Below are 115,343 nucleotides of genomic sequence, written 5' to 3'. Positions count from 1 at the left end.
ATCGTCGCCGACTCCGGCTACGTCGCCCGCTCCGCGCTGCCCCCGCTCGAGTTCGACACCCCCGGACCCACGCCCCACCCACCCACGAGGAGACCCGACATGACCACCACCGCCAGAGGCACCTTCAGCTGGGCCAAGGACGACTGGACGCCGCTCGCCGAGATGGCCGACGGTTTCGACGAGTACCGCCCGCCGCTCTCGTCAGCGCTCGAGGGACGGCGCCTGGAACTGCGCTGCCACGTGCCGGGCGAGCCCGGCTCGGAGCACACCCTCGTGCACGAGTTCGGGGCTGGGACCGTGCGCTGGACCCTGCACGAGCGCAGCGGCACCCGGGAGGGCACCGAGACCTACGAGCTGTTCGAGATGCAGCCAGGCCTGTTCTTCCTGCACTACCGGCGCAGCGGCGAGGACCACCCCGTGGTGGTGACCATGGCGCTCGACACGCACAGCGGCCAGGCCACCGGCGCGGTCGGCGAGCTCGGCCTCGAGCCGGACCCCCACCTGGCCCGCCAGCAGTGGTTCCAGGGGGAGATCGCGGGATCGACGGCCACCGGCGACGGTGCCCACCCGCGCACGGCCGAGCTGCTCGGCCACCGGATCCGCTACGCCTACAGCGGCGACGACGTCTACGACCACGTCTACCTCAACGAGCACCTCTTCACCTGGATCTGCGTCGGCGGCGCCGAGGCAGGGCTGGGCGACACGGACCGCGCCACCTACTGGAAGCTGCGGGAGCGCACCTACCTGTTCTCCTGGCTGGAGAAGAACGTCGGCGTCGAGGGCATGGTGCTCATCGACCTGACCGCCCGGCGCACGGTCGGCATCCAGTTCGGCCTCGACCAGCAGACCGGTGAGCTGGTCAACCTGACCATGGGCGCCTACGCCCTCGACCTGGGCCGCGTCCCCAGCATCGACGAGCGTCGCCCGGGACCCGCGTGACCGACCCCGAGCCGGTGGCCACACCACCCGGTGTGGCCGCCGCACGCGGCGAGGACTACCCGGCGCCGCTGCGCTGGGCCGGCCGACCCCCTGACCCGGCAGGCCTTTCCGGGTCGGGAGCACGCCTTGCGGCGCCTCCTGCTGCTGGAGTCGGGGACGCGAGACGCGGTCCGTCCCCTGGTGGACGCAGCCGGCATCCCGGTCGCCGAGGAGACGGCGCACCGCTCGGGGCTCGAGTTCGCGGCTGCCGTGGCCGAACAGACCTGGGAAGGCTTCTGCTGGACGACGGAGCAGCGGGTGTCTGCAGCGGTCCCCGAGCCGACCTGCCGGCGAGTCATGCAACGACGGCGTCGCCCGGCGATCAGCCGGTCACCGCGGGGCGCAGTGTGGCCTGCAGGCGCGCTGCCCGACAGCGTCGAGGAAGATCTGTCGAATCTCCTCGGGGTTCGTCGCCCGGTAGGCGGCCCCGCCGGTGACGTCGCTGATGGCGGCGAGAGCGTCGGTCCCGGCCTCGGCCCCGTAGGCGATCGTGATGACCGGCACCAGCCTGCCACCGGCCTGTTCATCGCGGAGCGTGGTCAGCAACTGGTCCAGGCCCATGCCGTCGTCGTCGGTGTCCTCGCCGTCGGTCAGGATCACGACCGCGTTGACCCGAGTGGGGTCCCAACCGGCGCGGACCGTTCGCACCGCGGCGAGCGTGGTGTCGTAGAGCCCCGTGCCGCCGTGGGGAACCGGCTCCAGCTGACGGATCGCGTGGGCGAGCAGCTCGCGCCCGCTGGGCTGGGTGCCGGCGAGCGGGGTGAGCGGGAGAACCTCGCGGTGGTCGGACGCCGCGCTGACGTCCTCGGAGAAGGCCCACAGCCCGATCTCGGTTGAATCGGGGAACAAAGCGAGGCCCGTGGCCGCGGCCTCCATCGACAGCTCGAGGCGCGTATGTCCGCCGCCCGCGTCGGGGACGCGGGCGGCCATGGACCCCGAGACGTCCACGACGGCGAGCAGCCGGGAGTTCCAGTGCACCGAGTCGAGGACCCGTGCCACCTCGTCCGCCGTCGCAACGTCGGGAACGGCTACCGCGCTGGGCTGGGACCCATCGACCCCGCGGTCTGCGGTCAGGCCGGCGCCCCTGCCATCGGTCCCCCGGAAACCCGCTGCGCGGAGTCGGGCCTGGCCGTCGGCGTCCTGCAGGGCGGCGAGCAACCGCTCGGCATCCGCAGCAGCGCTTCCACCGGCCGCGAGGCTGACGAACGGATAGTCGAAGGGCGTCGCGGCCGGGGACGGGTAGACGGCGAATGCCTCCGGGTGGGTCTCCCGGGGGCGATCGCCGGTGCCGCCCCTGGCCCAGACCGCCTGCTCGGTTCCGGGCACGGCGACAACGGCCTGGTCTCCGATCGCCCCCTCGGTGCGCAGTCCGCGGAGCAATTGCGTCATCGCGGCCCGGCCGTTCGGCCCGCGGTCCACCGTCGCCCTCAAGGACAGGACGAGCCCCACCGTGGCCGGAGCCGTCGCGCCCTTGGAGACGTCCAGCACGACGTGGTCGGCGAGGGCGCCCGTCACCAGCGCCCCCCAATTCAGTTCGCCGCCGGCACCGGCCAGCGAGTCCCGCAGCGCCGCCGGCACCGCCACGACCAGCGGGCTGGACGCGATGCTGGTGTGACGTGCGGGGGTGAGGGATCGGGCGGCGGCGCGCTGCACCCACAGCGAGGACGAAGGGATCCAGACGTCAGGACGGCGGGCTGATGCGCGACCCAGCCCGGCCAGGACGTCGGGATCCTCCGCAGCGCGCACGCGGACCCGGAGGCATCCGTTCCGGCCGGATCGGTCGTCGACCGACTCGGCCACCGCGAGAACAGCGGGAGCGATGTCCGGTGCCGCGACCACCTCCAGGCTGGGGCGCGCGTCGTCGCAACCGGTCGGCGAGTGGACCGCCTGCGCGATCGCACCCCCACCGCCCAGCACGGCGACCGCGACGGCCGACAGGACGACTCCATTGCGCCGTCGCCAGCGGGGGACGAGCGCATGACGAGCGCGCAACGGCATGGCCAGCTCCCAGTGGGTGGTCTCGGGGCGGCGGGACCTGTGCCGGGTGACTCGGCCCGATCGGCGGCCGCTCCCCCAATCTGAGCCACCGCCGGGCCGGCAGATACGTCGTTCGGCCCCTGCGTCGCCCGGCAGAGGTCAGGCGGCGAGGCGGGACCCACCATCGAGCCGCCGCCGGTGCGCAGGCCCATCCCGCTCCGCGGGCGCCCACGGTGGGCCGCCTCGAGCAGCGGGATCTTCGTCCGAGTGGCGGTCCGCAGCGCTTCTGCAGCGACAACCGAGGCTGGTCACGGGTGGGAGCATCCGACGGGCCAGATGCGTCTGTGCCCACCTCCGTGTCCCGTGTATCTGGGCGGGGGCAGCGTCCTCTCAATGGACACCGTCAGGCACCCCGCTGCGGTGAGGCAGCCGGACGTACGGCTGCCACGACGGCGGAACCGACTGCACCTCCGGGGCGTGAGCCGCAAGAGCGTCTCCGGCAATCCGCAGTCGGCCGGTAGGCGAGCGAGAACCCCTCATCCACCAGCGACCGAGGACCACGATGAACGATCCGCTGGTTGTCCGTTCCCTTGTCGTTCGGCCATCTCAACGCAGCCGAGCAGCCGCGAGTCCCTGGACGTCGTCGCCGACGTGGTCGCCGACAAACGAGCTGGGGCTCACCGAGCCCGGGCCGAGAGGGCCACGCGTGAAGCAGCCTGCCGGCCGACGTGGAGCCGGGGAGCCGACGACGCGACCCGGCCCCTCCACCCGTTGGTGACGCCGAGGGCCCGGTGCGGACCGCACCGAGCATGTGTGGCTGCGCCACCTGCGCCACTACGCTGGCCTGAACCGTCACCGCCCCGTTCGAGAGGGGATGGACCGTTGGTTCCTGACGGCAATGCGAATCCGGTTGCCGAGCTGCTTGCGGCTGCCATCGAGGGTGACCACGAGTCCTGGAACGCTCTCGTCGACCGGTACACGCCGTTGGTGCTGTCCATCGTCCGCCGCTACCGCCTGCAGGGCAGTGACGCCGAGGACGTAGTGCAGACGCTCTGGCTGAGGCTGATCGAGAACCTCCGTGGCATCCGGCAGCCCGAGGCGCTGCCCGGCTGGATCGCCACGACCACGCGCAACGAGTGTCTGCACGTGCTCCGCCTGCACCGGAACGTGATCCCCGTCGACACCGGCGAAGCGAGGTGGCCCGACGAGAGCGGTGAGGCGGCCATCGACGCCGACCTGCTCCAGACCGAGCGGCATGAAGCGCTCCTCATGGCCCTGGCCGAACTCCCCGAACGGCAGCGCGCCCTCCTGCTGCTGCTCATCGAGGAGCCCCCGGTGTCCTACGAGGAGATAAGCCGACGCCTGGGTCTGCCCGTGGGGAGCATCGGTCCCACGCGGGCTCGGGCCCTGGCCCGGGTGCGTGCCTTCCAGGCGGTCCAGGCACTCCTGGACGCCTGAATCCCGCCGGTCCGACGGCCTCAACCGGCTCCGAGACAGACGAACGCGGCGGCCGCGGCACGGCCGGTGGTGTCATCGGCGTCGAGGCCTCCCTGCGCCGCCGCAAGCGCCTCGGCCGGCGAGCGACCGGCGCGCAGCCCCACGTGGTACGACCGCATCAACGGCACCGTCGCGGCGTCGGGTACCGGCACGACAGGCGCGACGAGCGTCGCGGTACCGCCACCAAGCAGGGCGGCGCCGAAGCCGAGGAGCTCCTCACCCGCGACGATCTGGGGCCGACCGGTGTCGCACGCGGCCAGTACCACGTGGTGGGGCGGGCGTGCCAGGTTCTCGAGCTCGTACACGGTCAAGGGGCCGTCCGCGAGCGCCAGCGACGAGAACAGCGGATTGTCCGACCGCACGTTGCCGTGGGCGGCGAGGTGCAGGACCGCGGCGCCGTCCATGTGCGCGGTGAGCTGCGGCGCCGTCGCGGTCGGACCGGACAGCAGGATGGACCCCGGGTACAGCTGCGCGATGGTGGCGGCCTCGAGCGTCGCCCCCGGCAGGGCTGGGCCGGCCACGACGACGACCGGGGCGCCGTCGGGCGGCCGGTCACGGGTGACCGCCTGGTGCCAGATCGTGGCCGACGGGTTGACGCTCACCGGCCGGTTCCGGCAGGAGGGCAGGATCGACCACGGCAGCGACTGAAGGCCACCGGTAGGGACCACGACCAGCGAACGATCACCCAGATCCCGTCGCAGTGGACGCAGCAGCAGATCGTCGAATCTGGCAGCGGCACGCTCGAGCACGGCGAAGGCCGCGGCTTCCCGGCCGGGCGTGCCGGCTCGGGGCTTCACCAGACGGTGCAGGGCGAAGGGGACGTGCATCAGTCCCTGTCTGACCGTCTCGGCCCGGCCGAGGAAGTGCAGCCGGATGCGCCCGCCGGCGACGGTCACGGCATGGAGGTCGCCGTCCAGTTCGACGTATTCCACGAGAGCGGCGTCCCCGAGCGGACCGGTCAGCTCGGTCACGGATTGCCGGAGCCGTCGCCGCTGGCCGTTGTCCCCGGCCTCGAGGGTGCGGCAGCGGTCGCGGATGCGGCGCTCGAGCAGGACCTGGTGGGCGACCTGCGTCTCGTCGGAGCGACCCTGCGCGCGGGCCTCCTCGATCTCGGCCATCGTCGACCGCAGGTCCGCCAGATCGCGGGCGAGCTCTGGGTGCTCCGGTGGCTGGGCCGGCCGGAGCCGCAAGGCGCTGGCCCGCCCGCGTTCCGCCCACCAGAGCACGCGCCTCGGATCCTGGTCCTCGAGCGCCATCTGCAGTCCCAACCGGGCGATTGCTCCGCGCTGCACGCTGACGTGCGCGCGCAACTCGGTGGCTCCGAGGGTGGCCTGGTAGTCCTCGACGATGCGCAGCCCCGCCCGCAGGGCCGACAGCGCGGCGGCCCTGCGCCCGTCGGCACGGCGGAGCAGCGCTTCGGCCAGCCACGCGCGGGCGCGGGCGTCGGCCGGGCCGGCGTTCCTGGCGCCGCTGGCCATCGACAGATGCCGCTGGGCCGCTCTGCGATGCCCCTGGTTCAGTGCCATCCTGCCGGCCAGAACCCGCGCCTCCAGCGCCGGGACCTTCCACTTGGCCGCCTCCAGGTCCTTCGCCACGCGTGCCGCCCGCTCCGCGTTGATGCCGGTGGGGTCCGCGGCAACCTGCGCCTGTAGGCGCGCAAATCGGGCCAAGGCCAGGAGGTTGGCCCGCCCCAGCCGGCGCAGACCCTGGATGGCCGCAGTTGCGCTGTCACAGGCCGTGGCAGCGTCACCCTGCACCAGGGCGATGGTCGACAGCAGCAGTTGCGCTTCAGGCAGGTGCACGTCGCGCTTCTGATGCCGGTACGCGGCCACGGCTGCCTCGGCGGTCGTCCGCGACTCCTCCAGGAGTCGCACCGACAGCAGCACCTCCCCGCGGGCGACCAGCAGTGACGGCTCGACCAACCCGAGCCTGCGGTAGCGCTCGTCGGCAGCGTCGTAGTGCCGCAACGAGGCCGGAACGTCGCCGCGATTGGCCTTGACCCAGCCGAGGTTCTGCTCGGCGATGGCGGCCAGCAGGTCGAGGTCATGATCAAGGCACAGCTGGCGTGCGTCCACGAGGTCGGCCTCAGCTGCAGCGAAGGCGCGGCGTGAGGTGTGGATCAGGCTGCGGTTCGACAGCGCCCGGGCGGCCCACTCGACCTCTCCGGCCTGCCGGAGCACCGGCAGGACACGGCGCAGCTCGTCCAGGGCAGCGTCATTACGCCCGAGCTCCTGCAGGATGGCGGCCCGCTGCACACGGGCGCGGGCCGCCGGGACTCCGTCCAGGTCCGGGAGCGCCGCCTCCATCTCGCGCAACGCCTGGCTGGACTGGCCGCGCAGGACCAGGGCGGAGGCCAGGCTCATCCGCGCCTCGCCGACCGCAGGCCGGGAGCGCGCCCGCCGGCCGGCCGCCACGGCAGCGCGCAGATGGGTGAGGGCCGGCTCGATCTCGCTGAGGTTCATGGCCGCGATGCCCAACGCCCGCTCGGCCAAGCTGACGACGTGCCAGGCGCCGCTGCGCCGAGCCGGTTCCAGGATCGACGCGCCGATCACTCGCGCCTCGGTCGGTCGCAGCCGAGCCAACTGCAGCGCCTTGGTCCCCGACACTTCCAGGTCGGTCTCGACGTCGGTCCGAGGGCTCGTGAGCACGTCACGCACGGAACTCACCCCATCACGGTGCGCCCGTGAGGAGGGCGAGTCAACGGGTCATGAGGTGTCACGGGTTTTCCTCGCGCGAGTTGCCCGCGACACTTCCCGGACCCAGCGCGAAGTGCATCGGTAGGGGGAATCATGGCCACGACACGGCGTCAGAGCGAACGAAACGCTTGGTACAGCTCGGAACTCGTCGTCGTCCTGGAGCACCGCCCAGAAGTTTTGCGGGTCTTGAAAGAGTGGAACGTCGGCTTCGAGCCCCCGACCAATGACAACAAGCACCTTTTCGAGAGCCACAATCTCGGTCTGGCTCTCATTCCGCTCGTCGACGACGTCGAGGCAGGTGCCAGCGCGGTGGCGGGGCTCAAGCGTGAAGCCGGCGAGGACGCAGCGGTGGCGGCCGTCCTCCTGGACAAGGCGACAGTCGCGGTCAAGACCGTGGATGCGGCCATCGATGTGCAGCAGGGGTCGCTGAAACCTGGAATGGATCGACTCCTGTGGGCACTGCGCACGTACTTTGCCGCCAAATATGAGGGATGGATTCCGACGCTGGGCAAGAACCGGCTGGTCGGGGACGTGGAGGACGGCAACGGACACATCTCGCATCAAGAAGTCAGGCCCCCGAAGCCATCCGCATGGCGACCAGAGCACGAAGTCCGCCCGACGGAGCCCGGGCGCGGCGTACGGGTCGGGGTACTGGACACCTCCATCTCTCGCCATCCGTGGCTCGTCGGTGGTCTGATCGGCCCGGACGAGGACTTCCTGGCGCCAGGGCTCGAATACCCGGCCGACGCCGGACACGGCACCTTCGTGGCCGGACTGGTCATGCAGAGGGCACCCGGCTGCGTGATCGAGTTTCGCAAGGGCCTGTCGGATGAGGACGGCGCGGCCACGTCGTGGGACGTGGCGAAGAAGATCGTCGACCTGGGACGCACCGGACTCGACGTGCTCAACCTGTCGCTCGGCTGCTACACCGAGGACGGGCAGCCGCCTCTCGTTCTCGCCACAGCGATCGACCGCCTCGACCCGGAAATCGTGGTGGTGGCCGCCGCCGGGAACCACGGCGACCTCCAGGAGAAGCCCGGGGACGCGGAACATCCCGCCATCACGGCCGGCGACCGGCGTAAGCCGTCGTGGCCGGCCGCACTGGACGACGTCATCGCGGTCGGTGCAGGCGACAACATGCGACAGGAAGCGCCCTTCACTCCGGACAATGTCCTATGGATCGACGTGCTCTCGAACGGTGTGGACGTCTCCAGCACCTACCTCGAGGGGCAAGTGAGCGTGGCGAGCGCGCCGGGGCAGCACAATTCGGAGACGTTCAAGGGGTATGCCAAGGGCAGCGGCACCTCGTTCTCGGCAGCCCTGGTCAGCGGGGAGATCGCGGCCAGGACCGTGCCGCGCGAGCGGTCCGCACGGCAGGCTTGGCAGAGGATCGTCGACGAACTCGAGAGGGAGCAGCCCGGAGTGCGTCCCCCGTTCCTGTGGCTCGTGTGAGCTGCCTGCCCTGGATGCGCTCGCAGAGGAGAAGAAGGTGACGATCGGCTCGGTCGCGCCATTCACCGTCAGAGGCGGATCCAGTCCGTCATGAGCAGACCTGAGGAAGTTCGGCAGCGCAGCCGGACCAGACCGACGGCCGGGAAGTCGAAGCAGAAACAGCCCAGCTCGTCGATGTCCGAGTGTGTGATTTCCCCGTCTGGCCCCAGGAGCGCCGCCTCGCCAGTAGCGGGCGGGATGAGCTGACCGACCAGGCCGTCGTCGGTCTCATCGAGCTCCAGGGTGAGCTCGCCGACCTCGAAAACGAGGGAGCGCGGCGCGGCGGCTCTGCCGCGGACCAGCGCCGACTCGTCCGAGAGCGAGTCGTAGGTGAGCGCGGCGAGCTCCGCATCCACCGTCCGCCAGGAGAAGGCGGCCTGGCCCGCGGCGATCATCGTGGCAGTCGGCTGCCCTGCTCGCCGGACGGCCGTGCGCAGTTGCTCCAACAGGAAGTCGTCCTCATCCCCACCCTGCGATGTCACCGGAGGTGACCTCCCTTCGCCTCGGATCGAGGTCTGCGCTGCATCGTGCACCGCTCGACATCGGATCGCCAGGGACTGCTCGGTCCTCCCCCCGTTCCCCGCCGATCGCGCCTCATCCAGACGGATGCCGCAATCGGCCCACTAATACGACCATCTCGGCAACGGGCGGCACCCCCGTGCACGACGGTGATCGGCCGGAGCCGCACGTTGTATCAGGACGCCTCCGGCGCGATCGGTCAGGCAGATCCGAGCGCCGACCGAAAACCGCCGGTGCCCAACCTGGAGAACCGCCGAGCCGGCCGGCCGCCGGACCTCGCCGCTGTGCGGCCTGACCGGGATCGGGAGCAGTCATGACCGTCATCGCCGATGACCTGCGTGAGGAACTCGTGTCCGACTTCGGCAGAGCCCGCCAGGAACTCGTCCAGGCCCGCCTGCGCCACCGACAGAAGGACACACCTGACAACCGGTCGGCGGTCCGGGAGCGCCAGGCCCAGATCGACCAGATCCTGGACGTGTACATCGAGATGGTCCTCGCCGCACCCCTGTGACAGTTGGCGGACGATGGGGCCGAAACCCGGTCCGAGAGCTCACCGATGGCCACCGCCGTCGGAAAGGCCCAGCCAATTCCGTTCCAGCACAAATGGAGTGGGTCGCCGCCGCGCGCATTCGCCGTCCACGCTGACGATCCCGCTGTGCAGGAGAAGGAACGCCGGATGCAAGAGCGGATTGCCGGGACGGCGAACTTCATGACGGTAGGAGTCGAACCAGCGGCGGTATCAAGACTGGTCAACATGCGTCTGACAAGCAGGTCCGCCGGCCAACGCCCTTGTCGGAGGGGGTGCCACCCATTCGGCACCGCCACCCCCGGCGAGCCGGCTATCCGGCGATGACTTCGTGTCACCGCAGAAGCGTCACCGTCACGGCACCGGGGAGAGATCGGTGAACACCTACGATCCTGCAGACGGGGTTCTTTACGTTCACATGGTCCGGGAGACGGATCCTTACTCCGTTCCGGTCGAGGGTGGACGCACGTGCACGAGACTTCCCGTCGGATATGCCAATCGATCCTCACGGACAGCCATCAGCGCGCCCCGGATGCATTCCCCGAAGACGTGATGTTCTCGGCGAGGCCGGCTGGAGAGGGCGCCATCGCTGTTGGGCCACTCCGCGACAGCAGGCTCGTGAATTCGCGCAGACTCAGGCACGATCCATGGCCGATCTGGTGCGATGTCGATGATTCGGCGTGAGGGATACCGTCGATGCCCGGGGACAAAGCCGGATACGACATCAGGGGCACGGGACGCGGACACCCCGGCGTCGGCGCCGAACCCTCCTCGGCGAATGCCGACCAGGCCTGCCGAGGCAGTGATGGGTGACCGAGGAGCTCCTGCCCGCCGGGGAGTGGGTCACTCGGCTGCTGCCGCCGGCGGACCTGCCGCTACCGCCGTCAGCGGCGCCGACGGATTGATGACCGTGCTCCAGACCGGGCGCAGCTGGACCCGGCCGGCTACGTCTGGCCAGCCGCTCCGGGGCATCGGCGAGCGCGGGCTACGGAATGGACCGCGGCCGACGTCGACCGCTGTGTGATGACCAACCATGGAGAGCACACCCGCTGCCGCGCGTGCTCGACGTCCGCCCGACCTCGACATGCCTCGCCGACGAGCGTCAGGGGTCTCCGATGCCTCGGCATCCTGCTCCCCCAGAAGTCGGCGCAGACCCCTGACGGCGATGCACGGATCCACGTGCCCTGCAGCACCACGACGCGGGCTACTGCACACCGGACCGGCAGCGCGTATCAGACGGTCGTCGCCGACATCGGTACCTGTGCACAGCGGGAGATCCGGTGAGCAGCCAGCGCAGCCGCAGGCAGCGGACGCGCATCGGGGCGCCGGCGCACCTCCCCCACTCATCCGGCACGGGAAAGGTTCTCGGTTGTCCATCACCTCGCACGAATCTGCGCGCCTTCGACATGATCCTGGCTCCGGGCCGGCACGGGCGATGGGCCGTCCGCCGATCGAGTTCGGCATCGCGGGGTTCGGTCTGTGCCTCGGCGAGGACCAGGACGTCAACGAGGTCGCCGGGACGTACGTGAAGGACCCCGAGCGCATCGCCCGGTGGGGCTACCACACCTTCCACCGGGCACCGCCCGGCACGACGTCGACCGCCATGGCGGCGCAGGCCGCCCGGCGCGCGCTCGACAGCACCGCGACCGATCCCGACGACGTCGACCTCGTCGTGCTGGTCAACTCGGAGATGCCCGACTACCACTACTGGGACTCCTCGGCGGCCCTGGCCCGCGAGCTCGGGATCTCCGGCCGGCAGACGCTGTTGCTGAACGAGGGCTGCGCCTCCGGCGTCACCGGCCTCGGGACGGTCGCCGGCCTGATGGCCGTGCAGCCGGAGATCGACACGGTGCTGTTCGCCGTGGTCAACCGGGTCAGCGAGCACCACCGCAACCGGATGACGGTGAACAGCTCCATCCAGAGCGATGGCGCCGTCGCCGCGGTGCTCGCGCGGGGGCATCTCCGCAACCGATGGCTCGCGACCGAGCAATTCACCGATCCCGAGTACTGCGACTTCTTCCGCGGCGACTACGGCGCCGCAGTCGCACCTGTGCCGCCGGAGGGATGGTCGAGTGCCACGGCCGTCAGCGGGCTGCAGCGCATCCAGCAGCACTTCCAGCGGGATCCGCGCCGGCTGCGACAGTTCGTCGACCTGCTCAACACCCGGGTGGTCAAGGTCGTCGACGGGGCGTGTCGGCGGGCCAGTGTGCGCACCCGGGACCTGGCCCGGGTGTTCTACATCAACGACAGCCCCGACTCGGTGCAGGACATCGCCACGCTGCTCGACCTGCCGATCTACCGCACGAACGCCGAGCTCGCCGCGGCACACGGCCACATGGGCGCCGCCGACCAGCTCGTCTCGCTCGCCCAGCACGTGGAACGGGGCGAGCTCGCGCCGGGCGACCTGGTGGCGCTGTGCGGCATCGGCATCGGCATGCGCTGGTACTGCACGCTGGTCGAGGTCTGAGCCGATGGCGATGTGCGACGTCCGGGGCCACCACGCCTCGGACGACGAAGCCCTCCTCACGGCTCTGCGAGCGGCGGTCGCTGCCCGACGGGCGCCCGACCCTGCGACCCGGCAGGCGCTGGAGCACTCGGACGACCTCGGCGTGCGGCGCAGGGCCGGCCGGATCCTGACCCGGCTGGAGCCGGCGGACTCCGATGACCTGCGACCGGTACGGGTCTCGGTCCTCTCGACGTTCACCGTGGGCGCGTTCGAGCACCTGCTGCGCACAGCCCTGATCGGCGCGGGGACCCTCCCGTCGATCGCCGTAGGCCGGTACGGGTCCTTCGAGATGTCCCTGGCCACGAGCACCGTCGCGCGCGACGACGACCCGGACGTGGTCGCCTGCCTGCTGGCCGACGCGTTCTTCCTGCCCACCGGCTGGAGCGCGGCCGACGTGCCGGCGTTGGTCGACGTCCTCGAGGCCCGCGCGGCCCACCTCCGCGACCTCGTCCTGGGCGCCGTGCAGCGCAGCACCGCGACGATGGTGCTGCACACCGTGCCGCTGCCGGCCGACGTCCGCGACGGTCTGATCAGCTGGCGGGCCCGCGCCGCGGTGACCGCGGCCTGGCACCGGCTGAACGCCGCGATCCTCGAGCTGGCCGTGGCACGGCCGCAGGTGGTCGCTATCGACCTCGTCGGTCTCCTGGCCGACGTGCCCGCCCCCGCGCGGGACGACCGGCTGCACCGGTACGCGGACATGCCGTATTCGGAGCCGGTGCTGGAGCTCCTCGCGCAGCAGGTCCGCCGGGTCGTCCAGGCCCGGCTCGGGCTCTCCCGCCGGGTCCTCGCGCTGGACCTCGACAACACCCTGTGGGGCGGGGGCGTCGGCGAGCTCGGCGCCGGGGCTGTGCAGCTCGGCGGCCTCTACCCGGGCAACTGCTACACCGAGCTGCAACGGACCGCGGCACGTCTGCGGGAGCAGGGCGTCGTCCTGGCGCTGGCCAGCAAGAACGACGCGGACCTGGTGGAGCGCACGCTGACCGAGCACCCGGAGATGGTGCTGCGCCCGGAGGCCTTCTCCGTGCGGGCGGTGAACTGGTCCCCCAAACCGGACAACCTGCGCCGGATGGCCGACACACTGTCCCTGTCGACGGGGTCGTTCGTCTTCCTGGACGACTCACCGTTCGAGTGCGGCGCCGTCCGGACCCAGCTGCCCGAGGTCGCCGTGGTCCCGGCGGACGGCGATCCGGCGCACCTGACCCGGAGGCTGCTGCGGCACGGGTGGTTCGACGTCCTGGACCTGACCGACACCGACCGCGACCGGCCGGAGCTCTACCGGGCCCGGTCGCGCCGGATCGAGCACTCGGCCTCCTTCGCCACCACCGAGGACTACCTGCAGGCGCTGTCCCTCGAGGTGTCGGGCACGCCGGTCACCGGCTACACCGTGCCGCGCGTCGCCCAGCTGGCGGCGCGGACCAACCAGTTCAACCTCACCGGCATCCGCTTCGACGAGGCGACGACCGCCGCGAGGGGAGCGGGCGCCGGTTCCCTGGTCGCGGCGTTCGCCGTGACCGACCGCTTCGGTGACGAGGGCATCGTCGGTGCCCTCTGGGCCGGCGTCACGCCGCAGGTCTGGCGCATCGACAACATCGTCCTCAGCTGCCGGGTGCTGGGCCGAGGCGTCGAGCTGGCGATGGTCGAGTGGATCGCCCGCCGGGCTGCCGCCGCAGGCGCGCACCGGCTGGCCGCCCGCTTCGTGCCCACCGGCCGCAACGCCGCCGCCGCCTGCGTCTTGGAACAGGCCGGCTTCCTGCCGTCCGGCGAGGACGGCTGGTGCGCGATGGACCTGTCCTGCCGACCCGACACCTGCCCGCCCTGGATCAGATTGCGAGACGGCGACGAATGAACGCAACGACCCCGGAGGCGACCGTCGAGGACATCGTGGTCGCCGTCCTCAGCGCGGTGCTGGCCGAGCCGGTGGACGCCCTGCGCGCCGAACCCCTGCTCGGCACGTACGACTGGGACAGCCTGGCCTCCCTCGAGGCCCTGGTGCAGCTCGAGCAACGGCTCGACGTGGCGCTGGACCTGCGCGACTACCGCGGGGCGCGGGCGATCGGCGACCTCGTCGAGCTGATCCGGACGACGCGCGAGAACCCGTCGGCGCATGTCCGGCGCTAGCACCCGCAGCAAGCAGACGCACGCATCCGTGCGACCGACCATGGAGGTTTCCGTGCAGCACCAGGACGTCGAGCTCCTCGCGATCGGGGCTGGACCGGCGAATCTCGCCCTCGCCGTCGCGCTCGAGGAGCTCGCTCCCGAGGTGGCCGCCCACTCGCTGATCATCGAGAAGCACGAGAACGTGGTCTGGCAGCGCGGCATGCTGCAGCCCTGGACCCGCAGTCAGGTGTCCTTCCTCAAGGACCTGGTCACGCTGCGCAACCCCCGCAGCGAGTTCTCCTTCGTCAACTACCTGCACTCGGTCGGGCGGCTGGACCAGTTCATCAATCTGGGCAGCTTCACGCCATACCGGAGGGAGATCTCCGACTACCTGCAATGGGTCGCCGCATCCCTGCGGCGGGTGGAGATCGACTACGGCCGGGAGTGCGTCGCGATCCGGCCCCGGCACGCCCCGGACGGAGCGGTCACCGGCTGGCTCGTGAGGACGGCCGACGGCGGCACCATCGGGGCCCGGGACCTGGTCATCGGTGCCGGTCGGGATCCGCACGTCCCCGCGGAGTTCGCCGATCTGCCGCCGCACAAGGTCATCCACAGCACCCAGTTCGAGGCGCGGGTGGCCGACCTGGACCCCGAGGGGCCGCACCGGTTCGTCGTGGTCGGCGGGGCGCAGAGCGCGGCGGAGATGCTGTGGGCGACCCACCAGGGCTTCCGGAACGCTCAGTGCACGATGGTGATGCGGTCCATCGGCCTCAACGGCTACGAGAGCAGCAAGTTCACCAACGAGCTCTTCTACCCGTCGTTCGTCGACGAGTTCCACGCCTCCCCGCCGGAGGCGCGCGCCCAGCTGCTGCGGGAGATGCACCGCACCAACTACGCGGGGCTGTCCCCGGCGATGCTCGAGACGCTGTACCACCAGATGTACCTGGAGCGCCTCACCAGCACCGAGCGGCTCCGGATGGTCACCATGACCGAGATCGTCGGTGCCCGGCCGGCCGGTCCGGCGGACGGCGCGGACGAGGGCGAGGTCGTCCTGACCCTCGCCGACCGCAAGACCGGGCAGCAGAGCACGCTGCGGTGCGACACGGTGCTGCTCGGCACCGGCTTCGCCCCCCGGATGCCGCGGCTGATCCAGGACCTCGCCCGGTCCGTCGGCCTCGGTGAGGCCACGGTGGACCGCGCCTACCGGATGGAGATTCCCGGCAGCGCGACCGCCGGCTGCTACCTGCAGGGCGTCAACGAGGCGACGCACGGCATCGCCGACTCGCTGCTGAGCGTGCTCGCCGCCCGTTCCGGCGAGATCGTCACCGACCTGCTCGGCCGCCGCGATCCGCGGCGGCTGCCCACCCCCCTCCCGCTCGCGGGCTGAGAGGACCGAACGATGAGCATGACCATCCGCCGTCTCGACCGGGACGGCCTCACCGAGGACAACGGGCTGGTGGCGCAGCGCCTGCTCCCCTGGCCGGCGCTCAACGCGCCGTTCGAGGGTTCCTGGTGCGTGGTCCCGCCCGGCGCCGCATCGGGCGCGCACGGCCACGCCGAGTACGAGATCTGGGTGGCGATGAGCGGCGCCGCGGAGATCGTCACCGACACCGCGCGCGTGCCGTTCGTCGCGGGCGACGTCGTCCACTTCTCCCCGCACGAACGGCACCAGGTGGTCAACGACGGCGACGAGCAGTTCGAGATGTACGCCGTCTGGTGGGACCCGGAGATGACGGAACGGTTCACGGCAAGGCATCGGGAGGCAACGGCATGAGCACCACCGGACGCACGGCGATCGTGATCGCCGCGACACCGACCTCGAACGGTGACCTGCACGTGGGTCACCTGGCGGGGCCCTATCTCTCCAGCGACGTCTACGCGCGCTACCTGCGGGCCACCGGCCGCGAGGTGGTCTACACCACCTGCACCGACGACAGCCAGAGCTACGTGGTGACGACCGCTCACCGGCAGGGGACGTCGCCGCAGGAGCTGGTCCGCCGCTCGACGGCGGCCATCCAGCGCACGCTGGACCTGACCGGCATCTCCATGGCGCCGCTGCCTCCGATCGACGACGGGTACCGCACGACCGTCCTGGACTTCCTCTGCTCGCTGCACGCGGCGGGCCGGTTCCGGCTGCGGACCGTGCGGCTGCCCTACGCCCAGCGGTCGGGCACCTGGCTCTACGACGGCCTGGTCAGCGGGGTATGCCCGACCTGCCTGGCGTCGAGCAGCGGTGGGGGCTGCGAGAACTGCGGGCATCCCAACAACTACGACGAGCTGCTCGAGCCGACGTCCACCCTGGATCCGGACGATCCGGTGATCCACCGGGAGCACCAGATCCTGGTGTTCCCCCTCGAGGAGTACCGCGAGCGGCTCACCGCCTACTTCGCGGCGCACGCCGATCGCTGGCGGCCCCACGCCCGGCAGCTGGTCCGCGAGCTGCTGGCGCGGCCGCTGCCGGACGTGCCGGTGACCGTTCCGGGCAGCTGGGGCATCCCCGCGCCGTTCCCGGAGACGCCGGGGCAGGTGCTCTACCCGTGGGTTGAGGCGATGCCCGCGTCGATGTACAGCACCTGGCGGGCCACCGGCCGGCCGGAGGTCGACACCGACCGGCTGTGGCGCCGCGAGGAGGACGCCGAGCTCGTCTACTTCCACGGGTTCGACAACGTCTACCACTGGGGCCTGATGGACCTGGTGTTCCTGATGGCCCACGGGGACCGGTACATCACCCCCGAGGCGAACGTGTGCAACGAGTTCTACGACCTCGCCGGCGAGAAGTTCTCCACCAGCCGCAACCACCTCGTGTGGAGCGCCGACCTGGTGGCCGAGGTGCCGCGGGACCTGGTCCGCTTCCACCTGGCCCTGACCGGCCCCGAGTACCAGCGGACCAACTTCGACCGCGGCGCGCTGACCGACGTGATCGGCCGGCGGCTCGTCGGGCCGTGGAACGAGCTCGCCGACGCGGTGTCGCGGGCCCTGGGCGGCGTCGACACGTCGCGGCCGCTGCCCGTCACCCCGGCCGGGCGGGCGCGTGCGGCGGTGCTGCACTCGCGGTTCCGGCTCTGCTACGAGCTGGCCGACTTCAGCCCGGCACGGGCCGCCGAGACGGTGCTCAGCAACCTCGGCCGGCTGCGCCGGACGGCGGAGGCGGTGCAGTCCTTCGACGCCCGCGACTCGGTGGGCGACCTCCTGCTCGAGGTCCGCACCCTGCTGGCCGGTGCCGCACCCATCCTGATCGACGCGGCCGCGCAGGCCAGGGCCGAAGACGTCGACCTCCGCCTCGGTGGGGAGCCGGCGGACGCCGTCGCGGCCTTCCGGCTGCCCCTGCTGCCGCCGGCCGTGCCCGACCGGTCGGACCGGCGTCCCGCGTTCGACGTCCCCGCGCGAGGTGCGGCGTGAAACTCCTGGCCATCGAGACGCGGCAGTACCTGTCCTACTACGTCTCCCGCTACCAGCAGGTCGAGGCCCTCGGCGTGGACCTGTACGTGCTCAACGGCGAGGGCACCCCGGACTTCTGGCCCGCCGACCGCTACCGGCCGGTCGGCTCCACCCACATCGACCAGATCGTCGCCCGGGCCCGGGCATGGCACGAGCACGAGCGGTTCGACGGCGTCATCACCTTCTCCGAGTCGTCGGTGATCACGGTCGCCGCCGTCGCCGAGGCGCTCGGACTGCCCGGCATCGGGGTGGAGGCGGCCCGCCGCAGCCGCAACAAGTACCTGATGCGCCAGGCGTACGAGCGGGCCGGGGCGCCCAACCCGCGGTACCGCTTCGTGGCGACGCCGGCCGAGGCGCTGGCAGCGGCCGAGGAGTTCGGCTACCCGGTGATCCTCAAACCCACGATGGGTGCCGGCAGCAACTTCGTGTTCAAGGTCGACGACGCCGCGCAGTTGGCCGAGCGCTTCGAGCAGGCGAGCACGGGGATCCGGCAGATGTTCTGGGCGGTCTCCGAGCCCGACGGCGTCGATCTCGGTCCGCAGGGGCTGCTGGTCGAGTCGTTCCTCGACGGCCGCGAGCACCTGATCGAGGCGGTGGCCTGGGACGACGAGGTGTACCTCGGCTCCGTGGTGGACCGGATCACCGTCGAGGGCGGCACCTTCGACGACGACGTCCACAGCGCGCCCACGTCGCTCGGCCCCGACGACCTCGCCAAGGTGCATGCGGTCGTGAAGGCCGCCGCGCACGGCCAGGGTCTGCGGCGCAGTGTGATGCACGCCGAGGTCCGGTTCCACGAGGGCGAGCCGCACCTGCTCGAGATCGCCGCCCGCGTGGGTGGCGGCGGCCTGGACCAGATCGCCCGGCTCACCGCCGGGCACGACCCGATCAAGGCCGTCGTCGACGTGGGCCTGGGCCGCCGGCCCGACGTCGGGCACTACCGGCCGACGGGCACGCACGTCACCGCGATGTGCCTCATCTGCGAGGCGGGCCAGGTCGAGCACGTGGAGGTGCCGGCCGAGGTGAGCGAGTCCGACCGGACCTTCCTGCTCAAGATCACCGCGCGACCCGGCGACGTGATCAGACGCCCGCCGGACGGCAACACCATCCTCGGCTTCCTCGGCACGACCGGGAGGTCGCAGGCCGACGCGCTGGCGACCATGAACCATCTGGCCGACCGCATCACCGTGACGTTCGCGCGGTGACCCCGGACCTGCTGACCCGACCGACAGGGCGGCCACCAGCAGTCCCGGAGGCCGCGCCGGGTGGCGATCCCGCCCGGCGCGGCCCCGGCCCCACCCACACCGATAGCGACACGGAGGAGCTGCGCCGGTGATCGACTACGACGAGAAGCGGTTCCGCCCCGTCGGGGGCCCGGCCGGCGAGGAGGGCCGGGTCGCGGCCTACCGCCAGTCCGGGGATCTGGTGTGGGGCGAGTTCACCGGCGGCTGCGCGCGCCGCGGCGCCCTGACCGGCACAGCGGCGCCCGACGGCCGGCTCGAGTTCGGCTACTCCATGGTCCTCGACACGGGGGAGGTCGTCTCCGGCCGCTGCCGCAGCATCCCCGAGATCCTCGCCGACGGCCGGATCCGCCTGCACGAGACGTGGGAGCGCTACGGCTCCCGCGCCGGCATCGGGACGTCCTGCATCGAGGAGATCCCTTCGACCCCGATCACTCCGAGGAGGTTGCGGTGACCGCGCCGACCGCGATCAGACAGCACACGTCCCGTCGGCCCCGCCACGGCGGCGTCGTCACCTGGGCCTGCGCCCCCGGCTTCCCGCCCGCCGTGATCTTCCCGTTCACCCCGGCTGAACGCATGGGAACGCGCAACGTCCTGGAGTTCCAGGCCCTGATGTACCGGCCGCTGTACTTCTTCGGCAGCGACGGCACGCCGGAGGTCGACCTCGTGAACAGCATCGGCGAGGCGCCGGTGTGGAGCGAGGACGGGCTGACCGTGACCGTCCGGGTCAAGCCCTGGCGGTGGTCGAACGGCGAGACGCTGTGCGCCGACAACGTCCTCTTCTGGGTCAACCTGATGAAGGTCAAGGGCGCCCGCTACGGGGAGTACGTACCGGGCTACTTCCCCGACAACCTGACGGCGTACGGCAAGACCGCCGAGGACACCGTCTTCTTCACCTTCGACCGTGTGTACTCGAAGCGCTGGGTGCTGATGAACCAGCTCAGCACCATCACGCCGCTGCCGAAGGCCTGGGACCGGACCGCCGCCGGACCGGCGAACGCCTCCGGCGACATCGCCGACGTCGAGGCGGTCTACGAGTACCTGATGGCCGAGCAGGGCGACATCTGCGACGAGGGCAACGAGCACCGGACCCGGTGGGCCGACAGCCCGATCTGGAGCACGGTCAGCGGGCCGTGGCGGCTGAAGAGCTACACGGTCGACGGCGTCGTCACGTTCGTGCCGAACGAGTGCTACTCCGGCCCAGCGAGGCCGTACCTCGACGAGTTCCGGCAGGTGCCCACGTTCACCGACGAGGAGCAGTACCGGTTGCTCGAGGCGGGGCCGGACGGCCGGGATGCGGTCCAGGTCGGCTACCTGCCGCTGAGCTTCGCTCCCGAGCCCACCGTGGATCCCACGGTCGGCGGGGTCAACCCGCTGGCCGGGCGCTACCGGCTGGTGCCCCAGGTGGCGTACTGCATCCGGTACATCTCGCTGAACTTCAACAACCCGACCGTCACGGGGAAGCTGTTCGCCCAGCCCTACCTGCGGCAGGCCCTGCAGAGCACGCTCGACCAGGACTCCGCGGTGCGTGACATCTACCAGGGCTACGCCTACCGGCAGAACGGCCCCGTGCCGATGATCCCCCGGACCGATCTGGTGTCACCCCGCCAGCGCGAGGGCGCCTGGCCGCTGCCGTTCGACGTCGTTCGGGCCAGGCGGCTGCTGGAGGACAACGGCTGGGACCCCAGCACGACACCGGCCGTGTGCGTGCGTCCCGGCACCGGCCCGGGGCAGGCGGGCGCGGGCATCCCTGCCGGGGCGAAGCTGTCGATCCTGCTCCGCTACGTCGAGGGCCGCCCCGCGCTGACCCGGCTGATGGAGAAGTACCGGGCGGACGCCGCCGCCGCGGGCATCGAGCTGCGGCTGCAGGAGGTCTACGGTTCGGTCCTGGTTGCCGAGGATGCGCCCTGCGTCCCCGGCCCGGATTCGCCATGCCTGTGGGAGATGTGCTGCTGGAACGGCGGCTGGGTCTACCACCACCCCACCGGGGAGATCCTCTTCAAGACCGACGCGGGCGGGAACTTCGGGCACTACAGCGATCCCCGCACCGACGAGCTGATCGCCCGCACGGTGACCAGCGAGGACACGCGGGCGCTGCACGAGTACCAGGACCACATCGCCGAGCAGGTGCCGGTGATCTTCACGCCCAACTTCCCCATCCGGCTGTTCGAGGTGGCCGAGGAGCTGCACGGCTTCGAGCCGGTGAACCCCTTCGGGATGATCAACCCGGAGAACTGGCACTACCTCGAGGACGCGTCGTGAGCGGCCGCCCGGTGCTGATGCTCGTCGCGAGCGGCATGCGGACCTACCGCGAGTACTTGCTGCGCTCGATCAGCACGCACTTCGACGTCCATCTCCTGCACACCGCCGAGCCGTCGTGGGAACGGCCGTACCTGGCCGGCTGGACGGTCGTGCCCAGCACTGTCGATGGGCCGGCGATGGCGGCCGTCGCGACGGCGGTGCACCGGGACACCCCGGTCAGCGGGGTGCTGTGCTGGGACGAGGGCCGCATCCACGCGACCGCGTACGTCGCCGGAGCGCTCGGCCTGCCGAACGGCGACCCCGCCGTGATCTGGCGGCTGCGGGACAAGGCGCAGACCCGGGCCGCGCTGCGGGCGGCCGGTGTCCCCCAACCACGGTCGGTGCCCGTGCGCACCGTCGAGGAGGCCCTCGACGCCGCCGCGGCCGTGGGCTACCCGGCGGTGCTCAAACCCCGCGGACTCGGCGCGAGCCTGGGTGTGGTCCGGGTGGGCGACCCGGCCGAGCTGCGCGTGATGTTCCCGTTCACCCGGGACACGACCGCACCGGATCCGGTCGTGTACAGCTCCGAGCACCCCGTCCTGGTCGAGGAGTGCGTGGTCGGCGAGGAGATCAGCATCGATGCGGTGGTCCGCGCCGGCGTCGTGACCCCGCTGTTCGTGGCCCGGAAGGTGGTCGGCTACCCGCCTTACGCCGAGGAGGTCGGGCACTTCGTGGACGCCGCCGATCCGCTGCTCGCCGACCCGACCCTGCGGGAGGCGCTGCAGGCCACCCACACCGCGCTCGGGTTCCGTGACGGCTGGACGCACACGGAGTTCATGCTCACCGACGCCGGCCCGCGGCTGATCGAGGTGAACGGCCGCCTCGGCGGTGACCTCATCCCCTACCTGGGTGCGCTCACCACCGGCCTCGACCCCGGCCTGGTCGCCGCGACCGTCGCCTGCGCTCAGGAGCCGGACCTGACGCCCACCCGCCGTCGTGTCGCCGGCATCCGGTTCTTCTACGTGGACGACGACGACACTCCGCTGGGCGACGTGTCCTTCGACGCCGGTGCCCTGCCACCGGCGACCGACCGCGCGGTCGCGGTCGCCGTGCCGGGATCGGTCGTCTCGCCGCCGCCGAGGGGAACGGTGTGGGGGCGCATCGCCTACGCCACCGTCGTCGGCGACAGCGTCGGGGAGTGCCGGCGCGCCCTCGACGCCGCCCAGGCCGCGCTCCGCGTGGAGGTGGCCCCTCCCCCCGCCCTCGTGCTCGCCGGCACGACGATCCCCGCTCCCTCCCCGTCCCGAGAGGACGCCCGATGACCGACACCTCCCCGCCCCTGCTCGAGATGCGGCTGTTCCGGGTCCGGCCCGGCACCCGCGAGGAGTTCCACCGGATCAGCGTCGAGGGGACGATCCCGCTGATGCGCAGCCTGGGCATCGACGTCCTCGCCTACGGCCCGGCCACCAACAACGACGACCTCTACTACCTGCTCCGGGCGTTCTCCTCGGAGGAGCAGCGCAAGCAGCAGGCGAACGCGCTCTATGCCACCGATACCTGGGAACGGGACTTCGACGCCCCCGTCATGGGGATGATCGAGGACTACCGGATCGCGGTGATGCCCGCGACGCCCACGCTGGTCGCAGAGTTCGCCGCCGCGCGGGAGACCACCGACCCCGCCACCGGGGCGGGTGCCTAGATGACCGCCCCGACGGTCCTCGCGCACTTGGACCACGTCGGCGACGTCGCCGACGACTACCGCCACGTCGACAAGATGATCCGGCCCGCCGACGACCTCCCGTTGCCCCGGTCGCACCTCAAGTGGTACGACGTGCACCGGCCGCAGAGGCAGGTCGACGAGGACGTCCGCGCGCAGGCGCGCACCTTCCTCACCGCGGAGGTCTCCGCCGGGCGGCTCCCGATCGCCGGCCAGCTCGGCTTCACGATCCTGCACCTGTGCGGGGACTCGTTCTACTTCCTCATCGTCTGCACCTGGCGCAACGACAACGAGATGTGGGAGACCGTCTACGCCCGGGACATTCGCGAGAGCGAGGGGTTCGTGCTCCTCCCGCAGGGCAGCCACCGTGCGGTCCTCTGCGTCTGGGAGCTCCGGGCGGTGGTCCACGAACGCGAGGCGTGGATCCGGTACCTGCGCTCTGGCCGGCGGCGGCGGGACAAGATCGCCTATCTCGGGGACCGGTTCTCCGGTACCGCCTGAGCACCCCCTGGACGACCCAGCGGAAGGCTGCCCTCGATGGTCTCCGGGCACGACGTTCGCCGCGTCGCCCTGAGCCTGCCGCGCACCCACGAGGCGGCACTCCCCCGACGAGACCTCCATGAGGTTCGCCTTCCCCGAGGAGGAACGGGCCGCGCTCGTCGCCGGGACACGAGAAGTTCCGCATGCCCGTCCCGTCCGACCACCTCCGCTACACCTGGGTGCGCACGTGGCTGGCCCGGCTGGAGCCGGCCGAGATGCGTGAACTGATCATCGACGCCTGGTCGATGTGCCTCCCGAAGTCGGTCGCGGCCGTCCGGCTCCGCGCCCAGGGGATCGCCGACCGCCAGCCCCGCGGCTGCCGTCCTTGTTTCCGGCCGCCCGATCCTCCCCTGCCCCGATCCGGTCCCGGAAAGGCCCTCTTCATGCCCGAGCTGCTGGCCCGCGACGACCGCCCGGTCCCCCTGAGCCGCCGCACGTTGACGGACGCAGCCGACGAGCTACGCCGTGCCGTCGCCGTCAGGGCGGCCGGTCGATGAGGGTGGCGATCGTCGGCGGCGGAATCGCCGGCGCGCTGCTCGCCTGGCGGCTGACCGCGCACAACCCGCGGACGGCCGCCGTCGAGGTGTTCCTCGGCGACCGGCCCCCCTCGGCGGACGCCACGGGTGCCTCCGGCGGGCTGGTCCGCGGCTACGAACCCGATCCGCAGGCCCGGCTGCTGGCCACCGAGAGCCTCGCCGAGCTGCGGGACAGCGCCACGTTGCGGACCTGGTCGGACTACCGGGAGATCGGTTCGCTGTACCTGACCGCCGACGACCCGACGGGTGCCCTCGAGCAGATGGAGCGCTCGCTGCCGGGGTCCGCGGCCGCCGCGACCGCCGCCCAGCTCGCCGCCCGGAGCCCGTTCCGCGGCCTTCCGCCGGGCACGGTCGGCGTCGTCGAGCGCCATGCCGGCTACGTGTCACCGGCCCGGCTGCGCGACGCCGTCCTGGCCCGCATCGCCGACGCCGGCGCGGCCGTCCACGACCGCTCTGTCGAGGGGGTGACCACGGCCCCGGCCGTGCGCCTCGCCGGGGGCGCGCACCGCCGCTTCGACGCCGTGGTCGTCGCTGCCGGCGCCTGGTCGGCGCACCTGCTCGCCATCGCGGGCGTGGAGACCGGCGCCCTGCGCACGAGACGCATCCAGTACGACGTCCGCGCCGGCTGCCCGCCTGGCCTGGGTGCATTCGTGGACGAGACCAGTGGCCTCTACGGCCGGCCCTTCGGCGGTGACGCGCTGTTGGTCGGCCTGCCGTCGCAGGACTGGGACGTCGACCCGCAGGCCGTCGTCCCGGATCCCGGCCTCGCCGACCGGGTCGCACTAGCCGCCCGCGGCCGGCTGGGGACCGCGTCCGGCCGGCCGGTCCGAACCGTCGCCTCGTTCGACTGCTACGCCGACGCCCCTGGCCTGGCGCTGCGGCGGGCCGCACCGGCCACGCCGCTGTTCAGCTTCACCGGCGGCAGCGGCGGCGCGGTCAAGACCGCCCTCGCGGCCAGCCGGGCCGCGGCCGACTCCCTGCTCCAGCTCTCGCCCGCCGCCTGACCCAGGACGGCGCGTTCCCCGGAAAGGACACCCGATGGACCGCACGACCCTGACCTCGATGTTCCTCCAGGAAGTCACCGCGAGCGGGGCCGACCCCGCCGCCCTGGTCGGTGCGGACGCGCACACCGACCTGATCCGGCGGCTGCCCCCCGAGCGGTTCCTCTCCCGGCCGCTGTTCCTCGGTGCCGCCGAGCGGGCCCGGCTGCACGCCGACCTGGAGAACCTCCGCTCGGCCCTGGTCAGCCTGCCCGGCCGGCTGTTCGGCGGCGACCTCGCCGCGTTCGCGCGTGCCGTCGGCCTCGACGACGTCCAGGTCTCCGCCGTGCTGCGCAGCCGCGGTGCATGCGTCACCCGGCAGACCCGCGCCGACCTGTACACCGACCCCACGGGGTTCCGGTTGCTGGAGTTCAACATGGGCAGTGCGCTCGGCGGGATGGACAACGCGGACATGGTTCGCGCCTACCTGACCCATCCGGTGCTCGGTGGCTTCGCGCAGGCGCAGGGCCTCGGCTACACCGACACCATGCAGGAGCAGGTGCACACCCTGCTGGCCGAGAGCGGGTTCGAGCCCGGATCGTTCCCGATGGTCGCGCTGACCGACTGGCCGAGCAGCTACGCGACCATGGCTCCCTACATGCGCCAGTTCACGGCCCGCTGGCGGGAGCTCGGCCTGGACGCGCACCCGTGCCACATCGGCGAACTGGAGGTCCGCGACGGGCGGGTCTGGTTGAGGGATCGGCCGGTGGACATCATCTCGCGGATGTTCCTCATCGAGGACCTGCTGGAGTCGCCGGAGGCCCCCGCGCTGATGGACCCGATCCTCGACGCGGCCGCCCGCGGCGAGGTCGTGATGTTCACGCCGATGGACTCGGAGGTGTACGCCAGCAAGGGCGCCCTGGCGATGCTCTCCGACGAGCGCAACCGGCACCTGTTCGACCCGGAGGAGCTGGCCAGCTTGGACCGGATCCTGCCGTGGACCCGGATGGTGCGGCCGGGCCCGATCACCCTCGAGGACGGCAGCCGGGTCGACCTCGTCGAGTACGCCCTCGCCCACCGGGAGGACCTGGCGCTCAAGCCGACCCTGCTGCACGGCGGCCACGGCGTGCTGCTGGGCTGGGCCGAGGACACCACCGAGGAGTCCTGGCGCCGGCAGGTGACCGAGGCGATCGACGGCCCGTACGTGGTGCAGCGCCGGATCCGGCCGGTACCCGAGCAGTTCCCGGGTCCGGACGGCGGCCTCGTGCCGTGGATCGTCGCCTGGGGGGTGTTCACCGTGTCCACCGGCTACGGCGGCGTCTTCGCCCGCGCGAACACCGTCGACTCCGGCGTCGGGGTGATCAACCTCGGCAGCGGCTCGTCGGTGGGCTGCGCGATGCACGCGGTGGCGGGCTGACCCGACTGCTCTGACGGTGTGCCGGCACCGGGCGCCTCCAGGAGGCGCCCGGTGCCGGCACACCGTCGCGTCGCACCTGGCATCCATGCAGGAGGACGGCGAGGGGCCGCTCGGAGACGCACGTCCGCGAGGCGGCGGCCCGCTCGGGGACGGCCTGCTCGAGGCTCGTGTCCCGAGAAGTGGACCAACGAGGGTCCGCCTGGTTCTCTCCGGAGGAGCGCCCCAACTGTCCGGTGAGTGGGGTTCGGGCGTCCCGAAGCGGTCCACGATCCGAAGATCCGGTCCGTGGTCAGGCGGTGGGGTTGAGGGTGACGGAGTGAGCCCAGGCCTGGAGTCCGCGGACGTGCGGGCCCGGCTCGGCGAGGACCGCCGCGGCTCGCTCGCCGGCGATGAGGCCGCCATGATCGCTCGCCCGGAGACCCCGAACGGGTCGCCGACCACGACCGAACGCTTGATCAGGACGCCCTCGAGCAGCGTCTCCACCCGCTGCTCTCCCGCGGTGCGTTCGGCGGGCAGGTCCACGCGCTGGCGCGTCAGGGGCCGCAGCGTCCGGATCTGCGGCGGGCGGCACGAAACGTGGACGCAGCATCTGCCGATCGCTCTTCGGCCTGAGCAGGTGCGTGACGTCATGAGCGTTGACCGGCCAGGTCTCCACGCGGTCCTCCAGCAGAGGGCCGGCGCCCGCCAGTGGTCGCTGGTCGCCCCCATCACCACCCGGCTCACTCCCAGCTCGGCCAAACCAGTCACCCAGCGCCGGCAGGGCGGCGGTCATCGCGGGGACGGGTTCCGGCCCGGAACGGCACTCCTCGGCAGGGTGGCGCGTGCTTCGGGCGAAGGTCACTTGGTCGCGCTGCTCGCTGTCGTGCCGATCTTTCCCTGAACACCGCCACGTGCGTGCCTGGCCGCCGGCGTCGACGGCCAGGCTCTGCTGCCCCACGACCGCCAGGCGCGGAATCGCCCACCGGGCCGGGTTCCGGCTCGGTGGGCGATTCCGCGCATGCGAAGGATCCCCTCCCCTACGGGCGACGTCCTGCGGCGATCGGGCTCACGCCGCCGCCTCGGCTCTCCGCCGGGCCGCGGACGGGCGCACCGCCACCTTCCGCCAGGACGCCGTCCGTGCGTGCCGCGGCAGCACCGACGGAACAACCCCGAGCAGCCCGAAGAAGACCGCCAGCAGTGATCCGCCTGCGAGAGCCACCCACACGGCGTGTCCGAGAACGGCGAACAGGGCGCCCCCGATCAGCGGGCCGAGTGCCGTGCCCAGGCCGAACGCGAACTGGAAGGACCCGATGTAGCGCCCCTTGAGCTCCGGCGGCCCGGCGAGCGCCGGATAGGAGAAGACCGCGGGACCGCCGATGATCTCCGCCGCGGTCCAGGTGAGCGTGCCCGCGACGATGACGGTGGCACCGAGCGGCAGCCCGTACAGCAGCATCCCCGCGCCGACGAGGAGGAAGGAAAGGCTGATCACCACCCGTCGGGGCCACTTCTGCGTGAACTTGGTCAGTGGCAGCTCGCACGCGATGACGATGAAGCCGTTGAGCGCGATCGCGACGCTGTACCACAGGACGTCCACCCCGGCCGCCTGCATGTCCAGCGGCAGGGTCGAGAGGTACTGGACGTAGACGACGGCGTTGAGCAGCGTGGCCAGCAGGTAGAAGACGTATCTGCGGTCACGCAGCACCCGCAGGTAGCCGGCCCGCGGGGCCGGGGACGCCGCGGTCGTGGCCGCGCGCCGGATGACGCGCTTCGGCAGTGCCACCAGGGCGACCACCGCGTACAGCGTCGCGGCCGTGGCGTCGGCCCAGAACAGCAGCGCGTAGTGCTGGTCGCCGAGCTCATACAGCAGGAAGCCCACGAGCGGCGCGGCCGTCGTCCCGAGGTTGAGCCCGAACCGGTAGATCGCGAAGATCAGCACCTGCCGGTCCTTGGGCGTGAGATCGGACAGCAGGGCCGACGACGCCGGGCGGTACGCCTGGCCGACCAGGCTCACCAGAGCGACCGCGGTGAGCAGCAGAGGGTAGTTCGGCAGGTACAGCAGGGAGGCCAGCAGGACCCCGGAGCCGGCCATGCTGATCACGGTGGCGGCCCGCGCGCCCAGTCGGTCGGCGAGCGCTCCGCCGAGGAGCAGGCCGATGACCGCGCCCGCGCCATAGATGCCGAGGGCGATCACCGCCTGCCGGTTCGAGTAGCCCTTCGAGGTGAGGAACAGGACGAGGAAGATGTTCAGCAGCCCGCCGAGGCGGTTGATGAACACGCCGGCGAGGATGGCCTTCACGGCGACCGGCGATTCGCGGAACGTCGTCCACAGGCCGGGGGCCTGCGCCGCTGTCTGCGGGGGCATGAGTGTCACCTGTCTTCGGAAGAGGGGCCGGGTCCGTCAGAGGGCGGGGGCGAGTTCGTGGTCGCCCGTCGTGGCCGCGCGGTCCAGGTGCCCGGCGGCGAGCCGGAGCAGCGGTGGCGCCAGCGTCGAGGTCGCCAGCGCGATGAGGACGACGACGGTGTAGATGCCGGTGCCGAAGACCCCGGCACGGAGCGCGACGGTCGCGACGACGACCTCGATCACGCCGCGGGCGTTCAGCCCGGCTCCGACTGCGAGCGCCTCCCAGGCGCCCAGCCGCGCCGCTCGCGCACCGGCGAGGACGCCGGCGAACTTGCCCACGATCGCGATCAGCAGGATCCCCAGTCCCCAGGCCAGCAGGGTCGGGTCGGCCAGGGCGGTCAGGTCCATGCGTAGACCCGCGGTGGCGAAGAAGATCGGCGCCAGGACCCCGAGCACGACCGAACGCAGCGGTGCGAGCCGCTCGGCCGAGATCTTTCCGGTCGACGCGAGGGCGACGCCGCAGAGGAAGGCACCGAGCAGCGCCTCCAGGCCCACGGCCTGGGTGACCGCCGACGACAGCAGGAACAGGACGACGACCGCGGCGGCCAACGTCCGGGGTTCCTGGGGCATCCGGCGCGACCGGACGGCGGCCCGCAGGAGGCGCCGTCCGGCGAGCCGCCAGCCGGCGAGGATGACGATCAACGAGCACAGGGGCCACACCGAGGACGCCATGCCGCCCCCGGTCGCGGCCAGCGCCGATGCCACGGACAGCAGCAGCCAGCCGGCGAGGTCGTCCACCGCGGCGGCACAGATGATCAGCTGGCCGACCCGCCCGTGCAGAAGGTTCATGTCGAACAACGTCTTGGCGATGACGGGGATGGCGCTGACGCACATCGCCACACCCAGGAACAGCGCGAAGACCGGCCGTTCGGCGCCCGCTCCCAGCAGCACCTGCGGAGCCAGCAGACCCAGCCCGATCCCGAGCCCGAGCGGGACGACCAGCCCTCCCGCGCTGACCGCGACCGCCACGGTGCGGCGCGAGCGGAGCAGTGAGGCGTCCAGGTGCATTCCGGTCAGGCCGACGAGCAGCAGCACCCCGATCTGGCCGATGGCGTCGACCAGCTGCAGGGAGCCGCCGTCGGGTGACAGCAGCCGGCCGGACAGGTCCGGGGCCAGGTGGCCCAGGACCGAGGGTCCTAGCAGCACGCCGGTCGCCAGCTCCCCCAGGACGGCCGGCAGCCGGAACGCGACCGCCAGCCGGCCGAGGAGGACGGCCGCACCCAGCAATGTCCCGACGGCCGTGAGCAGGTACAGGACCTCCTGCGCCGGGAGGGGCGGTACCGGCGCCGCGAGCACGAGCGGATCCATCTGCGTCATGTCGCCTTGGTGCCGACCTCGAGCGTGCAGCACTTCGGCCCGCCGCCGGACTTCGCCAGCTCGGACATGTCCACCCCGATCGGGACGAAGCCGCGCTCGCGCAGGGTGTCGGCAAGGCCCGTTGCCTGCTGGTTGAGGACGACGTGCCGGCCGTCGGAGACCGCGTTCAGCCCGAACGCCGCGGCGTCGGCCGCGTCCGCGAGGACGGCATCCGGGTACAGCCGCTGCAACAGCGCCCGGCTCCTCGGCGAGAAGGCCCGCGGGTGGTACATGATCTCGCGCTCGGCGAGGACCGCCAGCGCGGTGTCCAGGTGGTAATAGCGGGGATCCACCAGCTCGAGCCCGACCACAGGTCGCCCGAAGTACCGCTGCGCCTCCTCATGGGCGCGCGGGTCGGTGCGGAACCCGGTGCCGGCGAGCAGCCGGTCCCCATCGAGCAGGAAGTCCCCCTGCCCCTCGTTGACGTACCGAGCGGTGCGGACCTCGTGGCCGCGCCGCCGGAACCACTCGGCATGCGCGGGCCCTTCGGCGGCCCGCTGGGGGTAGCGGAAGCGGGCCGCGAGGACCTTGCCGTCGACGACGGTCGCCCCGTTCGCGGCGAAGACCATGTCCGGCAGGCCCGGCTGCGGAGTGAGCTCGTCGACAAGGTGACCCAGCCCGCGGAGGACCGCCACGAGGTCCTCCCACTGCAGCACGGCCAGATTGGTGTCGGTCGGCTTCTCCGGCTGCATCCAGGGATTGATGCGGTAGGAGACGGTGAAGTGGGTCGGCCGGCACATGAGGAACGAACGGGAACGGGCGGTTCGCGGCACGGTTGAGCTCCCAGGGGTTCGGGGTGTCCTGCCGCTGTCGGCAGCCGCAGGCAGGGTGGGCGGTCCGGCGTGCGAGCCGGCCGGGAAGGTTTCAACGGGCACCGGACGCGGCCGTCCGGGCGGCGGAGTGCGCCGCGGCGGTGCGTCAGGCCGCGGCGACCGGCAGTTCGAGGGCCAGCGTGGGTTCGGAGGACGGGCGATCGGCGTCGACCGGGCCGACGGCCCGGTCCACGAGCTGCTGGTGACCGGCCAGCCATGCCTGCAGTTCCTCACGGGCCCGACGCCGGACCTCACCGAGCCGGTCGACCTCGGCGTGCAGTTGCTCGCAGCGGACGGCCAGCACGCCGACCTCGCGCTCGCGGCGGAGGCGGATCTCCGCCTCCAGTCGGCCGCTCTCGGCCCGTGCCTCCGCAAGGAGCTGCTCGCGCTCGACCTGCGCCTGCACCCGGATGCGCTCGGCCTCGGCGGCGGCCTCGGCGACCACCTGCTCGGCCACCTCCTCGGCGCGCAGCAGGGCGCGCAGCGCACGCGAGGACGAGTCCTCCTCCGGGCCGACGGGCTCGGCGGGGTCGGTCTCCGGGCCGGGTACCGGCGCGCCGTCGTCCGGGTTCTCGTCGTCCTGGGGTGGCGCGGCAGGGTCGGACACCGCCCCGCTCAGAGCCGATTGCAGCAGGTCCAGGAACGCGTCCACCTCCTGGACGTCGTACCCGCGGAAGACGATCCGGAACTGTTGAGCGGCGATGTCGGCGGGCGCGATGGTCAAGGCGTTGCTCCTTCACGTGCGGTCACGGGCCAGGCGTCATGGATCGGACGCTCCGACGGCGCTCGTGATACCTCGGGCTCGGAATGCACCTGGCTCGGAGTCCTGACCGGATCCCCGCGACCGGCCGGTGCCCGCAAGGTCGACGCGCCGGGATCAGGGTCGGCTCAGCCCTCTTACCGGGCACGATCAGGGCCGAGGGGCCACATGGCGCACGACCTGCTCGCCATCGTGGTGCACCCTGCTCCGAGGCATGCCCGATGGCTCGGTGTAGGTCACACTGGCCTCGCGCTGGTCGACCCGGATCAGCACGACGGTGGCCGGGTCGTAGCCCAGGACCGTGCACACCAGCGCGAACAGATCGACCTTCATGCTGCCCCCAGTACGGGTCTGCCTACCGGACCTATCTGAGCCTGGCGGCCACCGTGCTGATACTCCCCAGCGACAGCACCTTCGGTCCTCGACCCGCGCGAGAGCCGATGACATCCCCGGAGCCCGAGTCGCCGACCCGGCGGGCGGGCGGCTCAGGTCTTCGATGCGACGCAGACGTGTCCCCCGAGTCCGCGCGGGGGTGCCGCCGGCCACCGGTGGGCACGGCGGTAGGCAGGCGTATCACCGCACGGCGTCGCGGACGATGAGCCGGAGCTGTCCGACCCGTCCTGGATCTGACGGACGCTCGGTTTGGGCCACTGCGAGGTCCCGCGGGGGCCGTGGTGTCACGGTAGTGGTGATCTTCGAACTCGATCGGCGGGCAGTAGCCGATCGCGGAGTGCAGGCGTTTGGTGTTGAACCAGTGCACCCAGGCTGCGGTCTCCCTTTCCACGTCGTTGCGGCCGGTCCAGGACCGTTGCCGGTCGATCAGTTCGGTCTTGAACAGGCCGATCGACGATTCCATCAGCGCGTTGTCCAGGGCGTCGCCAACCGACCCCGATTGAGCCGGCGATGCCCGCCTCGAGCAGAGCCTCGGTGAACGCCTAGAGACGTGTACTGCGACCCGGCATCGGAGTGATGGACCAGGCCGGTGGCGATGCAGGCAGCATTCCCCCGCCGGCGGGTGAACAGCGCCTGCTCCAGCGCGCTCATCACCAGCGGAGTCGTCTTCGAGCAGCTGACCCGCCGGCCCAGGATCCGGCGGGAGTAGACGTCGGTGACGAAGGAGACGTAGACGAACCCGGCCAGCGTCCACACGTAGGTGAAGTCCGCGACCGACCACTGATCCGGCCGCGACGGGGTGGCCCACGCGCGGTCAACCAGGTCCGGATGCCGCGGCGCCGTCTGATCCCGTCGGGTGGTGATCGTGGTCCGGCGACCGCGACGCACGCCGTCGAGGCCAGCGACGCCCATCAGCCGGCCGACCTGATCCCGGCCCCACGGCTGCCCCGCACGTCGGGCGGCGTGCCACAGTTTGCGCACCCCGTAGAGGCCGCGGTTCGCCCGGTGCAGGTCGACCAGGGTGTTCGCGGCCCAGGCGTCGGCCAGCTCGGCAGCCGAGACCGGGCAGGCCACGCGCTCGTAGTAGGTGCTCGGGGCGATCGGCAGGCCGTGCTCGGAGAGCACCCGGCAGATCGGCTCGACCCCGAACCGGTCCTTGAACGCGGCGATGTCGTCGATGACTACCTGAGTCGGCGGTCGAGCTCCGCCTGGGCGAGAAACGCGGACGCGGTCTTGAGGATCTCGTTCGCCCGGCGTAGTTCGGCGACCTCCCGGCGCAGCGCCTTGAGCTCAGCCGATGCCTCGGTCGTCACGCCCGGGCGCACGCCGGTGTCGATCTCCTCCCGCTCGACCCAGTCGCGCAAGGTCGCGGGGTTGCTATCCAGCACCGCGCCCACGGCGCGGCGGGCGGTCAGCTCGTCGATCGGCTACGCAGCGCTCAGCCGGTTCCGCGCTCCGGAGGACCGCCGGCCAACGAGCGGAGGAGGCGATCGAGGTCGTCCATCCCGAGCGGCTTCGTCAGATGCCGGTCGAACCCGGCCTCACGGGCTCGCGCCCCGTCGTCCTCCCGGCCGAAGCCGGAGACGGCGACGAGGCCGGTCGCGCGGTGGATCGGCGAACTGCGCAGCCGCCGGGCCACCTCGTAGCCGTCGATGCCCGCGCCGAGCGCGATGTCGCAGAGCACCACGTCGAAGGGGTCCTGCGCGGCAGCCAGCCCGCGCTCGCCGCTGGACGCGAGCGTCACCTCGTGTCCGAGCTCCCGCAGCAGGAAGCCGTAGAAGCGGGCCAGATCCTCGTTGTCGTCGATCACCAGGATGCGCAGCGACGCCGTCGGCGCAGCGGTCGCGGGCGCGGGGGCGTGATCGGCGCCGTCGTCCGATGGCGTGAGGACCGGGAGCCGGACGGTGAACGCGGCGCCTCCGACGGCCGGGTCGCTGTGCGCGGTCACCGTGCCCCCGTGCGCAGCGACGACGCCGCGGACCACGGCCAGACCCAGGCCGAGACCCTCGGGGCCGCCCCGCCCGGGATCGGCCGCCCGGGTGAAGGGCTCGAACAGCGAACCAGCCAGATCCGGGGGCAGCCCCGGCCCGGTGTCGCGGACGCACAGTTCGGCGACGTCTCCGTGGCGGGCGAGCTCCACGGTGATCGCCGCGCCGGCCGGGGTGTACTTGTAGGCGTTGTCGAGCAGGTTGGCGACGGCCTGGGCGAGTCGCACGGCATCCCCGCTGACCATCACCGGCCTGCTCGTGAGGTGCAGCCCGACCGGCCTGCCCGCGGTGCCACGGGCGGCCCCGGTGTCGTGGACGGCCTGCTCGACCACCGCGCGCAGGTCGATCCGCCGTCGCTGCACCGCCAGACGGCCGGCGAGACCGCGGGCCGCGTCGAGCAGGTCATCGCTCATCCGGGTCAGCGCCCCACTCTGGCGATCGAGCACCTCCATAGCCGGGTGCCCGGCCAGGTCGAGCGCCAGCACGTCAAGCGCCGCCCGTACCGCGGCAAGAGGATTGCGCAGCTCGTGCGACAGGGTGGCCAGGAACTGGTCTTTCGAGCGGGTCTGCGCCCGCAGGGCCGCCGTGGTCATCTCGAGCTGGTCGTTGAGCTCGCGCAGGCGCTGGTTCGCGTCCTGCACCTCGCGGGCCCGGGTGAACAGGTCGGCCTCCATCTGCTCCAGCCGGGTCCACAGCGCGTCCTCGCGCCGCTGCCGCTCCTGGCCGGCCTGGGAGAGCCGCACCAGATCGGTGACGTCCTGGACCCGGTGAATGATCACGGCCACCCGGCCGTCATCGTCGAGCACCGGGGTGTTCACCGGACTCCAGTACCTCTTGACGAAGGTGCCGTCCGGCCCGCGGACGTCGTAGCGCTGCAGCGCGAGTGCGTCCGGGGAGCCGGTGCGCACCACCGTCTCCAGCGACCGGCGCAGGTTCACCACCCCGTCTGCCAGCGGGTCGTCGGGGTTGTCGGGAAACACGTCGAACATCGGCCGGCCGACCACGGCGTCGGGGTCGATGAACGTGGCCTCGGCGTAGGCCCGGTTGACCGCCACGATCACGAAGTCCGCCGTCATGACCAGGTAGGGCGATGGCGAGGCCTGGAACAGCGCCCGGAAGTCCAGATCGTGTGCCGACGTCATCGCCGGTTCACGGGTCCAGCCGGTAACCGACGCCGCGCACGGTGACGATCCGCGGCGTCGTCACCCCTGCACGCTGCAGCTTTCGCCGGAGCCGGTAGACGTGCTCGGCCACCGTGGACGCGCTCTGCCGGTCCGCGGCTGCACCCCACACCTGCTCCAGCAGCTGCTCCGGCGAGAACACCCGCCGCGGGGAGGCGGCCAGGAAGGCCAGCAGGTCGTGTTCCAGCGGTCGCAACGGCAGGGCCTCGCCTTTGACGGTCGCCTCGTGGGCCGCGGTGTCGATCACCAGGTCTCCCACCACTACCGACGCCACAGGGCGGACGTCCGACGACCGACGCAGCACGGCGCGCAGACGAGCCGCCAGTTCCGGCAGCGAGAACGGCTTGACCACGTAGTCGTCGGCGCCGAGCTCCAACCCCAGAACCCGTTCGCTCTCCCGGCCGCGGCCGGTCAGCACCACCACGGGCACCGCCCGCCCGGACCGTCGCAGGCTCCGCAGCAGGTCCAGACCGTTGCCGTCGGGCAGCCCCAGATCGAGGACGACCGCGTCCACCGCACGGTCGTCGAGCCGCTGCATCCCGGTCCGGCCGTCGCCGGCGAGCACGATGTCGAACCCCTCGCGGCGCAGGAATTCCCCCGCCATCACCGCGAGGTCACGCTCGTCCTCCACCAGGACGACCACCGGGCGGACGAGCGTCCCCACCGCGCTCACCCCCTCCGCCGGATTCGTTGATCCGACGTTGACCCGGCGACCGGACTCCTCCCATCCGGGGACCGTACAACCGGACTGGTGGGTCGCATGCCGCTCCGCATGTGATGGGGCAGGTCCGGCACCGACCCGCCCGGCCCGGATCCCCCGGACCCGCCACCGCGCCGAGTGCCCGCTCGCGCTTCGTCCACCGGAGCGAATCACGATGACACGTTCCGACCTTCCGGCCCGTGCTGTTCCTGCCCCGGGCCACCCTCGCGACGAGGGCGCGACCCAGCAACCGGTCGAGTGCGCGCCCGGCGGAGCCGGCCAGCCCGTCGACGCGCGGGTCGCTGGGGCGAGGGATGCGCGCCGACGCGCCGACGAGAAACGCCGGGCCGCCCAGGAGGCCGCGCGCGATGCGCGGCTGGCGCGGGAGAAGGTCGACGCGATACACGAGCGGGTCGCGCTGCTCAAGCTCCGGGTCCTGGCCCGGTCCGCCGCCAAGGGCGTGCACCGCGGTGCCGATCAGACCAAAGGCCGTGCCGTGGCCACTAATCCGGACCCGCCCCCTGCGAACCCCGCCGAGGCGCTGGAGCGATTGGGACGGCTGTCCCTGCGCGAGTTGTCGATGGACAGCCTGCTGCAGACGGTGGCCGAGCTCACCAAAGCCGTAATGCCCGGTGACCCCGAGGCCTCGGTGGCCTTCCTGGTCCAGGACCGCCCCACCACGCTGGGGAGCACCGGCCAGCTCGCCGACGACCTCGACGAGCGCCAGTACGAACGTGACGACGGACCGTGCCTGCACGCCGCCCGCACCGGTCACATGATCCTGATCACCGACACCCGCACCGAGACCCGGTGGCGGGACTACCTGCCACGTGCGGTCGAGTGCGGCTGCCTCAGCTCCCTGTCGGTCCCGCTCCCCATCGACCGGGAAGACCAGGTCACCGCGGCGCTGAACATCTACGCCCGCCAGGCCGAAGTCTTCGATGAGGACAGTCGTGCGGTCGCTGGCCGCATCGCGCCCTACGCCGCCGTTGCCGCCGGCAACCTGCACCTCTACCAGCGCGCCCGGGACAAGGCCGACAACCTGCAGAGGGCGCTCGACTCCCGCGGGGTCATCGACCAAGCCAAAGGCGTGCTCATCGAGCGCTACCAGCTGACACCCGGCCAGGCCTTCCAGCTGCTGGTCCGGGCGTCGATGGACAGCAACCGGAAGCTGCGCGACGTCGCCGACCACCTCATCCACGCCGGCAAGCTCCTCGGGACGGCGCCGCACGGCGACGACGGCCGCCGCGGCCTCCGCCGCGGGCACCGCGGCCGAGAAGGCTCACGGCACTCCTGATCAGCCGCTGGGGTCACCCGGGTGGCTCACGCGGTGAGGCCTCGCCGGTCCAACCACGAGCCGGCGGGGCCGCCCAGGACGCCGGGGCAACAACGGGTAGCTGCGCGGCGGGTGACGTCCCTGGAAGTGGTGTAGCTGGTCGCAGGTCTTGAGCTCGTCGGCGAAGTGCTGGCGTGCGAGAGGCCACCGCGTGGATCTTCTGCGTGACCCCGCCAAGGAACACTCGGAAGAGAAAGGCCACGCGACAGCCCTGGACCAGTCTGCCCTGCTCGAGTTGCTCGAGGCACTGAAAGTTGCCGACGCCAGGGGGTCAACTTTCGACCGTCGTTGACAGCCGGGTGCACTTCATGCGCAACGTGGTCGCCCGCGTGCCCAAGAGCAACGCGGAGATGGTGGCCGCGGCCATCCGCACCGTGTTCGCCCAACCGGATGCCGAGCACGTGCACACCGCTGCACTGCTGCGGCCGGCCGGCGCCGTCCTGGTCGAGGCGCACCACGAATGGCAGGTCGCCGACCGCCGCTACCTCTCCGAAGGCTCCATGGCCCAACTCCACCGCCCGCAGCGGTCAGACGAGGAGGTGGCACAGCCGGCCCTGATGGCGTCATGGTCCCAACCGCAGAAGCTCTCCGCGGCCACGAGCTACATCACGACCGGGGACATCACCCACCGAGCCATGTCGACGCCACTGTCACTGAGCAAGGCGCAAGATCAGGTGCCACACACCTGATGCTCACTGGGGGCAGGCAGGTCCTCGGGCGACATCCCGGAATTTGTGGACCGCTCCCCTGGATGGTTCCTGAGCGGGACAACCACATAACCCAACGCTGGGGGTTCGATGGGGTTCACTGTCCGAGTTCTCGAATTTCAGGCCTCTGACCTGCGGTTCTGCTGCCCCGATTGGACTCGAACCAATAACCGTGCGATTAGCAGTCCACGGGGACGAGGTTCGCGACCGTTCACTACCGCACGAATGGCGGGTCAAAGACCTCCCCGAGACGGCCAGGACCGTCCCGAACGAGCCTGGACGACGACCGGTGGCGCGCAAATTGGCACACCGCGCCGAGGCATCCCGCGCAGTAGCTGCATCTCGGGGTCCGACCGAAAGGATCCAGACAGGCTGCCGCACGCTCCAGTTGCCACCGCCGGACGCCCAGCGTTGCAGTGTGAAGCGCCCGGCGAATGCGGGGGGATGGCGCCGGTCATTGCCTTAGCGCGCGGGCAGTCGCCGGATCACCGTGTTGCGCTGATTCCGCGAAACCCCGTCCTCCGGGAGGACTGAGGCACGTCATCCCGTTTTCGCGGACGCGGAGTCCGGCGGGCTAGCCGCGCTCGCCAGTCGGAAATGCCGGATGCGAAGCACAGGCTGAGCGCCCTTACGCGCACTGCGCTCGCGCCCATGGCCGCCCTCGGGCGGCCATGGCCGACTAATGGGCGCAGATAGTTCGCGCGCCACGAGGCCGGTGTGGTGAGGAGTGTCCCTCCCAGACCTGGTGCACAGGCCGTCTCCCAACCGGAGGGCGGAACATTGATCAGGTTCCGTCGTCCCGGTCTTGTCGTGGACCGCATGGCCTATCCCCCGAACAGCAGAGCCGGACACCGCACGATCCACTACCACGCGCCGAAACTCCGGCGGATAACCACGCTTGTCCGCCGCCGGCTTGCGCGATCGACCAGGGGTCACAACCGTACCCGGGGGTGTCCCGGGCTGCGGCTCCCCAGACAGGGGCAGTGGGGCGCTTGCTCTCGTGTAACGCAGAAATGACGGGGCGGTGACGCGACGCTCGGAGACTGGTTGGGGACGCGAATGGGCGTCTGGCTCAATGATGGTTGTGGTGCCATGCGACCTCGAACACGCCTTGCCACCGTGGCGAATGGCTTGGCTCACGAGTGCCTGATAGGCGGAGACGCTACTCCGACCCGCCTCGCGTGTTGGCGGGTCCGACCATGAATCGTCATGAGGCCGATCTGGAGTTCGTGCTCCGGTGGCATCGGGGTAGCGATCAGTTCGACCTGAGTCTCGCCTACGACGACCCGTCGAACCCTTTCGACCGGCGCGACCTCGTGCACGATCCGATCACGATCGACACCACGAAACTCGGCCTCGTGTCGGACAACGAGCCGGAGTACGGCAAGACGCTCACCGGAATGCTCTTCGCTTCGGAGCAGGCGCACACGTTCTTCACCGAGTCTCGCGCCGCGGTGTCCGCGCGAGGGTTGCCTTTGCATCTGCGCCTACACCTCGACCCGCAGGCCCCTCGTCGGTTCCACGCCGTGCGCTGGGAGTGCCTGCGCGATCCGGACCACGGGGAGCCGATCGCCACGACGCCGAACGTGTTGCTGTCGCGCTACCTCACCAGCGCCGTGTGGCGCCCTGTCGCTCCACCTCCGCGCCATGATCTCAAGGCCCTCGTGGTGGTTTCAAATCCCAGCGACCTCAACCGGTACCGGCGTGACGGGAAGCCCCTCCCTGCCGTCAAGGTGGACGAGGAGCTGGAGCGAGCCCGGAATGCCCTTGCAGGCATGGAAATTGTCGAATTCGCTTCGCGCGGAAGCGCCACACTGGACGCGGTGACGGCGGCGCTCGACGCGGATGTCGACGTTCTCTACCTGGTTTGCCACGGCGCCTACACGCGGGATGAATCGCGGCTCCTCCTGGAGCAGGAGGACGGCACCGCCGACGAAGTGAACGGCGGCGTCCTCGCCGACCGTATCGCCAACCTCGGGCATCGGCCGACCCTCGCCGTGCTCTGCTCATGCCAGTCCGCCGGTGATGGGCAGCCCTTGACGAGCACCTCGGACGAGGGGGAGCTGTCCGCGCTGGGCCCCCGCCTCGCCGCCGCCGGTGTAGCTGCGGTCGTGGCCATGCAGGGCAACATCTCCATGGAGACCGCGGAGAGATTCCTCATCGAGTTCTTCCGCTCCCTCGGCGTCGACGGGGTGGTGGACCGTGCGGTGGCCTCGGCGCGCAACAAGGTGCGGGAGACGCACGACTGGTGGGTGCCGGTGCTGTTCTCTCGACTGCGCAGCGGGCGCACCTACTATCACCCTGGGTTCACCGAATCCGCCGATTACTGGTTCGAAGCGCTGAACGGCAAGATCGAGTTCGGGCAATGCACGCCGGTCGTCGGATCGGGGATGTCCGACGAGCTTCTCCCGTCCCGCGAGGTCGTCGCCCAACGCTGGGCGGACCGGTGGCAGCTGCCGATGACGGTCTACGCGCGCAACGAACTCGCAAAGGTCGCCCAGTACCTCCGGGCCCGAACCTCCCTGGACACCCCCCGCACGGAGTTGCGCCGGTTCGTCCTCGCCGAGTTCAAGAAGCAATGGGGCGAACAGCTCCCGAAGGAGCTGTTCGACCCGCTCCGACTGCCCGAGCTGTTCCGCGAGGTCGCCGCGCTGCATCGAAGGAAAGACGGCAACGACCCTTACCGCCTCGTCGCGGGTCTCCGCCTACCGGTGTACGTGACGACGAGCTGGTCTGACCTGCTTGAGGACGCGCTGCGGGAGGTTGACCGGGAGCCCGTCATAGCGTCCTTCGACTGGCGCCGCGACCGCGACGTGCATGGCGCGATCGAGTTCGACGAAAAGGACCTCCGCCATCCATTGGTGTACCACCTGTTCGGCAGGCTGGAGGACCCGGAGTCCATCGTGCTGACGGAGGACGACTACTTCTCCTGGCTGATCTCCTGGGTCCGGGCCGACGCGCGCATCCCTAACGCGGTTCGCGAGGCGCTCACCAGTCGATCGCTGTTGTTCCTCGGTTACCGGTTGGACGGCTGGGAGTTCCGCGTCCTCTATCAGGGGATCAAGAGCTTCCCCGGCAGCTCTCGCCTGAAGGACTACGTGCACGGGGCGGTGCAATTCCGGCTGGAGGACACGCCGGACATCGAGCCGGAGGCAGCGCAGGACTACCTGCAGTCCCTGTTCGCGGAACCCAGGCTCGCCATCTACTTCGGTGGGAGCTACGACTTCCTGCGCGAGCTCGACAAGCGCAGGCGGAGCGCAGCATGACCACTGCACCGGACAGCGACAATCCCTACGTTGGGCCGCGCGCCTTCCGCAAGGGGGAGGCCTTGCCCGGACGTGACCGGGAGGCGAGTGGCCTCATCGGAAAGCTGCTCGCGGAACGGATCTTGCTACTGCACTCCCCCTCGGGCGCCGGCAAGACTTCGCTCATCCAGGCCGCGGTGGCTCCCCAGATGGAGGCCTCCGGGTTCCAGTTGTGCGTGCGAACCACACCGACGCTGGCCGGGCTCCGCGTCGGCACATTGCCACCGGACGGCCTGGCCGTCGGCAACCGTTACGTCATGAGCACCGTCCTGGGCCTGCTCCCGCGCGATGAGCCGGCACAGCTGGCCGATCTCAGCCTCTCCAACGCCCTCGACCTCGTCAGCGAGGGTGCCGCGGCATCGGCGTACCAGCTGCTGATCTTCGACCAACTGGAGGAGGTCTTGGTCCTGGACCCCGCGGATCGCGACGCCAAGCTGGAGTTCTTCAAGCAGTTGGGCGAGGCACTCGACGCGCAGCGCCGATGGGCTCTGTTCGCCATCCGCGAGGACTACATGGGCGGCCTGGACCGGTTCGCCCGGTACCTTCCCACCGAGCTGCGCACCCGCTACCGGCTCGACTTCCTCGAACGTGAGGCGGCGCTCCAGGCCATCTGCCGTCCCGCAGCCGACCGAGGGGTCACCATCACCGAGGACGCCGCGCTGACGCTCTTCGACGACCTGCGCAAGGTGCGCCGGCAGGGCAGCCAGCACGCCGCGGAGAAGGTGCCCGGCCCCTACGTGGAACCAGTGCAGCTGCAGGTTGTCTGCCACCGCCTCTGGCGACGTCTGCACGACACGTCCGGCGGCAGCTTCGACAGCATTAGCGCGGAGCAGATCAAACCGTTCCGGGACGTCGAAGGAGCGCTGAGCGCGTATTACTCCGAGGCGGTTCAGGAGACCGCCCGGAAGAGCGGTGTCGCCGAGACGGTGATACGGGACTGGTTCGAAACCGAACTGATAGACGAGCGCATGCTGCGCCGCCAAAGTCCCGTAGGCCCGGACACCGGCGATCCCCAGCTCACCGACAAGGTCATGCACAAGCTAGAGCGACGCTACCTCGTGCGGGCCGACGTCCGAGCCGGCACCACATGGTGGGAGCTGAGCCACGACCGCATGATCGAGCCCCTGCTGGCGGACAACAACAAGTACCTGAGCGAGGTGCAACAGCTGGCGCGCAATTGGCAGCGCACCGGTCGCGACCGGACCCTCCTGCTTACCGGCGACCAGCTGCACGCGGCGAAGCGCAAGGTCGCCGAGCGGCACGAAGACCGGACAGCCGCGGAGAGGGCTGAGCGCGAGTTCGTGGTCGCGTCCCAGACCGCGAACAAGGAGGCGCGCCTGCGCCAGCGGGCCAACACCAAGGTCGCCGGTCTCACGGCTCTTGCTGTCCTCGAAGCGGTGGCGATCACATGGCTGGCGCTGAGACGACACCGACTGAGGGGAGCGGGCGCGTGACAGATGAGCTGCACGTCAACGGCGTCGACGGCACCACCGGCAACTACCTCGTGCCGCCCATGGACCTGCACGTCGTCGCGCAGGCGATCCAGGGCGAGACGTTCGCCCGCGACCAACTGAAGGAGCTGTACGACCGCCGGAACAGCCGACGGCCGGACTTCGGCGTGGTGTACGGGCAGGACCCGGAGGACCTCGCGCAGGCCGGCTGGGCCTTGGTCGCCGCCGAGCAGACCGACCCCGCGGTCCTCGAGGCGCTGGAGCCGTTGCTCTCGCTCCGGGAGAGTCAGGCCGGGAATCGGTTCCAACGACGAACCGGGGCGAAGGGACACCGGCGGGGACAGAGCAAGCGCGACTTCCTGGCGAGGGTCGGCGTGGCTTCGTCCTCTGCGGCCAACCCGGAGAAGTTTCCCTACTACGTCCTGCTCGTCGGCGGCCCGGAGGACATCCCGTTCGAATTCCAGTACCAACTGGACGTTCAGTACGCCGTCGGCCGCCTCAGCTTTGACACACCGGACGAGTACGCCTGCTATGCCGCGTCCGTGGTGCGCGCCGAGCAGCCGGGGCCAGAGGACCGCCCGCCGACGCACGCCAGCCACGTTTCCCTCTTCGGCCCGGAAAGTCGCGCAGACCGCGCCACCAAGCTCAGCGCTGAGCAGCTCGTCACCCCCCTTGCCGGAGAAATCCAGCCCGCGCGGCCGGTCGACCCCGTGATCGGACGTGAGATGGCCACCAAGGAGCGGCTGCTCGAACGGCTGTGCGGAGACATGGCGCCTTCACTGCTCTTCACCGCCACCCACGGCGTCGCGTTCCCCTGCGGTGACGCGCGCCAGGAGGACACTCAGGGCGCACTGCTGTGCGCTGACTGGCCGGGGCCGCTGCTGTGGCGCCAGTCTCTGCGCGATGACTTCTACGTCGCGGCCGCAGATGTGCCCGACGACTCGAGGCTGACCCCGGACATCGTGTTCGCCTTCGCCTGCTACGGCGCGGGCACTCCGCGGACCGACGATTACGCCCGCTTGCTGGGTGTACCCGACACCCCGCCTGCGCACCGGCCGTTCATCGCCAGGTTGCCGCAGCGGCTGCTCGCTCATCCCCGAGGCGGGACGCTGGCGTTCATCGGGCACATCGAGCGGGCGTGGGGGTGCTCCTTCTCATCGCCGGGAGTGAAGGACGCACGCGAGACCTTCTGGTCCGCGCTCCAGGCATTGATCGAAGGCAGGCGCGTCGGCCATGCGATGGAGTTCTTCGACGAGAGGTACGCGACGCTCGCCGCCGAACTGAACGACAACCTCGACAGTGCGCGGAACTTCGAGCGCGTGCTCGACGACCAGGCCATCACGGGTCTGTGGACGGAGAACAACGACGCACGTAGCTACGTCGTCCTTGGCGACCCGGCAGTGCGGCTGACCGAGACGCGTCGCGCAGACGAGCAATTCTGACCAGGAGCGCTGGTTCGACAGATGGCAGCAGGACAGGCCTCGATCCGTCGCCGACCCTGACTGAAGTCATGAGGGCCGTGTGCCATGGTGCGGCACTTCGGCGACCGTTCCCCGAGCCGCAAAGGCCGCATTCCGGGCGGCGGATTGCGGTGTCGACCTCGACAATGGAACCCCGACGCAGAGCCTTATAGCGGTCTCGGGCACGCGGGACTGCTATCGCCTCTGCAGGACGAGGAATCCGTTGCTCGGCAGGCGCACTTGCAGACGCCCCTCCGCCGCCGGGATGGCAGCCCCGAAGTTGCCGACATTCCGCCCACCGTAAAGGTGTGAGTCGCTGTTGAACGTCTCCTGCCACATTCCCGAGGGAAGTCTGCTGCTGTCGGCATGGACGACGTATCCGTCGAGGAAGGGGTGGTTGTTGAGGCTCGCGAGCACTAGAACCTCGATCTGACCGGATCTTCTCGTGAACGCGATCACCCTGCGCTGCCCGTCGACGTGGACGATGTCGACATGCCGCGACCGGACCGCGGCGTTGGCTCGTCGCAGCCGGATGAGGTCCTGGTAGAAGCGGAACATCGCCGCGCCGGCTCCGCTCCGCTCGCCGCTCAGATCCTCCTTGCTGTCGTCGATGTTGTCGTAGCGGTAGGACTTTTGCGCCACCACCTCCTCACCCATGAAGAACATCGGAGTTCCGGCCGACAGGATCGACAGCCCGGCGACCACCCTGCATCGAGCCTCGGCGTACTCCCTGGTAACACCCCACAGCGGGGCGCGGCCCACCGCCACGGTGCTGGTGCGCGCGGAGCCGCTCGCGTTGCCTGCCTCGTCGTGGGACTCGTGGTAGGTGATCTTGTCGAACTGCGTGCGCCACAATGCGTCGGCGAAGGTCTCCAGGCGCAGGGGCCTGTCGTCACCCAGACCGGCGTCGTGCAGCAGCCGAGCCGCCCCACCTGCCATGTCCGAGTCACCGATCAGGTCGTGGTAGTACTCGGCGAACCACGTCGAGTCGAAACCCAGCCCCCCGACGGCAGGCGGCTGAGTCACTGCGCTCCAACCGCTGTGGTCCTCGGCGATCAACAGCACCGATGGGCGGACCGTCTTGAGCGTGCGGCTCCATTCGCGCAGCAGCTTCTGTCCGAAGAGGTTGGCGCTACCCAGGTTCCGCTTGTCCGCCCTCAGTGTGTTGTCCCGGTGCATCGCCTGGGTCAGGTCGACCCGCAGCCCGTCGACGTGGAACTCCTCCACCAGCTGCAGTGCGCTGCCGACGAACAGGCGCCGCACCGGTTCGGCCCAGTAGCGCGGCGCGTCACCGGACGAGCCGTTCTCGACGTAGCCGTCACGCGGATCCGGGTAGTCGGTGCTCCTGCCCTCATACCAGTAGTAGATGTTCTCCTCATCCGCAGACGAGTCGTAATGCGATTCCGCCCGCTCGGCGGTCATATCGAAGTGGTTGTACACGACGTCCTGGATCACGGCGATGCCCCGGCGGTGGCACTCGCGCACGAAATGCTTGTACTTGTCCCGTCCTCCTGCGCTCGATTCGATCGCGAAGTGGTGGGTGTCGCCGTAGCCCCAGCTGAGGTCGCCGGAGAACTCGGCGAGTGGCATCAATTCAACCGCGGTCACGCCCAGTTCGCGCAGGTGGTCGAGCAGCCTCATGGCGTCCGCGAGGGTGCCCGGCCCCCCGCGGGGATACCCGAGGGCGCCCACGTGCAATTCGTAGATCACCAGGTCTTCGACCCGAGTCGGTACGGGACGCTCGACGCTGAACTCGTCGCGCCAGAAGTCGTCGTCCCCGATGAGCCGCGGCGGTGAGGTCGTCGGCTCGAACTCTTCGCGGACCCGGTCGGGGTCGATGACGACGCTGCAGCTGACCGTGCCGTCGAGACTCCGGAGATCGCCGTCCCATGCGCCGCCGGCAGGGTTCGTGCTGCCTCGGCCGGCCTGCCACCGGGAGTAGATGTCGGTGCGGAAGCGCATCTGGCCTGATGGGCTCTCGATCCTGAACATGTAGGGCCTACCTGTGAACCGGCCGAAGTCCGGCTCCGGCGTGCTCTCCCAGATGTCCCCCGGGCCGCGGACGAGCGGGATCGCCGGCATGCCCGGGTCGATCCCCGACCCGTCATCTCCGATGTAGCCGCGGTCAGGCCGCCCGAAGACGACGTCGACCCTGTGGGCGTGGGGCGCCCACAGGGCGAAGCGCACGCCCGGCTGTGCCGGCGGAACGGAATAGGCCTTCTGCGCGCCGAGGTGCCGCCCCCAGGTCAGGAGATAGCGGACCTCCCTGCTTGCGCCCGCCGCGGGAAGACGGAACTCGCAGTGACGCTCTTGCGAGTCGGCGAGGGGCACCTCGGTGCAGATCCCCCAGACGTTTGCCCCCGAAGGCCCGTCGAGGCGGACTCCCCATCGGACCGGCCGCCCCGCCTGCGCGTCGTCGAACTGCACCGTGGCAGCGAACGCGGGACAGCCGTCATCGGCCACGACGTCATCCATCGCAATCTCGGCCCACTGGTTCCAGTCCCCGGTGAGCCGGGCGTTTCGGAAGATCGGCCGAGTGAGCCCGGTCAGATACCTGAATTCCACGGTGATCAAGGCGCTGCCTTCCGGGCCAGTCCGTCGCGATCCCCAAGCGGATCTCGGGAGATGTGCAAGAACGATGCTTGTGGCCAGCCGTCAGTTCGGCGTCACCCCGCCGTCACGAGGCCGGGAGCCCGCCCCTCACTCACCGGCGGGCTCTCCGTCCGGCCGCTCGATGTCGTCCGCGGAGACAACCGCAAAGGCACGTGCCGGTCCCGAAACGATGACGACCGGTCAGACGGTGCTTGAGAGGCGAACGCGCCGCTCAGCTTGCCCGCGATGGCCGCGGGCACCGAGCCACCGCTGGCGGTGTCAGTTCGAATCCGTCAGCGGAAGCCCGGCCCCCGCCATGAGGGTGCCGTCGAGGACGCCGCTGGGGCTGACCGACAACAGGCACTCGGCAACCAGGCTGCTGTCGGCCTCCGGCACGGTCGATCCTCCGCGCCGCCGGTGGTCACGTCAGGAGGTCCCCAGGGCCTGCTGGACGAGGAGCCTGACCACCTGCTGGGTCTTGGGTTCCTGATCCTCCGCCGGCGCTAGACCCAGCGCGGCGAGGTGGGCCGAGAGCGCCTCCTGCGTGGCCAGGGCCTCGCCCAGGTCGGCGACGGCGGAGACCTCCAGGAAGTCGAGCGTCCCGACGGTCCACCGTTCGGCCCGGAGGTCGAGCCCGGCCGGCGTCCCGTCCACCGCTCCCCACCGCGTCGCCAGGACCGGCGGCAGCAGCGTGAGAGCTCCGACGTTGATCCGCACCGGGGCGCAGTCCCGGAGGAAGTCGAGCTGGGCGGCCACGAAGAGGTCCTCCACGTCGCGCCGTCCCGCTGCAGTCTCCGCGATGAGCCCCGCATGGCGGTCGGCGGAGTGCGACACCGCCAATGTCCGGCGGTCCCCGGCCCAGTCCGCCTCGATCTTCACGTCCCAGTCCTCGCCCTTGGTCGCGGTCAGCCACTGGTCGGTCATCTGGGACCGACGGCCCGGCCGCAGCTTGACCGTCGTGTCGTCCTTGCCGTCCGGCTTGTCCCGCACTCGGAGGATCACCCCCGCATCGAGCAGCGGTGTGGCAGGTGAGGTACCTGCCGCGACGTCCTCGCAGAAGTGGATCCGCCACTGCGGTCGGCCGGACGGTAGGCCGAGCGCGGCGACGGCCGCCTCGGTCTGCTCACCGCCGAGGGTCACCTTGATCTCGACGCGGTCGAGTCGCATGTCACCCACCTCGTCCGTCGGTGCTCCGTCGCGGCGGGCCGGGTCGGCGTCGCGACGTGCGCGGGACGATAGGCGGGAGCCGTCACTGGCCTGTCACGGCTCCGTGACGACCGAGCGGTAGCTCGGCAAGGCACGCAGCGCACCACCGCGACCGTCCTCCTGCTCGCTGAACCGGTCACAGGCGTAGCCGTTCGCCGCGTCTCCCGAGGAGAACGGACCGTCCGGGGACGGGAAGCTCATCGCCCCCATCACGGCAGGCGCCACCCGCGGTACCGGCTCCGTTCGTCGAGGTCTGGCACGGGCGGGCCGCCGAGCTCGCGGAATCGGCGCGGGCCAGCCACCTCGACGCGCGTCCGGTGGCTCTGCAGCTGCTGCGGCTCTGCGGGGAGCCGGCAGTCGAGTGCGATCGCGCGGCACCGCGGCGCGGTCGGGTCGCCGGCGTCGTGCGCGAGCGCCCACCAACTCCCGTCCCCGCGGACGATGCCGGCGAGACCGGGCCGGGGCGGTGTCCGGAAGCCCTCGACGTTGTTCGCTTTTCCGCGTCCCGGCGGGGCACCGGTCCAGGCGTCGACCACTTCGCCCGAGGCCGTCGTCACCCGGACGCGCAGCAGGATGGCGGTCCCCGCGGGCGACGCGACGAGCCCGAGCCAGAAGGCCTCGCCCGCCGGACACGACACGACCAGGTGCCGCGGCGAGCGCTCGAGCAGCGGGAGGGCACCCCAGCTCGACGGCAGGTCGGAGACCACGCCGGCGGGCGGGTACGGGTAGCGCTGGAAGGAGACCGACAGCGCCGGCGCCAGGGGGTACTCGTACATCAACCCACCGGCGGGCCTCCCCGCTGTGCGGCGGCGCGGTCCGCCCACAACGCAGCAGCGGCGTTGGCCGGCAGGTGGAGCCGGGTAGCGGCGGCACGGACGGCCTCCGGAAGCGGCTCGGTGGCGGTGACCGGGACCGCCGGAGCGAAGGGCAGGGCCGCCGCCGGCCCGGCGGTGGGGGCCATAGCCGAGGCCGGGACCGCACCGGTCAGGGTCGCCGCACGTCCATCCCCGTCTTCGACGTACGCGTCTTCGACGTACGCGCTGATCCAGTGAGACAACTGGGCGGCGTGCGCCTCCCTCGTCTCCCCGTCGGCGGCCCACGCGAAGAAGGCCCCCAGCGAGACCGAGGCGTGCACGCGCCGCCACAGGGCGACGGGCACGAGATCCGGCCTCGCATAGCTGGCCTCTGTGACCAGCTGCCAGCTCTCGCGGAACATCGGCGGCGCCGCGAACGGCCGACCGGCGCGCATCGCGGGGTCGGCGCACCGCAGGGACAGCGCCTCCACGTCGGGGTGGTCCGGCCCGACCAGCGTCCGGAGCTTGACGACAGCGGCGTCGAACTGCGCCGTGCGGACCGGATCGGGATCGGTCTTGTCCATGGCGCGCAGCAGCAGGTGGGCCCCGATGATGCCGGCTATCGGGTCTGCGTACTCGGAGAGCAGCAGGTCGGCCAACTGCGCACCGTGACCGACCGCGAGCAGGTCGCGGCCCTGGCCGAGCGCCAGCCGCGCGGCCTCGATCGTCGCGTCCTGCTCCGGGGTGCGGCTGCTTCCGGCGCGCCGCATGAAGACCGTGACGTCGACGATGGCCTCCCGGGCCGGATCGGCGGCGGCCGAGGGCGGGTTGATGCGCTGGACGGCCACCTGCGTCACCCAGTCCGGCGCGGCGACGACGCAGCCCTCGTAGTGGCGCCCGTCGAGCACCTGGCGCAGGAAGTAGGCACCGGGTCGCAGCTCCGCTTCCCAGACCGCCACCGGGTCGACCGCGGTCCGGTGCTCGAGGACGCACTCGTGCGCCATGTCCCCGATGGTCCTGCCGTGCGCGTCGACGACCGGCCCGCCGTCGGCGTCGACGAGGCTGAGGCCCTGCATCGGGTGCGGGGAGGGCGTGCTGGTTCCCATGGACACCGGACCGTTCGGGTCGGTCCAGAGCCGGGCCAGCACGGAGATGGTCGACAGGCCGGGCTCGGGACCGGTGAAGACGCCCTGGCGGTTGGCGGCGTCCTCGAACGGCCCGATGTGGAATTCGTGCGTGGCGGCGGTGCCGGCGATCGGTGCGGGCGAGGCCAGCTGCGGGCCTGGAGGCGGGCCGACGACGGTGTCCCGGTCGAGCAGCACCACCTCATCCGAGCCGGTCGTGATGTCCCGCCCGAATTCGATCCGTACCTTGTAGACGCCCGGGACCTCGCGTTCGTGCAGCTGCCCGGTCTCGCTGAAGATCCGCTCGAACCGGTGATCGGTGACGCTGATCGCCGCTGCCGCGTTGCCGGCCGCGACGTCGAGCGAGAACAGCTCCGCCGCTTCGGGGGGCATGACCGGCGGGCCGGTCCGCGTGACGACTTCGTCCACCGTTCCCGCGCCGCTGACCTGGAAGCCGTGACGCACCCCGGCGGCGGGCACCTCGGCCACGTACAGGCCGCGCAACAGGTCGCCGTGCCACTCGGGATGAGCCAGCGGCTCCGACACCACCCGGGCCAGCGGGCGACCGGTCCAGATCCGCAGTTCCTGACCAACCGCGCCGGCCGGCAGGACCAGGTTCACCCGGAAGGTGGGGCGTGCCGCCAGGCGGCGGAACACCATGCCGTCGTCAGCCCGGACAAAGGGCTGCAGGTCCACCGCCGCGGCGGTGCGCGCACCGACAGGCAGGAACTCCGGCATGACGGTGTACAGGAAGCTGCGAAGGCTCTCCCCCGTCACCCGCCCCCGCTCGTCGGCCGCGCCACCGCGCAGCCCCTGGAGCAGCGTCCAGGTGAACACCCCGTGCACCTGCCCGTCCGGCATCTCGTGCTCGAGGGCGCTCCGTGTCTGGGCGGCGAGCGCGATGAAGGCCGGGCCGGGCACGCCGGTGCCCAGCTTGGGCCGCATCAGCACCTCGTTGACGGGGATGGACTGCTCGTAGTTCATGCAGCTGTCCATCCACAGCACCGTCTCCCGGAACCGCTGGGCCTTGCGGAACCAGCGCATCCAGGCATGCGCGTAGACGTACTCCGGGCTGATCTGCGTCGCGTCGGCTGTGAACAGCGCGCCCTCCTCCAGCACCGGGGAGAACCCGTGCCCAGAGAAGTACAGGTACAGCCGGTTCCCGGGGACGTCGGCAGTCTGCTGTTCCACCCACTTGAGCTCCCGCTCGATCCTCCCCCGGGCAGGCTGCGGGTCGTCCGGGTCGATAGGCGCGAACTGGGCCGACTGCACGAGCCGCACGTTGCCCGGCTCCAGTCCCCCGCCGTCCGGAGCGATCAGCCAGTCGTGGACGGCCCGGGCGTCGTTGTCAGGTCCGGCGAGGTCCGCTGCCACCCCCAGCGTGCTGAGCGCGGGGTACCGGGCGACGCCGACGACCACCGCGAAGTCGGTCATCCTCCGTTTCCCTCCCGCCCCCTCGAGCGGTCCCGGTGCGTCACCACGGGTAGGCCACCCGGATGAACTCCTTGTCCGTCTCCGAGAGGTCCGGGTTCAGTCCCGCCGAGAACCCGTCGAGGGTCCAGGATGCGGGGATCGGGTACATCATGATCGACAGCGCGTCGACCGGTGTGCTCGTGAGCTCCGCCGGGTCGTAGCGCTTGAAGATGTTGTTCTCGATCGTCTGCGGTCCCCAGCTGTTCGGCGGGCGGGAGAGATCGGCCTCGACCGCGGGACGGTTCCACTCGATCGGCCGGTTGGGGTTCTGGTGCTCGTGGATGAGCCCGAGCGCGTGCCCGAACTCGTGCAGGACGACCCGCCGCACCTCCTCCTCCTCGGAGTCGGGCGTCAGCCAGCCGTAGTTCATCGTCGGCTCGGGCGCCGGGATCTGCTGGCACATCGTGCCGAGGTAGGACCAGGAGCCGTTCCCCTGCTGGAAGGCGACGCGGACGTCGGCGTCCCCGTTGTCGGTGAACCTCAGCCCCAGGTTGGCCATGTCCGGGCCGACCCATTCCTGCGCGGCCGCGGCGACGCGCTTGTGCAGGTCGCCCTCCCCCTCCAGAAAGCGCACGGTGATGTCGGTTCCGGGCTGCCACTTGAACTGGTTGAGCAGCGCGGCTCTGGTCTTGCCGGCGGACTCGGCCGGCATGGGGACCATGCAGAAGAACCTGGGGTTCTGCTCGGACATCGGTAGGCCTCTCTCGCATCAACGGGCAGGGACGGTGCGCCCGCCGGGAGCCGTCCGGCGGCTCGATCTGGACGGCAACGGCCTCGGCAGGTTCGACGACGGCCGGCGGAAGGTGTCGGCGTCTCGCCGACGACCTGGCCCGGCGGCGCTGCACACCGTAGGAACAGGCGCGTCACTCGGGCATCACCGGTCCGTCACCCGGGGTCCGGCGGTGGGTCCGGCCCACCGGCCTCGAGCAGCGCGGTCAGCTCGGTGGCGGTCGTGACGTCCCCGCTGGTCGTGTAAGTCCACGTCAGCGGCCGTTTCCGATCTCTGCGTCAGGCAGGGTGTGCGCCAGGCTGTGCGCCAGTTCGGGGTGGTCGATGAACGGGTTGCGGTTGCCCTGGCGGTCGAAGATGGCGGCGTTGCGGTGCCGCTCCCACTCGACGACCGGCTCTTGCTCGTGCCACTCCAGCAGCGTTTGACTGCGCCGCGGTGGCATCTCTTCCGGCTGGGCGACTCCTGGGTAGCGCAGCAGGAAGTAGAAGACGGCTCGGGCGGCCGCCCCTTTGCCGTGCAGGGGCTCGAAGCCATTCGCCTGGCTCTTGCCGCACTCGGACCGCACCACCCGCAGCACCGGGCCCCCGATCTCCTCGGGGAAGTCGGCAAATTCCTCATAGGGGGTGTTGCCGCGGAAGCTGTTGCAGCGGGCCTCGCACGCGAACAGGTGGTGCAGATCCCCGCGCATCGGCTCCCGTTTGCCGAACCAGCTCTGAGGGACCACGTGCTCGCAGTTGAACGGCAAGGCCGCCTCCACCTCGGCCTGCGTCTCGAGGGCGGCCCCGGGCCCGCGAGCGGTAAGCCGGGCGGTCAGCTCCCGAGCCCGGGCCTGTGCGATCGCCAGATCGGCTCGGATCAGCTCCGCCGGATCCCACTCCTGGCCGGTATAGAGGCTGCGCACCCGCCCGGTGGGCTGCAGGTCCACCCAGGGATACAGCTCGCTCGCCGGTTGATAGCGCGGCGTCCGCACGTGCGACCGCCGCACGAGATCCGCAAATTGCTCGGCCGTGCTCCCGCGGTAGTAGGCGTCGGCGGCAGCACCATCAGCCTCGGCATCGTAGTAGGCCCGCTGTCCGGATCGAGCCAGCTCGGCCAGCGCCGCGTCCAGGTCGAACAGCCCCAGCGTTTCGCTGAGGGAAGCCTCATCGGTGGTCACCGTGCAACGAGACCAGCCGTCCGTCACTGACACGTCAAGCCGCGGTCGCCGAGAATTCTGGGAGGTCCCCTCGGAAACGGGCTCTGCGTGGATTCCTGCTGACTGAACCGGCCAGACAGCACGGCGGGACCCAACTCGTGCTGGTTGCGGTCGTCCGCGGCACTTCCCGGGACGTGGGAGGTGCCAGGGTCCCGACGGTGGCGCCACCCGACCGTCACGGCCGCCTCACGCCGCGGAGAGGTCCATCCGGAACATGCCGCGACCGTGGGTGAGGCCACCGGGGGACGACGGCGATCGCGCTGATCTCCGATCCGGCGCTCGGCTTGATCAAGGTGTCTGCGGCGCCGCTGACGCCGCTTCGACGTCCACCGAACGACGGGTTTCTCCTCGCGGGATCACGTGCGCCGGCCGTCACCCCGGGGGCACCCGCCCGTCAACCCGCACGGCCGGCGCGCCCACGACGCTCTGCCGACGTTCTCCGTGCGCCAGGACCGCGAACCGCGAGCCGGATGAACCTGACCGCGGGGCGCAGCAATGACGTGGATGAACCCGGGTAGTAGATCCCGGTCCAGCCGAAAGCGGACCTCGGCGATCCATTCTCTCGTCGCGCCAGCGGGCGAGATGCTGCACCGGGACCGGCACGGGACGCGGGAGGTCCATCAGAGCGGCCATCGCAGCGGTGTCCGCCTGCACCTGGACACAGCGACGGCTGGACTCGCGCGACGTTCTGATCGAGCTCGTGGGCCGGCATCGCTGTGAAGGACGGAGATCGAAGGATGACCGACCGCCGGATCACCTGTACCGAATACCGCGTTCCCGGCAGTGGTCTGCCGCGCCTGGGCTCGACCTCGCACGCAGAAAGCGCGATCGAGCTGGAAAGCTATCTGCGGCCGCTGGAACAGGTGCACAGTTCCGCCCACGGTTTCGGGGTCGTGGAGGGATTGACGGTGACGGCCACGCCCGGTTCGGCGGCCGTGCGGGTGTCCTCCGGAATCGCCATCGATCGCGGGGGGAAGCACGTCGCCCTGGCCGTAGGTGGGAAAGCCGAGATCTCGCCTACCCCCGACCAGAACAGCCAACTGGTACTGGTCGACGCTGACGGGCTGGATCTGCCCACCGCCGGCCAGACGGGCACCTGCCGGGTCACCGTGCAGTGGCGGGAGACATTCGATCAGGATCTGTTCGCCACCTCCGGTCAGAAGGTCTTCCAGAACAACCACACTCCCTGGCTGCAGGTGTCCCCTGCGGCTTCCGTCGACCCCGACGCGGTCGTGCTCGCCACGGTGGTCCTCGACAACACGGGCGCAGTTCTCCCCGACGGGGTCAGCGCCGACGAGCGGCACGGCACAGCGCCCGGGGTGGAAGCCGTCACTCTTCGCGGCGGATCGTCAGCGGCTATGCCGTCAGGTGCGCTGACGGTCAGCGACACGCCCGCTGGGCGCCTCCGCGCCCGGCCGGGGGGCGGGCTGCAACTACAGGTCAGCGACCCAAGCGGCGAGATCGAGATACGTTCCGAGCAGGGAAACGCCGCCAAGCTGTCCCTGGCCGTCGACCTGGTCGCCCTCCGACGCGCCGACGGTGCCGAGCCGATCGTCTTCGACACAGCCACCGGCGGCCTGCGGGTGGCGGGCGACGCGGCTTTCGGCGGCGGTCTCTCCGCTGCGGACGTCACCGCGGCGGGGATATCGGGCACGAGCCTGTCGGTGTCGGGATCGATCCAGGCGGGCGACGTCAGCGTTGCCGGACTGTCCGCCGCTGGCAGCCTCTCGGTGAGTGGGACGGTGGACGCGTCCCAATACCAGACCACTGGGCAGTCCTGGCTGCGCGGGCAGGTCTACACCGGCGAGATCTTCGGCCACTGGGACGGCACAGCCGACCTGAAACTGTTCGGCTCCGACATCTGGGACGCCGGCGACGGCTGGCTGCAACTCCAGAGCGGAAGCGGCAAGACCTACCTCCGAGGCGACGTCACCGTGCAGGGCCAGGTCTCGCTGCCCGGTGGTATCCCGGGCGGCCTATCGGTGGGTGGGGTGATCGACGCGTTCCAGTACCAGACCACTGGGCAGTCCTGGCTGCGCGGGCAGGTCTACACCGGCGAGATCTTCGGCCACTGGGACGGCACAGCCACCCTGAAACTGTTCGGCTCCGACATCTGGGACGCCGGCGACGGCTGGCTGCAACTCCAGAGCGGTGGCGGCAAGACCTACCTCCGAGGCGAAGTCACGGTGCAGGGCAGATTGAACAAGCCAGGCGGCGGATTCAAGATCGATCACCCGTTGGAACCCCAGCAGAAATACCTCTCACACTCCTTCGTCGAGTCGCCCGAGATGACCAATCTGTACGCCGGTGTAGTCGTGACCGACGACGACGGCAGGGCGACCGTGACTCTGCCCGATTTCTTCGAGGCTCTCAATCGCGACCACCGGTTCCAGCTGACCGCTATTGGCCGACTGGCCCTGGCCACCGTGGAGGGCGAGGTGCGAGACAACGCCTTCACGATCCGGACCGACCAACCGGGAGTCACCGTGTCCTGGCAGGTCACCGGCGTCCGTCAGGACGCCTGGGCGGAGGCCAATCGAATTCCTGTCGTGGAGGAAAAACCGGCTGCCGAACGCAACCACTTCTTGCACCCCGAGTTGTACGGGCAGCCCGATGACCGCTTCTTCCTGCCGGTCACTGCCCTCCAGCCTGCCGCAGAGCCCGCATCCGCTGCCCCACAGTTCGAGCCTGAGACTCCGCAGTCGCAGCCCAGTCCTCCGGCGTCCGTGCAGTCCGAATCGGATCGACGGCACAACTGAGACCGGATCCGAACCCGAGCGCACAGTTCTACCGACCCGGTCGCCACGATCCGACGATCACGCCTGACGCGGGTCGCCGGTTGCCGGAGGATCCCGAGACGGATGACGCATCCGTGACGTCGGGGTGACGGCGGTGATCGACCCTGTGCGGCGTCACCACGGCACGTCGACCATTTCCACTCCGGCACATCGACCACTTGAGATGCGGTAGCGGGGAAGAACGATGATCCAAGATGTGCGCGTCCGCAGAGGATGGCCGCACGCCCGGAACAGCCCGGTATCGGTCCTAGGCATATGCCTCACATGATCGAGCCAGCCCGTGGAATGGCCTCATTGTAGTTCGCGCCATCCTCCATACCACGCGCAAGGAACGCCCGTCATGGTGGTCTGCAGCCGGCAGCACGAGATCCGCGTCATGGTCGTCTCCGCGATGCGGATCTACCGCGAGGGTTTGTCCCGGGTCCTGGAGCAGGAGCCCGACATCCGCGTCGTCGGAATGGTCGCCAGCATCGAAGAGGCCAGCCCTGAGCTCGTGGAGACCGATGTCGACGTGGCACTCATCGATGTCGGCCTCGACGCCGGGCTGACTCGCATGCGCCTGTTGCCCCAACTTCCCCGGCGGCCGGCAATCGTCGCCCTCGGCGTGGTGGAGTGCGAAGAAGAAGTCATCGCGTTGGCGGAGGCCGGTATCGCCGGCTACGTCACCAGCCGCGACTCGGTCATGCAGCTCATGCGGACGGTGCGGGACGCGGCGAGGGGTGACTTCGCCTGCCCGCCCCACATCAGCGGTTGGCTGTTGAGGCACGTGGGGGCGGTGGGCCGGCAGGCCGCGGTGCGGTGCCCTCCATCGGGACTGACGGTGCGCGAGCAAGAGGTCGTCGGACTGATCGCCATGGGACTGTCCAACAAGGAGATCGCCCGACGGCTGCAGATCCAGCTCGCCACGGTCAAGAACCACGTCCACAACATCCTCGAGAAGGTGGGTGTCAGCCGGCGCGCCGAGGTCGCTGCCTCGCTGCGGGCCGGTCAGAGGGTCTGACCGCCGTCCGTACCTCCGCGCTCGGAAGTCTCGAGTCGGTGCCGCCCGCCGCGGCGCGAGGCGCGGGGCGTGCCGGAGGACACGCGCCAGCGGTCGGCCCGGCCGAGGGAAGGGTCAGCCGGACGAGTCGGCTCGCCCCATGCGCCGCCTGGGTCCTCTCTGAACCGCCGGGTGAACCCGCGCGTGGGCCGAAGTTGGCCCCCCGCGGTCCATTCCGGTGCCCCTGTCACGGACGGGACGCTGGCGCGAGGCCGGCGGGAGAAGGGCATGAGACCGATCCGAGTACTCATCGCGGAACTGGCCGCCCTGCACGCGGACATCGTCACGCGGATCGTGAGGGAACAGACCGACATGACCGTCGTGGGTCGGATCAGCACCCGCCGGGCGGTCGACCGTGCCCTCGTCGAGCGTGTCGAGCCGGACGTCGTGCTCGTGGCGTCGGCCGATGACCTCGACCCCGACCTCCTGCGGGAGCACCCGTGGGTGGGGCTGGTCATGGTGGAACCCGAACGCTCCGACGGCGCGGTGGAGACCCGCTCCTGGGCGTGGTCGAGCACATGCTGGCCGGAGAACCTCGTGGAGGCCATCAGGCAGGCCGGTAGCCGACCGCTGAGGGCAGAGCCCGAAGGCGGCGATCGGGCGTGACCGCATGAGCGCATTCGTGGACTCCGTGCTGATCGGTCTCAGCGATCCCGCCAGGCTCCAGGAACTCCTCGCACCCGCCTCCGACGCGTCGCATCAGCGGATCAAGCAACTCTTCGCGGCGGTCTATGCGCTCCCCTACGCCGCGATCCACGACGTCACCGCCGTCGACGTGCTGGCCACCGAGTTCCAGCGGCCGCTGTTCGCCCCGCGGCGCATGGCCGGAACCTGGACGCAGACAACGCCGAGCCACGTCCGTACCGACGTCCTCTACGAGGGCCTCGACGGACTCGTCCCGGAATGGCTCGACGTGGCGACGCACCTCGCCGTGACCGTGGTCCTCGAGGTAGACGCCGGGGAGGTCGAGACGATCCGGATCGACGACATCGGCGACTTCGACACCTTCGCCGAGTTCGAGGCCAAGTTCCGCCATTTCGACCTGGCTGCGTTTCTCGCCGAGCACCAGATCACCACGGTCGAGGAGCTCAAGCGGATGTACCGGTACCTGCTGGGTGAGATCACGGTCAAGCAGCCCGGGGTCTTCGACCCGGACGATCCGACCAACCAGCGCCGCTTCGCCCTGGACCTGGCGATCCTCATCCGCGACGCCGTCGACGTGGTCGCCGGCCTGCGCGACGCCCGACGGGCGCGGGAGATCTGTGAACGCACCCTGGCGTACCGCCGCACGACCGGCGAGGCCGAGCTCCGCACGCCGTATGCACCCGTCCTGCTCATGCCGGAGGCCGCGGTGGCCGCCACCGGCTTCAGCCCAGACGACCTGACGGCCTTCTTCGCCGCCCAGGACGTCCTCGCCGTGTTCACCGCCCCCTGACCGACACAAGGAGGTCCCTCATGCCGCCCAGCCCCCGGCAGCGCCCGTCGCGGAGCGCCTCGAGCTCCGACGACACCGCACCGGCGCCGACCGACGCTCCACCGGGCGCGGCCGCCGGCGAGGACATCCGGACCCCGGAGCCGGCGGGCTCCGGCATCCCCGGCGCCGAAGCCGAGCCGCGGAGCAACCGGCCGGGGCGGGGGCTGAGCTCTGCCGAGCAGGCGGCGCTGCGCCGCAAGTTGCGCGACAAGTTCCACTGAGGCCGAAGGAGCACCCCGTGGCCGTCCGATACGTACGGGTCAATCCCGTCGCCGACCTGTTCTCGCCCGTGATCCGCGCGACCGGAAACGTCGCCGTCATCGGCACGGCGGCCAGGGGCACGGAGAACGTCCCGGTGCAGGTGAGCAGTCCGAGCGACGCCGTCGCGGCGTTCGGCCCCGTGTCCGAGCCGGACCCGGCCGACCCGGACCGTTCCAGGCCCGCCTCCAGCGTGAGCGCGTCCCTGGACCTGCTGTTCCAGCAGACACCCGGTCCGGGTCAGGTGTGGGGAGTGAGGGCGGCCGGGAATGCCACCGATGCGGTGGCCGACCCGACCGCGGCTCTCCAGTCGGTCGAGAGCCTCGACGTGCAGTTCGTCGTGCTCGCCGGCACCCCGTTGACCGACGCCAGCGGTGCGCCCGACGGCGCGATCGGCAGGCTGGCGGCTCACGTCGCCTCGGTGTCCACCACCGGCGGCGAGGGCAAGGAACGCATGGGCGTGGCGATGCTGGCGAAGGGGGCGGCCGACCCGGCCCTGGTCACCGGCAAGGGCGGCCTGGTCAGCGACCGCATGATCTACGTGGCACACAAGAGCGACCAGGACGCGGGAGCCGCCGTCGCCGGTACCGTCGCCGGCTACCCGCCGCACGTGTCAGCACTGCTGAAGCAGGTCGCGATCGACAGCGACCCGTTCACGTCGGCGGAGATCGACGCCCTGAACGGCTCCGAGACGTTCGACAGCGGCCCGGCCGGCCGGGGGGTCAACTGGCTGACCCACCCGTCCCTGATCGCCGGTGGCGGCATCTACCTCGGCGAGGGCTACACCGGCAATCCGGCCGGCAAGAAGTACATCGACGTCCAGCGGGCGATCGACGACGTGTCGTTCAAGCTCAAGGCACGCCTGATCCGGAGCATCGGCGAGCTGCGCATCAGCCGGTCCGGCCTGCGCTCGCTGGTGGTGCAGATGGAGGCGGTCCTCGACCGCCTCGTCGCCGACGGCGTCGTCGAGGGTCACAGCATCACGGTCCCGGTGCTCGAGCTGCTCGACGCCGACCCCTCTGCACTGACCGCCGCGCAGCTGCAGGCCATCCAGGACGCGCAGAACGACCGGGTCGTCGAGGTGCTGGTCGCGGTCGACTACGCGGGCGCCATCCACCGTCTCGCCATCACGCTGAAGTTCGAGTAGGGGGACGACGATGCCCGACTGGAACACCCGCCTCGAGGTGCGACTGGGATCCGCAGTCGTCGCGCCGATCTCCCAGTTCACGCCCACGTTCAACGCCCCGCATACGGTCATCCACTCGATCGACGCGGACAACGTCGGATACGTCCGCCAGCCGCAGACCTTCACCTTCACCATGACCGTGCAGGCGATCGGAACGACCGTCGCCGACCTCACCGAGCTCGCGGTCAAGGGCCAGGAGTTCGAGATCACGGTGTCGGAGAAGAAGGGCACGGACTGGGCGTTCAAGGCGCTGAAGTTCGGCCGCTGCGTGATCACGTCGGCCAACCCCAGCAACGTCGTGATCGACGGCGCGCCGACCGCCAGCTTCAACTGCATGTCGCTGAGCGCCGGGATCGACTGACCATGGCCGACGACGATCCCGGAGCCCTCGGTGAGCTCGGCGACGGCGCCCCCGAGCAACCGCCGCGCGAACCGTCGGCGGAGCGGCCGGCCGTCGCCGGTGGGCCGGCGACCGTGCCGGAATTCGAGCTCGGCGGCCGGGTGGAGCGCACCGGGATCGCGCTGGTGCACGAGGGCGAGTACGTCGTCCCGGCGCCCGGCAGCGCCGCCGTCCTCTCCCCGCCGCCCACCGGCCTGCCCGGCGAGGCGGTGACCTGGACCTTCCCGGTGGAGGTCGAGATCGTCGGCGACCTGTCCGAGGACCACCTGCGCACGGTCGCGGCCCACGTGTTCGACGAGCTGGACACCGCGCTGCGCGGCCTGGGGTGAGGAATTGCCCATGGGCGAGATGGAGTGCCGGGTGCCCATCCGGGTCCGCGTCGTCGGCCGGCCGACCGAGGAGGACCTCGCGCGTCTGGAAGCGGCCGTGGCCCGGGCGGTCGGTCGACAGCTCACGCGGGCCGGCCGACCGGGGACATCAGCGGCTCCGGGCACGACTGCCGGTCCGTGGGTCCTCACCGCGGGGACTCCCGACCGGCCGGTCGCACGGACGGCGGCAAATCCCGTCCGGGGCGGTCGGACCCGGCCCCCTGCCGGCCAGGCGCCCGCGCGCCGGCCCCGGCCCCGCGACGGCCGGCTGCGCGTCCGGGGACCGGACACCGATCGGAACGTGTACGCCTTCCTCCTCGCGCTGACCCGGCGGATCCGCGGGTTCGCGGGCCTGACCCTCGCGCGGATCAACGGCAACGAGCTCGAGTACGGCGACCGGACCTACCGGCTGGTGGCCGTGGGTGGGTCCGGGGCGGGCACCGTCAGCGCCCAACTCGGCGAGGGGGTCTTCTACCTGCGGCCGGTCGCACGGGAGAGCCTGGGCCTGGCCGCGCTGGCCCAGGGCGGGGGTTACCGGATCCAGCAGGTGGACGACCGGGGCGGCCGGCGGGACACCGGGCTGAGTGTGATCACCTGGGGCCTGGAGTCGATCTCGGAGGGGATCCTCGCCTACTCCGCCCGCACGATCTACGTGACCGAGACGATCGTCGAGGCGCGCCGGCCACGCGACACCGCCGCCCTCACCAGCAGGGTGCTGGAGGTCCTGGACGCCGCCGGCATCACCTTCGCGCCGCGGGCCACGACCGCCGCGATCCTCTCCCACCTGCGACCGGCAGAGCTCACCCCCGACGAGATGATGGACATCCTGTTCCGGCTGGACCGGGTGGGCCGGCTGGGCGAGTTCCTCAACCTGGTGTCGGTCCGCGAGATGCGGCAGTTCCTCAAGGACGCCGGGGTCGAGTGGTCGTTCGTCTTCGCCAACTGGAAGCCCAGCTTCAACGACAGCGCGGCGGTGTTCGGCGGGGTCCTGGTCGGCGCGGCGGAGAACGTCCTCGATGTGCTCAAGGTGCTCGGCACCCTCGTCGGCGTCTCCGAGCGGGCGTCACACGAGCGCCGTCAGCTCTACGAGGGCCTCAAGCAGTTCTTCGCCCATCCCCTGGTGAACGCCCAGCGGGGCATCCAGCTGCTGGAGAAGACGTTCACCGACAAGATGTGGAACCTCGAGTTCTTCGACGCAGGCCGGATCATCGGCAACGTCGTCGTGGTGCTGCTGACCCTTCCGACGTTCGTCCGTAGCCTGCCGCGGATCGCCGTCGCCCTGGCCGAGGTCGCGGTGAAGCTGGCCCGGCTGAGCCTGGCCGGCATCCGTGCCCTCGGGGTCACGCTCGAGACCTTCGGCCAGTTTCTCAGGAACCCGGTGCCCCGCCTCGCCACCGCCGAGGGCATCGTGCTCATGGAAGCCGGCGAGAACATCGTCGTCGTCGCCCAGGACGGCAAGCCGATCGGCCAGATCGCCAAGGCCACCGCCGCCGAGGAGCTGGCCCAGGCGACCGCCGCCGAGGCGAAAACGGGCTCGGGCGGGGCGGGCGGTGCAGGCGCGGCGGGCGCCGCCGGACCGGCCGTCAGTGGCGGCGCGAGCCCGCTCACGGCGGGCCGCGGCGGCATCCGGAGCATCGCGCGGGTCGCGCAGGCCGACGGCAGCGCCGTCACCACGATCGAGGGGCGGCTACAACCCACCATCGCGCGCACCGGCCTCGAGGAGCGGATCCTCCGACCGGGCAGCGAGGTCGGCCTCCACGGCTGGGATCGAGCGCACCTGTGGGGCCCCATCCTCGGTGACGAGGCGGCCGCCGGCACGCTGTACGCCCGGGCCGGGTTCAACCGCGGGGTGCAGCTGCAGCTGGAGAAGGTGCTCCAGGCCCTGCAGCGGGACATCGGTGCGGGGGGCGAGGTCTGGGTCAGGGCGACCAGCCGCAGCTTCCCGCGCACCGTCGCGGACGGTCGAGCGCTCGCCGAGCTCCGGTACGAGTTCACCGTCCGGCCTCCAGGCGGCCAGCCCGGCCGGACGCTGCGCCTGGACTTCACCCTCGAGCCGCCCGGCCCCCTCCCGCCGGGCCGCCCGGGCTTCACGGTCTCGGCTCCGTTCGAGGGAGGCACCCCGTGATCCGGCCGGTCCCGGGGCCGCGCGGCCGCCCCCGGCCGGCCGGCGCAGCAGGCGGCCGGCCGTGAGCACCCGGAGCCTGCTGCCGGCGATCGTCCGCTGGGACGGCCCCGAGGACGCCGACCTCCGGCGGCGGATCGAGCGCGCGGTCACCGCCGGCGTCCGGCGCGCCCTCGCCGCGTCGGCGCCGTCGTCGGCCGCTCCACGGGGTCGCGCGCAGGCGGCCCTCGCCGGGGACGGGCCCGCCCCCGAGCGCGGCGTCTGGGTGCTGCCGAGCTTCGACGACGGCGGGGCCCCCGTCGCGGTGCCGGTGACCGAGTCGCCGGAACCGGATCGCTACCGCTCGTCCGCAGAGCTCAGGGCGGCCATCCGGGAGGCCTTCCCCGGGTCGGCGGGCGCGCCGCGCCGCGGCGTCTTCTACGGCATCTACGGGCTGGTGGCCAGGGAGGAGCGGCCGAACGTCTACTTCGTCCGCAGCGAGGGCGACCGAGAGGTGTTCGACTCGCTCTTCCTGTACCTGCTCCCCTCCCGGACCAGGCCGGCCGGGGTCCGGGAGGAGGAGCTGCGCGTGCCGCTGGGCCTCGGCGCGGGCTACTACACCGTGATCTTCCGGCCCACCGGGGAGAGTCTGCTCGTCCGCCACGACATCGGCTGGCGCCTCCCCATCGAGAACCCGCACCACCTCGACCTCACCGTCGCCTTCGCGGTCGACCCGCTGCACGCAGCCGCCCCGCGGAAGCCGAGCTGGCAGTTCGTCGTCCTCACCCGGATCCACGTGGGCAACCCCGCGTCGTCGCTGGCGACCGACGCGGAGAGCGTCTACACCGCGATCACCGATCTGTGGGATGTCGACGAGTACGGGCGGCCCCTGGCGGTGAACGACGTCGCCGGCTTCGGCCTCACCCCCCTGTTCCACTGGCGGATCACCCGGCACGCCACGCAGGGCCGGGCGGCCCCGAACCCCGTGTACGAGGTCGGCGGCTACGACCGGCGCAGCATCCGGTACACCTGGAAGGACCCCGGGACCTACCGGGTCGAGTGCACCGTCACGGTGCACCGCGAGCGCGTCTCCGGCCGCCCCGCCACCGACTCGCGCGAGGAGAAGGTCTACGACCGCGCGCAGCTCATGTCGCTGCAGCTGGCGGCCCTGGAGCGCCAGCAGCAGAAGCACCGCGAAGACCCGAAGGATCCCCGCGAGCAGATCTGGGTGGGCTCCGGCGTCGAGCTGCTGACGAACTTCGAGACCGAGCTCAGCGCGGAGAAGGCGAGACCCGAACCGGACAAGGCCAGAATCCGGGCCTTGGAGAAGGCGATCGACAAGCTCCGCGACCAGCTCTACCCGAGCGACCGGTCGCTCAACGCCTTCCCCGTCCACGCCGTCTTCATGGAGCGAAGGACGTCGCAGACCCGGGCGGTGTCGCTGTTCCTCGCCTTCGAGCTGAGATCGGATCTGGAGTGGCAGCCGGACGAAGGAGGCAACTTCGAGGAGGGCGAGTGGATCGACCTTCCCTACCACTGGTCCTTCCTCGACCTCACGTACCCGGCGTCCTTCCGCACCTACACCGGGAAGGGCAGGACCTTCCTGGAGGGGCTCGAGGCCGCGTTCCACGACTCCGAGACGAGCATCCGCCGGACCTATCCCCCGGGGCAGATCCTGGCGCGTGTCACCCGCGAGGACCTGACGCGCAACGGAATCACCCCGCCGGCGAACTTCCCCGCCGTCAAGGACTTCGTCGTCGAGACCGACAGCTGGCAGAAGGACGCCTGGGAGTGGTTCACCCTCGGCGTCTCAGCGGTAGGCCTGCTCGCCCTGCCTGGGGCCATCGTGTTCCCCGCGCTGGCTCCGGTGCTTCTCGTCACCGCCCTGGCCGGCGCTGCCATCTCAGCGGTCAACATCGCCGACCGGGTCGCGCACAACGACTTCGAGTGGGACACCGAGACGTTCGCCGACATCGCCAACATCGCCGCCGCGCTGGCGCAGGTAGGGGTGCTGGCAGCGGGCACCCGCGCCTCGGCACTGACCCGGGCGGTGACCACGGCCGAGGAGCTCTCCACCGGGACCGTCGCGGCCCTCCGGACAACGCTCCAGGTCCAGCGGGCCCTGGTGCTCACCCAGCTCGGCACGGACGCGGCCAACGCCCTGGTGCTCGGCTACAGCACGTGGCAGGAGCTGCAGGCGGTCGACGCCGAGTTCGACCAGGAGTCGCTCGCCAACTACCAGCACGTCTACGGGGCGGCGGAGGGCCACCAGCGGTGGCTGCGGGAGCGCGAGGCCAGGATCAACGGCATCTTCGCCACCGCGGTCTTCAACGGGACGATGATCGCGGTGTCCGCCGTCGGCGGCGTCCGGGAGGCCGGCGAGCTGGGTCGGCGTACCGAGGCCTTCGGGCGGCTCGCTGAGCCGCTCGCGGGAACCGGCGCGGGCAGCGAGCCGCTCGCGGGAACCGGCGCGGGCGGCGAGCCGCTCGCGGGAACCGGCGCGGGCGGCGAGCCGCCTGCGGGAACCGGCACCGGGGACGAGCCCCCAGGGGGAACCGGCACGGCCGGCGCGGACGGCGAGCCACCGTCCGGCCGGTCGGTCGAGCCGCCCGCCGCCCAGGAGGCGCCCGGCGGGACCGAGGCCGGGGCCGGCGCGCCACCGACCGGGCCACCGGGACCGCCGCTCCGGTGGAAGAACCTGCAGGAGCTCGAGCGGGCGGCCCGCACGGAGCCATCGGCCGGCCAGGATCTGCACTGGTACGAGGACCAGAGCAGCGAGCAGCTGCGGGCCCGGGAAGCCCAGGGCGACCCCGTCGCCACGGGCCTGCTGAACCGCCGGTGGGGCGGCCGGGGGCGACCGTACGCGCCCGACCGACCCACCGACCCAGGGATCCTCCCGCGGCTCCGGACCGAGCTCGCGAGGGTGCGGGAGCGCGTCGAGGCGCGGCGTCACCGGCTCCTCGCCGAGCAGGAGCGGCTGCGGGCCGAGGGGCGGCCCGTGCAGCGCGACCCGAGGCTCGATCCGGCCGCCCCGGCCACGTGGGACGTCGTGCAGACGCGCGCCGGCGAGCAGGAGGTGCCACCGACCCGGAAGGAGCTGCTGCGCCAGCGCGGCACCATCGCGGTGGCGGTCTCCGACATCCCGGCGTTCTCCGGGGAGGTGTTCGAGGGCGCGTCCCCCTTCGCGTTCGGCACGTACGACCCGCACCACCCGATCCGCCCACCCGAGACGATCCAGAACCCGAAGGCCCACGGCCATGCCGAACAAGCGATCGGCCAGCAGATATCCGACCGCCTCGAGGCGCTTCCCCCCGACGCACGCGCCGCGGCCAGCGGCGGGACGATCTGGGTCCACGTCGACCAGGAGGTCTGCTCGTCGTGCGCGGCCGGCCTGGGCGAGTCCGAACGCGCCGGGGTGCTCCGCGGGCTGAGCGAGCGCCATCCGGACCTCGAGTTCGTGATCACCGCGGAGGACACCTCGAAGGTGATCCGGCTCCGAGGCGGGGAGCAGGTCCCGTGACCGGGGGGAGGCCTCCGTGGCCGAGGTGAACACCCCCGTGCTCATCGGGCCGGTGCCGCTGCTCTACGTGCAGAGCCTCAGCATCAGCGAGGGCTACCAGATCGAGCGGATCGCGGGCAGCCGGTTCTCCCAGGCGCTCGCGCCGACGACCAAGACGATCGCCGTCGAGGCGATCCTGGCCGGGCCGGAGCGGCTGCTGCTGAAGAAGGCGCTGGAGGCGCTGGCGCTCGTGTCGCGAGTGCTCGTGGCGGCCACCGCTCCGCTGCTCGCGGTGGCCGGCATCCCGGTGGTCTCCGGGTTGACGATCAGCCTCGACATGCAGATCACCGATCTGCGCTTCAGCGAGAGCGTGCAGAAGCGCGACGCCCTCGACGTCAGCATCACGCTGCGCCACGTTCCCCGGTCCAGCCTGGTCGCCATCCTCGGCGAGGTCGCCGACCTGGCGCTGGCCGCCGGCACCGCCATCTCCGGGCCGGCCCCCGCCCCGGCTCCCGTGCCCCGTGCCCCGACCACTCCGTTGCCGCGATGACCGGCCGCCGCTACGCCTATCTGCAGCTCCCGGCGAACGCCGACGAGGGGTTCCCGCAGGCGTTCCGGATGACGCTCGGACGGCGGACCTACGTGGTCGCGCTGTCGGTGACCGTCGTCGACGAGGCCCTGCTGAGCTCGCCGCAGCCGTTGCGGCTGCCGGTGCCGGGCGCGTTCATGGTCATGGTCGTCGCCAGGGACGGGCCCGGGGACGCCGAGGTGCTCCTCCGCCGCAAGCTCGTCCTGCAGCACGAGTACGACGCGGCCGAGCTCGCATTCGTCTTCACGGAGATCACCGTCAGCCCGCGCAACCTGAACGCCGCCGGGGCGTTCGGCTCCAGGATCACCGGAGGGGTGGCTGCGCGATGGGCTTCGTGATCTGGTTCCAGCTGGAGATCCCCGAGGCCGGTCTCGGCGGGCTGCTGCCGCTGCGGGTCTCCAACGACGTGTTCAGCGGCGACTACATCCTCGACGCCGACATCCGGATCGACCTGGTCGCCGGCGCGACGGCGAGCTCGTTCTCCGCGGTGCTGGCCAACCTGCCCGCCGACGTCGCCGACGGCCTGAAGAGCAAGCACCGCGAGCGGTTCGCCCGCAAGGACCCGCTGCGGGCGAACATCGGCCTGGGTTACTTCGACGATCCCGCCAGCCAGCTCGACCCCGTGCTGCGCGCGGTCGTCACGTCGGTGCGCACGCGGGTGAGCGCCGACGGCCTGCTCGAGACGGAGCTGCGCGGCACCGAGGTGGCCGGCTACCGGTTGCTCAGGACGACGGTCTCGGCCGATCAGGGCGACGAGCAGTCGCTCGACCAGTTCGTGCGGAAGGTGGCCGGCACCGACATCCAGGTGCAGGCCGGCCCGCTGACCAAGGTCAAGGACTTCACGCTGCGCGCCGGCAACGGACTGGAGGCCTTGCGCACGGTCGCCGACTCCGCGCAGGCCCCCCTGGTCATCGGCGACGGCACCGTCTACATCGGCGACGTGGTCGGCGCCGGAGGGGCGGTCACGTTCTCCGCGACGAAGAACATCGTCGCCCTCGAGGGGCTGCAGGAGGAGCCGGAGGAACCGCCGGTGTCGTCCGCTCCGGACAGCGGCGGTTCCGCGGCGGGCGCGGCCGGGGCGAGCGCACCCGCCGCCACACGCACCAGCGTCGAGCTCATCGCGCTGGGAGACCCGGGCGTCCGCGTCGGCCGGGCCGCCGTGCTCGAACCGGCCGACCCGGCGGACGCACTGTCCGGGCCGCTTCGGGTGGAACGCGCCCGGCACGTGTTCAGCACCCGCCGCGGCTACACCTGCGAGGTGACGCTGGTCGTCGCCAAGCCCGGCGAGGCGGCCCGGCGGCTCTCCGGGGCACCGGGTGTGGTCACCCGCTTCCGCGACCTCGCCGAGACCGTTCGCGACCAGCGGCCGGCCGTCGACGTCGGCGAGATCTCCGGCTACGACGCCGGCAGCGGCGGCCAGCATCTGGCCACGATGCGCTACGGCCAGTCGCCACCGGCCGACGCCGTCGCGCCGAGCGTCGAGGTCGCCGTCGACCGGGAGCCGCTGCTGCACAGCAAGCCGGTGGCGTCGCCGTTCGCCTACCACAAGTGCGGACTCGTCGTCCCGGTGCTGCCGGGGATGCGCGCCCTGCTCGCCCACAACCGGGGCATGGTCAACGACGCCGTCGTCACGGGCTTCCTCTGGTCCGAGCAGCCGAAGCTCGCGCCGCCGAAGAACCAGGCCGGGGACTGGTGGCTGTGCCTGCCCACCGGGCTCGACGGGCGGGGACTGCCGACCGGCAAGGGCGTCAACGATCTCACCGACCGCTCCGGGATGCGGGTCCTGCAGGCCAGGGGGCTGCGCATCACCGTCGGCGACGGCACGCTGCCCGACGTCGGCGAACGGCCCGAGGTGCCCACCGACCTGGCCTCGAGGCTGCTGATCGAGCACGAGAGCGGCGCCAAGATCACGATCGGCAGCGACGGCGCGGTGACGATCGACACCGGCGGCAAGGACATCAGCCTGGTCAGCGGCGGCGCGTCGATCACCCTGAGCGGCGGCAAGGTCAAGCTCGGCGGCTCGAGCGTGGAGGTGGCGTGATGGCGAAGGTGCTCACCAGCAGTGCGGTGATCGTCTGCTCCCACCAGGGGACGGTGTCGGTGACCGCGAGCCAGCAGAAGCTCGTCATCGCCCGGAAGCCGGCGCTGCTCCTCACCGACATGGCGACCGCGACCGTGGACGGGTGCCCGTTGACCTCGCCCAGCATCCCCTGCAAGAAGGTCCTCACCACCGATACCGGGGCGTCGACCAAGCTCACGGTCGGCGGGACCGCGGTCCTGCTCGACACCGCGACGGGCACGACGAACGGCAACCCGAACGGCACCTGGTCGGTGCAGTCGCCCGGCCAGGACGTGCTCGACGCGTCCTGAGGATCGAGGAACGGCCATGGCGGACACCAGCCCCCTCGGGCGCAGCCTGGCGGTCGCCGACGGCGACCTGGTCATGAGCAGCCGGGTCCTCGTCGAGGACGGCGCGGCGCGCACCGTGTGGACCTTCGACGAGGTCAGCGGGGCGGAGAACCTGGCGCAGGCGCTGACCCTGCGGGTCCTCACGCCGCTCGGCGACGACATCTTCAACACCGGCTACGGGTTCGACGCCGCCACCGTGTTCGGCGCGGCGGGCAGCGTGCGCACCACCCGGAATCTGCTCCAGCTCAACCTGGTGCGCACGCTCGGCACCGACGCGCGCGTCCGCGAGATCCGCGACGTGACCTTCCTCGACGTCCCGGCCTCGACCTCCCGCCGGGCATGGCCGGTGATCGTCACGCTCGTCGTCCTCGACGGCAGCCAGCAGACCGTCACCGTTCCTGTGGGGACCTGACATGGCGGACTTCGGGGTGACCGCCGACGGTTTCGTCGCCAAGGGCTTCGACGTGCTCCTCGGCGACGCGATGCGCCGCGCCCGGGACGTATTCGGCGACGACGTGGACCTCTCACCGACCAGCCCGCTGCGCAAGATCCTCGAGGTGACGGCCAGCGAGGACGCCGATCTGTGGCGGCGGCTGGAGGACCTGTACTACTCGCGGTTCCTCTCCGCAGCCGTCGGGATCGACCTGGACCTGCTCGGCGACGACGTCGGCGTGCCGCGAAGATTCCTGTTCGCCTCGGGTGCGGTGACCGTCACGGTGGACGATCCCCAGGAGGGCCGGGACTACCGCCTCCCGGAAGGAACGGTGGTCATCACCGCCGACACGCCGCCCGTCGCCTTCCACACCACGGCACCGGTCGTCCTCACCGGTGCCGCGCCCACGGCGACCGTCGGGGTCGCGGCGTTCCAGCCGGGGCCGCACGGCGACGTGCCCGCCCGCGCCATCACCGCGGTCGACCCGGTCTACCAGCAGCTGTACCTGTCGGTCGTGGCGCCGACGACGCTGACGGTCACGAACGACCAGCCGCTCACCGGTGGCTCTGACCGCGAACCGGACGAGACCTACCGGGAGCGGCTGATCGGCTGGCCGCGCAGCATGTGGACCGTCGACAGCGTCCGGGCCGCCGCGCTCGACGTCCCCGGCGTCGTGGACGTGCTGCTGTCCGACCCTCTCGGCGGGGTCGACGTCTCGCAGAGCTACTTCGGGATCTTCGCATTCGGACGCCGGCCGTTCAGTGCCGAGCGGCGCGTCGTCGACCCGTACTTCTTCGACGTCGTCGTGGCCCACGAGTTCGTCCGCCCCTGGCGCACCACGGGGGCGGTTCCCGGGATTTTCGAGCAGGTCACCGAGGCCGTCGACCGAGTGCGGCCGGTGGCCATCCACCCGAACGTCGTCGAGGCCGACCACATCGAGGTCGGGGCGCGGGCCCAGGTCTTCACTCAGCCTGGCTACGACACGCAGGCACTCGTGGCGGCGGTCACGTCGCAGCTCGCCGGCCTCGGCGGCCTCAAGCTGGGCGGCGACGTCCTCTACTCCCAGGTGATGCGGGCGTTCGTCGAGCAGCCAGGAGTGCTCGACGTGCAGAACCTCCACCTGCGCCGCTGCCCGCCGGCATTCGGCCGGATCTCGTTCGGCGCGGTGCCGTTCCAGTCCGAGGTCGTGGAGGCCGGTGCCGGCGAGAACCTCGTGATGGGACCCACCGAGATCGCGGTGTTCCGCCTGGACAGCACTCTGCTCGATCTGCAGGTGAGCCCGCGATGACCGCGGTCGACCGGATGGCCGGCCGGCTGACCGTCCCGTTCCAGCGCGGCGCCGACCGGCTCGCCCTCGTGCTGCGGCCGGGCGCCGACGCGGCCACCGCGGCGATCGATCCGTACGACTTCGCCGAGCACGTCGCACGATTCGGCGACGACCCGGACGCCCGCTACGTGCTCACCGCACTCGGCAAGGTCACCGAGGCGACCACGCTCACGATCGACTACGCGGTGCCGGACGATCCCGCGCACTCCCGCACCGCCACCTGTGCGTTCCCCGCCGGCGCGCCGGCCGGCACGTCGGTGACGATCCCGCTGGGTGCCGACGCAGGCCCGGCGGTGCGGCTGCGGGCGCTGCACGTCACCCCAGCCCCGACGGCAGGGACGACCGCCGGCCGGCAGTGGGCCGTCACCGCCCTGCTCGGCAACCTGGCCAAGCTGTTGTGGGTCGTCGGCGGCGGGCGCGACGCGCTGCGTGGCTACCTGGCGCAGGTGCGCGACCAGGAGCGCCTCGAGCAGGCGGTCGGGCTGACCCTCGATCTGATCGGATACGACATCGGGGTACCGCGCTTCCCGCCGCTTCCCTACGGCCGCCACGAGGGCACCGCCGCTCTGTACCACCTGGACGAACCGGCCTCGGCGACACAGGCCGCCGACGCGCAGGCCCGCTACGGCGGCCCAGGACATCCGAGCAGCACGATGACCGCCGCCCCCGGCGCGGTCGGCCGGTTCGGCGGGGGGTACGCCTTCCGCGCTCCCGGGGCCGAGGTGGTCGTCGACGACCACCCCGATCTCCAGGTCGACGCCGACGGGGACGTCACCGTGGAATGCTTCGTCAAGCCCGACCCCGGCGACTGGTCCGGCCCCGTCGTCGCCAAGGACGACCCGGCCGCGCCGGACGCCCCCGGCTGGTCTCTGGTCATCGGCGAGTTCGGCCGTGGGCTGCCCCGCAACGTGCGTGCAGCCCTCGCCGACGGCACCCGGACGCTCACCCTGTACGCCGACGCGACCCTGGAGACAGGCCGCTTCACCCACCTCGCTCTGGTCGTCGACCGGACGGCGGGGCAGGCACGGCTGCTCCTCGACGGTGCGGTGCGGGCGCAGGGCGACCTCCACGACCTGGGTGCGGCCGCCAACGCCGCGCCGCTGCGGATGGGCCGCGCGAGCGCCACCGCCGCGGAGAGCTTCACCGGAGTCATCGACGAGGTGCGGGTGTCGCGGGCTGCCCGCCGGGCCTTCTCCCCGGTGCTCGGCGAGAGCGACGAGCGGTACCGGCGCCGGCTCCGGATCTTCCGGCAGTGGATCCTGCCCACCCCCCCGACGCTGGAGGCAGCCCTCAACGACGCGGTCGACCAGGTGGCCGGGGAACCGAACCCGTTCGCGGTCGACGACAGCGACGCGACCGTGGTCTCCAGCGCGCAGTTCGCGACGGTGTATCCCGCCTCGTTGCTGCCGGACGAGTCGATCGCCGCCGACGGCGGCCGGCAGACGCCGGAGACGCAGGCCAGCGGCGCGGCCGACCTGCACTTCGACGCCCACTTCCTGGTCCGGTGCGACGATCCCCGGGCGGACTACGCCGCGGCACCGTCGGCGGCCGCGGACCCGCATCGCATGCAGGTGCGCACCCGTACCGCCCTGGTCGCCCTCCTCGACCGGCTCAGCGCGCTGGGCAGCCAGGCCCGGCTGCGGGTGGAGAGCGCCTTCGACCCGGACGCCGGCGACCTACGATCGGTGGGGCGCGCGCTGCTGCTCAGCTATCCGGGAGCGGCGGCCGCCCTGTCGCCGGGTGCGGTGGCGGCGCTGGCCCACCTCGCCGGGTTCTCCTGGGTGCAGCTGCGCCCGGACGGGCAGGTCTTCTACGCCTCCGTCCCGCCGGGCGACCTGATCGAGATCTCCGGTGCGGCGCCGGACCAGGACGGCTTCGACCTGCTCGTGGGCGGGAACGCGCAGTTGTCGGTCGACCCTCCGCTGCCGATCGGCACGCAGTACCGCTGGACGACCATCCCCTGCGGAGCGGGCGCCGCCGACCTCCACCGTGACCTGGGCGACGCCACCGCCCAGCTGCACGCCACCGCACCCGGACGGCTGTTCGTCGGGGTCGAGATCCAGCGCGGCACGCAGGCGCACACCGCCACCCGGGAACTGCGGATCGGCATCGACCGGTTGCCGGCGGGCGCGGCGATCGCCGCCGACGGGACCCGTGACCCCGATCCGGCCGTGGCGGGCGCCCCGGACGAGGGCTTCTTCGACCCCGCCTACCTCGTCACCTTCGACGACCCCGGCGGCGCGATCGAGGCGGACACGGTCGACGACCGGCGTATGCAGCCCGCGGTCGCCGATCGCCTGCGCGCGTTGCTCGACCGCATCAGCGCCGACGGCGGCACCGGGCTGCTGCGGCTCGTGGGCGGCTGGGTACCCGGTGACCCCGGGCCGGCCGGGGTCGGACGGTCGCTCGCGTTCGACCCGGCCCCGCTCAGCCTGAGCGCCCCGCGGCTCGGTGCGCTGGCGCACGCCGTCGGGTTCAGTTACGTGCGCAACGACGCGGGGACCATCAGGGTGCTGCACCGGACCGGGGACCCGGTGACACTGATCGGTCCCGCCGAGCTCAAGGAGGACGAACCGGCCACCTTCTCCATCAGCCCGCGGGCGCGCGCCAGCGCCGTCGCGGCGGGTTTCGGCGCAGCCGGTTCGCCGGCCCTGGGCAACCTCTACGTGGCCAACGCGGAGACGGACACGGTCAGCGAGATCGACCGGACGACCGGCAGCGTCCGCCGGGCCGTCAAGGTCGGCGCGACGCCGCTCGCGGTGGCCGTCGCGCCGGACGGACGACGGGTCTTCACCGCCGACGCGGGCAGCGCGACCGTCACGACCGTCGACCTGTCCACCGGTCAGACCACCTCCGCCGACGTCGGGGGCGGCCCCTCGGCGGTGGTGCACCACCCCGGTCGCCCGCGGCTGTACGTCCCGGTTCCGGCGCTGGCCCGGCTGCTCGAGCTGGACAGCTCCGCTGCGCCCACCCTGACCCGTTCGGTGAACCTGCCGCTGCCGGTCGACGTCGCACTCACCGGCGACGGCGCCCAGGCGTGGGTGCTGCTCAGCCAGGCCCGCCAGGTCGCTGTCGTCAACACGGCCACCCTGACCACCATCGGCACGATCGCCCTGCCGAACACCCCGGCCCGGATCGCCGTCGGGCCGGCCCGTGCCTACGTCACGATGTCGGTCGGCCGCCAGCTCGCCGTGCTCGACGTGGCCGGCCGATCGGTGGTCGGTGTCGTCCCCGACGTCGGCTCAAGCCCCGGCATGGTCGCCGTGTCGGACGACGGCGCCAGGGTGTACGTGGTCGACAGCGTCGACGGCGGGCTGTACCTGCGCAAGGCCGACGGGACGGCCGACACCACGGCGGGGGCCGGCGGATTCGTGCCGCTCAGCGGCGCTCCCGTGGCGGTGGAGGTGACCGCGACCGAGGCCTACGTGGTGCGCCAGGACTCCGGCGACGGGCGCAGCACCGACGACGTCACCGTCCTGTCGGTGGCCGCGCCCAGCCAGGTCCTCACAGCCTGGCCGCTGGGCACCGGTCACGGTGAGCGCCTGTCCTGGTCGCTGCACGTGGCCCGCCCCGCGCGGGCCAGCCTGTCGGGCACGACCAAGCCCGAGGTCGACCTGCGAGCCCAGGCCGCCGGATCGGTGCTGATCCGCGCCTCGTACCTGTGGCCCGACCGGTCTCCCCCGCGCACCTTCCGCCTCCGCTTCTCCGACGCGGTGCGCGCGAAGGAGGCGTCCGGTACCGCCGTCGAGGTCTCCAAGGACGACTACGACCTGGTGATGAACCTGCTCAACGCCCTGCACCCGGTCGGCGTCGAGGTGGACACCAGCGAGCTGCGCACCCACGTGACCGAGCTGTCGGATGCCCTCGACGTCTTCCCCGGCTACACCTACCCGGACTTCCGCGCCCGCCGGCCGCCTCCCCTTCCGCGTCCGGCCGCGCCCCCGCCGTGAACCGCAACCCGACCCCGAGGAGGACTGTCGTGAGCATCAGCTACACCCCGAGCGTGTCGTTCCGGCCCTACCAGGACGGCCAGGACCTCGTGCGAGCCGCCGGCGACGACGGGTTCAACGTCCGGTTCCAGGCGCTGGAGCAGGAGTTCAAGCGCATCTCCGAGGTCGTCAAGCAGATCAGCGACACGTTGGACCGGCTGCAGGCGCGGATCGACGGCCAGTAGCCAGCTCGTCGAGGGGACAGGCCATGGCCACCCAGCGGATCAGCCGCACCGAGTACCGGGTGCCCGGAGGCAGCGGGGTGCCGCGCCTCGGCGGCACCTCCCACGCCGAGAGCGCCGAGGACGTCGACGGCTACCTCCAGCCGCTCGAACAGGTGCACGCGAGCGCGCACGGCTCCGGTGTGCTCGAGGGCCTGGCCGTCGGCGCCGCCCCCGGCGCCATGACGGTGCGGATCGGCCCTGGGGTCGCCCTGGATCCCGGCGGCCGGCACATCGCCCTGGCCCCGGGTGGGTTCGCCGAGGTCGCCACCGACCCGGCTGCCGCCAGCCGGCTCGTGCAGGTCACCGCCGACGGGGTGGACCTGCCCACCACCGGGCACACGGGCAGTCGCGTGGTCAGCGTGCAGTGGCGGGAAACCTTCGACCAGGACCTCTTCGCCGGCTCGGGGCAGAAGATCTTCCAGGACAACCACACCCCGTGGCTGCGGCTGACCCCGTCCGCCGAAGGCGACCAGGTGGTGCTGGCCACGGTCATCCTCGACGACAGCGGCGCGGTCGCCACGGACGGGCTCAGCTCCGCCGGCCGGGCCGGGCCGGTCCCGGCCGTGGAGGCCCTGCGGTTGCGCGCCGCCGCGACGACGACGGCGGGAGGCGGGGTCACCGTCACGGACGTCTCCGCCGTGCAGCTGCGCCCGCACCCCGCCGGCGGGCTGCAGGTGCAGGTGAGCAACCCGACCGACCGCATCGACCTCACCGCCGACGCCGGCGCCTTCGCCGAGCTGTCGATCGCCGCCGACCGGGTCGCTCTCCGGCGCGCCGATGGCGGCCGGCCTTTCACGCTCGACGCCGCCACCGGCCGGCTCGGCGTCGGGGACGGCACCACCGCGCCCACTCATCCGCTGACCGTTGCCGGCACCCTCGGCATCCGTGCGAACGGTGCGCTGCACCTCAGCGGCGCCCCCGGCTGGAGCAGCCTCTCCTACAACGCCCACCACAACGAGGGCAACGACGGCTGGGTCTTCCCCGACCGGAGCCGCCCGGCGGTGACCGCCGAGATGGACGATTTCGGCGGCAACCCACGGTTCCAGGTGTGGACCACCACCCCCGCCGCGCCCACGGCCTGGAGCCTTCGGTTCGCGGTGGACCCCACCACGGTCGCCGTCACCAACCGGCTGCGGGTCGACGGCGGGGCCGCCGTACGCCTCGACAGCACGACGACCACCGCCCTGACGACGACGAACAGGCAGGGCACCGCCTTCTGCGCCGTCGCCAGCCAGGGGGACGCCAACCAGACCGCGGTGAAGGCGGTGGGCGCGATCGCCCTGTGGGCCCTGGGCAAGTCCCAACTGCTCGGCGACGTCGACGTGACCGGCACGCTGACCGCGACCACGAAGAACTTCGTGATCGACCACCCGCTGGACCCCGAGAACAAGTACCTCGTGCACACCGGCGTTGAGTCATCGGAGCGGGTGAACATCTACAGCGGCACCGCCGTGCTCGACGACGGCGGCCAGGCCCGCGTCCGGCTACCTGAGTGGACCGAGTCCGCCAACACCGACTTCCGCTACCAGCTCACCTGCCTGGGCCGGCACGCCCCGGTGTACATCGCCGACGAGGTCGCCGACGGGGGTTTCACGATCGCCGGCGGCTCCCCCGGGCTGAGGGTCTCCTGGCAGCTGACGGGCGTGCGCGACGACGCCTGGGCCCGGGCCCATCCACTGTCGGTCGAGGAGGAGAAGCCCGACGCCGAGAAGGGCCACTACCGGCACCCGACCGTGTTCGGTCAAGGGCTGACCAAGAGCGTGCACTGGCCGCGCAACCAGGCCCTGGTGCAGACCCACCAGGGCCTGACCGACGCCCTGCTCCGATCCGAGGGAGCCGGCGAAGAGCGCCACGCGACGCTGAGGTTCCTGGACTGACTCCTGGATTGACCGGAGGACGACGCTGACGAGGAGGAAGCATGACGGTCCTGGGCACGACGACGGACGCCGACCTGCGGCGCCGCGTGGAGGAACGACTGACCGTGCTGCGGCACGAGCTGCGGCTCGGCGAGGACCGGGTGCGCGAGCTGGAGCGCGAGCAGGCTGCGCTCCACCAGACCGTGCTGCGCATCAGCGGCGCCGTCCAGGTCCTGGAGGAGGTCCTGGCCGAGGCTGCGGACGCCGACAGCGGGGGCTGAGCGATGGCCGGCCGACCGATCGTGCGCACCGAGTACTACGTTCCCGGCGGCAGCAAGGTGCCGCGGCTGGGCGCGACGTCGCATGCCGAGAGCGCGGTGGACGTCGACGGCTACATGCGCCCGCTGGAGCAGGTCCACGGCAGCGCGCACGGCCGGGGCGTCGTGGAGGGCTTCGCCGTGAGCGCCACCCCCGGTGCTTCCGCGGTGCGGGTCGAGCCCGGGGTCGCGCTGGACGGAAACGGCCGGCACATCGCGCTGGCCACCGGCGGCTCGGCCGAGATCTCCGCGACGCCCGGGGTGACCAGCATCCTGGTCCCGGTCGGCGCCACCGGCGTGGACCTGCCCACCACCGGACGGACCGGACCATGCGACGTCGTCGTGCAATGGCGGGAGACCTTCGACCAGGCCCTGTACGCCAGCTCCGGAAACAAGGTGTACCAGGACAACCACACGCCATGGCTGCGCCTCGTCCCTGCCGGCGGTCCTCCGGACGATGACCAGGTGGTACTGGCCACGGTCACCCTCGACGCCGGAGGAGCCGTGGTCGCCGGCGGGCTCACCCCCGGCGGCCGCTCCGGTCCGGCCCCGGCCGTGGCAGCGCTGCAGCTGCGCAGCACCGGGTCCGGCACGGTCGCCGGCCGGCTCGGCGTCACCGACGTCCTCGCCGGGCAGCTGCTCGCCCGCCCCGGGGGCGGGCTCCGCCTGCAGGTCACCGACCCCAGCGACCGGATCGACCTCACCGCCGCCGCCGGGCGGTTCAGCGAGCTGTCGGTCGCCGCCGACCGGATCGTCCTCCGCGGGGCCCAGGGCGACCAGCCGCTCACTCTCGACGCGGTCCACACCACCCTGGGCGTGGGCACCGCCTCCCCGCGGAGCCCGATCGGGATCCGGGGCGCCGGCCCCGGAGAGGAGCTGCTCAGCTTCGAGGACGCGCAGGGAAACACACGGTGGCAGCTCAACCAGAACCCCGGCGGCCGCCCGGGGCTCAACGTGGCCGAGACCGGCGTCGCCGACAGCCGACTGTTCGTGCAGGCCGGCGGGGCCGTCGGGCTGGGCACCACCAGCCCCAGCCACCCGCTGCACGTCACCGGCACCCGCGGCATCCGGCAGAACGCCCTGTACCTCACCGGGGCGCCGGGCTGGAGCAGCCTGTCCTACAACGCACACCACGACGACGCCAACGGCGCGTGGGTGTTCCCCGACCCCACCCGTTCCGCGGTGACCATCGAGATGGACGACAACAATGCCCACCCACGGTTCCAGGTGTGGTCCACCACACCCGCGCATCCCACGGGCTGGAATCTCCGGCTGGCCGTCGACGGGACCACCGGCACCGTCAGCATCTCCGACCGTCTCGGCGTCGGTACGTCGGAGCCGCACGCGCCCCTGGAAGTGACCGGGGGTGGGATCGTCAACGGTGTGACCGCCGGCACCCAGGGTCTCTCGCCGCCGACGGATCCGACCCGGATGGCCTATCCGTGGCCGTACGAGACGGTGGGGGTGTCCCAGCCCGGGATGAACCTGCGTCTGCAGTCGCCGAACTCGATCCTGCTGCACACCTTCGACCCGGCGACCCAAGCCTATGCGCCGCGGCTCGGCGTCGCGGGTGACCGCGTCACTGTCGCCCCGGGCGCCAACGGTCGTCTCTGGGCCCGGCACATCGACGGCAAGCACTACGGACAGGACAGCAACGATCCGCTGTTCCTGAACTGGGACAGCGGCCAGCCGGTGCACATCGGTGGCGCGGTCCCGGCCGATCTGTGGGTGCACGGCGCGGTCCACTGGGACGGAGACCAGTCCGGGGCGAACTACCTGCGACTCGGCTTCGTGCAGCTGTGCTGGGGGCTGGAATCGTTCGGCGCCTTCTTCGGGGAGTACCAGATCCCGGTCGCCTTCCCCGTCGGATTCGCCGGTGTCCCGGCCGTCACGGTCAGCATCGACGACCCCGGCTACGGAAAGGTGACCGCTGAAGCCGGGGCAGGCGCCTGGCAGGTGAACCAGTCAGGATTCACCGTGCTCTACAAGTGCAATCAATCGAGGAACCAGACCATCTACTTCTCCTGGATCGCGATCGGGCGCTGGGCTTGAGGGCCCCGGATCGGCTGACGGCATGGACGGGCCGTCTGCTCGGAACGGAAACGAAGGGACGCCGACGCCAGGCCACCGCCGGAACCTGATGCCACCCCTGCACCCCCGGGCGAGCTCGCGCGGAGTGCTGTTCCGACGGGCCGCCTGGAGTCCTAGGGCTGCCCAGGCTCCCCGCCGAAGAAGACCTGGATCGTGTGGATACCTCTCGGACTCAGTCCCGCCGGAGGGTCTTGGGAGGTGACCTTCGCGGACGTGTCCGTCAGGACCGCCCGTGTGGTGATGGCGAGACCCAGCCGGCTGACCAGGGCCCGCGCCTCCTCGAAGGTCTTCCCGGTCAGATCGGGGATCTGGACGGTAGCGCCGGTAGCCGTGAGTAGATCCCGACGCGCCTCTGTCGCGTTGCTGGAGGCGAAGTAGAAGGCCGCCGCAGCCGACCCGAGGGAGACGACTCCCCCAACCAGCAGGTTGCGCGCCTGGGCGTCGGTGAAGGTCAGCGACGCTGCGGCCAGGATCAGCAGCGTTCCCACCAAGAGCACCGCCAGCACCGGACGAGTCATGCTGGTCTCCGCTGAGCCAGCGTGTTGGCGCGCTTGCATGCGGAACCGGTGCAGGACGACGCAGATCAGTCCGACGAGCACGAGGACGGCAACGGCGACGAGGACGATGTCGGCCAGCGTGGCATTTGACAGTGCCGGCGCGGCAAGACGCGGAAGCTCGTGCCCGGAAGAGACACGCATGTTGATCTCCCGTCCCAAGGCGACGCAGCAGGAGGCGGCGGGCTGGGGAGGACCCCTCGCGTCAGCGTCCCCGTCGACCCGTCACCGGCGCGTCACAGCGCACCCACCGCACAGATGGTCCTCTCGGCCGAGTGGCTACCGGTCTGCCCGGGCGGAATCCGTCCGGCCCACCGCGACGGTCGCACCGGGCCTGGACGGGGTGAGGTAGCAAGGTCGATCCCGCCGATCAGCGGTCACCGCCGACCACGAGGCGGGTGGCCTGGTTGGAGTGCGTCGCGCTGCCGGTGAAGCAGCAGGAGCTCGGCAACTCGATGCCGGGCCGCCCGGGCAGCGGCCTCGGCGAGTACATCCCCTGGCGGCAGTGCAACCCGAACGACCCGCTACGAGCGTCGTGTCCGCAACGGCCGGCATTCGCGAAGCAACAGCAACTCGAGCAGAGGGCCTTCGCGCGCAGATCCGGGAACCGGCGCAGGCTTCGTCGAAGGTGACGGCAGGCTCGGGTCAAGCCCGCTGGCGTGGTGTGTGACGACTACCGCGTGATCTTCGGTTGGGTCAGGCGCTGAGCGCCGGGATCGTCGTCTGGGTGGTCACCTCCTCGGTGGCGTCGGCGGTGTCGGTGACGGGTCGGATGCGGCAGCGGGCGAGGACGTCGAGTCCGAGGTAGCGGCGGCCTTCGGCCCATTCGTCGTGCTGCTCGGCCAGCACCGCCCCAACCAGGCGGATGAGCGCGTCCCGGTCGGGGAAGATGCCGACCACGTCGGTGCGCCGGCGGATCTCCCGGTTGAGCCGCTCGGAGGGGTTGTTGCTCCAGATCTGCCGCCAGACCTCCTTGGGGAAGGCGGTGAAGGCCAGCACGTCGGCTCGCGCCCGCTCGAGGTGCTCGGCCACCCGGGGCAGCTTGTCGGTCAGGGCGTCGAGGACCCGGTCGAACTGGGCGTGCACCGAGTTCGCGTCGGGCTGGTCATAGACCGAATGCAGCAGCGCGCGCACCCACGGCCAGGACGCCTTCGGCGTGGCCGCCATCAAGTTCGCCGCATAATGCGTGCGGCAGCGCTGCCAGCCCGCACCCGGCAGGGTGGCGCCGATCGCGTCGACCAGACCGCGGTGAGCGTCGGAGGTCACCAGTTGCACCCCGGTGAGGCCGCGGGCGGTCAGGTCGCGGAAGAAGGCCAGCCAGCCGGCGCCGTCCTCGGCGGAGGTGACCTGCAGGCCAAGGATCTCCCGGTGCCCGTCGGCGTTGACCCCGGTGGCGACCAGGGCGTGCACGTTGACCACCCGGCCGCCCTCGCGGACCTTGAGCACGAGGGCGTCGGCGGCGAGGAACGTGTACGGGCCGGCATCCAGCGGGCGGTGGCGGAAGTCGGCGACCTGGGCGTCGAGGTCCTTGGCCATCTCGCTGACCTGCGACTTCGATAGCCGGGTGATCCCGAGGGACTCGACGAGCTTCTCCATCCGGCGCGTGCTCACGCCGAGCAGGTAGCTAGTGGCCACCACGGTGGTCAGCGCCCGTTCCGCCCGGCGGCGGCGCTCGAGCAGCCAGTCGGGAAAGTAGCTGCCCGACCGAAGCTTGGGGATCGCCACGTCCAGCGTGCCGGCGCGGGTGTCGAACTCCCGGAGCCGATAGCCGTTGCGCACGTTGGTCCGCTCGGCCGAGCGGGCGCCGTACTCCGCGCCGCAGACCGCGTCGGCCTCGGCGCTCATGAGCGTGTTGATGAACGTGGTCAGCATCTGGCGCAGCAGGTCAGGGCTGGCCTGGGCCAGCTGCTCGTCCAGAAAGCGGGCAGGGTCGATACTGGAAGGGGCGGTCATCGCGTCGAACTCCTGGGGCTGTGGAAGGTATCCAGAAGATCACGCGGTGGCCGCCTCTACGTGCAAGGCCCGCTACTCACCGGGGCCGTCGCACACCACCTTGGTGGACGCCACTCAGGCTCGGTGGCAGGAGGCTGACGCACGCCCCACCCTGGACATCGGAGGAACGCCGGAGATGCCGGACGACGAGGCTCAGGCCGCGAGGGCGCCCCACACCAAGGCTGGTGCAGTCCAGCCACGAGCGAGGGGAAGGACGGGGGTCTACTGGGGGAGCGAGAACCTCCTCGCCGGAGGAGCCTCTGCGGTGAGCTGGGCTGTCACTCCCCCCATTGGACCCGAACCAATAACCCGGCGATTTGACCCTGAATTGATTGACCGAGGTCGGACACCGCTGACAGAGCTGGTGGAATGCCGGTTCGGTGATTGACTCTCGAGGGCTATCGTTGGCAGTTCTCGGCCATATTGGATGCATGAAGGATGCGCGAACGCCGGGCCTGGCCGGTGGTTCGGCACGTCGCTGTCAGGGGGACGGCGTCGCGCGTCCGGTCACGTCGCCAAGGGAAATCCGACCGGCCGCCGGCCCCGTTGGCGGTGGCGACGTCGCCGTCCTCGAGCCTGGGGCGAAGACGTCCCCGTGTGCAGACCGACGCCGTTGACTGTCATGTACGCCAGTTGCCGGGACGGTCCTGGATCTCGGCGAACAGCGGACAGCTGACGAATGATCCCCGGCATGGACCTTGCTTGGAGCTCGTGGTCAAGTAGCCCAGGCGCCCAACGCCAGACTGAATGGGCGAAGCTTCAGAACTGCCGTGATGGCGCCCACCTTCTGACTGAAGGGCGGGTCGCGGCATATGTGGGGGCGTGCCGTGTGGTATTACGGGCACAACGTCCGTTGAGGCGGATCACAGTGGCAATAAGTTAATTCGTGGCCCCGCGAGACAATACTGAGCTCGACCCAAACGCTGGGTTGCACATCGCGCCAGAGAGACTCCGCCATGCCCTTCGCCACCGTTTCCTCGCTACGCTCTTCGCTCGCCCAGCGCCGCGCCGCTGGTGCCGAGCGCCGGCGTCTCGCATGGGAGCTGGCCTGCTATCGGACCCCGGTCGAGCGCCATGAGTTGGACCTGGTCCTCGGCCGCCATTCCGCTCAGGAGACGGCCGAAGTCGACGCGATCCTCAGCCGGCAGACCGCTTCCTCGTAACGCTGCAGCGCCTGATCCACCGCGCGAACGTCCCGCATGTCGGGATTCCCCGGCTCCGAGCCGGTGCAGCGGCTAGGGGATCTCCGCTGCTGGTGCGGCGGTCCCGGCGAGCAGCGACGTGACCGGCCCGTGGGGCACGACGGCGCCGGCGGCGCCGGACACGGCGCCGCAGAGCAGGTGTCCTCGACGCGCCGAAACGGCGCTCCTCTCGCGAGACGGCTTCAGGCCGTCGTGAGCTGGGTGGACGGTTCCCGGTCGGCGGCCTGCGCGGCGCGGTAAGCGAAGGCGATGATCGGGCCGAGGGTGGCCCCTCCCGCCCAGTACGCCTGACCGGACGCCGAGGCGACGCAGTTGCCGACGCCGTAGAGGCCGGGAACGGGGGTCCCGGTGTCGTCGAGGACCTGGCCATCGGGGGTCGTCCGTGGCCCGCCCTTGGTGTCGAGCGTCCCGCCGGTGACCAGGGCCGCGTAGTAGGGACCGCGGTCGCTGATCGGCCACATCGTCGGGTTGGTCCGGCCCGGCTCGTCGCCTACCGGGCCGTTGAAGACGAACTGGATCAGCTTCTCACCGCGGTGGAAGTCCTCGTCGACGCCGCGCGCGGCGAACCCGTTGAAGCGCTCGATGGTCCGCCGCAGGGTGGCGACGAAGTCCGGCTGGAGCGCGAGCCCGCCCGTGACGCCCTTGTACCGGTCGAGGCGGTCGGCGACGGCGTCGGCGAGCGACTCGAGGGTCTCGCCGCGGATGACATGGGAGTCATCGGCGCCCGGCGAGACGATGAGCCGGCCGTACTCGTCGCTGGCCGAGGCGTCCTGGCTGCGCTGGTCCCAGATCTGGACGAGCACCAGGTAGGGGTACTCGCTCTTCTCCCCGTCGTAGGTGAAGAACTTCTGCGCCAGCTCGTTGTACTGCAGCTTCTCGTTGACCACGCGCCGGCCGGTCTTGTCCACGAACAGCATCGAGTCCCCGGCGACGGAGAACATCCCGCTCATGTTCGGGTCCCGTGCGACCGCCCGCTCCAGCGGGATGGGACACATCCAGGCGTAGTTCATGTTCCGCAACTGGGCACCGACCGGCGCGGCGATCGCCAGGAAGTCCCCTTCGTTGGTCATCGCGGCGCAGCCGCCGTAGACCGGAGCGTGCAGGAAGTTGCGGCGCAGGTCCACATCATGGGTGAACCCACCGGTCGCGAAGACGACGGCCTTGCGGGCAGCGATCCGGTGGGTGCGCCCGTCGGCGGTGGTGGCTTCGACGCCCACGACCGCGCCGTCCCGGACGACGAGCCGCTGCACCCGGTGGCCGGTGCGGATGTCCACCCCGTCGCGCCGGGCCGCGGCGCTCATCGTCGCCACGCCCACGGCGCCACCGTCGGACATCGACTCCCGGGCTCCGCTGGGCACGAGGACCCGCCCGGTCGGGGTCTTGTCCTCGGGGATCTCCGACCAGTAGTCCGGGACGCCGCCGCAGTGCCGGTACTCCAGCGCGCCCTTCTCCGCCAGCAACTCCGTCGCCGGTGAGGCGCTGGCGTAGATGGCCCGGCACATGTCGTACTCCCACTGCGACAGCCCGAGCGTCGGCGAGGCCGGGTCGTAGGCGGTGGGCCGGGCCAGCCGGGCCACATAACGCAGGAAGTCGGGTTCCTCGTCGACGATTCCCGCCGCGCGCATCGGCTCGTTGTTCGGCACCCAGTACCAGAAGGCCGCCTTCCGGGCCGTGCCGCCGAGCTCGTCGGCCTTCTCCAGGAGCACCACCTCGTTGCCGAGCCAACGACTGAACAGGGCCGTGGGCAGTCCCCCGCCGCCGCCCCCGACGACGACCACGTCGGCGACCGCGTCCGGTCGACGGTCGTCGGGAACGGGAGCGGCGGACTCGCGGGCCGGGCGGCCCTCGACCGTCTCGGACGGATGCGGCTGGGCTTGCTGGGGAATGGACATGTGCACCTCGCCGTCTCGGGCGCGTGACCGACACGAGAAGGGTGACGCCGATCACCGGGCAGCGGTAGTGCCGCTGTGGCAGCCGGTCCACGCCGGTCCACGCCGGTCAGGCGCGGGCCAGTTCGGCCGTGATCCGACGCGCGGTGTCGACCAGGAGTGGAACGACGCTGCGCTCGAGCTCGCCGCGAGTGGAGCGGCCCACGGAGGTCGACGAGGCGAGCGCTGCCACGACCTGCCCGAGACGGTCGTGCACGGGCGCGGCGGCCGAGAGGAGTCCCAGCTCCAGTTCCTCGCTGACGACCGACCAGCCCCGGTCCCGGACGCGCGCCAGCTCGGCACGCAGCGCCGACGGGTCGGTCACCGTGGTGGGCGTGATGGCCCGCAGCGGACGACGGTTGAGCGCGGAGTCCACGACCCCGGTCGGAGCCCAGGCCAGGAGCACGCGCCCCATCGAGGTCGCGTACGCCGGGACCCGGGTGCCGACGGAGACGTTGATGCTCATGATCCGCCGGACCGGAACCCGGGCGACGTAGACGACCTCGTCGCCGTCCAGTGTCGCCAGCGACGCCGACTCGTGCGTCTCCTCCGCGAGGCGGAGCAGATGGGGCTGCGCGAGCTCGATGAGGGCGTGCGAGGCGGTGTAGTGCTGACCGATGGAGAGGACGCGGGGTGTGAGCGACCAGCGGCCACCGTTGCCGCGCACGTAGCCCATCCGCTCCAGCGTGAGGAGGAAGCGTCGCACCGCCGGCCGTGAGAACCCGGTGAGCTGCGCCAGTTCGGCCAGGGTCGGCTCGGGGTGCTCCTCGTCGAATGCAAGCAGCACCGCGATGCCGCGCGCGAGGCTCTGCACGTGGTCGCGGTCGCCCTGTGCGGGTTCACCCTCGCCTGCGATCGCCATCGCCGCCGATCCTCCCGCATGCCAGGTCTTGACCCGGCCTGTGACCCGGAGCACACTTCTCGGACGCCCTGCGGTCATACTGTACGCAGTGCGTACAGGCGGGCCAACCTCCGGGGAGGACCCCGATGCCCGACCCCCGCACCCTCCGCACCGCCTTCGGCCGCTTCGCCACCGGCGTCACCGTGGTCACCTGCGCCCGGGACGACGGTGATCCGCACGGCACCACGGTCAACGCCTTCACCGCCGTGTCGCTGGAGCCGCCGCTGTGCCAGGTCACCCTGACCCGGCAGTCCAGGGCCTGCCGCTACCTCGACGGGGCGCCGTTCGCGGTCAACGTCCTCGCGGCCGGCCAGCTCGACACCGCCTGGCACTTCGCCGGGCGCCCGCAGTCCCCGGAGCCCGCCTGGGCCTCGGGGCCGACCGCCCCGGTCCTCGTGGGCAACGCGGCGACGATCTCCTGCCGGCCCTGGCGCACCTACGACGGCGGTGACCACCTCATCGTCATCGGTGAGGTCGTCGACCTGGAGATCGCCGACATCGAGCCGTTGCTGTTCTTCGGCGGGCGCTTTCGCGAGCTGGCGCCGCCGGTGACCGGCGTCCACTGGGCCGGCTCGCTGGACAGCCCGGAATTCGGCTGGTTCGACGCCGGCACCTCCTTTCCCGCGCTGCACTCCTCGACCCGTCGCGCCGCGTCCTGAGCGCGGCACGGCTCTCGCCCGCTGGTTCCGCAGCGACCCCTCCCCCGAGTCAGAAGGGTTCTCCCGTGACACTCCAGCAGGACCGCCCCGCTGCTCCCCCCGAGAACACGGCCGCCCGGCCGATGACCGGGAACGAGTACATCGAGAGCCTTCGCGACGACCGGGAAGTGTGGATCTACGGCGAGCGGGTGCAGGACGTCACCACCCACCCCGCCTTCCGCAACCCGGTCCGCATGACCGCCCGCCTCTACGACGCCCTCCACGACTCCGCGCACCACGACGTGCTGACGACGTCCACCGACACCGGCAACGGCGGGTTCACCCACCCGTTCTTCCGCAGCCCGCACTCGGTCGACGACATGCTCGCCGACCGCGAGGCCATCGCCACGTGGGCCCGGATGTCCTACGGCTGGCTGGGCCGCTCCCCCGACTACAAGGCCGCCTTCCTCGGCACCCTCGGCGCCAACAGCCCCTTCTACGACCCGTACCAGGAGAACGCCAAGCGCTGGTACCGGGAGTCGCAGGAGAAGGTCCTGTACTGGAACCACGCGATCATCAACCCGCCGGTCGACCGCAACCTCTCGCCCGAGGAGGTCGGCGACGTCTTCATGAAGGTCGAGAAGGAGACCGACGCGGGGCTGGTCGTCTCCGGCGCCAAGGTGGTGGCCACCGGCTCGGCGATCACGAACTACAACTTCATCGGCCACTACGGACTGCCCATCAAGAAGAAGGAGTTCGCGCTCATCTGCACGGTGCCGATGGACGCACCGGGCGTGAAGCTGATCTGCCGCGCCTCCTACGCCCAGCAGGCCGCGGTCATGGGCAGCCCGTTCGACTACCCGCTGTCGAGCCGGCTGGACGAGAACGACACGATCTTCGTCTTCGACCGGGTCCTGGTGCCCTGGGAGAACGTCTTCGTCTACGGCGACGTCGAGAAGGTCAACGGCTTCTTCCCGGTCTCCGGCTTCATCCCGCGGTTCACCTTCCACGGCTGCATCCGGCTGGCCGTCAAGCTCGACTTCATCGCCGGGCTGCTGCTCAAGGCCCTGGAGGCGACCGGCAGCAAGGACTTCCGCGGCGTGCAGACCCGCGTCGGTGAGGTCATCGGCTGGCGCAACGTGTTCTGGGCGCTGTCCGACGCCATGGCCCGCAACCCCGACGAGTGGGTGGACGGCGCAGTGCTGCCCAAGCTCGACTACGGGCTCACCTACCGCATGTTCATGATCCAGGGCTATCCACGGGTCAAGGAGATCATCGAGTCCGACGTCGCCAGCGGGCTGATCTACCTCAACTCACACTCGATGGACTTCAAGACCCCCGAGATCCGGCCGTACCTGGACAGGTACGTCCGCGGCTCGAACGGCATCGACGCCGTGGACCGCGTGAAGACCATGAAGGCGCTGTGGGACGCGGTCGGCACCGAGTTCGGCGGCCGGCACGAGCTCTACGAGCGCAACTACTCCGGCAACCACGAGAACGTCCGCGCCGAACTCCTCTTCGCCGCCGAGGCGCAGGGCGAGACCGACGCCATGAAGGGGCTCGCCGAGGCCTGCCTGGCCGAGTACGACCTCGACGGCTGGACCGTGCCCGACCTCATCGGCAACGACGACGTCTCCTTCTTCTCCCGCACGCGCTGACCCGTCCGTCCCCCTCGAGGAGCACCGCCATGACCACCATGGAGCAGCACCGCCCGACCGCCGCCGGCTCGGGCGCCAGCGCCACCCAGTCCTTCCGGACCACGGAGCAGTACCGCGGCACCGGTGCCGTGACGCCCGAGCGGGTCGCCGCCGTCGTCAGCGCCGTCCTCGACGGCGTGCACCGGGCGATCCGCGAGCAGCAGGTCACCTACCCGGAGTTCCAGGCCGCCAAGGGGTGGCTGATCGAGGTCGGGGAGGGCGGCGAGTGGCCGCTGTTCCTCGACGTGTTCGTCGAGCACGTCGTGGAGGAGGTCGCCGCCCAGACGCAGCACGGCACCAAGGGCACGATCCTGGGTCCGTACTACCTCCCCGGCGCCGCGCGGCTGCCGGCACGGGCCACCCTGCCCATGCGGACCGACGAGAAGGGCTCGCCGCTCGACCTCACCGGCCAGGTGCGTGACCTCGACGGCAACCCGATCGCCGGCGCGGAGCTGGACATCTGGCAGGCCGACGCCGACGGCTACTACTCGGGTTTCGCCCCGGACATCCCCGCGGGCAATTTGCGCGGCGTCGTCGTCACCGACGAGCAGGGCCGGTTCGAGATCCGCACGGTCCGGCCCGCGCCGTACCAGATCCCGACCGACGGGCCGACCGGGAAGATGATCGGGGCCGCCGGCTGGCATCCGTGGCGCCCGGCCCACCTGCACCTGCTCGTGCGCGCGCCCGGCTACCGCCAGATCACCAGCCAGCTGTACTTCTCCGGCGGTGACTGGCTCGACAGCGACGTCGCCGAAGCGGTCAAGCCGGAGCTCGTCCTGACCCCCGAGGACTCCGGGAACGGGACGCAGCGGGCGACCTACGACTTCGTCCTCGAGCGGGCCGAGTCCGCAGCAGCCGCCTGACGCACGGAACCCGATGAGCGAGCTGACGATCGAGCGCGTCGAGACCACCCTCCTCGACGTCCCGCTGGTGCGCCCGCACCGGTTCGCACGGACCGGGATGGACGCCCAGCCCCTGCTGCTGGTGCGGATCACCACCCGCGGCGGGGCGATCGGCACCGGCGAGGGAGTCGTCCCCGGCGGTCCCTGGTGGGGCGGTGAATCGGTCGAGACGATGCAGGTGATCATCGAGCGGTACCTGGTGCCGCTGCTGCTCGGCCGCCGGATCGACGACCTCGCCGGTATCCAGCAGGCGATGGACGACGCCGTCGCGAACAATCTCTACGCCAAGGCCGCCGTCGAGGTGGCCCTGCACGACGCGTGGGCGCGCAGCCTCGGCGTGCCGGTGCACACCCTGCTCGGCGGCCTCGCCCGCACCTCCGTCCCGGTCACCTGGGCGCTGGGCACCGAGTCGGCCGGCCAGGTGGTCGACGAGGCCCGCGCCAAGCTCGACGCCGGACTGCACACCAGCTTCAAGCTGAAGATGGGCGCCCAGGAACCGGCCGACGACGTCGCCCGCGTCGTGGAGGTGGCGCAGAAGCTGTCCTGCCTGGCCGGCATCCGGGTGGACCTCAACGCCCGCTGGGACCTGATCACCTCGCTGCGCTGGCTCCCGCGGCTGGCCGAGGCCGGCGTCGAGCTGATCGAGCAGCCGGTGCCCGGCGCCGAGGTCGAATGGCTGGCCGAGATCAACGCCGCCCTGCCGATCCCGGTCATGGCCGACGAGAGCCTGCGCACGCCGTCCGACGCCCTGCGGCTGGTGCGGCTGCGGGCCGCCGACGTCTTCTCGCTGAAGACGACGAAGTCCGGCGGGCTGCGCCGCACCCGCGCCATCACCGACATCGCGGCCGCCGCCGGCGTGCCCTGCCACGGCGGGACGGCGATCGAGGGGCCGATCGGCACGGCGGCTTCGCTGCAGCTGGCCTGCGCGGCTCCGGGCGTGACCTTCGGCAGCGAGCTGTTCGGTCCGCTGCTCATGCGCGAGGAGCTGCTCACCGAGCCCCTGCGGTACGCCGGCGGCGCGCTGCACCTGCCCGACGGTCCGGGGCTCGGCGTCGAGCTCGACCCGGCCGCCGTCGCCCGCTTCACCCGGGCCTGACGAGGAGGGAATGCACCGTGCTGTTCCACGTCCGCATGGACGTCGTCCTCCCCCGGGATCTCGACCCCGACGAGCGAACCACGCTGCTGGCCACCGAGAAGGCCCGGGCGCTGGAGCTGCAGCGCGCGGGCACGTGGGTGCACCTGTGGCGGGTGGTCGGCCACTACAGCAACATCAGCGTCTTCGACGTCGACAGCCCCGGCGAGCTGCACGAGATCCTCTGGAACCTGCCGCTGTTCCCGTTCATGACCCTCGCGGTGACCCCGCTGACGGAGCACCCCTCGGCCCTCTCGGCCAACCCCTGACCGCCCCGTGGCGACGGCGAACCCATTCGTTCGGGTGCGCGGAGAGGTCGCCCGGGACAACGCCGAGCACGGTAGGCCAGGCCGCACGCGCGTCATCGACCGCCCACGGGCGGTCGATGGCTGGCCGTTCACGGTCATGAAGGGGTGCACGACAGTCGGGGTCGACCTCCTGCAAGTCGGAGCCGGAACGGGTCAGAGGCGGTGGACGGCCTCTCAGCCCGGTTGAGCTCCTGTGCGTTCCCTGGGAACGCCTGACCGGGCCCGGACGTCGTCGTTCCGTGGCGGGTGGACTGGTTGCTCTGTTCGACGATGTCGCGGCACTGGCGAAGGCCGCCGCGGCGTCCCTCGACGACATCGGCGCGGCGGCCGGCCGAGCGAGCGCCAAGGCCGCCGGGGTCGTGGTCGACGACACCGCCGTCACGCCGCAGTACGTCCACGGGCTCGCCGCCGAGCGGGAGCTGCCGATCATCCGGCGCATCGCCCTCGGCTCGCTGCGCAACAAGCTGCTGGTCCTGCTTCCGGCGGTGCTCCTGCTCAGCCAGTTCCTGCCGTGGCTGCTCACCCCGATCCTCATGCTCGGGGGCGCCTATCTCTGCTACGAGGGCGCGGAGAAGGTGTGGCACAAGCTCCGGCCCGCCCACGAGGAACACACCGGCGACGAGGAGGTGCTGCCGGACGAGGACGCCGTGGTCTCCGGCGCCGTGCGGACCGACTTCATCCTGTCCGCGGAGATCATGGTGATCTCGCTGAACGAGGTGGTCGACCAGGGGTTCTGGTCCCGGGCGGTGATCCTCGCGGTTGTGGCGGTGGGCATCACCGTCCTCGTCTACGGCGTCGTCGGGGTCATCGTGAAGATGGACGACGTCGGGCTGCACCTCTCGCAGAAGCCCGGCCGGGCGGTCGCCGCGTCCGGGCGTGCCCTGGTGAGGGCCATGCCCCGGCTGCTCGCCGTCCTCACCGCGGTCGGCACCGCCGCGATGCTCTGGGTCGGTGGCCACATCCTGCTGGTGGGCAGCGACGAGCTGGGCCTGCACGCCCTCTACGGCGCGGTGCACTTCCTGGAGGAGGCGGCGCACGAGGCCGCCGGCGGGCTCGTCGGCTGGCTGGTCAACACGCTGGGGAGCGCGCTGCTGGGCCTCGTCGTGGGCGCCGTCGTCGTCGCGGTGGTCGGCCTCGTGAAGCGTCGGGTCAGCCGGCCGCGTTCCGCCTGACCACGTTGCGCTGCCCCGCCGGCCAGCGTCCTCCGGCGAGTTGACGGTCACCGAGGCGGCCACCACCGACACCGCGGCGCCGTTGGCCACACGCCGCTGGGCTCGAAGCCGGACCCGGGCGAGCCGGTACCGGCGCACCCCGATCGAGCTGCTCGTCCGTGTCGAGCAGCGCACCGCCGCCACCGCTGTGCGGCGGGACGACGAGGCGGTGGGCCAGCGCCATCGCGCCCACGGCGACGGGCCGGAACAGCGGGCCGTCGTCGTGGTCAGGCGGTGGTGGGAACAGGCGCGCCGGCGAGCTCGGCCGCCACGAGGTGGGCCAGCGTGAGGCCGCGACTGAGCGCCATCCCGCTGTTGTAGCCGCTGCCGAAGGTCGTCGTCGCCGCGCAGGAGCCGACCGCCCACAGCCCGGGGATCGGTGCGCCTCGTTCGTCGAGGACGTGTCCGTCGGCGTCGATGTGGATGCCGCTGGAGCCGATGGCGGTGCCGACCCAGAGCAGCCGCAGGCCGTGGAACGGCGGCTCCGCGACCGGACCGAGCACGGGGTTGGGCCGGTGGGACGGGTCGCCGGAGAAGCGGTTGACGAAGTCGATGGAGCCCCGGCCGAAGTCCGGATCCTCCCCGCGCTCGGCTGCGCTGTTGAAGCGCGCGGCCGTCGCCTCCAGTTGGTTCCCGTCGATACCCAGCGCCGCTCCCAGTTCCCGGAGCGTGGGCGCCGAGGTGACCAGACCGGCGGGGTACGGATCCCCCGGTGCGGTCTTCCCCAGCCCGTAGCGGCGGCGGTGCTCCTCGTCAAGGATCAGGTAGAAGGGCAGGTGGCGGTCTGCGGGGTCGAGTCCCCGGTGGACCAGGTCGGGCCAGTAGGAGTCGTTGCCGAAGCGGCGTCCGGACCGGTCCACGATGAACGCGTGCGGCATCGCGTACTCCGGACCGTTGACGACCTCGCCGCTCGGTAGACGCCAGCCGGGCACCATGGGCACGCTCGTGGCCGGGATGCGGGCCACCTTCGCGCCGACCCCGCGGGCGAGCCGGAGACCGTCGCCGCAGATGCTGTCTGGCGCCATGCTGCCGAAGTCCTCGGCCGAGAGACCGAGGAGTTCGCGCACCAGCGCTGGGTCGTGGTCGAAGGAACTGGTGGCCAGCACGACCGGCCCGCGGTGCTCGACCGCGGCGCCCGGCCCGCCTGGCGAGGTCTGGGCACGGACACCGACCAGGCCGCCCGCGTCGTCGCGCAGGAGCTCCGTGACGCGGGTGCCGGGGAACAAGGCGACGCGCTCCTCCTGCAACAGCCGGGCGAGGAAGCCCGCTACGAGGCCGGCGCCCAGCGTCAGCCGGTCGGCCGCTGAAGCATCGGTCGAGGTCGTGGTGGTGCGCCGTCCCTTGGCGAACAGCTCCTCGTACGTCGTGCCGGGCCGGAACCAGGGGCTCACCCGCACCCGGTCCCGCCACGACCCCAGCCTCTGGACGTCGACCGGCAGCGTGGTCAGGTAGCGACCCGAGGACAGCGCGCCGTCGACATCGGCGTGGTAGTCGGCCAGCCCTTGGATGAGCGTCCAGCTGACGGCACCGACCTCCTCCCAGTACTGCATCGCGGCGGGTGCGGCTCTCAGCCACCGCCGCAGCGCCGACTCGTCCAGCAGCTCCGGGTGCTCGTGCGCGAGGCCGCGGACGTAGCGCTCGGTGCGGTCCAGGTCGTCGGCGATCCCTGCTTCGGCGGCGACGTGGTTCGCACCGACCCACACCTGACCACCCGACCAGGCAGCCGCACCACCCAGCTGGTCAGCCGCCTCGAGCACGACCACGCGTCGGCCCCGCAGCGCGCAGCCCAGCGCCGTGGCCAGGCCGGACAGTCCCCCGCCGACCACGATCACCGGCCGGTCGTCAGCTCGTTCCTCAGTCGTCATCCTCGCGTTCCCTCTCGCCGGTGGAGGCAGTGCTGAAGGGTCGTCCAGACCACCCGGGCGGATTGCGTCTGAACAAGGTTTGCGATCGTCCCGAACCGCCCCCACCGTCCTCGGCGCCAACGGCGCATGTCCCTCGAGTACCCCGTCATCGCGACGCAGATCGGCGCCACGTGGTGTCCGCGTCGACACGATCCTGCCTGGATCGGTCCGGACGCCTGCGATGGCGTCAGCGGTCGAGCGCGACGCCAGAGGCTCGGATCTCGCTGCGGGGAACGGGACGCGCGTACAACCTCGCGAGAGCGGGTGCTTCTCCCCTCCGAGGAGGCGGCTGCGGCGTCGGGGCGGAGCTGGTGGTCGACGTCGCGTTCACCGGTCGCCTCGGAGGCCCGGGCCTCCGCCGGGCTGCGTACGGCGAGCAGTGCCGGGCTGCCGGCGCGTCCCCTTCCGGAACGCAGTCGAGCCCGCATCTCGAGAGCGCGAGCCGGTCGGGATCCCGGCGTCTCCCCCGCGTGGGGCGGCGAGACGTCGTCGCCGAACGCCGGCCTCAGGAAGCTCGGTGCGACACGTGGTCGGCGTCGTCGGCCGGCGGCCGCGTGGAGGCGGGGCGGTGGAGGGCCGCGCGGACGGCGGGCAGGACGTCGGTGGCGAGCAGCTCGATGGACCGCGCGGTGGCGGCGAAGGGCAGCCCGCCGAGGCCGATCTGGGCGAGGAAGCGGTCGTGGCCGAGCAGTTCGTGCTCCCAGAGGACCTTGTCCACCACCTCGGCGGGGCTGCCGGCGAACAGCGCGCCCCGCGGACCCGCCCACTCGTCGAACGCGTCGCGCGGCAGGGCACGCCCACGGGCACCGGGCATGTTGTCGCCGATGTAGCGCGCGTAGTACGGGTAGAAGGTGTCGCGGGCTCCCTGGGAAGTGGGCTCGACGTAGAAGTGGCTGGTGACCCCGATGCGACTGCTCCCCCGGTCGGCGTCGTACTGGGCGGCGGTCTGCCGGTAGAGCTGGGCGAGCGGCGCGAACCGGGTCGGTGCGCCGAGGATGGCCAGGTACAGCGGCAGCCCGTGGCGGCCGGCGCGGACGACGCTCGCCGGTGTGCCGCCGACGGCGATCCACACGGGCAGCTGCTCCTGGACCGGCCGCGGGTGGATCTCGGCGTCCTCCAGCGGAGCGCGGTGCCGCCCCGACCACGTCACCTTCTCGTCCCGGTTGAGACGCAGCAGCAGCTCGAGCTTCTCGTCGAACAGCGACTCGTAGTCGGCCAGGTCATGGCCGAACAACGGGAACGACTCGACGTACGCGCCGCGGCCGGCGGTGATCTCCGCGCGGCCGCCGGAGATGAGGTCGACGGCGGTGAAGTCCTCGAAGACCTTCACCGGATCCGCGGTGGACAGCACGGTGACGGTGCTGGTGAGCCGGATCCGCTCGGTGGCCTGGGCGACCGCGGCGAGGACGACCGGCGGGGAGGCGATGGCGAAGTCCGGGCGGTGGTGCTCGCCGACGCCGAAGACGTCGAGCCCGGCCTGGTCGGCGAGCACGGCCAGGTCGATGAACTCGCGCAGCCGCACGGCGGGGTCCAGCGGGCGGCCGGTGGCGGGGTCGGCGGTGATCTCGCCGAAGGTGAACAGCCCGATCTCGAACGGGCGCTGCTGCGCGGTCATGGGCACCGCCTCTCAGGTCGTCGGAAAGGCTCGGCTGCTCGCCGGTGGCCGGGGTGGCGCCGGTGGGGCTCAGGCGGCCTGGAAGGAACGCCGGGAGAGCCCGACGCCGTAGCCGTCCAGCGTGGTGACCACCGGGGCGGTCGGGTCGGTGGCCGCCCCGAGGGCGACGAACAGTGGGGTGAAGTGCTCCACGGTCGGGTGCGCGTAGGGCATCCCCGGGGCTGCGGTGCGGAAGCGGGCGAGTTCTGCGACGTCACCGCGGGCCAGGGCGTCGGCCGCCCAGGCGTCGAAGTCGGCCGACCAGCCCGGCACCTTGTTCTCGGTGAACATCTCCCGGGTCAGGAACGGCAGGCCGTGGGTCATGTGGCCGGAGCCGACGACGAGCACGCCGGACTCGCGCAGCGGCCGCAGCCGCTCGCCGAGCGCCAGCAGCTTCTCCGGGTCCTCGGTGGGCAGGGACAGCTGCAGCACCGGGACGTCGGCCGCGGGGTACATGATCTTCAGCGGCACCCAGGCGCCGTGGTCGAGCCCGCGGCGGGCGTGCTGGTGCACCTGCTCGGTGTCCGGCATCAGGCCGGTCACCCGCCGGGCCAGCTGGCCGGCGTCGGGGGTGTCGTAGCGGAACGTGTAGTACAGCGGGTCGAAGCCGCCGAAGTCGTAGACCAGCTCGTCGGGCCGGGCGGCGCTGACCGACAGCGGCGCGGACTCCCAGTGCGCCGAGACCATCAGGATCGCGCGCGGCTTGGGCAGCGAGCGGGCCCAGCCGTGCAGCGGGTCCAGCCACGCACGGTCGGCGAACGGCATCGGCCCGCCGCCGTGGGACAGGTAGAGGCTGGGCAGCGGCCCGTCCTCCGGCGTCCACGGCCGGTGCGGGTCGGCGGCCTCGAGCGCGCTGACGCGGCGCAGGTGCGCGGCGAACGGGTGCGCGTCGGGGATGCGGGCGTCGGCGACGGCGGTCGTGGTGGACGCGGGCGTGGTCATGCGGACTCCTCGAGGGTGGTGGGAGCGGGATCGGCTGCGCCGGGTCAGGCGTGCACGGGCTGGGCGGTGCGCCGCCGGCCGGCGACCAGGTGATCGACGCTGAAGCGCCCGGCGCCGGCGGAGGCCAGCAGCAGGGCGGCCGCCCCGAGGACGACGACGAGCTCGTAGCCGCCCTGCTCGGCGAAGACGCCGGCGCCGGCGTGGACGAAGACGAACGCGCCGATCATGTCGAGCAGCAGGAGCAGGCCGGCGACGGGGACGGCGAGGCCGAGGATCAACGCGGCGCCGCCGGCGAGCTCGACGATGGCGGCGAACCACGCGGCGGCGGAGGCGGCGGGCACGCCGACCGAGTCGAAGAAGGCGGCGGTGCCGTCGATGCCGAAGGTGTTCAGCTTCTGCCAGCCGTGGGCGACGAAGACGAGGCCGACGGCGATGCGGATCAGCAGGACGGCGAGGTCACGGGCGGGAGCGGGAAGAGTCATGGCGGATCCTGTCGATGCCGAGGGGGCCGGGTGGTCGGGTCGTCAGGCGATGACGGCGAACCCAGCGGTCCAGCCGATCTTCTCGCCGGCGGCCAGGCCGATCTGCAGGAAGCCGAGTGCCTCGAGCTCGCGGGCGCGGCGCAGCGAGCCGGCGTCGATGGCGCGCAGCCCGCCGGCGGTGACGATGCCGGCCAGCAGCGACTTGGCGTCGGCGTCGTCGCCGGCGATCAGGACCGTCGCGGGCTGGTCGCCGACGGTGCCGGAGGCCAGGGTGGCGGCGAAGTTCGTGTTGAACGCCTTGACCACGCGGGACTGCGGCAGCGCCGAGGCGATCTCGGCGGCCGCGGAGCCGTCGGCCGGAACGACCAGGGAGTCGAAGGTCGCCGTGTTCACCGGGTTGGTGATGTCGACGACGACCTTGCCGGCCAGCTGCTCGCCGCGCTCCGCGACGACATCGGCAACGGAGCCGTAGTAGACGGCGAGGACGACGACGTCACCGGTGACCGGCCTGCCGGTGTCCCCGTGGCCGATCAGCTCGACGGTGTTGCCGCCCCTGCGCACGAGACCGGCGATGGCCTGCCCCATGTTGCCGGTGCCGATGATGCTCACGTGTGCCATGTCGCTGCTCCTGACCTAATTGGTTGTTGCGACAACTGTCATCATGCGTGAGCGTACTTGTTGCGACAACCATTCCGGATGAGGATGTGACCGTGGACACCCCCTGGCTCGACCGCCGCCAGCTGCGCGCGTGGATCCGCCTGCGCGGCGTCCTCGAGCTGCTCCCCGGCGTCCTGGATGCGCAGCTGCGCCGGGACGCCGACGTGACCGAGTTCGAGTACTACGTGCTGGCGATGTTGTCCGAGGGGCCCGGTCGCACGCTGCGCATGACCGAGCTGGCCCGTCAGACAAATGCCACGCTCCCCCGCCTCTCGCACGTGGTGAGCCGCCTGGAGGCCCGCGGCCTGGTGGAGCGCTTCCCGTGTCCGGAGGATCGCCGGGCGACCAACGCCCGGCTCACCGCGACCGGGTGGACGAAGGTCCAGCAGGCGGCTCCCGGCCACGTGAACAACGTCCGGCAGCATGTCATCGACGCGCTCACCGACGAGCAGATCGACCAGCTCGCCGCCATCGGCGACGCCCTGCTCACCCGCCTCGATCCGACCGGGTCGATGGCCCCGACCTACACCCGCTACGACCAGCCCGCCCCCTCAACCCAGACGCAGGCCGCCGCCGGCTGCTGACAGGAGGGAGAACGCCGGCACCTGCGGATCGCGCGCCGTCATCGCCCCGTCGACGTCGTGCCCGCCCGTGCGCCGGCCCGCCCGGCGCCCGGGTGATCCGACGCGAGAGGCACCGCTCGAGGGTTTGAGTGCATGAAGAGTGCACGTCACAGTCGTTGGCCGCTGCGAAACGCCCTGATCAGGGCCTTGCTGGCTCCCCCGATTGGACTCGAACCAATAACCCTGCGATTAACAGTCGCATGCTCTGCCAATTGAGCTACGGGGGACGGGCGGGCGTGGCCCGCGCGCCCGGCAAGGTTACCTCACCTCGTCCGTGGGACCGGGACCGCCCCGCTGAGCCGACGAGTGGGCGTCGCCACAGGTAGCGTGATCGCCGACGTTCCCAGCCCCCGGAGGTCTTCGTGGCGAAGCTGTCCTTCCTCGCCGGTTTCGGCGCCGGCTACGTGCTCGGCGCCCGCGCCGGACGCGAGCGGTACGAGCAGATCCGCCGGGCGTGGGAGCACGCCAAGGACGACCCGCGGCTGCAGAGCGTCGCGGGCATGGCCCAGGCCCGCGCCGACGCGGTCGCGCAGTCGGTCAAGGCGAAGATGGGCAGCGACGCCCCGCGCTGACCTACGGGCGGTCGTCCGGGGACGGCGCCGGTGCCTCGCGCTCGGCCTGCACCTGGACCTCGATGTTCGTGCGATGCGCGACGGGGTCCCAGACCTCCTCGAGCGGCGCGAGCACCGAGCCGCCGATGCCGCGGCGCCGCGCGCGGATGCCCAGCCAGGCATAACCGGTCGGGACGCCGACGAGGACCGTGAGCCCGCCGACGGCGAGGAGGAGCTCGCTCACTCCGGCGAGTCCGCGGCGACCGCGTCGGCGAGCTTCTGCCGCGCGACCTCGCGCGCCTCGGGGTCGCTGCGGTCGGCGTCGTCGTCGAACACGACGGTCCACTCCCGCACGGCCTGACCCGGGACCCGCCGGGCCACCAGGATCACCCCTCCCCCTCCGGGCAGCGGGGCGCGACGGCTGGCGACGACGGTCTGGTCGACCCGACGGCGGACGACGCCGGGCAGGTCGCCGGCGTCGCTGAGCGCGTGCCGCTCGACCGGCAGCCGCGCCTGCACGCCGGGCTCGACCTCGGTCAGCGGGGTGACGGCGAACGTGCCGCCGCTGCCGGCCGCAGTCCACGCCGCGCGCCCCACCTCGTGCCACGCGAGCACGCCCACCTCCCCCGCCCGGTCCAGCGCGAGGTCGGCCGGCACGCGGCGCAGGCCACGGGACGTCGCCACCAGCCAACCGGCCTCGCGCGCCAGCACACCCCACGCCAGCACCCGCTCGTCGGCGTCGGGTGACGCCTGCACCACCGCGCGCACGAGCTCGGGCGGCCGGGCCCACCGGCGCCGGACGCGGTCGAGGACGCTCACGGGGTCAGCCCGCCCATGGCCCGCTCGCGCAGCGACCGCGCCTGCTGCTCCAGCGCCAGCAGCTTCATGAACGCCTTGTTGTAGGCGTCGGCCTCCTCGACCGGGTTCATCCGCTGCAGCCGGCCCTTGAGCGCGGCCACCTGCCGGACGGTCGCCATCTCCTGCAGCCGGGCGAGGATCGCGTTGACGTACCCGGTGTCCGACTCGCCCCCCACCGCGCGCATCGGCTCGACGGCGAGCGCGGTCAGCTGCGCCCGCGCGGTCTCCCGCTCGCAGTGGCGCGCCACCTCGTCCAGCCACTCCGGGCCGGTCACCCGCGCGGCCGCCGCTCCCCCGGCCGCGGCCACCGCCGCGGCCACCGCGGCGTAGTCGGGGTCGGTGTACGAGGCCGGCTCGATCGCGTCGAACGACGGGCCGGCGATCTCCGGCACCTGCAGCGCGGCCTTGACCGCCTCGCGCTCGACCCCGACCGCGACGTCGTCCGGGCTGCGCTTCGGCAGCCGCCCCCGCCCGCGGGACGGCTCGGGCTCCTCGCCGCCGCCCATCGCGCGGCGCACCCGGCGCATGACGTCGGCCTCGTCGGTGTCGCCGATCATTGCGGCCAGCCGGCGGACGTAGGCGGGCCGCAGCGCGTGGTCCTTGATCTGGGCGAGCAGCGGCGCGGTCCGCTCCAATGCGGCGACCCGGCCCTCGACGGTGTCGAGGTCGTACTCGCCGAGCGTGGTCTTGAGGACGAACTCGATCAGCGGCGTCCGCCGGGCGACCAGGTCGCGGACGGCGGCGTCGCCGTGGGCCTGCCGCAGCTCGCAGGGATCCCGCCCGTCCTGCTCGACCGCGACGAAGGTCTGCGCGACGAAGCGCTGGTCCTCCTTGAACGTCTTCATCGCCGCCGCCTGGCCGGCCGCGTCCCCGTCGAAGGTGTAGACGACCTCGCCGCGGAACTCGTCCTGGTCCATGAGCAGCCGGCGCAGCACGCTGATGTGCTCGGGCCCGAAGGCGGTGCCGCAGGAGGCGACCGCCGTCGTCACCCCGGCCAGGTGGCAGGCCATGACGTCGGTGTAGCCCTCGACCACCACCGCCTGGTGCCGCCGGGCGATGTCGCGCTTGGCCCGCTCGATGCCGTAGAGCACCGAGCTCTTCTTGTACAGCGGCGTCTCGGGGGTGTTGAGGTACTTCGGGCCCTGGTCGTCGTCCATGAGCTTGCGCGCGCCGAACCCGATGACGTCGCCGGTGATGTCGCGGATCGGCCAGATCAGCCGGCGGTGGAACCGGTCGATCAGCGATCCGCGGCTCGACTCCTTGGCCAGCCCGGCGGTGACCAGCTCCTGCTGGCTGAACCCCTTGCCGCGCAGGTGCCGGGTGAGGGCGTCCCAGCCGCCGGGGGCGAAGCCGCAGCCGAAGTCGAGCGCGACCTGGCGGTCGAAGCCGCGGTCGGCGAGGAACTGCCGGGCCGGCGCGGCCTCGGGGCTCTTCAGCTGCTCGGCGTAGAAGTCCGCGGCCGCGGTGTTCGCCGCGACCAGGCGGGCCCGCTGACCGGCCTGGGCGCGATCCGGCGCTCCGGTCGGCCGGCCGCCGTCGTCCTCGTACTGGAGCTGGACCCCGGCTCGCCCCGCCAGGTATTCGATGGCCTCGCTGAACGACAGGTGGTCGATCTTCTGCACGAAGGAGATGACGTCGCCGCCTTCCCCGCAACCGAAGCAGTTCCAGAGCTGACGCGTCGGCGTGACGTGGAACGACGGCGACTTCTCGTCGTGAAAGGGGCAGAGGCCCTTCAAGCTGCTACCGGCGCGCTTGAGCTGCAGGTGCTCACCGATGACGTCCTCGACCCGAGCGCGCTCGCGGACCAGCGCGATGTCCGCGGCCCGGATCCGTCCCCGCCCGGCCATCAGGCGGCGCTCGCAGCGGCGGCCCGGCGGCGGACCACCAGTTCGAGCCAGAGCAGGAAGACCTGGTGGTGCAGCGGCAGGGAGCCCTCGACGGTGAGCGTCGGCCGCTGGGCGAGACCGGCCGTGCCGCTCGCGGCCACCACCGCGCCGTCCACCAGGTAGCGGTGCGTGCCCTTCCACCACGACGGGGTGCGCACCGCGACCGCCGTCCCCTCCAGGTCGACCGTCCAGGTCCCCTTCCAGACCGAGACCTGGCCGGCGCGGCAGCGCGCGCTGCCCTCCGGGTCGAGGGCCCAGCGGGCGGTGAGCTCGCGGCGCTCCTTGGCGTAGCGCCACTCCTGGCCGTCGATGACCGCCGTGGCGGCCTCCTTCCAGTTCGAGGCGCGCAGCGTCGCCACCACGGCGCCGTCGCGGAGCACCGGCACGGTTCCTCTCTCCACACCGGCCGAGCCGGCCTTGCCCAGTTCGAGCACCCGCGCCTCCTCAGCCGATCCCCGGTGCGCCGGCGACGCTCTCGCCGGTCGCGCGGTAGAGGAGGTAGGCCGCCGTCTCGCGCAGGATGTAGCGGAACTGGGTCGCGCGGGTCTGCACCGCCGGCCCCTGCCGGGTCGGCGAGCTCTCCGCCTCGATGCCCGAATCCTCCGCCATCCGCTCGGCGCGCATGGCGTGCCACGGGTCGGTGACCAGCACGGCGGAGGTCCAGCCGCGGTCGGCGAACGCCCTGCCCACCACCCGCATGCTCTCCAGCGTGTCGACGCCCTCGGGCACGGCCAGCAGCGAGTCGACCGGGATGCCGGCGTTGGCGAGGTAGTCGCGCCCGGCCTCGGCCTCGGTGAACTGGTCACCGGCCTTCTTGCCGCCCACGGTCACCACCACCGGCGCGACGCCGTCCTCGTAGAGCGCAAGCGCGTGCTCCAGCCGCGCCTCGAAGATCGACGAGGGCACGCCGTTGTACTGCGCCGACCCCAGGACGACGATCGCGTCGGACCGCGGGCGGGAGTCCTGCCGGGCGGTGTACCAGATGGCCAGGGCGGTCGAGGTCACCAGCAGCACGACGGCCAGGACGACGGCCGCGACCACCCTGCCCACCAGACTGCCGAGCCGCACCCCCACGCGTCATGGGTACCACGCGGCACCGACGCCGTGCGGCGCCTGGGGACGGCGTGCCGTTCAGCTCCCGACGTGCTCCGCCCCCAGCGCCGCCCGGCCCGCCTCCAGCCGCGCCACCGGCACCCGGAACGGCGAGCAGGAGACGTAGTCGAGCCCGACCTCGTGGAAGAAGTGCACCGAGTCGGGGTCCCCGCCGTGCTCGCCGCAGATGCCCAGCTTGAGCCCGGGGCGCCCGCGGCGGCCCCGCTCGACGGCGAACGACACGAGCCGGCCCACGCCGTCGCGGTCCAGCGACTCGAACGGCGAGACGCCGAAGATCCCCTTGTCCAGGTAGGCGTGGAAGAACGCCGCCTCGACGTCGTCCCGCGAGAAGCCCCACGTCATCTGGGTCAGGTCGTTGGTGCCGAACGAGAAGAACTCCGCGGACTGCGCGATCTCCTCGGCGGTCAGCGCCGCGCGCGGCACCTCGATCATCGTGCCGATCGGCACCTTCATGTCGACGCCGTGGTCCTTGCAGACCTCGGTGATGACCCGCTCGGCCTCCTCGCGGATCGCCTCGAGCTCCTGCACCGCGCCCACCAGCGGGATCATGATCTCCGGCCGCGGGTCGCCGCCGGCCTTCATCCGCTCGCAGGTCGCCTCGACGATCGCCCGCACCTGCATGTTGAACAGGCCCGGCACGACCAGGCCCAGCCGCACCCCGCGCAGCCCCAGCATCGGGTTCTGCTCGTGCAGCCGGCGAACGGCGGCCAGCAGCCGCAGGTTCCCCTCGTCCGGGTGGCCCTGCGCCTCGGCCACGGCCACCCGCACCGACAGCTCGGTGAGGTCGGGGAGGAACTCGTGCAGCGGCGGGTCGAGCAGCCGCACGGTCACCGCCAGCCCGTCCATGGCCTCGAAGATCTCGGTGAAGTCCTGCTTCTGCAGCGGCTCGAGCGCGTCCAGCGCGGTCTGCCGGTCCTCGTCGCCCTCGGCGAGGATCAGCTTCTCCACCAGCTGCCGCCGGTCGCCGAGGAACATGTGCTCGGTCCGGCACAGGCCGATGCCCTGAGCGCCGAAGCGCCGGGCGCGGGCGGAGTCCTCCGGGGTGTCGGCGTTGGTGCGCACGCCCAGCCGGCGCACCTCGTCGGCGTGGGTCAGGATCCGGTGCACGGCCTTGACCAGGTCGTCGGCGTCCTCGGCGTCCGGGTCCAGCTCACCCTCGAAGTACCGGACGACGGACGACGGCTCGACCGGCACCTCCCCCAGCCAGACGCGGCCGGTGGAGCCGTCGATCGAGATGACGTCGCCCTCGTTCACGACCGTGCCGTCGGGCGCGGTGAACCTGCGCGCCTTGGTGTCGACCTGCAGCTCCTCGGCGCCGCAGACGCAGGTCTTGCCCATGCCGCGGGCGACCACGGCCGCGTGCGAGGTCTTGCCGCCGCGGCTGGTGAGCACGCCCTGCGCCGCGATCATCCCGGACAGGTCGTCGGGGTTGGTCTCCCGGCGGACCAGGACGACCTTCTCGCCGCCGTGCGCCCAGCGGACGGCGGTCTCGGAGTCGAACACCGCCTTGCCGACGGCGGCTCCGGGTGAGGCGTTCATGCCCTGGGTGAGCTGCGTGGCGTCCCCGCCGGAGACGAACCGCGGGAACATCAGCTGGGCGAGCTGGTCGCCGGTGACCCGCCGGACCGCCTCGTCCATGTCGATGAGGCCCTCGTCGACCAGCTGCGTCGCGATGCGGAAGGCCGCGCCCGCGGTGCGCTTGCCGATGCGGGTCTGCAGCATCCAGAGCTTGTTGCGCTCGACGGTGAACTCGATGTCGCACAGGTCGCGGTAGTGGCCCTCGAGCCGGGCCATGATCGACATGAGCTCGTCGTAGGCGCCCTTGTCGATCTCCCCGAGCTCGGTCAGCGGCACGGTGTTGCGGATGCCGGCGACGACGTCCTCACCCTGGGCGTTCTGCAGGTAGTCGCCGTAGACGCCCTGCTCGCCGCTGCCCGGGTCACGGGTGAACGCGACCCCGGTGCCGGAGTCCATGCCGATGTTGCCGAAGACCATCGCGACCACGTTGACCGCGGTGCCGGCGTCGCCGGGGATGCGCTCGCGGCGGCGGTAGAGGATCGCCCGGTCGGCGTTCCACGAGTTGAAGACGGCGTTGATCGCGAGGTCCATCTGCTCGCGCGGGTCCTGCGGGAAGTCGCGGCCGGCGTGCTCGGTGACGATCGCCTTGTACCGGCCGACGACGTCCTTCAGGTGCCCGGTGTCGAGGTCGAGGTCGAGTTCGGTGCCCTGCTCGTGCTTGACGGCGTCGAGCGCCTCGTCGAACAGCTCGCCCTCGATGCCGAGGACGGTCTTGCCGAACATCTGGATCAGCCGGCGGTAGGAGTCCCACGCGAAGCGCTCGCTGCCGGACTGCGCGGCCAGCCCCTGCACCGAGTCGTCGTTGAGGCCGACGTTGAGGACGGTCTCCATCATCCCGGGCATCGAGGCGGCGGCGCCGGAGCGCACCGACACCAGCAGCGGGTCGGCCGGGTCGCCGAGGGTCTTGCCCATCGCCTTCTCGAGCGCGGTCAGGTGCTCGGTGACCTGGTCGGCGAGGTCGGGCGGCGTGTCGCCGTGCTCGAGGTAGTACCGGCAGGCGTCGGTGGTGATGGTGAAGCCGGGCGGGACCGGCAGGCCCAGGTTGGTCATCTCGGCGAGGTTCGCGCCCTTGCCGCCGAGCAGGTCCTTCTGCTCCTTGTTGCCCTCGCTGAAGTCGTAGACCCACTTGGTCGCCTGGGCCGTTTCGGTCACCGTGCACCTCCGCGCTCGTCAGCCCCCGCCCGATGTCCGTCCATCGTGATGCAGGACGGGCCGCGAGAACAGCAGACGTCTGGGACGTCCGTTCGAGAATGTGTGGAGGTGATCGTGGCGGACGGCGGCGGTTGCCGCGAGCCCGGGAGCGGGTGACACGGGTCACCGCGCGCCGAGAGCTGTCACCCCCGGCGCGCGGCGACCGCGCAGGTCAGGAGACCAGGACGAATCCGACGACGGCGAAGACGAGGACGACGAGGCAGACGATCGTGCCGACGATCAGCCCGGTCAGGTTCCTGGGCGACGGCGGCGGGGACACGTAGTGGGGGAAGCCGGTCGCGAGGGTCTGCGGCTGCTGCTGCTGAGGCGTCGGGGCGTACTGCGGCTGGGGCGCGAGCTGCACCTGACCGGGGAAGATGACCTGGGTCGGCGCAGCGGGCGGCGGCGCGGCAGGCGCTCCCTGCGGGCCGGCAACGGGCGGGTACGGCGGCTGCGACAACGGTCTTCCTCTCGAACGGGCCGACGGCCCTGCGGATGGGCGGCGCACATGGTGGCAGGCGCACCCGCTGCTGAGAAGGGATCCCGCGGCGACGGTTCAGCCGGCCGCGATGCCGCAGACCCGCGCGCCGCCCTCGTTCACGACGGTGAGGACGGTGCTGCTCACGGCGTCGCCGTCGGTCCAGCGGACCGGCACCCGCTGTGCGTCGCCGTCGCCCTCCGCGGCGTCGCCGACGCGGGGAGCTCCGGGGCGCAGGTACTCGGTCGCGACGTCCTCCGGCTGCAGGCGGGCCCGCTCGTCGGCGCACAGCAGGCCGTAGGCGGTCTCGAGGTCGTCCTGCTGGAGGGCGGCGACGAAGACGCCGGCCGCCTCGGTGGCCTGCTCCCCCGCCGAGCCGCGGACCACCAGCAGGGCGACGGCGGCGGCGACCGCGACCAGCGCGGTGCCCCCGAAGATCGCGACGAGCAGGCCGCGCCGGCTGCGGCCGGCGCCGGTGTGCAGGTCCTCCGGGCCCTCGTCGTAGAGATAAGGCCCCCCGGTCATCCGCCGCTGACCCCCAGCTCGGCGCCGGCCGGCGGGCGCGGGTCGTCGCGGTCGGCGAGCCAGCCCTCGGGCAGCGCGACCGGACGCGGCGGGCTGGTCCGCCCGCGCGGGGCACCGAGCACCTCGAGCGGGTAGGGCTGGTCGGGGATGCGGGCCAGCAGGTCGGCCAGCTCGTCGAGGCCGCTCACCATGGCGAGGGCCTTGCGGACGTCGGAGCCGACCGAGAAGCCCTTGAGGTACCAGGCCACGTGCTTGCGGAAGTCGGTGCAGCCGTGCCGCTCTCCCTGCTCCTCGCTCAGCAGCTCGGCGTGCCGCTGCATCACGGCGGCGACCTCGCGGAGGGTGGGCAGGCCCCGCTGGTCCCGCCCCGCGAAGGCGGCGGCCAGGTCGCCGAACAGCCACGGGCGGCCGAGGCAGCCGCGGCCGATGACGACCCCGGCGCACCCGGTCTCGGCGACCATGCGCAGCGCGTCGTCGGCCTCCCAGATGTCGCCGTTGCCGAGCACCGGGATGCCGACCGCCTCGACCAGGCGCGCGATGTGCGACCAGTCGGCGGTGCCGCTGTAGAGCTGGTCGGCGGTGCGGCCGTGCAGGGCGATCGCGGCGGCGCCGGCGTCCTCGGCGATCCGGCCGGCCTCTGCGTAGGTGTGGTGCTCGGCGTCGATGCCGATCCGCGTCTTGACCGTGACCGGGACGTCGCCGGCCGCGCCCACCGCGGACCGCACGATGTTCTCGAACAGCCTTCTCCGCCAGGGCAGGGCCGAGCCGCCGCCCTTGCGGGTCACCTTGGGCACCGGGCAGCCGAAGTTGAGGTCGATGTGCGCGGGGCGGGTGCCGGCGACGCCCTCGTCGACCAGCATCTCGACCGCGCGGCCCACGGTGGCCGGGTCGACGCCGTAGAGCTGGACGGAGAACGCGTCCTTCTCGTCCGGCGTCGCGCGGACCATCTGCAGCGTCTTCTCGTTGCGCTCCACCAGCGCCCGCGTGGTGATCATCTCGCAGACGTAGAGGCCCGCGCCGAACTCGCGGCACAGCGTGCGGAACGCGGGGTTGGTGATGCCGGCCATCGGGGCGAGGACGACGGCGGGGTCGACGGTCAGCCCGCCGAGCCGCAGCGGCGCGATCGCCGTCGCCGGCTCGAGCGTGCTGGTCACGTGACCCAGGGTAGGCGGCCACCGGGGACCGGTGGCCGCCCCGACCCGGTCAGTTCCGGGCGAGCAGCCAGAACCCCGGTCCGCGCTCGGCCTCCAGCTTGGCGAGCAGCTCCCGGTTGATCTCCCTGACCCGGGCCGGGGTGATGGCCTCCGCCGGGTCGACCTCCTCGATCACGAGGCTCGTCTTGTCCTCGTAGAGATGCTCCCCGGCCAGGCGGGCCTGGTCGTCGTAGGGCCAGACGAACGCCTGTCGGCTCGCCACGTGGTACAGCGTGTCCGCGTCGGGCACGTCGTAGCCCACCGCCTGCAGGTCCCGCCCGGCGGCGAGCTGGTGGAAGGTGATCTCGTTGGCGATCCCCCAGTCGGCCACGGCCAGCCGATCGTCGGAGTGCCAGAGCACCGAGTCGCCGACGCTGGTGTAGAACGCCACGACACCGTCCTTGCCCTCGATGACCGTGGGGGTCTCGCCCCACGTCACCCGGTACACGGGGTGGTCGGCCATCATGTCGGGCGCGACGATCGCGTCGAACTCGCCGGCGCCCTCCAGGAGCACGTGCCGCCACCAGTTCAGGAGGATCGCCCGGTGCCGCGGGTCGGTCGTCCGCTCCACCAGTTCGGCGGTCGGGTTCATGCAGTCGTACACGGCCTGCTCGAAGCGGTTCATCTGGCTGCTCGTCTCCCTCTCGGTGTGCGACGTGCCGGGCGGCGTCAGAACGGGTACGTCCGCGGCTCCACCTGCATGCTGATCCACCGGAGCTCGGTGAAGGCGTCGATCCCGGCGAGGCCGCCGAACCGCCCGTAACCGCTGTCCTTGACGCCGCCGAAGGGCATCTGCGCCTCGTCGTGCACGGTGGGCGCGTTGATGTGGCAGATGCCGGACTCGATCCGCCGGGCGACCTGGAAGCCGCGGGCGGCGTCCCGGGTGAAGACGGCGGCGGACAGGCCGTAGGCGCTGTCGTTCGCCGCGGCGATCGCGGCGTCCTCGCTCGCAACGCGGGTGACGGTCACGGCGGGACCGAAGATCTCCTCGTGGAAGACGTCCATCTCGGGCGTCACGTGGTCCAGCACGACCCCGGGCATGATCGTGCCCTGCGGCTCGCCGGTGGTCAGGACCTTCGCGCCCTTGGCGACGGCGTCGTCGACCAGCCGCCGGATGTGGTCGACCGTGCTCGTGCCGATGACCGAGCCGAGGACGACGTCCTCCGTGCGCGGGTCGCCGCACGGGAGCGACTCCACCCGGGCGACGAGCTTCGCGACGAACTCCTCCGCGATGGACTCGTGGACGATGATCTTGTCGGTCGACATGCAGACGTGGCCCTGGTTGACGAACCCGCCGAACGTCGCGCCCTGCACGGCGGCGTCGATGTCGGCGTCCGCCAGGACGAGGAGCGGGTTCTTGCCGCCCAGCTCGAGGACCGCGGGCACCAGGTGACGGGCACACACTTCGCCGACGAGGCGACCGACCCGGGTGGAGCCGGTGAAGTTGAGGCGGCGGACGGCCGGGTGCGCGACCATCGCCTCGGTCACCTCGGCGGCGTCCTCGGGGGCCACGGTGATCACGTTGACGACGCCGTTCCCGAGGCCCGCCTCGACCAGGATCTCGCCGAGCAGCATGTGGGTGGCCGGCGACAGTTCGGAGCACTTGAGGACGACGGTGTTGCCGGCGGCGAGGGGGAACGCGACCGCGCGGGCCGACAGGATCACCGGCGCGTTCCAGGGCGCCATGCCGATCACGACGCCCGCCGGCTGACGGATGCCCATGCTCAGGCTGCCGGGCACGTCGGAGGGGATGACCTGGCCGCCCACGTGGGTCGTGAGCCCGGCCGCCTCGCGGAGGATCCCCGCCGCCAGGTGCACGTTGAAGTGGCCCCAGCCCGCCGTGGCGCCGCATTCGGCGGCCATCCGCTCGATGAAGCGCTCCGTGTTCGCCTCGAGCAGGTCGGCGGCCTTCAGCAGCCGGGCGCGCCGTTCGCTCGGCGTCGTGGCCGCCCACTGCGCGAACGCCGCCGCGGCGGCCTCGACGGCCCGGACGGCGTCCTCGGCGGTGGCCGCCTGACTGCGGGTCACGGCCTCGCCGCTGACGGGGTTGGCCCGATCGAAGGCCCTGCCGCTGCTGGCGGGCAGTTCCTCGGTGCCGATGAGCAGGCTGGTCTCGAACACGGTGCGACTCCTCGAACGGGGGTCTCGGCGGGATGGGACTGGATCAGGTGGCCGGCCGGAGTGGCTGAGGCCGGCGGGTCACGCGGTCTGGACCGTGCCCGTGTTCATCGCCGCGAGGATGTCGTGCTGGCGCAACGACTCCCCCGTCAGATCGGCGCAGACACGGCCGTGGTGCAGGACGAACACGCGGTCGCAGAGCGTCGACAGCTCGTCGAGGTCGGTGGAGCAGAGCAGGACGACCGCTCCGGCCTCGGCCACGGAGCGGATGAGCCCGTGCATCTCGGCCTTCGCCCCGATGTCGACCCCGCGGGTCGGGTCGTCGAGGAGCAGGACCGACGGCTGCGTCTGCAGCCACTTGGTGAGGACGACCTTCTGCTGGTTGCCACCCGAGAGCAGGCCCGCGCTCTTGTCGATCGACGAGGTGCGCAGGTTCACCCGGGACGCGTGCTCCCTGGCCCGGGACCGCAGGACGCGCTTGCGGATCCAGAGCCCGTCGCGCGCCAGCGCCACGGAGCGGACCTGGGCCGCGTTGTCCCAGATCGGCTTGTCGAGCATGAGCCCCAGGCGGCGACGGTCCCCCGTCACCAGGGCGACCCCGCGCGCGATGGCTGCCCGCAGGCCCTTGGGGGCCGGGTCGCCGTCGGGGAGCAGGACCCGTCCGGCGGTCGGCTGCCGCAGCCCCGCGACCAGCTCGAGCACCGTCTGGTGCCCGGCGCCGGCGACGCCCGCCAGCCCGACCACCTCGCCGGGGGACGCGACGAGCGAGACGTCGAGGAGCCGGTCGTCCAGGGACACCGACTCCACCCGCAGCGTCCCGTTCCGGTCGGGCGCGGCGACCGTGCTGCTCAGGTCGACCGTCGCGCGCGGCCGCACTTCGGCCAGCTGGGCATGCCGCTCCCCCAGCATGGACTCGACGATCTTCGGGATCGTCAGATTCGCCAGGGGTTCGGCGTCGAGGACCGTACGGCCGTCACGCAGGACGGTGACCTCGTCGCAGAGCTGCATGACCTCTTCGAGGATGTGCGAGACGAAGACCACGGCGACCTGGCGGTCGCGGAGCACGCGCAGGATGCCGAGCAGCACCTCCGCGGTCTTGGCGTCCAGCGCCGACGTGGGCTCGTCCAGGATGAGCACCCGCGGATCGGTGAGGAGGGCCTTGGCGACCTCGAGGAGCTGGCGCTGGGCCAGCGACAGGTTCCCGACCTGCTCCCGCAGCGAGACGTGCAGCCCCAGCTCGTCGAGGATCGGCCGGGCCTGTGCGGCCATGCGCCGGCGATCGACGAACGGGCCCCGCCGCGGCTCACGCATCGGGAAGAGGTTGCTGAGCACGTCCAGGTCGGGGAAGAGGCTCAGCTCCTGGGCGACGACCGCCACGCCGTGCCGCGCGGCGTCGGCGGTGTCGGAGAAGGAGACGTCGGACCCCTCGAGGCGCAGCACGCCGGCATCCGGACGCACCGCGCCGGTGATGATCTTCACCAGCGTGGACTTGCCGGCACCGTTCTCCCCCAGCAGGGCGTGCACGGAGCCGGGTCGGACACGAAGCCCGGCATCGGCCAGCGCGGACACTCCGCCGTAGGTCTTGCGCACGCTCTGCGCCTCGAGGGCGAACATCAGTTCCCCAGCTCGCTGATGTAGTCGTCCGGGTTCGCGAACTGCTTCTCGGCGACGTCGTGGAACCACGCCAGCCGCGAGGCCTCGTCGGTCTGCCGCTCGATGATCTCGTCGACGTTGTCGGCGTTGACCAGCAGCTCGCCGGGGTTCCACCACCCCTTGGGCAGCGCCTCGCCGTCCTGGGCGTTCGCCGCCAGCAGGCGCACCGCGATGTAGCCCTTCAGCCAGTGCTCCGGCGAGGCGATGGCGAACAGGTCACCGTTCTTGAGGCCCTCGAGGGCGGCCGGGTCGAGGTCGCACGCCCCGCCGAGCCAGCTGCCGCCGGTGCTCGCGTGCAGACGGGACAGCGAGACCGAGTCCTGCGCCCCCGCACCCAGGTAGGCCACGGCGTCGGGGTGGGCCTTGAGGATGTTGTTCCAGGCGTTGAAGTTCTCGGTGGGCTCGTTGGCGGTGGCGAGCGGGCCGACGATCTCCAGGTCGGGACGCTCGGTCTTCAGCACGTCGATCATCCCCGCGAGCCGCTCCTCGATGAGGGGCAGACCCGGGATGGCGTTGCCCAGGACGACCGTGCCGCCCTGATCGGCCGGGAGCTGCTTGACCAGCTCCTCGGCGAGGATCCGGCCGACGTGCTCGTTGTCGTTGCCGACGAAGGTCTCGACACCGCTGCCCTCGGGCGGCGCGTTGTCGACCGAGACCACCGGGATGTCGCTGCTGACGGCCTGCTGCAGAGGCCGGACGAACAGGTCGGGGGTCAGGGTCTGCATCGCGATGCCGTCACGGGCGGTCTGCGTCGCGGACTGGAACAGCTGCACCTGCTGGGGACCGTTGACCCCGGCCGGCGCCGCCTCGCTGAAGTTCACGCCGTCGAGCTCGTCGGCCGCGGCCTCGGCGCCGAAGGCCATCTCCTGCATCGCGTTGATGGTGGAGGTGGCGTAGACGAACGAGAGGTCGACCTCCTTGGCCGAGCCGCCGGAGCCGGAGCCGCCGTCGTCCGCGCCGCAGGCCACGGTCAGGGCCAGGGTGGACGTGATCGCGAACGCGGCGACGGCGCTACGCCGCACGGACGCTGGGGCCAGGGATCGCATGGGACCTCTTTCTGGGCAGGGTGGGACGGATCGCGGCAGCGTCGGACGACGTGCCGTGGTGCGGGTGGATCGGTTCCGGCAGGACCCGGCGGTGACGGGACCCGCGGGGCTCAGAGGCCGGCGGCAGCGGCCCGCGACTCGCGCCGGCGACGGAGCAGGCTGTCCACGGCAACGGCGACGAGGATGACGGCGCCGGTCGCGAACGAGCTCCAGTTGACCGGGATGTTGAAGTACACGAGGCCGCTGGTCACGACGCTGAGCAGGACGGCGCCGAAGATCGCTCCGACCACGGTCGCGCTGCCGCCTCGGAGCGGGGTGCCGCCGATGACGGCCGCGGCGATGGCCAGGAGCTCGAATCCGCCGCCGATGTTCGGGTCACCCGAGCCGAAGAAGGCCAGACCGAGCATGCCGGCGAGTCCGGCCAGGCCGCCCATCAGCATGAGCGCCTGGATGCGCACCCGGGCGAGGGAGATGCCGGAGAAGGTCGCGGCGTCCGGGTTCGAGCCGATGGAGCGGACGCGGTAGCCGAACGGGGTCATGCGCAGGACCAGGGTCAGCGCGATGCCCACGACGACGAGGACGAGCACGCTCACCGGGATGCCGAGCAGGCGGCCGCCGAAGAACTCGAAGAACGGGTGGTCGAGGGGCAGGCCCACGACCTGCTGTCCCTCGCTGAGGGCCAGCGAGAGGCCGCGGAACATGGACAGGGTGGCCAGCGTCGCGACGATCGCCGGGATCTTGATCAGCTGGACCACGGCGGCGTTGACCAGACCCAGCACCGCGCCCAGCGCGACGCCTGCGACGGCGGCGAGCCAGGGGTTCAGTCCGCCGCGCATGAGCATCGCGGAGCTGATGAGGGAGAGCCCGAAGATCGATCCGATGGACAGGTCGATCTCGCGCATGGCCAGCAGGAACGCCACGCCGGCCGCCAGCACGGCGACGTAGACCGACTGCTGCAGGACGTCGCGCAGCTGCCGCGGGTCGAGGAAGTCGGGGTGCAGCGCGCCGATCACGAGGACCAGCGCCACGGTGGCGATGAGCACGCTCGTGGATTCCATGCCGAACACGCGCTTGGCCAGACCCAGAGGGGTGGTGCGGGTGGCGCCGCCGTCGGGGGCCGCCACGACGTCCTGCCGGGACGCGTCAGTGGTGCTGCTCGTCACCTGGGTGCTCCTGAGGGATCCCGCGGCCGAGCCATCGAACCGCGTCGTTCGAGTCTGTTCGTCATCCGGACGCCGGCCTCATCGGTGGAGAGCCGGCTCCGACCTCGACCTCGACCGTCGGCGCAGGGAGGGAGCGTCAGACGGTCGCGCGAAGCGGGGGAACCGTATGAGCGCGGCCACACGGGCGGCAAGCAGTTGTTCGGCTCATCAGAACTCGAATTTGCTGAGTCGAACGCCAATCAGGATGCCGGGCGATAACCGAGCCGTCGGGAGATCTCCGCGGCGGTCCGCCGGAGCGGCGGTTCCAGGCGTCCGGCCAGGGCGTCGGCCGAGGACGACGCCACGCTCAGGTGAACCGCGACGTTGATCGCGGCCACCACCGCGCCGGTTCGGTCGCGCACCGGAGCGGCGAACGAGCGCAGTCCCGGCGCGAGCTCCTCGTTGTTGACCGCCACCCCCGTCGACCGCACCTTCGCCAGCGCTGCCATGAGCTGCTCGCGGTTGGTCACGGTGTTGGGTCCGCGGCGCGCCATGTCGGTCCGGTCCAGGATCTCGCGCAGCGTCGCGGGGTCCTTGAACGCGAGGATCGCCTTGCCGAGGGCCGTGCAGTAGGCGGGCAGCCGGGATCCGATGTGCAGGTTGAGGTCCATGGTCAGCGGCGTGCGGCGCCGTCCGCTGCGCCGGCGGTCGATGTATACGACGTCCGGACCGTCGCAGAGCGCCATGCTCACCGTGTAGCCGGTCTCGTCGGCGAGCGCCTGGAGCGAGGGGGCGGCGACCCGGGTCAGCTCCATGGAGTCGATCGCGGCGAAGCCGAGGTCCACCACGCGCGGGCCGAGGTAGTACTTCCTCGTGTCCGGGTCCTGCTCGACGTACTCGAGCTTGACCAGCGTCGCGATGTACCGATGGGTCGTGCTCTTGGTGAGCCCGACCGCCCGGGCCAGGTCGGCGATGCCGAGGACGGGGCGGTTGCCGCTGAAGGCCGACAGGATGCTCAGGCCGCGCTCCAAGGACACGGAGAGATCGGCCTTGCTTCCGGGCGTGGCCGGCGTGCTGCTCATGGGGTCAGAATACGGAGTAGGTGTTCCAATGGTCCGAACGGCGCGTTGACCGGGTCCTGTGTCTCCCCGAGGGTTCGCGGCGGAGTTGACGCGGACCGGGTCGACTAGCGTCGGATTCCGCGGGTCGTCGCAGGCAGCGCGGGCAAGGAGATGAGTTCGATGGGTCGCTCGGACGGCGCCGGAGACGGGTGGCAGAAGGGCGACGTCGCGCACTTCATCGGTGGCGCTTGGGTCGAGGCGGAGTCGGGCCGGTGGTACCCCAACCACTCGCCGTGGTCGGGAGAGGTGCTCGGGAACGTCGCTGCGGGCGACGGCGAGGACACCCGACGCGCCGTCGACGCGGCGCACGAGACCTTTCCGGGATGGGCGGCCACGCTGCCGGCGCAGCGCCAGCGGATCTTCCTCCGGGCCGCAGAGGTCGTCGAGCGGCGGCGCGACGAGATCCTGCTCGCCCTCGCGCTGGAGACCGGCTGTGGTGTCCACTTCGGCCGGACCCAGGTGGACTTC

94 protein-coding genes, 1 tRNA gene, 2 pseudogenes and 1 other annotated feature (1 of these 98 cut by a window edge) are annotated in these 115,343 nt (G+C 71.7%); of the genes and pseudogenes, 55 read left to right on the top strand and 42 right to left on the bottom strand.

The window, feature by feature from the left end; all coding sequences use genetic code 11:
• Positions 1–99 precede the first annotated feature (99 nt).
• Entirely contained in the window at positions 100–939 is an 840-nt protein-coding gene (locus AB3388_RS08540; protein ID WP_495410331.1) for a MoaF C-terminal domain-containing protein, read from the top strand.
• A 369-nt stretch (positions 940–1,308) separates the two neighbouring features.
• Here AB3388_RS08540 and AB3388_RS08535 read toward each other — a convergent pair whose 3' ends face one another.
• Positions 1,309–2,976, bottom strand: coding sequence for a substrate-binding domain-containing protein (locus AB3388_RS08535; protein WP_495410330.1), 1,668 nt, complete (start codon positions 2,974–2,976; stop codon positions 1,309–1,311).
• 861 nt (positions 2,977–3,837) lie between these two features.
• Between AB3388_RS08535 and AB3388_RS08530 the strand changes: the two genes are divergently transcribed.
• Entirely contained in the window at positions 3,838–4,413 is a 576-nt protein-coding gene (locus AB3388_RS08530; RefSeq protein WP_495410329.1) for an RNA polymerase sigma factor, read from the top strand.
• Between the two features lie 20 nt (positions 4,414–4,433).
• Here the strand turns inward: AB3388_RS08530 and AB3388_RS08525 are convergent, their stop codons facing one another.
• Positions 4,434–7,109, bottom strand: coding sequence for a CHAT domain-containing protein (locus tag AB3388_RS08525; protein ID WP_495410328.1), 2,676 nt, complete (start codon positions 7,107–7,109; stop codon positions 4,434–4,436).
• A gap of 132 nt (positions 7,110–7,241) precedes the next feature.
• Between AB3388_RS08525 and AB3388_RS08520 the strand changes: the two genes are divergently transcribed.
• Positions 7,242–8,600, top strand: coding sequence for a S8 family peptidase (locus AB3388_RS08520; RefSeq protein WP_495410327.1), 1,359 nt, complete (start codon positions 7,242–7,244; stop codon positions 8,598–8,600).
• A 68-nt stretch (positions 8,601–8,668) separates the two neighbouring features.
• On the opposite strand, the gene AB3388_RS08515 is transcribed toward AB3388_RS08520, so the two are convergent.
• Positions 8,669–9,034 (bottom strand): hypothetical protein, encoded by a 366-nt coding sequence (locus tag AB3388_RS08515; RefSeq protein ID WP_495410326.1) that lies wholly within the window; start codon positions 9,032–9,034, stop codon positions 8,669–8,671.
• Between the two features lie 437 nt (positions 9,035–9,471).
• Between AB3388_RS08515 and AB3388_RS08510 the strand changes: the two genes are divergently transcribed.
• From AB3388_RS08510 to AB3388_RS08435, 16 genes are all read left to right on the top strand, one after another.
• Positions 9,472–9,669 carry a hypothetical protein gene (locus tag AB3388_RS08510; RefSeq protein WP_495410325.1) on the top strand — a complete coding sequence of 66 codons (198 nt, stop codon included), beginning with the start codon at positions 9,472–9,474 and terminating at the stop codon, positions 9,667–9,669.
• 1,450 nt (positions 9,670–11,119) lie between these two features.
• Entirely contained in the window at positions 11,120–12,151 is a 1,032-nt protein-coding gene (locus AB3388_RS08505) for a 3-oxoacyl-[acyl-carrier-protein] synthase III C-terminal domain-containing protein (RefSeq protein WP_495410324.1), read from the top strand.
• Between the two features lie 142 nt (positions 12,152–12,293).
• Complete coding sequence (locus AB3388_RS08500; RefSeq protein ID WP_495410323.1) at positions 12,294–14,036, top strand: HAD-IIIC family phosphatase; 1,743 nt, start codon at positions 12,294–12,296, stop codon at positions 14,034–14,036.
• Entirely contained in the window at positions 14,033–14,308 is a 276-nt protein-coding gene (locus tag AB3388_RS08495) for an acyl carrier protein (protein WP_495410322.1), read from the top strand. Before AB3388_RS08500 ends, AB3388_RS08495 begins: the two co-directional genes overlap by 4 nt.
• A gap of 52 nt (positions 14,309–14,360) precedes the next feature.
• Complete coding sequence (locus AB3388_RS08490; protein ID WP_495410321.1) at positions 14,361–15,674, top strand: lysine N(6)-hydroxylase/L-ornithine N(5)-oxygenase family protein; 1,314 nt, start codon at positions 14,361–14,363, stop codon at positions 15,672–15,674.
• Between the two features lie 12 nt (positions 15,675–15,686).
• Positions 15,687–16,061 carry a cupin domain-containing protein gene (locus AB3388_RS08485; RefSeq protein WP_495410320.1) on the top strand — a complete coding sequence of 125 codons (375 nt, stop codon included), beginning with the start codon at positions 15,687–15,689 and terminating at the stop codon, positions 16,059–16,061.
• Positions 16,058–17,686, top strand: a complete 1,629-nt coding sequence (locus AB3388_RS08480) for a class I tRNA ligase family protein (protein WP_495410319.1) — start codon at positions 16,058–16,060, stop codon at positions 17,684–17,686. Before AB3388_RS08485 ends, AB3388_RS08480 begins: the two co-directional genes overlap by 4 nt.
• Complete coding sequence (locus AB3388_RS08475) at positions 17,683–18,927, top strand: ATP-grasp domain-containing protein (RefSeq protein ID WP_495410318.1); 1,245 nt, start codon at positions 17,683–17,685, stop codon at positions 18,925–18,927. Before AB3388_RS08480 ends, AB3388_RS08475 begins: the two co-directional genes overlap by 4 nt.
• A 127-nt stretch (positions 18,928–19,054) precedes the next feature.
• Positions 19,055–19,417, top strand: a complete 363-nt coding sequence (locus AB3388_RS08470) for an avidin-fold protein (protein ID WP_495410317.1) — start codon at positions 19,055–19,057, stop codon at positions 19,415–19,417.
• Positions 19,414–21,225 carry an ABC transporter substrate-binding protein gene (locus AB3388_RS08465; RefSeq protein ID WP_495410316.1) on the top strand — a complete coding sequence of 604 codons (1,812 nt, stop codon included), beginning with the start codon at positions 19,414–19,416 and terminating at the stop codon, positions 21,223–21,225. Before AB3388_RS08470 ends, AB3388_RS08465 begins: the two co-directional genes overlap by 4 nt.
• Entirely contained in the window at positions 21,222–22,526 is a 1,305-nt protein-coding gene (locus AB3388_RS08460) for an ATP-grasp domain-containing protein (protein ID WP_495410315.1), read from the top strand. Before AB3388_RS08465 ends, AB3388_RS08460 begins: the two co-directional genes overlap by 4 nt.
• Positions 22,523–22,903 (top strand): hypothetical protein, encoded by a 381-nt coding sequence (locus tag AB3388_RS08455; protein ID WP_495410314.1) that lies wholly within the window; start codon positions 22,523–22,525, stop codon positions 22,901–22,903. Before AB3388_RS08460 ends, AB3388_RS08455 begins: the two co-directional genes overlap by 4 nt.
• The gene (locus AB3388_RS08450) at positions 22,904–23,422 is read left to right on the top strand and encodes a hypothetical protein (RefSeq protein WP_495410313.1); all 519 of its coding nucleotides are present in this window, start codon (positions 22,904–22,906) and stop codon (positions 23,420–23,422) included.
• A gap of 182 nt (positions 23,423–23,604) precedes the next feature.
• A complete protein-coding gene (locus AB3388_RS08445; RefSeq protein ID WP_495410312.1) occupies positions 23,605–23,958 on the top strand; it encodes a hypothetical protein in 354 nt (117 codons plus the stop codon).
• The gene (locus tag AB3388_RS08440) at positions 23,955–25,001 is read left to right on the top strand and encodes an FAD-dependent oxidoreductase (protein ID WP_495410311.1); all 1,047 of its coding nucleotides are present in this window, start codon (positions 23,955–23,957) and stop codon (positions 24,999–25,001) included. Before AB3388_RS08445 ends, AB3388_RS08440 begins: the two co-directional genes overlap by 4 nt.
• Before the next feature lie 34 nt (positions 25,002–25,035).
• Positions 25,036–26,394 carry a hypothetical protein gene (locus tag AB3388_RS08435; protein WP_495410310.1) on the top strand — a complete coding sequence of 453 codons (1,359 nt, stop codon included), beginning with the start codon at positions 25,036–25,038 and terminating at the stop codon, positions 26,392–26,394.
• A 1,045-nt stretch (positions 26,395–27,439) separates the two neighbouring features.
• On the opposite strand, the gene AB3388_RS08430 is transcribed toward AB3388_RS08435, so the two are convergent.
• From AB3388_RS08430 to AB3388_RS08395, 8 genes and pseudogenes are all read right to left on the bottom strand, one after another.
• On the bottom strand, positions 27,440–28,735 hold the full coding sequence (locus tag AB3388_RS08430; RefSeq protein ID WP_495410309.1) for an MFS transporter: 1,296 nt from the start codon (positions 28,733–28,735) through the stop codon (positions 27,440–27,442).
• Positions 28,736–28,771: 36 nt separating this feature from the next.
• Positions 28,772–30,091: a cation:proton antiporter gene (locus tag AB3388_RS08425; RefSeq protein ID WP_495410308.1), complete on the bottom strand. Its 1,320-nt coding sequence runs from the start codon at positions 30,089–30,091 to the stop codon at positions 28,772–28,774.
• Positions 30,088–30,903, bottom strand: coding sequence for a dimethylargininase (ddaH, locus tag AB3388_RS08420; protein WP_495410307.1), 816 nt, complete (start codon positions 30,901–30,903; stop codon positions 30,088–30,090). Before ddaH ends, AB3388_RS08425 begins: the two co-directional genes overlap by 4 nt.
• Before the next feature lie 145 nt (positions 30,904–31,048).
• Positions 31,049–31,666: a DivIVA domain-containing protein gene (locus AB3388_RS08415; protein WP_495410306.1), complete on the bottom strand. Its 618-nt coding sequence runs from the start codon at positions 31,664–31,666 to the stop codon at positions 31,049–31,051.
• A gap of 186 nt (positions 31,667–31,852) precedes the next feature.
• Entirely contained in the window at positions 31,853–32,035 is a 183-nt protein-coding gene (locus AB3388_RS08410) for a hypothetical protein (RefSeq protein WP_495410305.1), read from the bottom strand.
• A 334-nt stretch (positions 32,036–32,369) separates the two neighbouring features.
• Positions 32,370–33,504 (bottom strand): annotated as a pseudogene (locus AB3388_RS08405) (IS3 family transposase); the annotation flags it as partial.
• Positions 33,188–33,319, bottom strand: a sequence feature (AL1L pseudoknot). (Overlaps the previous pseudogene by 132 nt.)
• 29 nt (positions 33,505–33,533) lie before the next feature.
• Positions 33,534–35,225, bottom strand: coding sequence for a hybrid sensor histidine kinase/response regulator (locus AB3388_RS08400; protein ID WP_495410304.1), 1,692 nt, complete (start codon positions 35,223–35,225; stop codon positions 33,534–33,536).
• A 7-nt stretch (positions 35,226–35,232) separates the two neighbouring features.
• Positions 35,233–35,928 carry a response regulator transcription factor gene (locus tag AB3388_RS08395; RefSeq protein WP_495410303.1) on the bottom strand — a complete coding sequence of 232 codons (696 nt, stop codon included), beginning with the start codon at positions 35,926–35,928 and terminating at the stop codon, positions 35,233–35,235.
• Positions 35,929–36,139: 211 nt separating this feature from the next.
• Between AB3388_RS08395 and AB3388_RS08390 the strand changes: the two genes are divergently transcribed.
• From AB3388_RS08390 to AB3388_RS08370, 5 genes and pseudogenes are all read left to right on the top strand, one after another.
• Positions 36,140–37,261: an ANTAR domain-containing protein gene (locus AB3388_RS08390; protein WP_495410302.1), complete on the top strand. Its 1,122-nt coding sequence runs from the start codon at positions 36,140–36,142 to the stop codon at positions 37,259–37,261.
• Positions 37,262–37,596: 335 nt separating this feature from the next.
• Positions 37,597–37,989 (top strand): annotated as a pseudogene (locus AB3388_RS08385) (transposase); the annotation flags it as partial.
• 1,217 nt (positions 37,990–39,206) lie between these two features.
• Positions 39,207–41,273 (top strand): CHAT domain-containing protein, encoded by a 2,067-nt coding sequence (locus AB3388_RS08380; protein ID WP_495410301.1) that lies wholly within the window; start codon positions 39,207–39,209, stop codon positions 41,271–41,273.
• Positions 41,270–42,766: an nSTAND1 domain-containing NTPase gene (locus AB3388_RS08375; protein ID WP_495410300.1), complete on the top strand. Its 1,497-nt coding sequence runs from the start codon at positions 41,270–41,272 to the stop codon at positions 42,764–42,766. Before AB3388_RS08380 ends, AB3388_RS08375 begins: the two co-directional genes overlap by 4 nt.
• The gene (locus tag AB3388_RS08370) at positions 42,763–44,205 is read left to right on the top strand and encodes a hypothetical protein (RefSeq protein WP_495410299.1); all 1,443 of its coding nucleotides are present in this window, start codon (positions 42,763–42,765) and stop codon (positions 44,203–44,205) included. The genes AB3388_RS08375 and AB3388_RS08370 overlap by 4 nt, the downstream gene beginning before the upstream one ends.
• Before the next feature lie 213 nt (positions 44,206–44,418).
• Here the strand turns inward: AB3388_RS08370 and AB3388_RS08365 are convergent, their stop codons facing one another.
• The 6 genes from AB3388_RS08365 to AB3388_RS08340 all read right to left on the bottom strand — a co-directional run bounded on the left by AB3388_RS08365 (position 44,419) and on the right by AB3388_RS08340 (position 53,298).
• Positions 44,419–46,788, bottom strand: coding sequence for an alpha-amylase family glycosyl hydrolase (locus AB3388_RS08365; protein ID WP_495411445.1), 2,370 nt, complete (start codon positions 46,786–46,788; stop codon positions 44,419–44,421).
• A 453-nt stretch (positions 46,789–47,241) separates the two neighbouring features.
• Positions 47,242–47,982 carry a hypothetical protein gene (locus AB3388_RS08360; protein ID WP_495410298.1) on the bottom strand — a complete coding sequence of 247 codons (741 nt, stop codon included), beginning with the start codon at positions 47,980–47,982 and terminating at the stop codon, positions 47,242–47,244.
• Positions 47,983–48,230: 248 nt separating this feature from the next.
• Positions 48,231–48,797 carry a hypothetical protein gene (locus AB3388_RS08355; RefSeq protein ID WP_495410297.1) on the bottom strand — a complete coding sequence of 189 codons (567 nt, stop codon included), beginning with the start codon at positions 48,795–48,797 and terminating at the stop codon, positions 48,231–48,233.
• The gene (locus tag AB3388_RS08350; RefSeq protein ID WP_495410296.1) at positions 48,797–51,373 is read right to left on the bottom strand and encodes a caspase family protein; all 2,577 of its coding nucleotides are present in this window, start codon (positions 51,371–51,373) and stop codon (positions 48,797–48,799) included. The genes AB3388_RS08355 and AB3388_RS08350 overlap by 1 nt, the downstream gene beginning before the upstream one ends.
• Positions 51,374–51,413: 40 nt before the next feature.
• On the bottom strand, positions 51,414–52,073 hold the full coding sequence (locus tag AB3388_RS08345) for a M12 family metallopeptidase (RefSeq protein WP_495410295.1): 660 nt from the start codon (positions 52,071–52,073) through the stop codon (positions 51,414–51,416).
• Positions 52,074–52,395: 322 nt separating this feature from the next.
• Positions 52,396–53,298, bottom strand: a complete 903-nt coding sequence (locus AB3388_RS08340) for an endonuclease I family protein (RefSeq protein ID WP_495410294.1) — start codon at positions 53,296–53,298, stop codon at positions 52,396–52,398.
• A 776-nt stretch (positions 53,299–54,074) separates the two neighbouring features.
• On the opposite strand from AB3388_RS08340, the gene AB3388_RS08335 reads away from it, so the two are divergent.
• From AB3388_RS08335 to AB3388_RS08235, 21 genes are all read left to right on the top strand, one after another.
• A complete protein-coding gene (locus AB3388_RS08335; RefSeq protein ID WP_495410293.1) occupies positions 54,075–56,096 on the top strand; it encodes a hypothetical protein in 2,022 nt (673 codons plus the stop codon).
• A gap of 379 nt (positions 56,097–56,475) precedes the next feature.
• Positions 56,476–57,135, top strand: a complete 660-nt coding sequence (locus AB3388_RS08330) for a LuxR C-terminal-related transcriptional regulator (protein WP_495410292.1) — start codon at positions 56,476–56,478, stop codon at positions 57,133–57,135.
• A 267-nt stretch (positions 57,136–57,402) separates the two neighbouring features.
• On the top strand, positions 57,403–57,780 hold the full coding sequence (locus tag AB3388_RS08325; RefSeq protein WP_495410291.1) for a hypothetical protein: 378 nt from the start codon (positions 57,403–57,405) through the stop codon (positions 57,778–57,780).
• 4 nt (positions 57,781–57,784) lie between these two features.
• The gene (locus tag AB3388_RS08320) at positions 57,785–58,609 is read left to right on the top strand and encodes a hypothetical protein (RefSeq protein ID WP_495410290.1); all 825 of its coding nucleotides are present in this window, start codon (positions 57,785–57,787) and stop codon (positions 58,607–58,609) included.
• A gap of 20 nt (positions 58,610–58,629) precedes the next feature.
• Positions 58,630–58,869 (top strand): hypothetical protein, encoded by a 240-nt coding sequence (locus AB3388_RS08315; RefSeq protein WP_495410289.1) that lies wholly within the window; start codon positions 58,630–58,632, stop codon positions 58,867–58,869.
• Between the two features lie 17 nt (positions 58,870–58,886).
• Complete coding sequence (locus AB3388_RS08310; protein WP_495410288.1) at positions 58,887–60,053, top strand: hypothetical protein; 1,167 nt, start codon at positions 58,887–58,889, stop codon at positions 60,051–60,053.
• Between the two features lie 10 nt (positions 60,054–60,063).
• Positions 60,064–60,453, top strand: coding sequence for a hypothetical protein (locus AB3388_RS08305; protein ID WP_495410287.1), 390 nt, complete (start codon positions 60,064–60,066; stop codon positions 60,451–60,453).
• Between the two features lie 2 nt (positions 60,454–60,455).
• The gene (locus AB3388_RS08300) at positions 60,456–60,821 is read left to right on the top strand and encodes a hypothetical protein (protein ID WP_495410286.1); all 366 of its coding nucleotides are present in this window, start codon (positions 60,456–60,458) and stop codon (positions 60,819–60,821) included.
• A 340-nt stretch (positions 60,822–61,161) separates the two neighbouring features.
• On the top strand, positions 61,162–62,985 hold the full coding sequence (locus AB3388_RS08295; RefSeq protein ID WP_495410285.1) for a polymorphic toxin type 4 domain-containing protein: 1,824 nt from the start codon (positions 61,162–61,164) through the stop codon (positions 62,983–62,985).
• Positions 62,986–63,046: 61 nt separating this feature from the next.
• Positions 63,047–66,481: a hypothetical protein gene (locus AB3388_RS08290; RefSeq protein WP_495410284.1), complete on the top strand. Its 3,435-nt coding sequence runs from the start codon at positions 63,047–63,049 to the stop codon at positions 66,479–66,481.
• A 16-nt stretch (positions 66,482–66,497) separates the two neighbouring features.
• Positions 66,498–67,010 (top strand): hypothetical protein, encoded by a 513-nt coding sequence (locus AB3388_RS08285; RefSeq protein ID WP_495410283.1) that lies wholly within the window; start codon positions 66,498–66,500, stop codon positions 67,008–67,010.
• Entirely contained in the window at positions 67,007–67,387 is a 381-nt protein-coding gene (locus tag AB3388_RS08280; RefSeq protein WP_495410282.1) for a hypothetical protein, read from the top strand. Before AB3388_RS08285 ends, AB3388_RS08280 begins: the two co-directional genes overlap by 4 nt.
• Positions 67,375–69,090, top strand: coding sequence for a hypothetical protein (locus AB3388_RS08275; protein WP_495410281.1), 1,716 nt, complete (start codon positions 67,375–67,377; stop codon positions 69,088–69,090). The genes AB3388_RS08280 and AB3388_RS08275 overlap by 13 nt, the downstream gene beginning before the upstream one ends.
• Positions 69,090–69,419: a hypothetical protein gene (locus AB3388_RS08270; RefSeq protein ID WP_495410280.1), complete on the top strand. Its 330-nt coding sequence runs from the start codon at positions 69,090–69,092 to the stop codon at positions 69,417–69,419. Before AB3388_RS08275 ends, AB3388_RS08270 begins: the two co-directional genes overlap by 1 nt.
• A gap of 16 nt (positions 69,420–69,435) precedes the next feature.
• Positions 69,436–69,870: a hypothetical protein gene (locus tag AB3388_RS08265; protein ID WP_495410279.1), complete on the top strand. Its 435-nt coding sequence runs from the start codon at positions 69,436–69,438 to the stop codon at positions 69,868–69,870.
• A 1-nt stretch (position 69,871) separates the two neighbouring features.
• Positions 69,872–71,179, top strand: a complete 1,308-nt coding sequence (locus AB3388_RS08260; protein WP_495410278.1) for a baseplate J/gp47 family protein — start codon at positions 69,872–69,874, stop codon at positions 71,177–71,179.
• On the top strand, positions 71,176–75,168 hold the full coding sequence (locus AB3388_RS08255; protein WP_495410277.1) for a LamG-like jellyroll fold domain-containing protein: 3,993 nt from the start codon (positions 71,176–71,178) through the stop codon (positions 75,166–75,168). Before AB3388_RS08260 ends, AB3388_RS08255 begins: the two co-directional genes overlap by 4 nt.
• A 29-nt stretch (positions 75,169–75,197) precedes the next feature.
• The gene (locus AB3388_RS08250; RefSeq protein WP_495410276.1) at positions 75,198–75,392 is read left to right on the top strand and encodes a hypothetical protein; all 195 of its coding nucleotides are present in this window, start codon (positions 75,198–75,200) and stop codon (positions 75,390–75,392) included.
• Between the two features lie 23 nt (positions 75,393–75,415).
• Complete coding sequence (locus tag AB3388_RS08245; RefSeq protein ID WP_495410275.1) at positions 75,416–77,308, top strand: hypothetical protein; 1,893 nt, start codon at positions 75,416–75,418, stop codon at positions 77,306–77,308.
• A 41-nt stretch (positions 77,309–77,349) separates the two neighbouring features.
• Positions 77,350–77,568: a hypothetical protein gene (locus AB3388_RS08240; RefSeq protein WP_495410274.1), complete on the top strand. Its 219-nt coding sequence runs from the start codon at positions 77,350–77,352 to the stop codon at positions 77,566–77,568.
• A 3-nt stretch (positions 77,569–77,571) separates the two neighbouring features.
• On the top strand, positions 77,572–79,656 hold the full coding sequence (locus AB3388_RS08235) for an H-type lectin domain-containing protein (RefSeq protein ID WP_495410273.1): 2,085 nt from the start codon (positions 77,572–77,574) through the stop codon (positions 79,654–79,656).
• Positions 79,657–79,808: 152 nt separating this feature from the next.
• Here the strand turns inward: AB3388_RS08235 and AB3388_RS08230 are convergent, their stop codons facing one another.
• Positions 79,809–80,393, bottom strand: a complete 585-nt coding sequence (locus tag AB3388_RS08230; protein ID WP_495410272.1) for a PASTA domain-containing protein — start codon at positions 80,391–80,393, stop codon at positions 79,809–79,811.
• Positions 80,394–80,945: 552 nt separating this feature from the next.
• A complete protein-coding gene (locus AB3388_RS08225; RefSeq protein ID WP_495406347.1) occupies positions 80,946–82,202 on the bottom strand; it encodes an IS256 family transposase in 1,257 nt (418 codons plus the stop codon).
• Between the two features lie 995 nt (positions 82,203–83,197).
• Here AB3388_RS08225 and AB3388_RS08220 point away from each other — a divergent pair.
• Positions 83,198–83,404: a hypothetical protein gene (locus tag AB3388_RS08220; protein WP_495410271.1), complete on the top strand. Its 207-nt coding sequence runs from the start codon at positions 83,198–83,200 to the stop codon at positions 83,402–83,404.
• A 221-nt stretch (positions 83,405–83,625) separates the two neighbouring features.
• Here the strand turns inward: AB3388_RS08220 and AB3388_RS08215 are convergent, their stop codons facing one another.
• Together AB3388_RS08215 and AB3388_RS08210 are read right to left on the bottom strand one after the other, a co-directional pair.
• Positions 83,626–85,335 (bottom strand): FAD-dependent oxidoreductase, encoded by a 1,710-nt coding sequence (locus AB3388_RS08215; protein ID WP_495410270.1) that lies wholly within the window; start codon positions 85,333–85,335, stop codon positions 83,626–83,628.
• Between the two features lie 106 nt (positions 85,336–85,441).
• Positions 85,442–86,233, bottom strand: coding sequence for an IclR family transcriptional regulator domain-containing protein (locus tag AB3388_RS08210; protein ID WP_495410269.1), 792 nt, complete (start codon positions 86,231–86,233; stop codon positions 85,442–85,444).
• A gap of 125 nt (positions 86,234–86,358) precedes the next feature.
• On the opposite strand from AB3388_RS08210, the gene AB3388_RS08205 reads away from it, so the two are divergent.
• From AB3388_RS08205 to AB3388_RS08180, 6 genes are all read left to right on the top strand, one after another.
• Positions 86,359–86,931, top strand: a complete 573-nt coding sequence (locus AB3388_RS08205) for a flavin reductase family protein (protein WP_495410268.1) — start codon at positions 86,359–86,361, stop codon at positions 86,929–86,931.
• 65 nt (positions 86,932–86,996) lie between these two features.
• Positions 86,997–88,568 carry a 4-hydroxyphenylacetate 3-hydroxylase family protein gene (locus AB3388_RS08200; RefSeq protein WP_495410267.1) on the top strand — a complete coding sequence of 524 codons (1,572 nt, stop codon included), beginning with the start codon at positions 86,997–86,999 and terminating at the stop codon, positions 88,566–88,568.
• A gap of 29 nt (positions 88,569–88,597) precedes the next feature.
• Entirely contained in the window at positions 88,598–89,470 is an 873-nt protein-coding gene (gene catA / locus AB3388_RS08195) for a catechol 1,2-dioxygenase (protein WP_495410266.1), read from the top strand.
• 13 nt (positions 89,471–89,483) lie between these two features.
• Positions 89,484–90,605, top strand: coding sequence for a muconate cycloisomerase family protein (locus AB3388_RS08190; protein ID WP_495410265.1), 1,122 nt, complete (start codon positions 89,484–89,486; stop codon positions 90,603–90,605).
• Between the two features lie 17 nt (positions 90,606–90,622).
• Positions 90,623–90,910: a muconolactone Delta-isomerase gene (locus AB3388_RS08185; RefSeq protein WP_495410264.1), complete on the top strand. Its 288-nt coding sequence runs from the start codon at positions 90,623–90,625 to the stop codon at positions 90,908–90,910.
• Between the two features lie 278 nt (positions 90,911–91,188).
• Complete coding sequence (locus AB3388_RS08180; RefSeq protein WP_495410263.1) at positions 91,189–92,121, top strand: DUF808 domain-containing protein; 933 nt, start codon at positions 91,189–91,191, stop codon at positions 92,119–92,121.
• 266 nt (positions 92,122–92,387) lie between these two features.
• Here the strand turns inward: AB3388_RS08180 and AB3388_RS08175 are convergent, their stop codons facing one another.
• From AB3388_RS08175 to AB3388_RS08155, 5 genes are all read right to left on the bottom strand, one after another.
• Positions 92,388–94,025, bottom strand: coding sequence for an FAD-dependent oxidoreductase (locus AB3388_RS08175; RefSeq protein WP_495410262.1), 1,638 nt, complete (start codon positions 94,023–94,025; stop codon positions 92,388–92,390).
• A 544-nt stretch (positions 94,026–94,569) separates the two neighbouring features.
• The gene (locus AB3388_RS08170) at positions 94,570–95,679 is read right to left on the bottom strand and encodes an LLM class flavin-dependent oxidoreductase (protein ID WP_495410261.1); all 1,110 of its coding nucleotides are present in this window, start codon (positions 95,677–95,679) and stop codon (positions 94,570–94,572) included.
• A gap of 69 nt (positions 95,680–95,748) precedes the next feature.
• On the bottom strand, positions 95,749–96,660 hold the full coding sequence (locus AB3388_RS08165) for a dioxygenase family protein (RefSeq protein ID WP_495410260.1): 912 nt from the start codon (positions 96,658–96,660) through the stop codon (positions 95,749–95,751).
• Between the two features lie 44 nt (positions 96,661–96,704).
• Positions 96,705–97,142: a DoxX family protein gene (locus tag AB3388_RS08160; protein ID WP_495410259.1), complete on the bottom strand. Its 438-nt coding sequence runs from the start codon at positions 97,140–97,142 to the stop codon at positions 96,705–96,707.
• A 42-nt stretch (positions 97,143–97,184) separates the two neighbouring features.
• A complete protein-coding gene (locus AB3388_RS08155; protein ID WP_495410258.1) occupies positions 97,185–97,760 on the bottom strand; it encodes an NADPH-dependent F420 reductase in 576 nt (191 codons plus the stop codon).
• Positions 97,761–97,852: 92 nt separating this feature from the next.
• On the opposite strand from AB3388_RS08155, the gene AB3388_RS08150 reads away from it, so the two are divergent.
• Positions 97,853–98,383 carry a MarR family winged helix-turn-helix transcriptional regulator gene (locus tag AB3388_RS08150; protein ID WP_495410257.1) on the top strand — a complete coding sequence of 177 codons (531 nt, stop codon included), beginning with the start codon at positions 97,853–97,855 and terminating at the stop codon, positions 98,381–98,383.
• Positions 98,384–98,573: 190 nt separating this feature from the next.
• Here AB3388_RS08150 and AB3388_RS08145 read toward each other — a convergent pair.
• A tRNA-Asn gene (locus AB3388_RS08145) sits at positions 98,574–98,649 on the bottom strand.
• 135 nt (positions 98,650–98,784) lie between these two features.
• Between AB3388_RS08145 and AB3388_RS08140 the strand changes: the two genes are divergently transcribed.
• Positions 98,785–98,994: a hypothetical protein gene (locus AB3388_RS08140; RefSeq protein ID WP_448624544.1), complete on the top strand. Its 210-nt coding sequence runs from the start codon at positions 98,785–98,787 to the stop codon at positions 98,992–98,994.
• A 1-nt stretch (position 98,995) separates the two neighbouring features.
• Here AB3388_RS08140 and AB3388_RS08135 read toward each other — a convergent pair whose 3' ends face one another.
• From AB3388_RS08135 to AB3388_RS08065, 15 genes are all read right to left on the bottom strand, one after another.
• Positions 98,996–99,217, bottom strand: a complete 222-nt coding sequence (locus AB3388_RS08135; protein ID WP_495410256.1) for a hypothetical protein — start codon at positions 99,215–99,217, stop codon at positions 98,996–98,998.
• Positions 99,214–99,792: a hypothetical protein gene (locus tag AB3388_RS08130; RefSeq protein WP_495410255.1), complete on the bottom strand. Its 579-nt coding sequence runs from the start codon at positions 99,790–99,792 to the stop codon at positions 99,214–99,216. The genes AB3388_RS08135 and AB3388_RS08130 overlap by 4 nt, the downstream gene beginning before the upstream one ends.
• On the bottom strand, positions 99,789–101,678 hold the full coding sequence (dnaG, locus tag AB3388_RS08125; RefSeq protein WP_495410254.1) for a DNA primase: 1,890 nt from the start codon (positions 101,676–101,678) through the stop codon (positions 99,789–99,791). Before dnaG ends, AB3388_RS08130 begins: the two co-directional genes overlap by 4 nt.
• Entirely contained in the window at positions 101,678–102,151 is a 474-nt protein-coding gene (locus AB3388_RS08120; protein WP_495410253.1) for a hypothetical protein, read from the bottom strand. Before AB3388_RS08120 ends, dnaG begins: the two co-directional genes overlap by 1 nt.
• 10 nt (positions 102,152–102,161) lie before the next feature.
• Complete coding sequence (locus tag AB3388_RS08115; RefSeq protein WP_495410252.1) at positions 102,162–102,791, bottom strand: YdcF family protein; 630 nt, start codon at positions 102,789–102,791, stop codon at positions 102,162–102,164.
• Between the two features lie 57 nt (positions 102,792–102,848).
• On the bottom strand, positions 102,849–105,560 hold the full coding sequence (ppdK, locus tag AB3388_RS08110; RefSeq protein ID WP_495410251.1) for a pyruvate, phosphate dikinase: 2,712 nt from the start codon (positions 105,558–105,560) through the stop codon (positions 102,849–102,851).
• Between the two features lie 211 nt (positions 105,561–105,771).
• Positions 105,772–106,059, bottom strand: coding sequence for a hypothetical protein (locus tag AB3388_RS08105; protein ID WP_495410250.1), 288 nt, complete (start codon positions 106,057–106,059; stop codon positions 105,772–105,774).
• Positions 106,060–106,155: 96 nt separating this feature from the next.
• The gene (locus AB3388_RS08100; protein ID WP_495410249.1) at positions 106,156–106,602 is read right to left on the bottom strand and encodes an Rv0361 family membrane protein; all 447 of its coding nucleotides are present in this window, start codon (positions 106,600–106,602) and stop codon (positions 106,156–106,158) included.
• Positions 106,599–107,756, bottom strand: a complete 1,158-nt coding sequence (gene dusB / locus AB3388_RS08095) for a tRNA dihydrouridine synthase DusB (protein WP_495410248.1) — start codon at positions 107,754–107,756, stop codon at positions 106,599–106,601. Before dusB ends, AB3388_RS08100 begins: the two co-directional genes overlap by 4 nt.
• 49 nt (positions 107,757–107,805) lie before the next feature.
• The gene (locus tag AB3388_RS08090) at positions 107,806–108,420 is read right to left on the bottom strand and encodes a hypothetical protein (protein ID WP_495410247.1); all 615 of its coding nucleotides are present in this window, start codon (positions 108,418–108,420) and stop codon (positions 107,806–107,808) included.
• Positions 108,421–108,464: 44 nt separating this feature from the next.
• Complete coding sequence (locus AB3388_RS08085; RefSeq protein ID WP_495410246.1) at positions 108,465–109,916, bottom strand: aldehyde dehydrogenase; 1,452 nt, start codon at positions 109,914–109,916, stop codon at positions 108,465–108,467.
• 78 nt (positions 109,917–109,994) lie between these two features.
• Entirely contained in the window at positions 109,995–111,527 is a 1,533-nt protein-coding gene (locus AB3388_RS08080; protein WP_495410245.1) for a sugar ABC transporter ATP-binding protein, read from the bottom strand.
• Positions 111,527–112,588: a sugar ABC transporter substrate-binding protein gene (locus AB3388_RS08075; RefSeq protein ID WP_495410244.1), complete on the bottom strand. Its 1,062-nt coding sequence runs from the start codon at positions 112,586–112,588 to the stop codon at positions 111,527–111,529. The genes AB3388_RS08080 and AB3388_RS08075 overlap by 1 nt, the downstream gene beginning before the upstream one ends.
• Positions 112,589–112,722: 134 nt before the next feature.
• Positions 112,723–113,775: an ABC transporter permease gene (locus tag AB3388_RS08070; protein ID WP_495410243.1), complete on the bottom strand. Its 1,053-nt coding sequence runs from the start codon at positions 113,773–113,775 to the stop codon at positions 112,723–112,725.
• Between the two features lie 239 nt (positions 113,776–114,014).
• Positions 114,015–114,836 carry an IclR family transcriptional regulator gene (locus AB3388_RS08065; RefSeq protein WP_495410242.1) on the bottom strand — a complete coding sequence of 274 codons (822 nt, stop codon included), beginning with the start codon at positions 114,834–114,836 and terminating at the stop codon, positions 114,015–114,017.
• Between the two features lie 159 nt (positions 114,837–114,995).
• Between AB3388_RS08065 and AB3388_RS08060 the strand changes: the two genes are divergently transcribed.
• Positions 114,996–115,343 carry the start of an aldehyde dehydrogenase family protein gene (locus tag AB3388_RS08060; protein ID WP_495410241.1) on the top strand. It continues 1,143 nt past the right edge of the window, so the window shows 348 of its 1,491 coding nt (coding positions 1–348); it begins with the start codon at positions 114,996–114,998; the stop codon falls past the right edge of the window.

Source organism: Geodermatophilus sp. SMS 5-13, from assembly GCF_059428245.1.
The sequence above is the reverse complement of the archived record's forward strand: the minus strand, read 5'-3'. Positions and strand labels throughout refer to the sequence as shown.

What these genes read in the sequence shown, in the direction of transcription:
- AB3388_RS08430 (WP_495410309.1), bottom strand. Translation starts at nt 28,735, where the DNA reads ATGCCCCCGCAGACAGCGGCGCAGGCCCCCGGCCTGTGGACGACGTTC.
- dnaG (WP_495410254.1), bottom strand. Translation starts at nt 101,678, where the DNA reads ATGGCCGGGCGGGGACGGATCCGGGCCGCGGACATCGCGCTGGTCCGC.
- catA (WP_495410266.1), top strand. Translation starts at nt 88,598, where the DNA reads ATGACCACCATGGAGCAGCACCGCCCGACCGCCGCCGGCTCGGGCGCC.
- AB3388_RS08355 (WP_495410297.1), bottom strand. Translation starts at nt 48,797, where the DNA reads ATGTACGAGTACCCCCTGGCGCCGGCGCTGTCGGTCTCCTTCCAGCGC.
- AB3388_RS08335 (WP_495410293.1), top strand. Translation starts at nt 54,075, where the DNA reads ATGACCGACCGCCGGATCACCTGTACCGAATACCGCGTTCCCGGCAGT.
- AB3388_RS08325 (WP_495410291.1), top strand. Translation starts at nt 57,403, where the DNA reads ATGAGACCGATCCGAGTACTCATCGCGGAACTGGCCGCCCTGCACGCG.
- AB3388_RS08240 (WP_495410274.1), top strand. Translation starts at nt 77,350, where the DNA reads ATGACGGTCCTGGGCACGACGACGGACGCCGACCTGCGGCGCCGCGTG.
- AB3388_RS08410 (WP_495410305.1), bottom strand. Translation starts at nt 32,035, where the DNA reads ATGAAGGTCGATCTGTTCGCGCTGGTGTGCACGGTCCTGGGCTACGAC.
- AB3388_RS08540 (WP_495410331.1), top strand. Translation starts at nt 100, where the DNA reads ATGACCACCACCGCCAGAGGCACCTTCAGCTGGGCCAAGGACGACTGG.
- AB3388_RS08450 (WP_495410313.1), top strand. Translation starts at nt 22,904, where the DNA reads ATGACCGCCCCGACGGTCCTCGCGCACTTGGACCACGTCGGCGACGTC.
- AB3388_RS08390 (WP_495410302.1), top strand. Translation starts at nt 36,140, where the DNA reads ATGACACGTTCCGACCTTCCGGCCCGTGCTGTTCCTGCCCCGGGCCAC.
- AB3388_RS08445 (WP_495410312.1), top strand. Translation starts at nt 23,605, where the DNA reads ATGCCCGTCCCGTCCGACCACCTCCGCTACACCTGGGTGCGCACGTGG.
- AB3388_RS08215 (WP_495410270.1), bottom strand. Translation starts at nt 85,335, where the DNA reads ATGTCCATTCCCCAGCAAGCCCAGCCGCATCCGTCCGAGACGGTCGAG.
- AB3388_RS08425 (WP_495410308.1), bottom strand. Translation starts at nt 30,091, where the DNA reads ATGACGCAGATGGATCCGCTCGTGCTCGCGGCGCCGGTACCGCCCCTC.
- AB3388_RS08220 (WP_495410271.1), top strand. Translation starts at nt 83,198, where the DNA reads ATGCCCTTCGCCACCGTTTCCTCGCTACGCTCTTCGCTCGCCCAGCGC.
- AB3388_RS08100 (WP_495410249.1), bottom strand. Translation starts at nt 106,602, where the DNA reads ATGACCGGGGGGCCTTATCTCTACGACGAGGGCCCGGAGGACCTGCAC.
- AB3388_RS08205 (WP_495410268.1), top strand. Translation starts at nt 86,359, where the DNA reads ATGCCCGACCCCCGCACCCTCCGCACCGCCTTCGGCCGCTTCGCCACC.
- AB3388_RS08155 (WP_495410258.1), bottom strand. Translation starts at nt 97,760, where the DNA reads ATGGCACACGTGAGCATCATCGGCACCGGCAACATGGGGCAGGCCATC.
- AB3388_RS08170 (WP_495410261.1), bottom strand. Translation starts at nt 95,679, where the DNA reads ATGACCGCGCAGCAGCGCCCGTTCGAGATCGGGCTGTTCACCTTCGGC.
- AB3388_RS08380 (WP_495410301.1), top strand. Translation starts at nt 39,207, where the DNA reads ATGAATCGTCATGAGGCCGATCTGGAGTTCGTGCTCCGGTGGCATCGG.
- AB3388_RS08235 (WP_495410273.1), top strand. Translation starts at nt 77,572, where the DNA reads ATGGCCGGCCGACCGATCGTGCGCACCGAGTACTACGTTCCCGGCGGC.
- AB3388_RS08280 (WP_495410282.1), top strand. Translation starts at nt 67,007, where the DNA reads ATGACCGGCCGCCGCTACGCCTATCTGCAGCTCCCGGCGAACGCCGAC.
- AB3388_RS08320 (WP_495410290.1), top strand. Translation starts at nt 57,785, where the DNA reads ATGAGCGCATTCGTGGACTCCGTGCTGATCGGTCTCAGCGATCCCGCC.
- AB3388_RS08225 (WP_495406347.1), bottom strand. Translation starts at nt 82,202, where the DNA reads ATGACCGCCCCTTCCAGTATCGACCCTGCCCGCTTTCTGGACGAGCAG.
- AB3388_RS08160 (WP_495410259.1), bottom strand. Translation starts at nt 97,142, where the DNA reads ATGACTCTTCCCGCTCCCGCCCGTGACCTCGCCGTCCTGCTGATCCGC.
- AB3388_RS08315 (WP_495410289.1), top strand. Translation starts at nt 58,630, where the DNA reads ATGCCGCCCAGCCCCCGGCAGCGCCCGTCGCGGAGCGCCTCGAGCTCC.
- AB3388_RS08305 (WP_495410287.1), top strand. Translation starts at nt 60,064, where the DNA reads ATGCCCGACTGGAACACCCGCCTCGAGGTGCGACTGGGATCCGCAGTC.
- AB3388_RS08090 (WP_495410247.1), bottom strand. Translation starts at nt 108,420, where the DNA reads ATGAACCGCTTCGAGCAGGCCGTGTACGACTGCATGAACCCGACCGCC.
- AB3388_RS08360 (WP_495410298.1), bottom strand. Translation starts at nt 47,982, where the DNA reads ATGCGACTCGACCGCGTCGAGATCAAGGTGACCCTCGGCGGTGAGCAG.
- AB3388_RS08400 (WP_495410304.1), bottom strand. Translation starts at nt 35,225, where the DNA reads ATGACGTCGGCACACGATCTGGACTTCCGGGCGCTGTTCCAGGCCTCG.
- AB3388_RS08065 (WP_495410242.1), bottom strand. Translation starts at nt 114,836, where the DNA reads ATGAGCAGCACGCCGGCCACGCCCGGAAGCAAGGCCGATCTCTCCGTG.
- AB3388_RS08255 (WP_495410277.1), top strand. Translation starts at nt 71,176, where the DNA reads ATGACCGCGGTCGACCGGATGGCCGGCCGGCTGACCGTCCCGTTCCAG.
- AB3388_RS08270 (WP_495410280.1), top strand. Translation starts at nt 69,090, where the DNA reads ATGGCGAAGGTGCTCACCAGCAGTGCGGTGATCGTCTGCTCCCACCAG.
- AB3388_RS08230 (WP_495410272.1), bottom strand. Translation starts at nt 80,393, where the DNA reads ATGCGTGTCTCTTCCGGGCACGAGCTTCCGCGTCTTGCCGCGCCGGCA.
- AB3388_RS08440 (WP_495410311.1), top strand. Translation starts at nt 23,955, where the DNA reads ATGAGGGTGGCGATCGTCGGCGGCGGAATCGCCGGCGCGCTGCTCGCC.
- AB3388_RS08210 (WP_495410269.1), bottom strand. Translation starts at nt 86,233, where the DNA reads ATGGCGATCGCAGGCGAGGGTGAACCCGCACAGGGCGACCGCGACCAC.
- AB3388_RS08190 (WP_495410265.1), top strand. Translation starts at nt 89,484, where the DNA reads ATGAGCGAGCTGACGATCGAGCGCGTCGAGACCACCCTCCTCGACGTC.
- AB3388_RS08535 (WP_495410330.1), bottom strand. Translation starts at nt 2,976, where the DNA reads ATGCCGTTGCGCGCTCGTCATGCGCTCGTCCCCCGCTGGCGACGGCGC.
- AB3388_RS08375 (WP_495410300.1), top strand. Translation starts at nt 41,270, where the DNA reads ATGACCACTGCACCGGACAGCGACAATCCCTACGTTGGGCCGCGCGCC.
- AB3388_RS08330 (WP_495410292.1), top strand. Translation starts at nt 56,476, where the DNA reads ATGGTGGTCTGCAGCCGGCAGCACGAGATCCGCGTCATGGTCGTCTCC.
- AB3388_RS08245 (WP_495410275.1), top strand. Translation starts at nt 75,416, where the DNA reads ATGGCCACCCAGCGGATCAGCCGCACCGAGTACCGGGTGCCCGGAGGC.
- AB3388_RS08480 (WP_495410319.1), top strand. Translation starts at nt 16,058, where the DNA reads ATGAGCACCACCGGACGCACGGCGATCGTGATCGCCGCGACACCGACC.
- AB3388_RS08505 (WP_495410324.1), top strand. Translation starts at nt 11,120, where the DNA reads ATGGGCCGTCCGCCGATCGAGTTCGGCATCGCGGGGTTCGGTCTGTGC.
- AB3388_RS08265 (WP_495410279.1), top strand. Translation starts at nt 69,436, where the DNA reads ATGGCGGACACCAGCCCCCTCGGGCGCAGCCTGGCGGTCGCCGACGGC.
- AB3388_RS08345 (WP_495410295.1), bottom strand. Translation starts at nt 52,073, where the DNA reads ATGGTCCCCATGCCGGCCGAGTCCGCCGGCAAGACCAGAGCCGCGCTG.
- AB3388_RS08510 (WP_495410325.1), top strand. Translation starts at nt 9,472, where the DNA reads ATGACCGTCATCGCCGATGACCTGCGTGAGGAACTCGTGTCCGACTTC.
- AB3388_RS08495 (WP_495410322.1), top strand. Translation starts at nt 14,033, where the DNA reads ATGAACGCAACGACCCCGGAGGCGACCGTCGAGGACATCGTGGTCGCC.
- AB3388_RS08080 (WP_495410245.1), bottom strand. Translation starts at nt 111,527, where the DNA reads ATGTTCGCCCTCGAGGCGCAGAGCGTGCGCAAGACCTACGGCGGAGTG.
- AB3388_RS08455 (WP_495410314.1), top strand. Translation starts at nt 22,523, where the DNA reads ATGACCGACACCTCCCCGCCCCTGCTCGAGATGCGGCTGTTCCGGGTC.
- AB3388_RS08300 (WP_495410286.1), top strand. Translation starts at nt 60,456, where the DNA reads ATGGCCGACGACGATCCCGGAGCCCTCGGTGAGCTCGGCGACGGCGCC.
- AB3388_RS08275 (WP_495410281.1), top strand. Translation starts at nt 67,375, where the DNA reads ATGGGCTTCGTGATCTGGTTCCAGCTGGAGATCCCCGAGGCCGGTCTC.
- AB3388_RS08175 (WP_495410262.1), bottom strand. Translation starts at nt 94,025, where the DNA reads ATGACGACTGAGGAACGAGCTGACGACCGGCCGGTGATCGTGGTCGGC.
- AB3388_RS08350 (WP_495410296.1), bottom strand. Translation starts at nt 51,373, where the DNA reads ATGACCGACTTCGCGGTGGTCGTCGGCGTCGCCCGGTACCCCGCGCTC.
- AB3388_RS08515 (WP_495410326.1), bottom strand. Translation starts at nt 9,034, where the DNA reads ATGATCGCCGCGGGCCAGGCCGCCTTCTCCTGGCGGACGGTGGATGCG.
- AB3388_RS08165 (WP_495410260.1), bottom strand. Translation starts at nt 96,660, where the DNA reads ATGACCACGCCCGCGTCCACCACGACCGCCGTCGCCGACGCCCGCATC.
- AB3388_RS08520 (WP_495410327.1), top strand. Translation starts at nt 7,242, where the DNA reads ATGGCCACGACACGGCGTCAGAGCGAACGAAACGCTTGGTACAGCTCG.
- AB3388_RS08435 (WP_495410310.1), top strand. Translation starts at nt 25,036, where the DNA reads ATGGACCGCACGACCCTGACCTCGATGTTCCTCCAGGAAGTCACCGCG.
- AB3388_RS08485 (WP_495410320.1), top strand. Translation starts at nt 15,687, where the DNA reads ATGAGCATGACCATCCGCCGTCTCGACCGGGACGGCCTCACCGAGGAC.
- AB3388_RS08260 (WP_495410278.1), top strand. Translation starts at nt 69,872, where the DNA reads ATGGCGGACTTCGGGGTGACCGCCGACGGTTTCGTCGCCAAGGGCTTC.